This window comes from Mucilaginibacter jinjuensis (assembly GCF_028596025.1).
GTDB lineage: Bacteria > Bacteroidota > Bacteroidia > Sphingobacteriales > Sphingobacteriaceae > Mucilaginibacter > Mucilaginibacter jinjuensis.
This window is the reverse complement of the sequence record NZ_CP117167.1, coordinates 516418-631760: the sequence shown is the minus strand read 5'-3', so window position 1 is coordinate 631760 and position 115343 is coordinate 516418. Positions and strand designations below refer to the sequence as shown.

Below are 115343 nucleotides of genomic sequence, written 5' to 3'. Positions count from 1 at the left end.
GATGTAATTACAGGTATGGAAAACGTACGCGGTTCATTCGTATTCCAAGCTGGTACTTATGCAGATGGTAATGATATTAAAACATCAGGCGGCCGTGTATTGGCTATTACCTCTTTACAAGACACCATGTTTGATGCCCTGCAACAAGCCACCCTTGATGCCAGCCGCATTTATTATGATGGCAAGTATTTCAGGAAAGATATAGGGTTTGATTTGCTGTAAGTTTTAGAACCAAGATACAAGACAACAAAATTTGTCATTGCGAGGAACGAAGCAATCTCGTAGCTATACAAATCGAATAAGCATTGGCTACGAGATTGCCACGTCGTTCCTCCTCGCAATGACAAAATCAGTATAAAAAGAGAAAGGCCTTCGGTAACCGAAGGCCTTTCTCTTTTTATATAACGCTCCCTCTCCGCCGTTAGGCGGAAGGGCTGGGGAGGGGTTTACTCCGCTTTGTTATTGCTTTTGTTTTTCGCTAAAACCTCATTCAGTTTATCAACCAAATCGGCACCGCGAAGGTTTTTGCCGATGATTTTACCGTTAGGGTCTAACAAGAAGTTTTGCGGGATGGCTTGTACACCATAAAGTTTGGCAGCGTCATTATCCCAGAATTTAAGGTCAGATACGTGGGTCCAGGTTAAACCATCTTTGTGGATAGCAGCCAGCCATTTGTCTTTAGCATTCGGGCGATCCAGTGATACGCTCAGGATGGTAAAGTTTTTATCTTTAAACTGGTTGTAGGCTTTAACCACGTTCGGGTTTTCGTGGCGGCAAGGGCCGCACCATGATGCCCAGAAATCAACTAAAACATATTTACCGCGGAATGATGACAGCTTTACTGAAACACCATTGGTATCGGCCATGGCAAACTCAGGGGCAGTAGCACCATAAGCAACACCTTTCAGTTTTTCTAACTGCTCGGCATATTTTTTACCAGAAGTACTGTTTTGGATTTCCGGCGATAAGTGATGGAACATTGGGTCCAGCTCTTTATAATCGGCGCTGTAAGTGTAGCTGCGCAGTGCATTTAAGCTGATTACTGAAGATGGATTTTCTTCAATAAATTTCTTAGTGATTGCTTTCTCTTTATTGTCGGCAGCTTTTTCTAAAGCATCAAATTCTTTTTTCTGATCTGCAGTTGGGTTGTCACCTGCTGCTTTCTCTTTTTCGTTGATGGCTTCATACTCGGCATTAAGCGGTTTCATGGCTGCCTGGTATTTAGCGTTATCTTCGCTGATCTTAGTACCTGTAGCTGTTGCATTTTTAGCGAAATCGGCACTGGTAATAGTGGTTACGCCTTTGTCGATATAAATTTCGGTATAATCATACGGCGGGTGGATACCGTTGCCCTGAGGGTTTACAAATAAATCAGCCTGTGCCGGGTCAGTAACCGTGCCTTTGAATTCAAAAGCTCCATTAACCAAAACAACCGAATCAGTTACGTTTTTGGTACCTGCACGATAGCTCAAATAAGCTTTAGCCGGTGCATTAAATGTGCCGATTTTTCCTTTAACAGTAAAGTTAGGGGTTTCTGTTTGCGCAAAACTAATCGCTGGCAGGGCAATCAGTGCGGTGTATAGTAACTTCTTAATCATGTTCTACTAATTTATAGGTAGTTAAAAACCAAATATATAAAAAGGGCATCAAAAAAAGAATCAAGAATCGAGAGACAAGAATCAAGACTATGTCAAACAAAAGAAATTCGATATTTAATTACTAATTTCCATCATGCTTCAACATTTGCAAGATAAATTTCCGCATCTCGCCTCCAAATTGGCATCGTACGAAAACATGTACCACCGCATAGAAGTACCGGCTAAAACCGTGTTGCTGCACGAGGGCGATGTATCTAAAAAAGCATGGCAAATAGAGAAGGGCTGCATCCGGGCATGGTTTAATAATAAAGGACGGGATTTAACACTTCAGTTCTTTTTCGAAGGGCAGAATGTCTCATCGCTCGAAAGTTTCCGCAGAAATATTCCAAGTGTTTATACGCTCGAAACCATTGAGCCCAGCATCATTTACTGGATCAACAAAAAAGATTGGGAATACATGCTTACCGACATAGAAAGCACCCCGGAAGGCAAGCAATTCATCTCAGACATTACCCTCGACCGCCAGCTTAACTACATGCGGCATTTTATGTCGTTCATCAGGGATACACCTAAAGAGCGCTTTATTAACTTAATGAAAGAGCGGCCTGAAATTATTAAACGTGTGCCTCAGCATTACATAGCCTCATATTTGGGCATTACTTCGGTATCGTTGAGCAGGATACGCAGTGCGGTGAGCAGGATGAAGGAGGAGTAAGTGATGAAGGAATAAAGAGAAAGGACTTTTTTACCTCGCTCGTCATGCCGAATTTATTTCGGCACCCCACAGGACAGGTAGCGAACCTGTTTACCCGCATACTTAGCATGTGGGGTGCTGAAACAAGTTCAGCATGACGTGGTGGAGATGATGGGTAGATAAGCCAAGCAAAGAAGGCTGATCGTACGATCAGCCTTCTTTGCTTGGCTTACTTAGGTCAACTGCTACTGCAACTAACCACTGCTACTATCTTCAAGACCCCGGAAATAGCTCTGCAAGTTTTCTTTCTAAATCTTCTCCCCTCAAATTTTTACCAACAATTTTTCCTTGCGGATCAATCAGGTAGTTTTGAGGGATGGCACGAACGGCGTATAATGCAGCGGCTTCGTTATCCCAGAATTTAAGGTCTGATACCTGGGTCCAAACCAGGCCATCGGCTTTAACGGCTGCCTGCCATGCATCTTTAGCACCGGGGCGATCTAACGATACACCCAGTATAGTGAAGTTTTTGTTTTTGTATTTATTGTAAGCACGTACCACGTTAGGGTTTTCCTGGCGGCAAGGGCCGCACCATGATGCCCAGAAATCAATCAGCACATATTTACCGCGGAATGATGATAGCTTAACAGGTTTACCATCCACATCGGGCTGGGTAAAATCCGGGGCTATGGCACCAATGCCGGTTACCATTAACCCGTCCAATGATTTTTTTAATTGCAAACCAGCTTCCATACTTTGCAGGGATGGATCGAGCGATTTGTATAAGGCCAGCAGTGGTGCAGGATCAGCCGAAGGACCACCCATCGAGCTTAAAGCCAGCAAACTCAGGTAACTTTTAGGGTTGCTTTTGATATAAGCTACCAGTATATTCTGTTGTTGCTGTTGTATCGATTTCAGGCTGCCTTGTACAAAATTCTGGTATTCGGCGCTTTGCTGCTGGGCTAAAGTTGCGCGCTGTGCATCGTACTGGATCTTTTTTGCCTTGGTGATGATGGGGCTTAACTGCGCCATCAGTTTAACATTGTCGTCATTAATTTGCGACCCGGTAATTTTACCCGCACTTATCGAATCCATGGTGGCTACGTTGATAGTACCTGCCTCCAGGTAAAGGTTTAGCATATCGGCACTGGTATTATCCAGTTTTTCGAGGCCTACGCCTTTATGGTCGTATACCAAAGCTGCATTAACAGGGTTCAACACGGTACCACTTATGGTAAATGCCCCCACGCTAATGGCCGAAGAATCTACCACGCGGTTAGCGCCAAGGCTGTAAAATAAATATACCTTACCAGCAGGTGTGCCATTGGCAATTTTACCCTTAATGGTAAATGGCTGCGGTGCCTGCGCAAACGTAATGGCAGGTATAAAAAGTGCTATATAGCAAAATAACTTTCTCATCAATTCTAAATATTCAGGCTTATTAACGTAAAAATCAGGCAAAAAGATATAACCTCGCTTAGCTTAATTTTTGGTAAGTGCGCCACCACAGGTCTGGCATCTCGCCGGATACGGCTAACTGGTAATCTTCATAACGGCAAGGTACTAAGTGGAAACGCTCATTGAGCGAACCGTTTGCCGGGTAAGGCACCTGCATCCACCATCGGTCTGATTTTTTGCTTTTTACAAACACCAGCTCATGGTCATCATGCGTAAGGGTGGTTTTATAGATCAGGTATTGCGATTTTGGGTTGAGCGGAAAATCTGCTTTCCTATTATAAAAGCCTTCTACAAAATACCAGATCATCTGGGCTATCAGCATGGCGGTTTGCCCGTTAACATCGTAAGCCGGGTTAAACTCGTAGAAGCCTATCGAGGTCAGCTTATCATTAAAACCGGCGTAGCGGCAAATCTGACATGCTTCTTCGCCATAAAAACCGTTTGGTGTGGCATTGGCATTGCCCATGGCATCGGCACCACGGATGGCACCGATATCGAAACTGATCATGCCCGCATTGCGGATCACCGGTTCGGCTACGCTAATTTGTCCGCTCAGTTCGCCCAGTCGATGCACATCAAACAGCAGCTTATCCATTACACGCAAACTTTCCTGACTGGTAAAATAAGTCTGGTAACCCAGGTTACTGAAGTTGAACAGGTAGTTAGGTTCGTGCAAAAAGATCTTACTTAAAAATGAAGCTGATGTTGTTTCTGACATATCCCTTTCAAAATCATCATCGAGGTCAAACGCCTGGTCTATCACCACCAGGTCAACCCGTTGCTCCAGGTCTTCATAAGCCATAAACTGTGCGTAGGTTAAATCCTGACCGCCGCCGATGATGATGGGCAAAATATTATCCCGTATCAGTTCGTTAACAACCGTTTTAAGCGCCACATAAGTATCGGTAATGCTTGCGCCACGGCGGATATTACCCAAATCGGCAATCTTAACGGCGAAGCTGCCTTCGTGCAGTTGGTACAATTTTTCGCGCACGTAATTGGGCGCGGTAGAGCATCCTTCGTTGTTAACAGCATGGCGGTCTTCCATCACACCGATAATCGCCATATCAAACTTTTCTTCTTCAAGGTCGGGGAACCGATCGGTAAAAACATTGATCTTATGCCCAAGCTGGCTATGGTTATAGCCTTGTTTGGGTGTAATACTGCTGAGATCAACGGGCGACAGAAAATCTGTTAATGACATAGGGATGCTTTACAAAAGCTCAAATATCAATTTAATTCGATTAATTTGCACTGTTTTCTAAAAAATTACAAGCATGATACTGGTAACCGGCGCAACAGGTTTTTTGGGTACTGAGCTGGTTAGGCAGCTTGCCGAAACGGGCTTACCCGTACGTTGTACCCGGCGCAACCATTCTATCATCCCCCAAGCACTGCTAAAATACAGCAACCTGATTGAATGGGTTGAAGCCGACATCTGCGATATTTTTGCCTTAGAAGCTGCCATGGAACTTGTAACCCAGGTTTACCATTGTGCGGCATGGGTGTCATTTAAACAGGCTGATAAAGAGCCGATGATTAACACCAATGTTACCGGCACCGCCAATGTGGTTAATGCCTGTATCGATGCGGGGGCACGCTTACTGCACGTAAGTTCAATCGCCGCAGTGGGTACCGCCAAAACCGGCGAGCTGATTACCGAGAAACATTATATTGAAGAAACCCCGGTTAAAAACGTGTACGCCATATCGAAACTGGAAAGTGAGATGGAAGTTTGGCGCGGCATTGCCGAAGGCCTGGATGCCGTAGTGGTTAACCCATCCCTCATTATCGGCGCAAGCGCAGGTACCGAAGGCAGCGGCGCGCTCTTCGAAACCGTGCGCAAAGGCCTCGGCTTTTATACCGGCGGCAGCGTTGGACTGGTTGATGTTGCCGACGTAGCCCGCTGCATGATTGCCCTCATGAACAGCGACAATACCGCCGAACGCTACATCATCAACGCCGAAAACTGGTACTACAAAGACCTGTTTAACACCGTAGCCGATAAATTCCACGTAAAACAACCAACCCGCCAGGCTAAACCCTGGATGCTGGAGTTGGCCTGGCGAGGCGCTTCGCTTATTGGCAGTATAACCGGTAAATCCCCATCACTCGATAAAATTTCCGCACAATCTGCCAGTTTGGTGCAGAACTATGATAACGCCAAGATTAAAAAAGCCATCGGTTTTGAATTTAAGCCGGTTGATAGGACTATTGATGAGGTGGTGGCAGCGTTGGCCGTATAAAGGATTTTAGGACGAAAGACGCTCTGCCCTGGTGTCATATTTAGCTCCGTCGAAGTATGGTGCAGAGAGCCGACGCTTATGCTTCGAGTACCTACTATGACAACGCGCTCGTCATTTTCCTTTTGTCATCCAGAGCGGTAGCGAAGGATCTTCTTCACCCTGCAAAGCTGCTAATATATATTACAATATCCTTAACTGGGGCAAACATACTGTACAGGCACAAGTACTCTGTCCCGAAACCCTTCGCTGCATACTTGCGCCAGAAGTGGGAAGTGGCTATTTATGCACTGATCTTATGATTAATTTCGTTTATTAAGTCAATAAATTTTTCGCTTCTATGAGTTCTATAACAATGTTCTAAAAGTGACATTTTAGAATGTTTAATAATCCTGTTTTGTCGACTTAAAATCCTGGTGAGTAAGGCGAATAAAGATTTTCCACGTATTAAAATATCATAATTATTTCTAAGATTTTCCTTAATCTGGTCATTTGCTGAAAAAAAGTTTATACTTTCTAAAAATTCTTGTTTTACTTCATTTTGTATTTCGCATATTAACTGTTGCGGATGATTTCTAAAACAAAATTTTCGACCTTCTAAATAATTTTGAATTTCAAAAGCATAATATTCAATAAAGCTATTAAGCGATTTAGCAAAAATTAATTTTTCATCATTATCAAGCAAAGCCTCAATATTTCTTCCAAAATACAAGTCATTCTCAATTGAGTAGCCATTCGTCCATATTATTTCGGATAAATTTTCTGGTGGATTTATATAAACATACGCATCTTTATCTGCTACAAAAATTGCTTTTATGTTTGGAAATTCTGCCCGTCTTTCAAATACCTGGAGTAATTTATCTCTACCTCCACATGGAAAGAAATTGGCATTGACTATACCAATCTCGCTTTCAATCCAGCGATATATTATAATATCGTCTTTACCTTCAACTAACACTGTTGTTAACGAAGACCTCTTTAAAGTTTCTATAATTTCATCTACGGTTAGGTCCAAATTCATTTTTAAATACCTTTATCGTTAGACAAAATGATTTCTTTATCCGAGTATTTCGAAAAGATAAACGGACTATGAGTTGCCATAAAAAACTGATTATTATTTCCTTGGTTTAGTAAAGTTGGAACGAGCGTTCTTTGCCAGTCTGGGTGAAGACTTAACTCTGGTTCATCAATGAATATACTATGGTTTTTAGTAAAAGCATTATAACAAATAAAACTCAACATTTGCTTTTCTCCTGCTGATAGCTTGTCTGAGGAAATAGCGTTGTTTACTTCTCCAATTGTAAGATTACTTAAGTTAATGCCTTTGTGTTGAAATATGGTAGTTATTAGTTCAGAAAGTGTTGTGTATGGTTTCAATAAAGTTTCCCTTTCTGTTTCCATACTTTCTATATCAGATTGAATCTCGGCAAGTGTTTCTGTTTCGCTTTTTTGCCTTATCTTAATTTTTCTAATGATCTCATCAGATTTTTGTTTCTGCCCCAAATTGATTAGCGCATTAATATTGGAGTACTCCCTATTTAGCAATTGAATTATGTCGTCAGTTGAAATAGAAGTTATAAATCTTTGATTTTTAGATGACATTCTTGCAGAAAACTCTTCTAATGCGTTTCTTATTTGGTCTTGGCGTCCAAACCTTGGGTCGAAACCTTCTTCCATTGTAAACCCACCTTCGATTCTTCTGAAAGTTGGAAAAAATATGGTTGGAATAGATAATTTAGTAATTTCTAAGAACCTATCATTAATTCTTGTTGGTCGCCGTAATTCTAATTCCCTAAGATTTAAATCACTTAATGTAAATGGTTTTTCTTTATCAAGTCCAATTGTTACTGTGTTATTTTCAATATCTCTCTTAATTGAAATGAGCGAATTTGAAGTTGTGAGTTCTGCTGCTACAAAATTTATCTCTTTTATCAAATTTAAAATTCTTCCTGAGTTTAAAAACCAGATTAACTTTAGAACTGTCGTTTTACTTGAACCATTCTTGCCTGTAAGTAAATTTAAGTCGGGATGAAAAATTAGTTCTAATGGCTCCTTTCGGTTATTAAGTCCTTCAACTATTAGTTTTTTTATCATTGTTTTCGGTTTTAGGCATATTCTATATAGATGGCACTGCTATTTAGCATTTCACTTCTCTAAAATAGCTTTTATATTATCTAAAAAATTGTTTTTTAACTAATTATCTAATTATTTCTAATCTTGGCGCAAGTATGCAGCGCAAGGCATGGCAACCCCTTACCCTGGCGCAATTATGCAGCGCAGGCCATTGCAACGGGGTACTTGTGCCTTCAAGCAAAGGGATGACGCTTATGCTTCGAATGCATTAACACTACAACACGTATTTTAAAGTATAAACTTTTTTCAGGATTAAGGGTTCCGAAGTGTTCCGGACTTTTAAGTCATTTTGAAATTTAGCGTCAAAAACGGTCTTGATGATAGCATCAGCCGCGATTTTTCACATTTTGGCAGGGTGTTCCGGGTGTTCAAAAGTGTTCTGCTTCAAAAAAACGGAACACTGGCATAATCATGTCAGTATTTTCATTTTAATCTCCATCCTCATTTTAAATTTTGCATTTTTGCGCAAACCTTAATGTATAGTAAACACTATGAGCCAGTATTATATCATTGATTTCGACAGCACATTTACCCAGGTAGAAGCCCTTGATGAACTGGCCCGTATCTCGCTGAAAGAGCACCCCGACCGCGAGCTGATTTACAAGAAGATAGAAGACCTCACTAATGCGTCGATGGAAGGTCGGCTGTCGTTCACGGATAGTCTGGAGCAGCGTGTTAAGTTACTGGAAGCCACCCGCGAACACCTGAAACTGCTGGTGCGCCACCTGCGCAAAAAGGTATCCACCTCGTTTTCGCGCAACAGTGAGTTCTTTAAAAACCACCAGGATGAGGTATTGATCGTATCCGGCGGGTTTAAGGAGTTTATTACCCCGGTGGTTACCGAGTACCAGATCAAGAAAGAGAACATCTATGCCAACACCTTCATCTTTGATGAGGATGATAAAATTATAGGTTATGATCGTACCAACCCGCTATCGCAGGAAGGCGGCAAGGTTAAACTATTGAAAGAGCTGAACCTGCAGGGCGATATCTTCGGTATCGGCGATGGGTACTCAGATTTCCAACTGAAGGAATCGGGCATGATCAAAAAGTTTTTTGCCTATACCGAGAACATCGAACGTAAATCTGTCACCGAAAAAGCAGATCATATTACCCCAAGCTTCGATGAGTTTTTGTACATCAACAGGTTGCCACGTGCTATCTCGTATCCTAAAAACAGGATCAAATGTTTAATAGTTGGTCAGGTTGATGAAGAAGCGATAAGCCAGATGCAGAAAGAAGGCTACAACGTTCGCCAGCGCGATACGATAGAAGAAAAGTACCTCGAAGAAGCAGGCGTACTGCTTTGCGCCGAAGATGTACAACCAACACCAGAGCAAATTGAAAGCGCACCACGCCTGAAAGTGATCGGTTGTTTTGGCAAGGTAGCCAGCCGCAAACTATCAGACACAGCCTGCGAAAACGGCGTAATCATATTCGACGATCCTAAAAATAATCCCCGAAGTTTTGATTTTATACCTAAACGTGTAATCTCATTTATGAACGAGGGTAAAACCCATACCAGCTGCAACTTCCCCGATCTGCAGCCGCCACGCGTGAGCAATGCGCACAGGCTCATCCACATCCACCAAAACGTACCGGGTATTTTGGCTAAGATCAACGATGTATTTGCCAAGCACAACATCAATATTGTTGGCGAGTTCCTGGTAACCAACCCGCAAATTGGCTACGTAATTACCGATGTAAATAAAGGCTATGATGCCGATGTACTGGATCAGCTTAAAGCCATCCCGCAGACGATTAAGTTTAGACTGCTATATTAATAATGATAGAATGAGTGAAGGAGAAAATGATAGAATGGAAAAAAATATTCTATCATTCAAAACTCTATCATTCTATCATTGACTGAACTCTATCATTCTCTCCTTCACTCATTCTATCATTGCTTATTCATTTTCCACAAGCGGCACCACCAGTACCGGCATTTCGGCATGGCGTACTACGTGTTCGGCTACGCTGCCCATGAATAAACGGTCGAAACCGGTGCGGCTATGGGTGCCGATCACAATCAGATCAGCATTAAATTCTTTACTGCAGCTGATGATACCATCGGCTGTTGAGCCGTATTCTGTAAAGTGGGTAATTTCCAAACCTTCGCCATATTCTTTGATGGTATTGGCTATAATATCGTCTGATATATGGGTTTGGATATCCATCATTTCTAAACTCGCTATGTTAGTTCCGGTTTCCAGCGGCATACCCAAAGTGGTATCGGTAACGGGGCCTGGCACGTAAGCGGCTTCGATAATATGTACCAGCCCAACCGCGGCACCAAATTGTTTAGCGAGGTCGAAACCTGTTTTGGTGGCATGTTTGGCAAATTTGTTATCGTCTATGCCAATGAGTATCTTCTTAAAAGTTGTCATGATGGTTTATGTTTAATATAGATAAAACGCTGTGAGTAGAATATGTTTTCCCAAGATAGGTTTTTACTTTCAAACTGTATTACACACCCTAAGCCTCGCAAGAGCTACCGTGTACCTACAAGTTTGCTCAGCTTAAATCTTTACCCCTTATTAACGTTTTAGCAAGTTTCACTGAAAGTAGTATTCCCCTAATTTAGGGGAATGCAATGACTGTAATACCACTTCTAACATAATAAGGGGTAGAATTGCAGCAGGTTAAAAAGGTGAGTACATGGCAGTCTCAAAAGAGGAATTTAACGGACTATCCTTTATACTTATCAAATAACTTATTCCAATAGCCATCTCCAATCTTAGCATCACCTTTTCGTTGGGCAGTGTAAATGCCGCTGTCACCACTAAAAAAATAAGCTGTAAAGCAGGTAATGGCAAACAGCATGGCATGTTCGCCACCAAATAGTTCGATACCCATTAAGGTGCAGGCCAGTGGCGTATTAGTGGCACCGGCAAATACGGCGATGAAGCCCAATGCGGCAAAAAGGCTTACCGGCGCGTTCAGTATTTCGGCCAGGGTATTACCTAAGGTTGCGCCTACATAAAACAGCGGGGTTACTTCCCCTCCCTTAAAGCCCGTGCCCAAAGTAATGGCGGTGTAAATGAGTTTCCATAACCAACTAAAAAAATCAGCCCCGCCATGTTGGAAGGCAGAGACAATAGTTACCGCTCCGGGATGTTCTGGCTCTACCCCTAAACTTAAATAATCGGGCTTACCAATGAGGAAAGTTAGACCGATAATGATGAGTCCACCGCATACCGGGATGAGCCAATCTATCTTAATCAGCTTGAGCGAAAAAGCCTTAACAGCATGTGTGGTATTGGCAAAAAGATAACTCGCCAGGCCAAATAATGCCGATGCAAATATTACTTTAATAAGTAATAACAAATCGGTAGGTAAATGGTGGTTATAATACTCGGCCGAGGTCTTAACCACATCGATATGGTAGGCTGTGTGATGGATTCCCCAAAGGGCAACAGTAGCATCGCCAACAAAACCGGCAATGAGGCATGGCAGCAAAGCATTGTAATTTATACGACCGATGGTAATTACCTCCAGCGCAAAAATGGCACCAGTTAATGGGGTACCAAACACGGCGCCGAAGCCTGCCGCTATACCGGCGGTTAGCAACATTTGCTTATCGGTATCATTGAGTTTAAACAAGCCGACGAAAAAGTTGGCGATACTGCCTCCAATCTGCACAGCTGTCCCTTCCCTGCCCGCCGAGCCGCCGAATAAATGTGTAATTACTGTAGTAACTAAAATAAGCGGGGCCATGCGCTTGGGTACGCCTGCGCCAGGTTCGTGAATCTCGTCGATGATGAGGTTATTGCCACGCTCGGCCGATTTGCCGTATAGTTTATACAGGAAATGAATAGCAACACCTGCCAATGGCAACAGGTATAATAACCAGGGATGTGCGAAGCGATAATGGATAGCCCAGCTGAGCAGCCATAAAAATAACGCTACTGTGCTGCCAATAGCTATAGCAATGGGCAAAACAATAAGCGTGCAACGAAAACTGTAAACGATTGTGGAAACTTGGGACGACAGAAATTTTTTCATAAACCTACATGCAAATAAATAAAATTATTCGAGTAGGCGTCATCAGCTTTTTAGGGCGGTTCAAATAGGCAGCTCACCATTGCCTTTCAGTACAATACAAATATGGGTTAAAAATGCATCCGGTGCAATAGGCGTTATTCTTTTTATATTTTTGTGTATGCAATTTACACCCGAAATTACCGAGCGGTTAGAGCAGCTGCAGCAGAAATATGAGGCTATGGGGCAGGATATGTCATCATACCTCGATGGTTTGCTGTATGCCGATTTCCTGACCTATTGGGATTACATACACCTTGATACGCTGCTAAGTTTACAAAGCCCCAAAACACCATTCCCTGATGAAGAGATCTTTATCATGTACCATCAAATCACGGAGTTGTATTTTAAACTTACCCTCCACGAGTGTAAACAAATTGCTGCTAAAGCCGATCTTACCGCCGAATTTTTCACCGCCCGTTTAAAACGCATCAATAATTATTTCAACGCATTGGTTAACTCGTTCGAGGTTATGGTTGAGGGGATGGAGAAAGAGCAGTTCCTTAAATTCAGGATGTCGCTATTACCTGCCAGTGGTTTTCAATCAGGGCAATACCGCATGATCGAGATCTTCGCTACAGATTTCATCAACCTTGTAGCTAAAGATAAGCGCGAAGAATTAAGAGGCGGAAGTGTTGAAGAACAGTTCGAGCATATTTACTGGAAGTTTGGCGCTACCGAACTATCTACCGGCAAAAAAACATTAACGCTTAAGCAGTTCGAGAAAAAGTATGCAGATACTTTTATTGCCCTGGGTAAAAGCTGTGCCGATGTTAACTTCAATAAACTATATCATAATTTACTAGCAGCCGGACAAGCTACTCCACAACTTGCCGATCAACTCCGCCAGCTGGATACCCATGTTAACGTAAACTGGCCGCTGGCACACTATAAATCTGCTGTAAAATACCTGCACCGCGAGCCCGAAGAAATTAAGGCTACAGGCGGTACCAACTGGCAGAAATACCTGCCTCCGCGTTTTCAGAAAAGAATCTTTTATCCGGAATTATGGACTGCCGAGCAGATAGATAATTGGGGTAAAGCCTGGGTTGAGGGAGCGTTGAGTTAAGAAATTAATATCGAACACCGAATGTCGAATATTGAATAATGAAATAAAAACTTCGATGTTCGACATTCATTATTCGGTGTTCGATATTTATGCACACTTCGATGTTCGACATTCAACATTCATTATTCGATATTCACTACTTCTTCCGCTTAGCTACCTTTGCTTCAATCAGTTTTTTAATCTGATCAAACTTCTCGAATTCCTGCGCTATCACAAACGCATTTCTGGAGGTCGATTTGCCTTTGAGTTCGATGCCTTTTACATTGGTTTCAACAGCCGTAATATCGGCTATTTTGATTTGCTGTTCGCGTTTGCCCAATTCGGTCAGCGTAACTGCATCATCACTAACGGCAACTGTCATGGTATCAATTCGTTTGTTCGATTTTTTGATACTGAGAAATAGCAGGATAAGCGCTATCAGGGTGATGGCAATGCTTAGGATAATAAAGCGATAATCGTAGCCCGTACGCACCAATTGATATACAATTAAACCAATCGGAAACAGGTATGGCACCAGCAAGCTGATATTGGTTTGGCGTTTGTAGGCGGGCGCTTTTTTAGGGTCTATGCGGTAGGTATGTATTGCTGTGCTCATAATATTCGGTAAAGGTCTATTTTTCCGGCTTATAAATTGAGATTTACTTCATAAATTCCTAAATTGCCAACTTTCAAATCTATTGGGCCATGACAGACACGTTGGACATCAAAATTACAAAAACTACCCATTCCCGTTTGCAGGAAACGGACTTTACTAACCTGGTATTTGGCCGTACCTTTTCTGACCACATGCTGGTGGCTGATTATGCAGATGGCGAATGGAAGAACTTCGAAATTGTACCTTATGGCGAAATTGCCCTTAGCCCGGCTATTTCTGCGCTGCATTACGGACAAGCGTTTTTCGAAGGAATGAAAGCTTATAAATTGGCAGATGGCCAGGTCTCTGTCTTCCGTCCTGAAAAAAATGCGGCACGTTTCAACAAATCTGCAGAGCGCCTTTGCATGGCCGAACTGCCAGAAGATCTGTTTGTACAAAGCATTGCCGCTTTAGTTGATCTTGATCGCGATTGGATCCCTGCACAGGCAGGCCACTCACTATATATCCGTCCGTTTATGTTTGCAACGGATCCTTATCTGGGTGTGACTCCTTCAAGCACTTATAAATTTATGGTATTAACCGGCCCGGTTGGCCCTTATTTCACTAAACCTTTGCGCGTGAAATTCGAGACGCACTACACCCGTGCTGCTGAAGGTGGTTTTGGTTACGCCAAAGCTGCCGGTAACTACGGGGGCTCGATGCTGCCATTTAAAAAGGCTGCGGAAGAAGGTTTCGACCAGTTAATCTGGACTGATGCCAAAGAACATTTATATGTTGAAGAAATGGGCGCAGCCAACGTAATGTTTGTGCTGGATGGTAAATTGATTACCCCATCAACCCGCGATACTATTTTAGATGGCGTAACCCGCGATACCGTAATTACCCTTGCAAAATCATGGGGTGTGCCGGTTGAAGAGCGCCGTGTATCTATTGCCGAAGTTGTTGAAGGTGCTAAAAATGGTAAACTGACTGATGCTTTCGGTGCAGGTACTGCTGCTACCATTGCCCCTGTAGGTTCATTAAACTACAATGGCGAAGAGTATACGCTAAGCGACCCATCAACCCGTGAGTTCTCTCAAAAAGTATTAAAAACTTTAGACGATATCCGCTACGGCAGAACTACCGATACATTCGGCTGGAATTATATTGTGTAACGTTTGATGTTTTATATAAAAAGAAAAGCGCCTTAGATTGTCTAAGGCGCTTTTTTTATGTCTTGAACCAGAATTACGGAATTAAAGAATTTTCAGAATTTCATTTGCACATCTGAATTACCCCTATTTCCGTAGAGACACAACACTTTGTGTCTCCCGCAGGACAATCAAATATTAAATAAAAAGAGACACAACTCTCGTGCATGAATTGATACCAAACAACAGAGACACAATATTTTGTGTCTCTACAGTATCGTAAACATTAAATCAAAAGAGACACAAGGTATTGTGTCTCTACGGTGCAATTTATTCTACAGAAACGGTTAAACCTTCCTGTTGTAATATTTTACGGTAAACTTCCATCTCGGTGAATGAACCCTCGAGTATGGCGCATTTGCCTTCGTTGTGTACCTTCCAGGCAATCTTTTCGGCTTGGCCTTCTGAGTAATCGAGGTACTTCATCATGCAGTAAATTACATGATCAAAACTGTTCACATCATCGTTCCACAATATCAGGCGGTGTACTTCTTTTAGTCCCGCTAATATTTCCTCAAGGGTGAGGGTCTCTTCCTGTACTTCAGTCGGCATAGTTATATTGTAATCACAAATTTACTTAAAAAGCATAATAAACACAGTAAAAATATGTTATAGCTGCAATAATTGATAGTTTTATAAAAACCCCTATTACAATGAGACCTCATTTCTCAGCATTGTCGTTTTGTGCGGCAGCCGGTTTGCTGTTAACCTTGCACAGCCAGGCACAAACAAAAAACCCTAATACCTTATTGCCACCGCCTGCCGATATTAAAATTGATGGCGACCTGAAAGACTGGGGCGACACACTCCGCTACTTTAACGACGAGAAAAAAATATCCTACACGCTGGCCAATGATAAAGACAACCTGTACATGGTTGTACGGGTTAGCGACCGTACCGAACAGATCCGTATTATACGTGCCGGGCTTACTTTAAGTATTAACACCAAAGGCAAAAAGAAAGAAGAAAGCAGTATCACCTTCCCGGTAGGCAACCCAGATCAGCCACAAACTGAGGCACCTGATGATAAAAAAACAAACCCGGATTTGCTTGACCAGCAAGACCGCGAAGAAATGCTGCGCGCTAAAATGACTAAGCTGCGCTACATTAAAGTAACAGGCTTGCCTGATATTGAGAGCGACATCATGACCACCTCTAATACCTACGGGATTAAAGTGGCTTTAAATATTGATGATAAAGATAACCTGGTTTATGAGGCAGCTATCCCATTAAAATTTTTCCATGCTGCAGCGCCTGATAAAACCGAATGGGCTTTTAACATTAAAATAAATGGCGTTACACATGCACCTAAATCCGGAGCCGATCCAAACGGCGGCGCTGGTGGCGGCCGTGGCGGAATGGGCGGCGGCGGTATGGGTGGCGGTGGCGGCCGTGGTGGTATGGGCGGCGGCGGTGGCCGACACGGCGGTGGTGGCGGAATGGGCGGCGGCCGCGGCGGCAACAGCAGCATGACCGAAAGCGACCACTCTGAAATTGCTAAATCGATGGATTTCTGGGAGAAATTTTATTTAGGTAAAAGCGAGTAAAACCCGCTTTTACTCTACTTTATAATGATATACGTGGCGGCCAATGTGGCCGTCACTATCAATACCTTCTACCACAACGCGGTAATTACCTTTACTGCCTGCATTAAAAAAATCTATACTGGCTTTGCCATCTTTGTCCGCAACAACACTGGGGTTCCAGTAAATGGTGCTGCGTAAATCGGCAAGTGCAGCATTGATCTTAGGGTCGTTATATTGTGGCGAGTAAAATGATCTGGCCTGATAATAGCCTTTGGCAGCAGCCGTAACAACACCCGGAAAGTATTTAGAATAGTTACCCATTTCTGCACCGGTTTTCATGTTAACAACTATTACACCCGCAGATCCCCTGGCACCATAAAGGCCGGTATAGCCAATACTCCTCAATACTTCAATACTACCTACATCCCGGCTATTCAGGGTCGCTAAAAAATCTGGTTCTACATATATCCCATCTACAATAATTTGCATAGGGCTATCAAAACTAATTGATGTTGCGCCCCCAAAGTATGCTTTATTATCTCTAAACGTAACCCCGGCTATTCGCCCAGCTAAACAATCTATGATATTAAGGCATGGTGTGTTTTCGAATATATCTCCTTTTATAACCTGATCTGCAATACCTGGCCCGTTTAAGTTTGAAGAAGTTTGTAAAATAGGTTTCTTTGTTTCGCGTATGGTTACCTCTTTAAGCAATATATTATGGTTACCGATACCCGCATTCATCTCTTCTTTCAAAAATGCACTATTACTCAGCAGGTAGGTTAACATGGTGTTGTCAATATTAACATCCATATCGGGCGCATTAACATTTGGTTCTACCTGTTGTCTCGTAATTTTGTCAAGGTTAACATCAACATACTTCTTGTTTTTGGCCGTACGTGCTTGTACAACAAATTTAACGCTGTCTTTAAATTCAAGGTTATCGAAACTAAAACGGCCATTTTCATCGGTAAGGGTATCCACCATAAACATGCCTCGTTGTGTATTAAACAAGGTAACCTTACCGCCAACAACAGGCTTTTTGCCATCCATTACCTGGCCCGAAACCCTGATCCCTCTTTCGGCTGCAAAGAGCGATGGGGCAAAATTATCATTCATTACCTGCTTCCATTCAAACCTGCGGTAACCCTGGGTAAGCATTAACAAATCCAGATCGGCTGCGGCTTGCTCATTATTATCGGCAAAGTAATAGTTTGGTTTCTCGATATAACCTTTAATGTCTGAGCTTAATAAAATGCTCGAAAGGATGGTTGTTTCATCGCTTTCATCAACCGGTACTTTACTTTCGTCAATTACAGCGGCCGATAAACTTGATAAGGCCGGCTTATCGCCCGGCGCATAGGCAGTAATATCAAATTTCATTTTGCCGCGGGTTGCAAAAGTTGCTTGTTGCGGGGCTATGTTCAATGTTAACCTATCTGGATTATTTATAAAAACTATCCGCTCATTTACAGCCTCGCCCGCACTATTAAATAAAGTAAGCTGGGCAATACCCGATGGGAAACTTTGCTTAGAAACCTTAGCTGCAGTAATTATATTTTCAAGCTTAACCTTGGTTGCGTAGCAAACATCGCCGCCCGAATGTATCACCAGGCCAACTTCAGAGCCAATCAGCTCTTTACTTGCCGTTATACGGATAGCTATATTATCAGGATCGAGCGTGTTATTAACGGTTAATACATAGCCCTGCTCAATAGCTTTGGGCAAAGGCAGTACTACCTTCGAACCATCATCAAAAGTAACCTGTGCGGTATAAGTTTGGCCTGCCTGAGGTACCATTATAAAGGCCCCCATGCCCAGGTGACTGGTAGTTAATTTCGCAATTTCCTGCCCGTTGTTATCAACCACTGTGCCGTTTATTGCTTTGCCCAAACCATCGGCACCAACAGCTTTAAAAGCAATTTTAGAAGGTAGCTCATTAACCATATTCCCGCTTTCGGGGAAAAACTGGATGTTTACATCACCTGCAATAGCATTAACCGGGATGGTATTTACAATAGTTTTTTTGTCGTCAATTTTAATATGGCTAACAATAGCACCTTGCTTAAACTGCGCAGCATTATTGATAAAATCAATCTGTAAATTACCCTTTCCATCGGTTACCCCCTTGCCGCGCTCTGCATTTTTTCCGTTAATCTGCGTCTGGTACGATACCTCTTTGTTAGCATAAGGCTCGCCATTTAAGTTAGCATAGTTTATTGAGGCCTTAATAGTACGCTGCCCGTTTTTGGTAGCATAAGCATAATCGGTTTTGGTAAAAACTGTATTATTGGCCGAGTTGCCGATACGGATGGTTTTATCGAAGAAATAATCGGGCCCTGCATTACGCATCCAGTTGGTATAGGCGCGTATACGGTAGTTACCCGCCGCCAGGGTATCAGACAGCGGGAAATCGCCGGAACCCAAGCCGGCAGTGAGCGGTAATTTTATGGATTGTTTGATAGAATCGCGGCTATCAATCAGCTCTACATTTAAGGTGCCGCTTAAGCCTGTTAGCTGGTGACGGGGACCAACGGTTACATAAGCCTTAAACCAGATATTATCACCAACGGTATAGTAGGGTTTATCAAAATGCAGGTATACTTTTTCTTGAGGGTGCCCGGCAACCCATTTATCTAATTGTGTAGTAGCTTTTTTAATTGGATCGTCGCCGGCTTTTGTAAAACCAAACAGGGTTACCGACACTAAGATGGTCAGCAGCAGAAATGATGCTTTTTTTATTCGTAACATAAGGCAGGGAGGTTTGATATAACCAATGGTTAATTAACATAAATTAATTAACCATTGGTGTAAAAATAGCATAATATTTAAAATATCAGCTAAAAAGGCAATTATTCTACTTTATACCGGTAAACATAGTGGCCTATGTGTCCCTCGCTATCAATACCTTCTATCACAACCCGGTAAGTGCCTTTACCGCCTGCATTAAAATACGCTATTTCAGTCTTACCGTCTTTATCAGTCACTACAGTAGGGTTCCAATAAATGGTGCTGCGTAAATCGGCTATTGCCGCGTTGGTTTTAGGATCATCATACTGAGGAGAATAAAAAGTGCGCCCCTGATAATAACCTTTAGGCGAATACCTGATGAGGCCGGGTGTGTAGCGCTGGTATTGGTTATCACTAACTTCGTTGCCACGTTTGGTGTTAACTATTAAAACACCACTGCCTCCCCGTGTACCATATATAGCCGTATTACCCCCACTTCTTAATACTTCAATGCTGCCAATGTCCATAGCATTCATCATGGATAGATAATCTGCATCCACGTATATTCCATCCACAATTACTTGCATAGGGCTGTTAGGGCTTCGGGTTGAGAAAGGTATACCGTTTCTGAATATAACACCAACCAAACGGCCCTGCAAACAAACTGTGATATCAGGGCATCCCAGGTTCTCAAACACATCACTTTTTATAACCTGGTCTGCATTACCGGGGCCATTGAGGTTCGAAGAGTTTTCTAAAGGTTTCTTCTTTTCTGTGATCACCACCTCTTTTAGCATAATATTATGGTTACCCACCCCACCTTTCATTTGCTGCTGATAATAAAGCTTGCTGTTTTGCAGGTATGGCAGCATGGTGTTATTTATATTAACATCAATATCGGGTGCATTAACGTTAGGCGTTATCTGCTGGCGGCCTATATTGTCGAGGTCTATGTCCACAAATTTTTTATCCTTAGCGGTGCGTGCCTGTACTACAAACCTGATACTATCTTTAAAATCGAGGTTTTTAAAGGCAAAGCGGCCATTGGCATCGGTTAGTGTATCTAAAATAAATACGCCACCAGCGGTGGTAAACAGGGTAACCTTGCCACCCACAACGGGTTTATTATTAGATGTATGTACCCTACCCGAAATTTGCAAAGTAGGCTCGGGCTGGTAAACCGGGGCCGGCGGGGTAAAGGTATCGCTCATTATTTGTTTCCATTCAAAGCGGCGGTATCCCTGGGTAAGCATCAACAGGTCCAGATCATCTTGTGCTTGTTTATCAGTATGTGCGAAATAGTAATTGGGTTTTTCGATATAACCCTTAATATCCGAACTCAATAACATGCTCGACAGGATGGTGGTTTCGTCCGATTCATTAACCGGCACCTTGGTTTCATCAATCACCGCGGCTGACATGCTGGTTAATGCAGGTTTATCGTCGGGTCCGTTGGCTGTGATCTGTAGTTTTACTTTTTCGCGCTGGGCATAAGTTTGCTGTGGCGATGTGACACCGATCTTTAAACCATCGGCCCTGTTTACAAAAATGAGCCGTTCGTTAAGTGCCTCGCCCGCTGCATTAAACAAGGTAAACTGTACAATGCCGGTCGGGAAACGGTCTTTGGGTATTTTAGAGGCCAACATGCCATTCTCTACTTTATTTTTAGCAGCGAAACAGATATTGCCCCCACTTTGCGCAACCAAATTTATTTCGCTGCCTGCCAGTGCCGGGCTTGCTATAATTCTCAGCGCAATATGGTCTGGGTCATTTGCTAAATTACTGTTGAGGGTTACCACATAACCCTGGTCTAACGCCTTGGGTAAGGCTACTGTACCTTGCGAACCATCCTCGTAAGTAAGCTGGGCTTTATAAATTTTACCGGCTTCTGGTACCAATACAAATTGGCCCATGCCCAAATGCTGGGTTGTTATTTTGGCTACTTCCTGGTTATCGTTGTCTACTATAGTGCCGCTTATGGCTTTACCCAGGCCATCATCGCCAACTGCTTTAAAGGCCACTTTAGATGGCAGCCCGGTTACCAGGTTACCGCTCTCGGGGAAAAACTGCACACTAACGTTAGCCGACAACGCCCTTACAGGCACCACGGTAGTTAAAGTCACTTTATCCTGAACCTTTATCTTTGTTATAATGCTGCCTTGTTTTAAGGGTAGTTTTTGCGTGTTTACAAAAGAAACCTGCAGATTTCCCTTAGCGTCAGTTAAGCCCTTCCCCTTCGATACATCCTTGCCATTAAGCTGTACCTGGTAGCTTACTTCTTTATTGGCATAAGGTTCTCCGTTTAAATCGGCATAATTAATGGTGGCATTGGTTACCTGCTGCCCGTTTTGCATGCTGTAACTGTAGGCAGTTTTAGTAAAAACAGTATTGTTGATGGCATTGCCAATCTGGATAGTTTTATCGAAGAAATAATCGGGCCCTGCATTACGCATCCAGTTGGTATAGGCGCGTATGCGGTAACTGCCTGCGGCCAGGGTATCAGACAAAGCAAAATCGCCATGCCCTAAACCAGCGGTTAACCTTATTTTAATGGCTTGTTTTACAGAATCGCGGTCGTCTATCAATTCTACATTGAGTGCGCCGCTTAGTGCCGATAGCTGGTGTTTGGGGCCAACGGTAACGTAAGCCTTAAACCACATATCGTCGCCTACAGAGTAGTAAGGCTTATCAAAGTGCAGGTATACTTTTTCCTGGGGAGAATCGCTCAGCCATTTATCCAACTGGATCGCGGCTTTTTTAATAGGGTCATCGTCGGCTTTTATGAAGCCAAAGAGGGTTACCGACACTATACAGGCCAGTAATAACAGGGGTATTTTTTTCAGGAACATAGGTAAATGGTTTACGTGCCCGGTACTATGAATGTTTCTTCGCTACAATACTAAAACTGGTTCTTCCACATCATACTTTCAACAGGGCGGGTTGTTGGGTTGTTATATTTGGCATTACCCTTTGTATTATAAAGGGTTTCAATCTCTCCTTCTACTACAAAATAAATCAGCTGGCCAATGGGCATCCCGGCATAAATGCGTACCGGTTGCGCGCATGATATCTCCAGCGTCCAGGTGTTGCAAAAACCTACATCGCCTTTACCGGCCGTGGCATGTATATCAATCCCCAAACGGCCGGTACTCGATTTTCCTTCCAGAAAAGGCACGTGCTTGTGGGTTTCGGTATACTCAACAGTTACACCCAGGTAAAGCGTATTTGGCTGTAATACAAAGCCTTCTTTTGGTATTTCGAAGTGATCTATCTCGTTATGTGCTTTGGCATCCAGCACACGGCTTTTGTAAGTGGCCAGGTGTTTGCCAAGATGTACGTCATAAGAATTAGTGCCCAGATTTTCCCGGTAAAAGGGTTCAATGATGATATGTCCTTTCTCAATTTCCTCTAAAATGCGCTTGTCCGATAAAATCATATATTAGGCAGTGGTTAGCGTACTAATTTATAATTATTTGACATAAGTTTGTCATCGATTTTGCAATTTTACTTTTATGGCTATAGCGTACCGCCAGCAGGTGGACCCGGATACTGAATTTGCGCTCTGGAAAATTGAGGAGGAAGCCGATGAACTTTATAATCAGCTTCAGCTTAATGATTTGGAGAAGGCTTATTACGAAAAACTAAGCAAGGGAAAAAGAAACCTTCACTGGCTTGGTACGCGGGTACTGCTACGCAAAATGCTACAGACCGACGAGTATATTGACGCCCAGGTTGATGCCCACGGCAAGCCTTACCTGGTAAACATCCCGTATCATATCTCATTAAGCCACTCTTTTGATTATGCTGCCGTAATGGTAAGCAAAAGCAAGCCCGTTGGTATTGATATTGAACAGGTGAAAGAAAAGGTAGAGCGCATAGCACACAAGTTTATGCGCCCAGAAGAAATGGCGTTTTTAGAACCAAACAATAAAATACAGCAGCTATATGTTTGCTGGTGCGCCAAAGAAGCCGTGTATAAATGCTATGGACAAAAAGAGGTTTCGTTTGCTGATAACATTATGCTCGAACCATTCTCATACGATACGCAAGGTGCGGTTTCGGCCAGATTATTAAAAGGTGAAGTGGATATACCCTACCAGGTGCATTATATGCAGTACGAAGATTATATGGTAGGTTACGTAAAAGGATAACAATGAAAAACAAACAGGTAATATACCACGATTGGGGGCTGATTGATTATAAAGAAGCATGGGATAAGCAGGAAGCCATTTTTGCCGATACCGTGAATACCAAAATAGCCATCCGCAATATGCAGGTGGCTGGCGAAGATGCACAGGATGATATTGCCACCAAAAATCACCTGATATTTTGTGAGCACCCGCATGTGTATACGTTGGGAAAAAGCGGCAAGGCTGAAAATTTATTACTGGACGAAAAAGGACTGGAAGAAAAGCATGCCGTTTACTATCCCATTAATCGTGGCGGTGATATTACTTACCATGGCCCCGGCCAGTTGGTTGGCTATCCGATACTGGATCTCGACAATTTTTTTACCGACATACACTTGTACCTGCGTACGCTGGAAGAAGCCGTAATTAATACCCTCGCCGAGTTTGGCATTCTTGCAGGACGCTATCCCGGTTACACCGGTGTTTGGCTCGACCCCGATAACGATAATTCCCGCAAAATTTGCGCGATGGGTGTGCGCTGCAGCCGCTGGGTTACCATGCATGGCTTAGCCTTGAATGTAAATACCGATCTTGACTATTTTAAAAACATAGTTCCATGCGGTATTGATGATAAAGCCGTAGCCTCGATGCAACACGAATTAGGCAAAGAAGTTAATATTGAAGAAGTTAAAAAAATCCTTAAACGCCATATTTCCGTATTGTTTGATATGGAGATAGTGGGATGAAAATATTAGGGAGCTTATTAATTGCATTAACAACCGTTACCGGCTGCAGCAAACAATCAATGGATAGTATTAACACCTCACAACCCGTTACTGTAACCGCGCCTGTTTTAGCGCCCGCTGTTGCAGCTACCGATACCATCACTTATCTGGCGCTGGGCGATTCGTACACCATTGGTGAGGCTGTACCGCAGGATCAATCTTTTCCTTACCAATTAGCCTCGCAACTGCGGTTAAACCACTATAACATCGGCAACCCGATGATCATAGCCACAACCGGCTGGACTACCACGCAATTACAGGATGCCATTAAAGCAGCCGCCTTAAAGAAAACTTTTACGTTTGTTACCTTGCTTATTGGTGTAAACAACCAGTACCAAAATTATAATCCGGATAGTTACAGGGTTGATTTTAAAGATCTGCTCAGCACCGCCATCCAGTTAGCGGGCGGTTATAAGAACAGGGTGTTTGTGCTTTCGATACCTGATTATTCGGTTACGCCTTTTGCAGCCAGCAGCAATAAAGCGCTAATCAGTCAGCAACTGAATGTGTATAATGATATTAATGCCAATGAAAGCAATCTTTCAGGCGTTAATTATCTAAATATTACTTCCATTTCGCGCAATGCGGCTTACGACACTACACTATTGGCCAGCGATGGACTGCATCCATCAGGCCTAATGTATAATATGTGGGTTAAGGAGTTGATTAAACAGGTAATACCGAGTTTAACGGCTAAGTATTAACATTCCGGCAAACTCAACGGGATATTAATAGCCAGGCCACCGTCTGAGGTTTCCTTGTATTTCGAGTTCATATCCTGCGCGGTTTGCCACATGGTTTTTACTACAGCATCGAGGCTTACTTTGGCATTATCCGGGTTGGTTTGTAATGCCAGTTGAGAGGCTGTGATCGCCTTAATTGCACCCATCGTATTGCGTTCGATGCATGGCACTTGCACCAAGCCGCCTATCGGGTCGCAGGTTAAGCCTAAGTGGTGTTCCATGGCAATCTCTGCCGCCATCATAGCCTGTCGCTGTGAGCCGCCCAAACACTCTGTAAGCGCAGCTGCTGCCATTGCTGACGACACACCGATCTCAGCCTGACAACCTCCCATCGCTGCCGATATGGTAGCTCCCTTTTTAAAGATGCTCCCGATCTCAGACGCGGTAAACATAAACTGGATGATCTTAGCATCGGTATAACCTTCACAAAACACAAGATAGTATTGCAGCACTGCAGGGATAACCCCCGCAGCACCATTGGTAGGCGCAGTAACCACACGGCCAAACGAAGCATTTTCTTCATTAACAGCCAGTGCAAAACAGCTTACCCAGTCCAGTATATTTTTAAAGCTATCGCCTGTTTCGCGGATGGCAGCAACCCATTCGTCGAAATTGCTGTAAGCACGGTTGCCTATCAGTTTTTTATTTAATGATGCTGCACGCCTTGCCACATTTAGTCCGCCCGGCAAATACCCGGTGGTATGGCAGCCACGATAGATACATTCTTTTATAGTATTAAAAATATCGAGCGTTTTAGATTTGGTTTCGTCCTCACTTCGCCAGGCAAGCTCGTTCTCCATTACCACTTCCGAGATCTTTAACCCGGTTTTGCGGCACCAATGCAGTAAGTCGCCTGCGGTATCAATAGGGAAAGGCAGGTCTACTTCGTTTGTAGCATCGTGGGTTTCGTTTTCTTTCACCACAAAACCGCCACCGATAGAATAGTAAGTTTCAGACACGGCTTTACCATCGCTTAAAAAAGCTTGAAATGTTACCGCATTCGGATGAAAGGGCAGGCTCTCGTTAAACAGGAACATCATATCATCATCAAAGTAAAAATTGACCTGATGCTGATTGCCTAAGATGAGCTGATGGTCGCGCTTTATTTTGTCAACTTTGGGGTTGATCTGTGTTACATCAAATGTTACGGGGTCATCGCCGCTTAAGCCTAACAGGATAGCGATATCTGTACCGTGGCCTTTGCCGGTTTTAGCCAGCGAACCGTAAAGTAATATCTTAACCTGTACCACCAGGTCAATTACGCCACGCTCTTGCAGTAAGCCAACAAATTGTTGCGCTGCACGCCAGGGGCCAAGGGTATGCGAGCTTGACGGCCCGATACCAATTTTAAACATATTGAAGACAGAGATCTGTTCTTTTTGCATCAATGCAAAGATAGGTAAGTTTTAGAAGGATGCTTATTTTAAACCGCCAACAAAACGGTTACATGCCTGGAAGTTTAACACCGGCTGCCCGTAGGTCTTTGATGATCTGGTTATGCAGACTAATTTTGGCATCAATATAAGTTTTAGGCTCTATCCACGCTTGTACGGTGTAGCGGATACCATCAACTTCTAACGCAATTACACCAACGCGGGCAACAGGCGATTTTAACATGCCCGAAGTTTCTTCTATGGCTTTTTGTATAATCTGCTTAACCTGTTCGCTATCGGCAGAATAGCCTAGTTTAATTTCGAAATCCAAACGCCTTTTGCCTTCGCGGGTTACGTTTACTATTACTTCGTTAAACAGTTTCCCGTTGGGGATAATCACCGTTTTATTATCATTGGTTAACACCACCGTGTAAAAGATCTGGATAGAAGTAACCACGCCTTCCTGGCCTTGTGCGATGATGTAATCATCGAGGTCGAACGGCTTAAGCAATAATATTAAGATCCCACCTGCAAAGTTTTGTAAGGTACCCGAGAGCGCCAAACCGGCAGCAACAGTAGCGGCGCCAATAACGGTGGTGAATATGGTAAGCTCGATCCCCACGATCTCCATTACGAAGATGATAAGCAGGAAATAGAGCGAAGTAATTGAAAGACTTAGAAAGAATGGTTGTAATGAGGAGTGAACCTGTTTTTGGCTCATCCGGTTTTTAAGTGAATTGCGGATTAACCTGATGACCCATAGGCCCACAAAGAAAACAATGATACCGAATAATAACTTCGGGCCGTTGCTGAGCAACCAATTAAAAACTTTATTGTAGATGATGTGTAAATCCATAGTGATATGGATACGAAATTAAGAATTTTATGAAATCAAACTAACCAAAACTTCAGGACCTTTGAATATAACCCATTCAAATATTCTGGTTTGTAAGTAACGGCGGTTATTGATAATACTTTTCATAATACTCAGTAATATGCAAAGCTTGTGCCCCGTTTATCTCATCAACCTAAAAACCCTTAAATAATTACAATGATGACAATTACCGCATATTATTTTAACACGGTGACAGAAAAGTGACGATTTACACCCTATTATTAAACAAGGGCAAGTATGTTTTTTGGGACATTCCTAAAACTTGTACGCTAAAACACACAAGTGTACTATACAGTGAGTCTGCGCTTTACCTTTAAGCCTAAAGGGATCATCCACACTATAGCTATGATATTTACAATGATCTTAAAATACAAATCGGCATTGGCCTGCCCCCAGAAACCTAAAAAGCCAATGAGCATAGAGCCTATCATAATACCATAAATCAGCCCGTACTCATAATTACTGTTCCAGCGTAAATCATCTGTAAAACGAGGGACCAGCAACAATGCAATTAAAATTAATAATACACCAATACCTAAAGCCGCTGCCGGTGGAAAGTCTGGAAAGTCGCCAAAAGCCAACACTACAATGCCATATAAAGCAACCGCCCATAATGCACCTGCAATACCCAGCAGCCAGGGGGTCCATGGTTTTAAGGGAACAGAGGCAGTGTGCTTGCTTTTAAGTAAACTGAGTGAAGTAAATATTAAAACTACCATAACCACAACTGCAATAATTACAGCTACCAATGGCGGGTTATAAGCCGGGATATGGAATACCTTTGGCCTTGCAATCTGCGTCCATGAAAACCAGGCGAGATAAGCGCCTAATACAAAGAAGATGCAAACCACAATTAAACCTGCTTTGCTTAACCATGTTTCGTGCTTACGGTCTGGAAAAATCAATTCGACCAAATAAACCGGCAGGAAAACTACAAATACAGGTTCGTAAATTAAAGCCCATAGAAAGTAAACATAGTTTACACCAAAGCTACGTGCATAAGTAACACCTTTTAATCGGATTACCATTGGAGCCAATGAGGTTTGTTGAATTAAGCATTCCTCCGCAATAGCTAAAGCAATAGCCAACAACAGCATATTTACCCAACCCAACTGCCACTTGCGCACTGCCGTCCTGATGAGTAAGCATCCCCCACCCCAAACACACATCTCGATAGGGAAAACAAATATGGAACTGAAGCGCGTTGCGCCCGGTAAAACTTCAGTTAAAAGCGGGGCCATTGCCATGAGCGTAAGGGCCGGAGCTATTCTTTTGAAGAAACTCATATCGATAGATTTAATATCTTAATTTATAAGTATCTTAATATTTAAGACAATGCAAATGTGATATTAATATCCGAATAATCAATATGTTAAGCATAAAAATTTTTAAGAAATGTTTATAAAACAAGAAAGCCTCGTCTGCATAACAGACAAGGCTTTCTAAATATTTAGTTTGGGGGATGATTACATCATGCCGCCCATGCCACCCATTGGAGGGCCACCTGCGCCAACTTGAGCATCTTCCGGATCGTCAGCCAATACACATTCTGTTGTTAACAACATAGCTGCAATTGAAGCTGCGTTCTCTAAAGCTACACGGGATACTTTAGTTGGGTCGATAACACCGGCACCAATTAAGTTCTCATATTTGTCAGTACGTGCGTTGTAACCAAAATCAGCAGTACCTTCTTTAACTTTTTGAACTACGATAGAACCTTCGATACCTGCGTTTTCGCAAATTTGACGAAGTGGCTCTTCGATAGCACGACGGATGATCTGGATACCAGTGTTCTCGTCTTCGTTATCGCCCTTCAGGTCAATAATAGAAGCAACAGCACGGATGAAAGCAACACCACCACCAGCTACGATACCTTCTTCAACAGCGGCACGTGTAGCGTGTAATGCATCATCAACTCGGTCTTTTTTCTCTTTCATTTCAACTTCGGTAGCAGCACCTACATAAAGTACAGCCACACCACCTGATAATTTAGCTAAACGCTCTTGCAGTTTTTCTTTATCGTAATCAGAAGTTGTAGTCTCAATTTGAGCTTTGATCTGGCCTACGCGTGCTTTAATATCGTCTGTGTTACCAGCGCCATTAATTACAGTAGTGTTGTCTTTGTCGATAACGATTTTCTCAGCAGTACCTAAGTAAGTAAGATCAGCGTTTTCTAATTTGTAACCTCTTTCTTCAGAAATTACAGTACCACCAGTAAGGATGGCGATATCTTCTAACATAGCTTTACGACGGTCGCCGAAACCTGGTGCTTTAACAGCAGCAACTTTCAGTGAACCACGGATTTTGTTAACTACCAAAGTAGCCAATGCTTCACCGTCTAAATCTTCAGCAATGATTAATAATGGACGGCCAGTTTGTACTTGTTTTTCCAAAATTGGCAGTAACTCTTTCATCGAAGAGATCTTTTTATCGTAGATCAGGATGTAAGGGTTTTCCAATTCTGCTTCCATTTTGTCAGCATTGGTTACGAAGTATGGAGAAAGGTAACCACGGTCAAACTGCATACCTTCTACAGTTCTAACCTCAGTTTCAGTACCTTTTGCTTCTTCAACGGTGATAACACCATCTTTACCAACTTTAGCCATTGCATCAGCAATCAGCGTACCGATAATTTCGTCGTTGTTTGCAGAGATAGATGCTACTTGTTTAATTTTATTGTTGTCTTCACCAACAGTTTGAGATTGCTCTTGCAGGTTTTTAACAACCGCAGCAACAGCTTTATCAATACCACGTTTTAAATCCATTGGGTTTGCACCGGCAGCTACGTTTTTAACGCCTGCAGTTACAATAGCTTGTGCTAAAACGGTAGCAGTAGTAGTACCATCACCTGCAATATCAGCAGTTTTTGATGCAACTTCTTTAACCATTTGCGCACCCATGTTTTCTAAAGCATCTTTTAATTCGATTTCTTTAGCAACAGTAACACCATCTTTAGTGATGGCAGGTGAACCAAATTTTTTATCGATAATTACGTTACGTCCTTTTGGACCCAAAGTTACCTTAACTGCATTAGCTAAGATATCAACACCACGTTTAAGGGCGTCACGTGCTTCCACGTTGTATTTAACTTGTTTTGCCATTTTCTTTAGTTTCTTATTTCAATGAGTGAATTTTGAATGAGTGAATGATAGAATATTACTACCTCCTCATTTCTTCTTATTCTATTTTGATATTTGGAGAACGATTACCAGATTTATTCAATCCCTCTATCATTCCCTCCTTCTATCATTAGCTTATAGTACCGCGTAAATATCAGATTCGCGCATGATCAGGTATTCTTTACCTTCGAAAGTAATTTCAGTACCTGCGTATTTGCCATATAAAACAGTATCGCCTGCTTTTACTGTTGGTTTTTTACCATCACCGTCTTCTTCAGATACTGATATTACTGTTCCTTTCTGCGGTTTCTCTTTTGCAGTGTCAGGAATAATGATACCCGATGCAGTTTTTTCTTCAGCGGCAGCAGCTTCTATCACTACTCTGTTTGCTGTGCCAGCAATAGGTTTAATGTTTATCGACATAATTTTATATAATTATAGTTTTTAGTTCTTGATTACCTTATTCAACATCAATTATGCCAAGTAAACCATTTGTTAAAATTTGGCATAAGCGGCTGTACAATTGTCATACTTTTAATATAGTGTTTACACAGCCGTCACCTTACACAAACATGACAATGCCAGCCTGTCAGGTTAGTTCTATATATCCTTGTTAAGCCGGTCAAATCTCTACCCCTTATAAAGCAAGCAACAATTAGCATAGTCTTTATTTTTTCCTTTTAGAGATACGCTGTGTTTATACCCCTTATTAATGTGAAGCTGTAGCACTGTCATTGCATTCCCCTAATTTAGGGGAACACTACTGTAGGTGCAATTTGCAACAGCGTTAATAAGGGGTATAAACTAAGATGCGCCATATTTACTTCAAAATACAGCCAACAAAAAAGGCCCGCGATAATTCGCAGGCCTTTTCTAATTATTTTATTCAGCTTATTTTTTGATTGGCGCAGGCGCTGTAAGCGGAGGTGCGGCAACCGGTGCTGTTGGTTTTGAAGCTCTTTCAATTTGGTTTTGGTACTCGTTGTTACCACCTGCTTTTACCGAGCTGCTTTTTACAGCTACGTTAATGGCTAATGATAGTACCATTAAAGTGATAGCCAGTACCCAGGTACCTTTTTCAAGGATATCACCTGTTTTTTGCACGCCCATTAATTGCGACGATGACGAAAAGTTTGAAGATAAGCCACCTCCCTTAGGGTTTTGGATCAATACGATAAATCCTAAAAGGATACATACGATAATGGCTACAATAATTAAAATAAAATACATTTTATAATTAGTTTGTTTTGTTTTCTAAAATCTCAATCTGACCTGCAAAGTAACTACTTTTTTCCGGATATCTCAACATTAACTTTTTATAAGTTGCTATAGCCTTGTGGTAAAGCATCTGGTCGGTATAAATACGGGCCAGTGTTTCGGTTACCAGTTCGTCGCTGTCTTCGGCGCTGTGGCGTGCTTTGTTCTCGTTATCCAGCTTATCGCCGCTTGGCGGTTTAATCTGGGGTTCGGCTTGTATAAAGCGTTCAATAATGTCCTCTTTCTTGTGTTTAGGTTCGATGGATGGCATATCGATCTTATCTTCACCCTCTGTTAGCTCATCAATATTGGGCAATGCCGATGGCTTGGCATAGGGCTGATACATGTTTGAATGCTCGCGACGGGTTTTATCCAGCCACCACAAGAACGAGTACGGCAAATTATCATCATGATACTTAGCCACGGTTTGCTGCTCGTCTGCCTCCCCGGTTTCAGCCTCTAATAAGTGCATTGTATTTTCTGCCGTGGGCTCTTCTACCAGGGCATCCTTAAACGCAAAGTAATCGGTAGCGTAAATACTTTCGGTTATCTGGTCTTCGAGGTTAAACTCTGGTTTAGCTTCCGTTGGTTCGGCAACAGCAACTTCGTTTCTTGGCTCCTCGGTGTAACTGGTATAATATGAATCGATAGTTTCAACAGGCGTTACAGGATGTTCTGTAACTGTTATCGGCACTATCTCAATATCATCAATACCAACAATCTCGTCGTATACTTCTTCTTCAGGTTCAATTTCCTGATGTGTTACTACCTGCTCATCAGTATTATCGTGGTGAATTACCTCTGGTTCCTGATTAACAACCGGCTCATCAATTACCGGTGCTATTTCAGCAGGTTTCTCCGCATCTACTGCAGGTTCTGCTTTATAATTATTGGTATAATATATAGGCTCTGCAGGCGGATTAATATTTGCCTCGGTAGGTTTCCAGCCGGTTAAAGTTGGATCAGGTTCAGCAATTGTTTCTTCTTCTTGCTGATCAGTTACTGGTTCAACCTCATCAGCTACAGGCTCTGTTACTTGTGGTTCAGGCTCTGTTAGCTCAGATAATGTTTCGTTCTCAACAACCACTTCTTCCAGTTGATCTTCAACCACCGGCCCTGCCTCAGTAATTGCGGATTCTATGATAATAGATGGAGCTTCCTCAATTTCCTCAAACGTTGGTTCTGCTAATGGTGCCCAATCCGTTTCGTTACCCAGTTTACGCCTGTTGGTATCAGCCAGGGTAAGTTCTTCTAATGTTGAATCGTATGAAGGGGTGTGATTTTCTTCAGTCGAAACCGCTTCCGGCGCAGTGTTAAAAACAACTTTATCAAGGTCCACAAGCTGGTAGTCCTTTACCGTTGGTAAAGGTTCCTGATTATTAACTAAACGGTATAAAGATTGCCCGTTAAAATAAACAGCTGCATTATTAATTAATTGCTCGTTGCCCGCCCTTGCAGCTAAAGTGTGCAGCAAGTTGCTTTGTGGATACTTATTTATCAAACTTTTCAGTTCATCAATATACAGCTGGGTATCAGCCGGATTGGCTAATACATTCCACACGGCTTCCGTCATTCGATCATTTACCTGCTGCTCCACGTGATGAAAGTACTAATTGCCTACCAATTGGCAAAGGCTTTGTTAAAAATATCTTCGGTTAGCTTTGGTAAAATCGTGGCTATAATGGCTTGTTCCTGGGTTCCTATATCGCCTGTAAAATTAGCATATTGTGAAAAAGACTGTTCGAAATTAAGCTTCTTATCCACATCATTTACATACTTTACATTCACTGTAATTGTTAAACGGCTGGCGCTTGCAATAGGCGGCGCAGTGGTTGTATTAGTTGCCTGTACAGATACCGGTGCAATGCTATAACCTACAATAGCGCCCGACATGGTTGCGTTAGCCTCGCCCCTTACTATACTTAACCGTGTTTGTGAGCGGATTTTGGTTTTCAATGCCTCGGTAAAGTTCTGGCTTAGGTTGTTAACTACAAATGGGGCATTGTTTTCAAAAAACTCCACATTAATGGTTTTCAAAGCCGGAGGTATAGATGCAGCATCTAACCTATATGAACATGATTGGCTTACGCAACTTAATACTACGATAGCTAAAATAGAAAACAGCGTTCTTCTGAACATGCTTATAAATTTAATTCTTTAATTTTTCGGTACAGGGTACGTTCTGATATACCTAATTCATTGGCTGCCAGCTTGCGTTTACCTTTATGTTTTTTCAGCGCCTTACGGATGAGGTCTGATTCCTTTTCGATCAACGATAACGATTCTTCAACCTCTTCGGCATGGGTGGTTATAAAACCATCATTAACCACGTTGTTGCTGTTATTATTACTTACTGTAACGGGTTGCTGTAAAGTAAATTGTGTATCGGGGCTGTTAGGTATTTCGATATCCCTGTACAGCTGACTAATTGCCTGCGAATGATTGGCAAAGTTTGGTGATACGCCGCCATGCTCTATCATTTCGGCTACCAGTTTCTTTAGCTCTACCATGTCGCGCTTCATATCAAACAGCACTTTGTAGAGAATGTCCCTTTCAGAGAAATCTTCTTTAGGCTGATTTTCTATACGCATAGGCAGGTTAGAGCTGCTGCCCTCGTTAGGAATATAAGTTAAAAGGGTTTGCCCGGTTATAGTATGATCGCTCTCGAGCACAGCCAGCTGCTCTGCAATGTTTTTCAGCTGACGAACGTTACCCGGCCACGAGTAATTGGCCAATACTCGTTGTGCGTCTTCATCCAGCTGCATAGCCGGGGTACGGTATTTATCGGTAAAGTCCGACGCAAACTTGCGGAACAACAGGTAAACATCTTCTTTACGATCGCGCAATGGCGGGATGCGCAAAGGCACAGTATTTAAACGATAGTAAAGATCCTCGCGAAACTTGCCTGCTTTTACCGCATCATATACATCAACATTGGTTGCTGCAATAACACGCACATTGGTTTTCTCTACTTTGGATGAACCTACGCGGATAAACTGACCCGATTCCAGTACCCTCAATAAACGGGCCTGGGTGCCTAAAGGCATTTCGCCAATCTCATCCAGAAATATGGTACCACCATTTACGGTTTCGAAGTAACCTTTACGTTCGCCAACGGCACCTGTGTAAGCTCCCTTTTCGTGACCGAAAAGTTCTGAATCGATAGTACCTTCAGGGATAGCGCCACAGTTAACCGCAATAAACGGCCCGTGTTTACGCGGACTAAGCTGGTGTATAATATGCGAAAACGCTTCCTTACCAGAGCCACTCTCACCGGTAATCAAAACAGATATATCGGTTGGCGCCACCTGGCTGGCTATATTTATTGCCCGGTTTAACAATGGCGAATTACCAATGATACCGAAGCGTTGTTTTATTTCTTGTACATCCATTTTTTGGAATTAGTAAGTGGTTGATTTAGTGAGTAGTGAGTAAGTTACTTGTAGAACTTATCAACTCAAGCAACCTAATCTAACTTAATCAACTATTACTCCTATCAGCGTTGCTGTTGTGCACTTTTCAGCAAGCACATTTACGTATTGGCCCGGTTTGTAGCGTTCGTCTACCGGGAAAATCACCATCGAGTTTTCATCACTTCGTCCGCAGTAGTCGTTGGCTGATTTTTTTGAATAGCCTTCGATCAATACTTTTTGTACTTTGCCAATTTTTTCAAGCAAACGTAAATGCGCATGCTCGCGTTGTTTGGCAATTACTTCGTTCAGGCGGCGTGCTTTAACATCCTCGGGGATATCATCGGCATAACGTTTGGCGGCTAAAGTACCGGGGCGCTCAGAGTACATAAACATATAAGCGAAATCATACTTCACATAATCCATCATGCTTAACGTTTCGGCATGTTCCTCTTCAGTCTCGGTGCAAAAACCGGTTATTACATCGGTTGATACGGCACAGCCTGGTAAAATATTTCTGATAGCATCAATCCTATTCATATACCATTCGCGGGTATAAGTACGGTTCATGATATCCAGTACACGGGTATTGCCCGATTGTACCGGCAGGTGAATATACTTGCAGATGTTATCATATTTTTTCATGGTATATAACACCTCGTCGGTAATATCTTTAGGATGCGAGGTAGAAAACCTAACCCGCAGATCGGGATTAATTTGAGCTACCATTTCGAGAAGGTTGGCGAAGTTCACAGTTTCCGCAACAGTCTCCTCGTTCTCTGCGTTTGGTTTCCATTTGTATGAATCTACATTTTGCCCTAACAAAGTAACCTCGCGGTAGCCTTCGTTAAACAAATCGGTACATTCTTTTACTATGGATATGGCATCGCGGCTCCGCTCGCGGCCGCGGGTAAATGGCACCACGCAGAATGAGCACATGTTATCGCAGCCACGCATAATGGATACGAATGCGTTGATACCATTAGTATTTAAACGTACCGGGTTAATATCAGCATAAGTTTCCTCGCGCGATAGCAGTACGTTAACCGAACGCTGGCCACCATCGGCCTGCTCTATCAGGTTGGGTAAATCGCGGTAAGCATCGGGGCCTACTACCAAATCAACCAGTTTTTCTTCTTCCAGAAATTTCGATTTCAGGCGTTCGGCCATGCAGCCCAGCACACCTACCACCATACCCGGGTTACGTTGCTTGGCAACCTTAAACTCTTTCAGGCGGTTACGAACGCGCACTTCTGCATTCTCGCGGATAGAGCAGGTATTAATAAAAATTGCATCGGCAATTGTAAAATCGTTAGTGGTTTCGAAACCCTTGTCCAGCAAAATAGATGCAACAATCTCGCTGTCAGAGAAATTCATGGCGCAGCCATAACTCTCAATATATAGCTTACGTCCGTTTTTATCAGCCTTAGTTTCCAGCATTAAAGCTTCGCCCTGTCTGCTCTCGTCATGTGCTTTATCCGGAAGTACCAAATCCATCATCAGTATTATTCAATTAAAAATGTTTGCAAAAATACATAAAAAACAAATACGCAATGACAGTTTGGCAGCTTTTAACAAAACCATGATTATAGTGTTATACAACAGTTGACTTTCACAGCTATATGATAGCAGATGTATCTTTTATAGCTTACTGTACGTTAATAAGAAGGTAATGCTGTATTAATAATACCTACGATGGGTATTAAATATTTGCAGATAAATTCATAAGTTTAAAAAGGCGCGGCAACAACCTCGCGAAGCAACCAACAAACAGCAAAAACAACCGCCCAACAAGGCTACTGAAGCATAACCCCTGATAATTGAATGACGTTAAAGTTTTTAAAATGCACCTGGCATAGAGTATTATTTTTCTCACTACTCGTCATTACAATTCTGGTTTTGATAGCCGCCATGCTGGTTAATAATTACTGGTCGCCCATACTGGCTGATAAATTGAAAAGCACCGTTGCCAACAGTACCGATAACCTGTACCAGGCCAATTTTGATGATGCGCAGCTACATGTTCTGGAAGGCCGCATTGTGATCCACAACATTACTCTGAAACCTGATACCAGCATATACAACGCACTCAAAAAAGCACACCTCGCCCCTAATAACCTATACGAACTGCATGTAAAAAAACTGGTGTTAAAACACATCCATCCTTTTAAACTCTATTTTAATCACAAGCTTGATATTGGCGAAATTGTGCTAAGCGCACCCATGCTAAAGGTATCGTACCAATTAAACCATGCTAAAGACACTGTGGTTAAAGACAAGCGTACACTTTACCAGCAAATCTCGAAATCACTCAAAATGATTCACATCGGTAAAGTAATTTTAAACGATGTGAAACTGCGGTACGAAAACCATAAAGGGGCAAAAGTGGCTGTTTCTGAATTACAAGACCTTAATTTAAGTGCGATTGACCTGCTGATAGATTCGGCCACACAATTTGATAAGAGCCGCTTTTTATATTGCCGTGAGATGAATGCCGAGCTCAATAATTACAGCGGGCAATCGGCCAACGGGCTTTATAAGTATAAGGCCAAACAGGTTACTTTTTCTACCCGTACATCGCAATTAAACGCTTACGATTGCTCACTGATTGCAACCCGCCCGCCCGAAGAGTTTTTTGAGCATACCTATAAAGACCGATTTGTATCGCACCTGGATTCATTGCAGCTTAATAACTTCGATTTTGAGGTTTATAATAAATACCACACCATCAGCGGTTCGAATTTGATACTGACTAATGGTTCGATCAACATATTTGGCAACCCGCGTAAAAACCCTAAAGCCGACACGGTTAATAAGATCCGTAACTTCCCCAATGTGGCTATTTTCCGTTTACCCAATTTAAAAATTGATACCATTAGCCTGCGCAGTATCGATGCCAGCTATGAAGAATATAACAGCAAAACCAAACAGGCAGGTATTGTTCGATTCGACAGAACGAGGGGCTATTTTTATAATGTAACCAACGATTCTGCTGCGTTAACCAAAAACCATTTCTGCAAAATAAACCTCAACACCCAGTTTATGAACCGGGGTAATTTAAACGTTGATTTTATTTTTAACCTTACCGATAAACGGCACGCCTACAGTTATAAAGGCCGCCTTGGTGCCATGAGTTTGCCTGCAGTTAACCCCGCATCTAAAGCGTTGGCTTCGGTTGCTATTACATCAGGGCGACTTAATAGTTTAGAATTTGACATGCAGGGCAACAGCGAGGTAGCAACCGGCAATGTTACCTTACTTTACAACAACCTGAAGGTGCAATTATTAAAGGCTGATACCACTAAACTTAAAATGAAGCACATGACCATTGCTTCGTTCTTCGCCAACGCACTCATCATTAAACACAACAACCCCGACAATAGCGACACTCCACCACGTTCTATCCCAGTTACTTTTCAACGGCCTATCGATTATCCTTTCTTTAAAACCGTATGGCATACTTTATTGGCAGGTATTAAGCCAAGTTTCGGGTTAGATGCCGCATCACAGCAAAGTGTTAAAGACCGCCTCGAAGAGCATAAACAAAACGTGATTGAGCGTAAGCAGAAAAAACAGATCCGCATAGAAAAAAGGGAGCAAAGACGCCGGATGAAAGCGTATAAAGCTTCTTTGAAGAATAAGGACTTGGAAGGTAAGTAACAATCTTACAATCCTTTCATTTCCACATAAAAAAATCAACTTTTGTGCAACGTTTAAAAAATTCAACCGTCTTATTTAAAAACATTGAATTATGAAAAAATTTGCCCTTGGTTTATTTGCCGTACTATTAATGGCAAGCACCTTAAAAGTATCGGCACAGGCAGTGTCTGAGCAAACCCGCAATGTATCCGGCTTTACCGGTGTTTCATCAGCAGGCCCGTTCAGGGTACATATCATTATGGGGAACACAGAAAGTGTTAAACTGAATATCGACGCCGAATATATTGACAAGGTTGAAACCGTGGTTGAAAACGGCAACCTGGCTATCCGCTTCAAAAAATCAAACGGAGGCTGGAACCAGGGCTATAACCTGCAAAATGCCGATGTTACTGTTACTGCCAAGTCACTTTCATCATTGGTAAACAGCGGCTCGGGTTCTATCACTGTTGATGGCGCAATTACTGCCAATGATTTTAAGGCTGTTTTAAGCGGCTCAGGCGAAATTAACGCACCTTCTATAAAAGTAAGTAATGAATTTACGGCACGCCTTAGCGGTTCGGGCAGTATCAATATTGGTGGCAGTTCTGCTTCTGTAAATGCGCAGATCAGCGGATCGGGCGAAATTAAAGCCAAAGGTTTTAGCACTGGTGATGCTACCGTTACCATCAGTGGCTCTGGCAATGTTTATTTAAAGGCTGATAAGCAATTAACCGCTAATTTGGTAGGTTCGGGCAATGTTTTCTATGCCGGCAATGCGCAAGCCACTACCCATAAAGTAGGTTCGGGCTCGGTTCAAAAAATGGACTAAACTTAACAATCCAATATATACTGAAGCATCGCTGTTACCGGCGGTGCTTTTTTTATGGCAATAGTTTGCGGTTGATACCGTTTAAGTAGGCAAACCAAACAAGCAGGCAACTGTTGCTTAGAGATAGTTATGTCGCTGCAATTTCAAATCGAAAGAAAAATTGCGCGTCTGATAAAATGTTTAGACATTTTTGTCCGTTTTAAATATGCAATATCAATTTATGAAAAAACTTACCCTTAGTTTATTTGCTGTCGCTTTAGCAATAACCACAACATTAAAAGCCACCGCCCAGGATACCGCTCAACAAACCCGCGATGTATCAGGCTACAGCAGTGTATCAGTATCAGGCCCCTTTAAAGTAAAAGTAATTTTGGGCGATAAAGAAGGCGCTAAACTTAACATCGACAAAGAATATATCGATAAAGTAGAAACCGTTGTTGACGGCGGCACCCTGAATGTGCGTTTTAAAAGGCCATCTTTCAGCCTTAAGCACGAAGAATATCATCCTAAAACTGCCGAGGTTACTGTTTACGTGCGTACCCTTTCAACCGTAACCAATACCGGTTCGGGCAATACGTCTGTTGAAGGCAACGTAACCGCCAGCGATTTTAAAGTGAGCTTAAGCGGTTCTGGCAGTATTAATGTGCCAACAGCCAAAGTAAGTGGCGAATTAACCGCTAAAGTAAGCGGCTCTGGCAGTATCGAAATTGCCGGAACTTCTGCTTCTGTTACTGCTTTTATCAGCGGCTCTGGTCAAATTAAAGCCAAAGAGTTCAGCACGCAGAAAGCCGGTATTACGGTAAGTGGCTCGGGCGATGTGTACATTAAAGCCGATAAAGAACTTACCGCAACTTTAGTAGGTACCGGTAATGTTTATTATACCGGTAATGCTGTAGTTACCAAGCATAAAGTTGGCCCTGGTAACGTGCAAAAAATGTAAGAAATTAAATACTGTTTTATGTAGAAAGCATCGCTATACCAGCGGTGCTTTTTTTATTGAAGTAACAATTTAAGGTTGATACCAAAATTAGTAAATGCCGTATTAAACGATTGTGAAGTATACGGTTTGGTAATGTTACTATCGTAGAAAATACTCATGTTAAACCGCTGGTTAATGGCATAATCGATAGATGGCCTGTAGGTGATGTTTTTCGCTCCCGAAGATATTTCGGCGCTTACAATATCGGCACGGTATATCAGGGTCATGTTATCCCGTACTGCCACATCCAGCTTAAAGTTTAAATCGTTATTAAGCTTAAAGCCGCTAAACCAACCAAACGGAAACCTGAAATTGCGGGTACGGTAACCAAAGCCAAACACCCAGATCTTCTCGTTCTGCTGCGCCAGCTGGCTGTTAAGTAAGCTCAGGCTCAGGGTTCGGCTCTGCCGGTATTCAAAATTGGTGGTTACGTTATTCTTAAACCGCATATCGAGCCCCAGTAAAGGCACAAACTGCTCAAATATGGTAACCTGCGAAAACTGGTAGAACGGCAGGAAATCGTTATTGGCATCGCGGGCAAAAGATGCGCCGTTTTCTTCTTTATACTGCAGCAGCGTATTATAACTGTTGATGGTATAGGTAGAGCGGTAACCATGCCGCAAATCCAGCGACTCAAAAAACTCCTGGAAGAATGGTATCCGGCTTAAGCCGTTATAGGTAATCTGCCAGTTAGGTATCGGGAATGTAGGGAAATCACCCAAACTTACGTTCGACGCCTTTTTGCCACCATAAGCTGCCAGGAAAGCCGGCACCAATACGTTTTGTTGGGTAGCACTGTAACCATCGGCATAACCATCCGTTGAGCCTTTGGAGTTTGGATTGGATTGCCCCAGTCGTTGCGAAATAACAGCCCGGTCGTCCAGCATTTTTTGGAAGGTTTTCGACGTATTATCAACGCCAGAAACCTTGGAGAATGCCGATGCGATTGACATGAAAGAGATACTATAATCTCCCGAAGTAATCGGGCTTTGGTTTTGGAAGCTTGAGCTAACCGGGTCGTATTTAAAATTACTTTGATAGTTACGGTCCTGCGTTCTGAAGGCGCTAAGCTCTATACGAAGGTCTTTAAACGGTTCAATCACACTGCGGAAGTGCATATCCTCGTTCAGCGTGGTTACGTATAACTGATTCTGCAAAGTATCTGTTGAAACCCAGCCATTGGCAATGGCTTTAGGGCGTAAATCGGCCTGGCTGCCCAGCAGGAAGCCGATACCCGGTGCATTATAACTAAAATCCTGCCCGGCAAAGTTTGAATTTGGCAGATAACCCGGTAAAAACGTACCCTGTGTACGTGTATAGTTACCGCTGATGTTTTTGATACTTGTTAATACCCCGATAAAGAAATCGCCCACGGTAACGCTGCCTTTACCCTGCTGCCCGTTGTTTGATTTGCGGACAAAACCAAATTTATTGTACAGCGTAACCAGGTTTAAAGTTGGGTTAAGCTGTATGGTGCGCGAGTTCTGAATACTGTTACCCACATCATACGCAGTGCTGTTTATAGCAAACTCTGGCTGGCTTTGCCAGTTAAAGTGGGTGCTGTAACGTGCCACCATGCTAATAAAATCAAGCCCCGGTATTTTGTTGAATGGTACGTTATAGTTAAAGTTTAACGTGTGGTTATAGTTGGTGGTACGCCCCAGCTTTAACAGGTTATCCCAAAGGGTATCGCGTTTTAGTCCATTTACACGGCCTGCAGGCTCGTCCACTACCGACAAGTTGGTTGCGTCGATGTCCATTTGCAGGTTCTTGGTCAGGTTCCAGCCTATACCATATACCCGGGTGATCAGGAAGTTTTTGTTAAAGGTTGTTGGTATCGGGATATAGTTGTTCGGGTCATTATTCCGCAGCGTATTCTCCGAATAGAACCGATTGAAATCGATACTGAAGTTTAACCGTGATGGCAGGATACTAAAGTTAATATCCCTGAACAACGCCAGCATGTTATTCTTAATGATCTTATCAAAAGGCGAATAATATTTAGGCTGATTGGTATAGTTATAAGCCAGCGCTACCCTGTACGTTTTCTCCAGATCGCTTTGCGTGGTAAAGTCGTGGTGCTCGTATTCGCTGTAGGAGTACGTGGCGTTCCAGTTCTCTATATCCCACACATGGTTTGGCGCCGTAGGGGTAGTTTTTGCCTTGTGGATATTGGTAAAGTTGATACTCTTCCGTATCGTATAATCCTCGGCAGCATTCTTAATCGAATCTTTTTCTTGTTGCGTGGTTGCCGCATTGAGCGATGTTTTGAGCAAGATATCAGGCTGCGCAGGGTCATACTGCGGCATACTGGTTTGCTGCGAAACGTTTACAAACATCGGGATATGGATCCCGCTCTTATCCGGGAAAAACTTACCGAGCTCCACATTGGTGGCCACATCATAAGCCTGGTTGTCGCTCCTGCTCCTGTCGCTCACACCCTGATCTATTGTACCAAAACCAACGGTGCTTTTACTACCCGCAATGGTAACATCAGCAAAGTCGGCCAGCTTGGCGTTCAGGTGTCCGGTTGCTGCCCATCCCCCGTTGTTATCAAAATCGGTTAACCTCAACTCATCAAACCAAACAATGGCGCTTTTATCCATACCATCATCAGCCGTATTATTGCCTTTGTAAGGGTTGCGCACGCCCACCATTACCGTGGTTAAGCGGCTTAAATCGGGCTGGCCTTTTATGGTTATTTTATTGGCTCCGTCAATCAAAGTATATGGTACCGTAAGCGGCCAGGCCTTACCATTTAGTAAAGCATGGTTACGCGCAAGCTTAGCATTGGTTAAGAGCGAAAGCTGCAGGTTAAGGCTATTTACATCCGGCCATATCGCATTGGGGTCGCTGGTATTAGGCAAGGTTACCTTTAACGGGATTTCGTATTCGTAGTAATTATCTATATAATCAATACCCAAACGTATAAAGGCGCTCACATCATTATCCTTTAAGTTGGTACCCTCGGCATGGATAAACATGTTAATGTTTTTGTACGACCGCAAATCGTTATTAAACATTTTAAATGCAGCCCTCGAGTAACCATCCTTCAGATTGGCAACTGTTACCGATAGCGACTGCTCATTTAGCTGTGTATTGGTACGCAGGTTATTGTAATCACGCTGGCGGGTAATACCAGGCGGCACTACATAAGGTATTGGCGTACGCGAACCGTTTTCTTCAATATTTACATCGCTCACATTCAGGGTCGAATTATCAAGCGGCGGGTTTACCAGGGCAGGGTCGGCAATTACATTGGCAGGGTTATTTTCGGCGTTAAAGTTACGCCACTCGCCACGCTCAAACTGCAGGTTGGCAAAACGCAGCACGGCTGTATCGGCAAAGTTGGTCATAAACATCCGCACAAAACGGATGGCTTTAAAATCCTCAATATTACCTGTTTTAGAGGTATAATTGGCAAGCGGGATACGAAACTGGTACCAGGTAACTCCCTGGGTGGTACCATCAGCCAGTTTTACCTGCGAGGTAATTTTATCGGTTATAAAGTTATTTCCTACCAACATATCCTGCGGGCGCATAGATACCTTGTACTGGAAATATTCATCAGCCTGGCTCATGTCGTTATCCCGGTTAATATCCTCGCCATCGGGCAGTGAGGTTGAGGCCGAGGTTTCCAGACCCAATGCAGCCTGTGATTGCTCTGCCGTTTTAGAGTTACCCTCAGTATTGTTATACTTGGCATAACGCTGCAAAATCCCCGCGCCGGTTTGGTCTAACTGCGGGCCACGGTAATACACATAATCATCAGACGATGGATCGGCCGCAACAGCGGCTGCAGCGGTTGGACTTAAAGTCCCTTTAATTTGCTGCACAAAGGGTGCGAATTTCTTCTGCTCGTCGGCATCATTTATCCCATCTATACCCACATCTTGCAAAGCCCTCGAATTAGGGTCATTATCAAACGCATTAATTACCGGTTGTAAACGTGGTACACGTCCCCAAACGGTTTCATCTACGGTGCTTAGGTCGCCATTAACCGGGAGGCCATTTTCTAAGCTCTTTCGTCCATCCAGCAAAATATCTTCAGAGATACTACCAAGGTTAAAATACAGGTCACCACCTGCAGAGTGCGGTTTGTATATAAATGGGTCCATCACCCAAAACGAAATATATGCTACGTTGAGTGATTCAAAATCATTGGTCTCAATTTTACGGAACATGCCACCCCAGCGGCTTTGTGGGTTTTGCAGCGTACCGTTACTGTTTACACCTGTGGTACTGTAGTTATACGGACCGCGGATAGTTGGATAAAAAGCCACATCCAGCGTAGGTAAAATAAGTGGCTGGCCGGTTACCGATTGTTTGTAAGGGAATACCTCGGTCTCCAGCACTTCACGAACATAATGATTGGAGAGTTCGGCCCGTGTGTTACCGGTTAGTACCGTGCTGGTATTGGTATAAAATATAGGGTCGATGTTATAGAAGGCAAGCCGGGCACGGTTGTAACCATAACTGAGATCGTTAAAGTTTTGCGCCTCCTTAAACATTTGCGGTGTTCCCGAAATTTGCCAGGCCGTAGCGCTTTTAATATCGATAACAGAGGTACTGTTTTCAAAATCGTCCAGGTAAGAAGTTCCCTTTTTAGAGCCCGCAAAATTGAGCGCGCTTGGGTTACCCGGCAGCAACTGGGCAAACTCGCCATTAAATGCAATGGAGGACGGGGCTTTAGTGCTTATGCCCGGTATTTTGTTAACCAGCCTGGTGAGTAACCGCGATTGCGAACTATAATTAGCATCGAGCCCCCAGATGGTATTGGAGATGGATTCCTGACCAACAATTTCCTTCTGCGTGATGGGTTGTTCAGTCAGGTGCATCAGGGTACCGCCCAGGCTCAGGTTATTATTCATCTTATAATCCAGCCGGGTACCATAGAGTGATTTCTGCTGAACACCGAACAGTTCATTATTCTCGATAGTTACATTGATAGGCTGGCCCGATGAAAGCAAAGCCTGGTTAATGATCCTGATCCGGCCGCTGTTATAATCAACGCTGAAGTCCGTGCCTTCTGTTAATTTCAAACTACCGGCTGTTACCACAACCGAACCCTGTGGTATATTCAAAGCATTCAGCTGATACTCTGACCCGCCTTGCGACGAATACGTACCCTTAATGATATACCTGTTTAAATTAGGGAAAAGTTGCTGTGCAATAGTTTTTGTAGAATCGTATATCGGCTGATACGTATACCGTTTAATGAGGTCTGTTTCGCCGGGCGCAAACTGCTTGGCCAGGTCGGAACCGAAAGGTTCGACGACGGGAAACATCACCCGTCCGTTTTGCGAGTCGATCGTAATGCCCTCTAAAAAGTCGAAATACCCATCCGGTTGCTTATCGTTCTGCGCATTCAGGTTATCGAGGTCTGTGAGTTGGATCCAGAGTTTACTCTTTGTTTTGGTACCCTCGTCCATAATCGGCTTTTCGATACCAGAGCTTTCATCCAAACGGGTGATCTGCATTTTGAAATTAGACGGACTGATTTGATATGCACCCAGCGAATAGATGTTTTTCATCATCAGTTTCCAGGTTGGCAAATTGGTTTTCAGCAGGGTATTCTTTAATAACTTTACATACAGCGTTTTTGGGTTAACCGGATCTACAGGTACGTCTGTCGAAAACTCACCCACCTGGTATTCTACACCATTATAAGTATAGCGGTATGCTACGGCCAAAACTTCATCATTATTCAACGGATAGTTTAGGGAGATATAACCCAATTGCGGATGCAGCGTGTACTCTTTATCTGTTAACTTACGTGCGTAAGTAAGCTTGGCGTAGTTATCTGTAGAACCGCTTGGCTGGAAGAATTGTGCAATGGCGCTCGAACTGGTATACCGCGGGTTACCGGGTAAAGCGTTGATTCTTTGCAACAGGTTGTTTGATTGTTGCGGGAAGTTATTACTTGTAAAACCTGCAGGTAAGCCCGTGCCGCCTGCACCACTAATTAAAGCAGTGTTATATGGTTTATTCTCACCCAGATCGAGGAAAGCCATGATATCGCGCGAATCAGTCGTGGTACTGGTACGGTTGGTAGTCCAAACCTCAATTTTGGTAATGTTTACGTTCGAACTGATGATGGGGATATTAGCCAGCGCCTTGTTATAGTTGTCCCTGAAAAACTGGGCCAGAAAATAGTGCTTGTTGGCCTCGTAATCGGCTGGTGTTAACCTGAATGTACCCTGCTGCGCACCATTGGTAATAGTAATGGTTTTTGTTTGAGACCGCTGCTGCGAGAAGATACTGGTTACATCCAACTTACCAAATTTGAGTTTAGTTTTTAAACCGAACAATGCCTGTGTACCTGTAATTAACGTGGTATTAAGCGGCATGCTTACCGTACCGAGCTCTATCTTCTGGATAATTTCATCGGGGTGGCCGGTGTAATCGATCTTGATCTGGTTATCAAACTGGAATTGCGCATCGGTATTGTAATTGGTGGTGATTTTCAGCTTATCTCCAATATTACCGGTAACGTTCATCTGGATCTTTTGATCGAAGTTGAAGTTGAAAACGCTGCGCTGCTTGGTATTATACAGCGGGTTATTATTACTGTTAACCTGCCCCGCAAATATCATCTCAGCTGATCCCTGCGGACGAATGTCAATTACCGAACTCCCGAATATCTGCTCGAAGGTTTGGTTATGGATATTCATTTGAGGTATAAAACCGGGCTGCTGTGAAGCATACGCATAATTATCAGACAATTGCTGGAAATACTGCCGCTGGTTTTGCTGCTGCATCAGCGCGAGGTATTGCGTAAAGTTTAGGTATTGCGGGGCCCTGTAATACATGTTACCAACCTTTTCGGTTAAAATATACATGTTAGAGGCAGGGTCGTAAGTAACGGTACGCACCAGGCCCGGAGGGTCGGGCTCTAACACGCCCTGCAACATGCGGCTGTTGCGTGTGCCTAATGGGTATAATGATTGCTGTACGGTAACCGAATCGTTTCTGCGTGTGGGCGCAATGGCGGGTTGGGGTTGTCTTTTAGTAGAATCTTTAGGAATTACAGGCTGAGTTTGCTGGGCAAAAGTGTAGCTGGTGCCGCCAAAAGCAGCAATCAGAACGAAAAGAACTACAACTTTTAGCGTAAGGTTTTTAATCAAGCGATCAGCAAAAAAAATTCTACTATAAATCTATAAATTTTTTAGCGCAGCTTTTATAAGCTGCTCCACATTTAAGCTGCCGGTTTGTTTTCTAATTTCACTTTCAAGTACTTTTTCGGCTATGTTACGTGCAAACCCCAGCATAATCAATGCACTTAATGCCTCATCTTTAACAGTATAATTTACAGGCGCATTTATCAGCGTACCTGGTCCATCTTTCTTCAATTTATCCTGTAACTCCAGTATCAGCCTTTGGGCCGATTTGGGGCCGATACCTTTTATACGCTGTATGGTTGCTACATGGCCGGCCACAATGGCTTCCTGTATCTCCTCGGGCGTAATGGACGAGAGCATCATCCTTGCCGTATTTGGCCCGATACCCGAAACCGAGATCAGGTGCAAAAACAGGCGGCGCTCGCCTTCATCGCCAAAGCCATAAAGCGTATGAGCGTCCTCTTTTACGTGTAACCAGGTATAAAGTTTAAACTGATTTAAATCTTTTAATTTGGCAAAAGTATGAACGGATATATTGATGTGGTAGCCTATGCCGCCCACATCAATAACCGCGTATGCCGGCGATTTAAACACTAATTTACCTTCGATATAATCAAACATTATCTACAGCTAATATAATTTAAAAAGCCTTGTGCTTATCGTTCATTTTGTTCTTTTTGCTGTGCATCCAGCACGGCAATGGTAATCATGTTTACAATTTCACGAACAGAGCTGCCCAATTGTAAAACGTGTACCGGTTTGTTCAAGCCCAGCAAAATTGGGCCTACTGCTTCGGCGCCGCCAAGCTCCTGCAACAGCTTGTAAGCAATGTTACCCGACTCGAGGTTAGGGAATATCAATGTATTGGCAGGCTTACCGTTTAAGGTTGAGAATGGGAAGTTATCTCCCAGCAAATCTGAGTTAATGGCAAAGTTGGCCTGCATCTCACCATCAACAATCATATCGGGGTATTTCTCGTGTAAGATCTTTACCGCTTCCCGTGATTTCTCGGGGATGATACCATCATTAGAGCCAAAGTTAGAGTATGATAGCAACGCCACCCTTGGCTGGATGTTAAACTGTTGTACAGAGCGTTCAACCAGTACAGTAATATCTACCAGCTCATCAACTGTTGGGTTTACGTTAACGGTTGTATCACCGAAAAACACAGGGCCTTTAGGCGTTATCATCATGTACATACCCGCCACACGGCTTACACCCGGCTCGGTACCGATAATTTGTAAAGCTGGTTTTATCGTGCTTACATAACTTTTGGTTAAGCCCGAGATCAAAGCATCTGCCTCACCAAACTGCACCATGCAGGCACCGTAGTAGTTACGGTCCCACATCATTTTGCGGGCTTCGTAAAGGGTTATGCCGCGGCGCTGGCGTTTGTTGTACAGGTACTCGGCGTACTCTTCAACACAAGGTGCGTTTTCTTTACGCGGATCAATCATCCGAACATCACCAAGCTCCAGCTCGGTTTCTTCGATGATCCTTTTAATCTTATCGATGTTACCCAATAATATCGGCGTAGCAATACCCTCGTCTTTTACAATCTGGGCAGCCTTTAAAATCTTGTAATTATCAGCCTCGGCAAATACCACACGTTTTGGATTTTGCTTGGCCTGGATAGAGATATTACGCAATAAGCGATCATCCTTACCAATGCGGCTTCTTAGTTCTTCCGAATAAGCATCCCAGTCGGTAATTACTTTACGTGCCACACCCGAATTTACAGCTGCTTTAGCTACTGCGATAGATACCTCGGTGATCAGGCGCTGATCCATCGGTTTAGGGATAATATAATCCCTGCCGAATTTCAGGTTCTTGGCGTTATAAGCCAGGTTCACCGCTTCCGGTACCGGCTTTTTAGTCAGCTCGGCAATGGCAATGGCTGCTGCCTGTTTCATTTCTTCGTTAATGGCAGTAGCCCTTACATCAAGTGCACCACGGAAGATATATGGGAAACCCAACACGTTATTTACCTGGTTAGGAAAATCGGAACGGCCGGTTGCCATAATTAAATCATCGCGGGTAGCAATGGCACTTTCGTAATCAATCTCTGGCTCGGGGTTGGCCATAGCAAACACAATAGGGTTTGGGGCCATGCTGCGTACCATATCCTGACTCACCACATTACCGGCAGAAAGACCAACAAATACGTCGGCATCTTTCATGGCATCGGCCAAAGTTGTAACATCTGTACGATGGGTAGCGAATTGCTGGCGCATCTCGTCCAGATCGGTACGGGTTTGATCCAGCACACCGTTAATATCAAACATCACCAGATTCTCTGGCTTAACACCCAGCGACAGGTACATTTTTGAGCAGCTCACAGCAGCAGCACCTGCGCCGTTAACTACCATTTTTATCTGGCTTAATATTTTGCCCTGCAATTCGCAGGCATTCATCAGGGCTGCGCCCGAGATGATGGCTGTACCATGCTGATCATCGTGCATTACCGGGATGTTCATCTCGGCTTTTAAACGGCGCTCTATCTCGAAACAGGTAGGGGCCGATATATCCTCGAGGTTTACACCGCCGAAGGTTGGCTCAAGGGCCTTTACAATATTTACAAACTCATCAACCGTAGTAGCGTTGATCTCTAAATCGAAAACGTCGATATCAGCATAGATCTTAAACAGAAGGCCTTTACCTTCCATTACAGGTTTGCTGGCCTCGGGGCCGATGTTGCCTAAACCTAATACTGCGGTACCGTTGCTAATTACAGCTACCAGGTTACCTTTTGCAGTGTATTTATAAACATCATCAACGTTTTTGGCAATTTCCAAACATGGCTGCGCAACGCCCGGTGAGTAAGCCATTGTTAAATCACGTTGCGAATTGGTTGGTTTGGTTGGTACTACTTGTATTTTACCAGGGCGCCCTTTTGAGTGGTAATTAAGAGCGTCGAGGTTGCGGTTAGTTTTGTTCATTCTTCTCAAATTCAGGCTGTAAAATTACAATTCTTTTTCAACTGTATACTACAATAGAAAGGCGCATTACAAGGATAATGCGCCTTCAATATTTTATGAATTATAAATACAATTTGAGCTTACAAACCCGCAGCAATAGCCGGTTTGGTAACTTTTGATGCCATAGCAGCACCCGTGCTTCCATCCTGAAGCTTTAAGGTTTGGCCTGGCGTAGCTTTATTGCCATGCAAATGGTTCCATGCTATCAGGTCGTTTAATTCGATACCGAACTTATCGGCAATATCTGCTAAACTTTCACTTTTTTTAACAGTATGATAAGCCGGCATGGCATCTATACCACCTGCATCAACCTCCTGCGTGTTAACTACAGCCATTGGTGGTACGCTAAGTGCGTTGTTGTTTAAAGCATCATAGAACACCTTGAACTTCTCTGTCTGGATCTTCGGGATAATCAATTTACGTGGTGCAGCGGCAGTACCGTTAACCACCATCATACGGTAAGATGGGTTAAGTGAAACCAACTGATCTGTAGTAATATTTAACACCCTTGATACATTGCTGAACGATACAAACTTATTCACCGTAACGGTATCCGTCTGTAATGGTAGGGCGCATACTTGCGGCGTTATTCTATGCTGCTCGTAATAGTTCATTAAATAAGCTACTGCTATATAAGCTGGTACATAGCCACGTGTTTCAACAGGCAAGTACTGACGAATAACCCAATAATCCATTGAATGGCCTTTTTCGATAGCGCGTTCTACACTGCCTTTACCGCAGTTGTAGGCTGCAATGGCCAAAAGCCAGTCACCAAACTCCTGGTAAGCGTCTTTGATGTATGCTGCAGCTGCGTAACTGGCCTGGATTGGGTCGCGGCGCTCATCAACGTAGTTGTTGATGGCCAAGCCGTAGGTACGACCAGTAGTCGACATAAATTGCCAAGGGCCGGTTGCACCAACGCGCGACACGGCATTAGGGTTTAATGCCGACTCAACTATAGAAAGGAACTTAATTTCTTCGGGGATTCCCGCTTCGCGGAAAGCCTTTTCGTAGATAGGGAAATAGTATTTAGATAAGCCCATTATACGGCCAAGCTCATCGCGGCGGCCTGTATAATTGTCGATGTAGCTTTGTACAAACTCATTGTAATCTAAAGGCACATCTTTTTGAATAGCTGTTAACCGGCTCTTCATAGAGCCACCAGGTGCATTAGCAAACTGAGCGGCGGGCGTAAAACTTTTTGCTGTATCGCGTTTTAAAGGGCTAACAGAAAAAGCTTTAGTAGCAACCGTAGAGTCTGAATGCATACCCGGGCCGGAAGCGGCAAGGGAAATTTTTGACAACAGCACTAAAGCAACAACAGTATAAAATTTCATCCTAAAAATATTTAAATGCCTGTGTGCTAAGGTTAAAATTGGTTTGACTAAAATAATAACTTTAACTCAGATTTAAAAACGTTTTTGAGAAATTTAACAGTTCCTGTTCTGCGAACCTTTTGGCAACCAGCTGCAAGCCAAACGGCAGTGCATCTTTTTCAACTTTTACTGGTAACGATATTGCCGGCATACCGGATAATGAAGCCTGCACCGTAAATATATCGGCCAGGTAAGCAACCACAGGATCCTTCTCTTCTCTACCCAACTTATACGCAGGTTCGGGCGCGGTGGGTGTCAGGATAAAGTCACAGTTATCAAGGATTTCCTCTGTTTTTTCGCGGATCAATCTGCGCATTTTTTGCGCTTTGGTGTAGTAGGCATCATAGTAGCCTGCGCTCAAAATAAACGTACCTAACATAATGCGCCGCTTCACTTCTACCCCAAAACCTTCGGAACGGGAGAGTTTATAGGTCGACATTAAATCGGTTGCCTTTGGGCTGCGGTAGCCATAGTGCACGCCATCATACCGGGCTAAGTTTGATGAAGCCTCGGCCATAGTGAGGATATAATAGGTTGGCACAACGTAATCGAGGTATTCGAAAGATACCGGTTCTACAGTATGCCCGGCTGCTTTTAAATCTTCTATTGATTTCAGTAAAGCATCTTTAATCTGCGGATCAAGTCCCGGGCGCTCCAACGCTTCGCGCAAGTAGGCTATTTTTTTAGGTGCAGTTTCTGCTTTCAATTCAGTGCTGTAAGCCGGTACTTCTGCCTGGATCAGCGTACTATCAAAAGCATCTTTACCAGCCATTATTTCTAACAGCAACGCTGCATCTTCAATAGAATTGGTGATTGTGCCTACCTGATCGAAAGACGATGCGTAAGCTATAATACCATGACGTGATATACGGCCATAAGTTGGTTTAAAACCAATGGCATTACAAAACGATGCAGGTTGCCTCACCGAGCCACCTGTATCTGTACCAATGGCTGCATGGCACATACCGGCCTGCACGCTAACTGCCGAGCCTCCTGATGAACCACCCGGCACACGGCTTTCGTCGGCATGGTTTTTTACAGGGCCGTAATACGAGCTTTCGTTTGATGCGCCCATGGCAAACTCGTCGCAGTTGCAACGGCCAATGATAACGGCATCTTCGGCCAGTAAACGTTCTACTATGGTTGAGGAGTAAATGGCAGTATAATTATCCAGTATTTTGGATGATGCCGTAGCTTTATGCCCCTTGTAAAGAATATTATCTTTTATGCTGATAACCATACCGGCCAATTTACCTGCGGTACCGGCTTTCAGTTTTTCGTCAATTTCAATAGCATGTGCAAGTGCTTCTTCTTCAAAAACTTCGTTAAAAGCGTTTAGATGCACATTTGCTTTGGCTTGCGCCAGGTAATTTTTTACAAGACCTTCTACAGTGATACCGCCTTGCAGCAGTTCGTTTTTTATCTCACTTAAAGAAGTATAAGTTTTAGCCATGGGCTAAAAATAAAAAAACTTATTAGTTGAAAGCATAATTTCAACTAATAAGTTTACCAATCCGGTATAGTAACCAGACAATATGAATAGAAACTAAACGAAATTAAACGTTAGTTTTTTCTTCTCTTTTTGGTTCAGAATCGCCGTTCTGAGCGTCTTTAAATTCTTTTACGCCTTTGCCTAAACCTTTCATTAGTTCAGGAATTTTCTTTCCGCCAAACAGAATTAAAATTGCGATGATAATCAGAATGATTTCTGGTGCGCCTAATCCACCCATGATGATTTTTAATTTATATGATTAATATTATTCTTGTGTCTTAACTTTTTTTCTCCTCAGTATTCGTACCAGGTTCTTCACTTACGTGCGAAAGAGTGATATGGTTTTCTGCCACGTGCGTAACTTCGGTATGTACCGGCGTTGCCAGGTGCGACAGGTCTGCATGGCTTTCGCCTGCAGGTGCTATATCGTTGTGTTGGTTTATGGTTGGTATTGCATTTTCATGATGCTCTTCCAGTGCAGGGGCTTCATGATGTTCTGCTACCGCTGGTGGTGCAAAAGGATCTGACAGGGCTACGGTATTAGCCACAACCGGCAGGTCTTTATCAGGCTCAGGAGCAACAACAGCTTCATTCTTTTCTTCAAAGTTATTAATCTGGTTGTGTATCTCGCGTTTAACGCCTTCTGATGCATCCTTAAAATCGCGTATCCCTTTACCCAGGCCTTTAGCAATTTGAGGAAGCTTTTCTCCGCCAAAAAGCAACAGGGCCACGAACATGATCAAGATCATTTCGGGGGTACCAATATTTAGGAATAAAAAAACGGGGTGTAACATATTGATGAATGAATTTACAAATATAGACAAATTAAATACTCAAAGTTTAATATAATTTATTGAGTAGCAAGCCATAACTTAGGATTCACAGCATTTTGACCTTTGTATAACTCAAAATGTACCTGCGTTTCGCCTGTAGCGCCATCAGTGGCTACCGTACCCAGGTTTTGCTTGATACCAATTTTATCTCCTTTAGATACACTTACTGATTTTAGGTTGGCGTAGGCGGTAAAGTATTCACCGTGCCTTACTACAACGAGGTAAGTACCACTAATATTGTTTACGCTGGTAACCTCGCCCGAAAAGATAGCCCTTACCCCTGCGCCCGAATTGGTACGGATATCAATACCCGGGTTGTCGGTTTTAATACCTTCAATGTACGTTAAACCAAACTCCTGCGTAATTACGCCATTAGCAACCGGCCATGGCAAGCGGCCTTTGTTACCTAAAAAGTCGTTTGATAGTTTGGCAAACTCCGGTGTAGCATTTAGCAGTTCACTATTAGTTGATGCTTTTGCAGCGGCCGGTGCAGGCTCTTTAGGCGCAGGGCTACCCGGATTGGCAGCGGCTAACCTTGCCCTTTCGGCAGCAGCACGTGCGGCAGCGGCCCTTGCTTCTGCTTCCGCTTTTCTGCGCGCTTCTTCTACTTCGCGGCGGATGGCAACCCTGATTTGCGACTCTATTTTAGCCTTTTGTTGTTGCGCATCCTTCAGTTGCTGCTTTAATTCGCCCTGGTGTTTAGAGAGGTCACTTATGACTGCCAGCTGACTATTTTTTTCCTGACCAAGCGTTTGTTTTTCTTTTTCCTGGTCTTTTAACAGCGTGCTTTGCTGATCTTTGGTACGGTCGAGTTCGTTAATCTTTACCTTTAACTCCTTTTGGGTGCCCTGGATCGATTCGGCCTGGCGCTGGCGATAAGTACCAAATTGCTGTAAATAGGTTAAACGCTTATAGGCCTGGTTAAAATCCTGCGATGCAAAAACAAACATCAGCTTGTTGTAGGCGCTCTGGTTATGATAAGCGAAAACAATCATCGCCGCATACTCTTTCTTTAGCTGATCGAGCTGGCTTTGTAGCGAGTGTACGTTGTTGGTATTTTCGTTAATCTGGTTACCCAAAAGGCGAACCTCAGAGTTAAGTGTGTTGATCTTATCTTCGCGTAAGCTAATTTGCGCTTTTAAAATATTAAGCTGTTTAAGCGTGGTTTTCTTATTTTTTGCAGTAGCCTCGTATTCATCGTTCAATTGCTGAAGCTCTTCGTTTAATTTATCACGACGGCGTTTTAGCTCAGCACTGCTTTGCGCAAAGGCATTTACGGCGGTGAGCGCAAGCACGAAAAAGAATACAGTTCTTAAAAATTTCATCAAACCAAAAATACAATTTTAATCTACCAGTGAAAACCTCTTTGGCACACTGAAGGGAAATTCGAGCGGCAAATCGAAATCAGCCTTCGAATAATTTAAGTCGGCCTGGATATTTTTGTCCTTTACTTTAGAGGTAAACGAGATTTGCGAAGGGATAACCCGGTTTGTGGCCTGTATAAAATTGCCATAATTGATTTGTAACGATTGTGTAGCTTCCTGATTATTAAGCGAAGTATTGCTCACTTTTAAATCCGGCCCAACGGTTAACTGGTAGATCAAATCTTCCAGCGCGCCTTTTAATATGATGTTTCCGTTTGATGGCTCCAGCGTGGTATTATCATTCAACGTTTCGGGGATAGCGTTGCCAACCAGTAATGATTCAACCGTTTTATAATTTACCTGCTTGCTGGCATAAGTATAAATATAGCTGAAAGGCTTTTTAATGTACACGCTTTGCAGGCGGTTCATTACCAAAATACTATCAGGCGTAATCATAGCACGGGCAACCTCAATACCTGCAATTGCGGTAATAGAAACCCAAATTTTCTGATCTTTCTGGATGCGGATATTCAGCGTAACATCATTACTGTTACCGTTGATATTGAGCTTGGTTTTTGCCTTGCCAGAGAAGGTATTAAAGTTTACCTGTTTGGCACGTATGGCAGCTATTTTCTTTTTAGCCATGCTGGCCGCATTATCAGTATGTGTAACAGCGGTACTATCGGCGGTACGGGCTACCAGCTTTTTTTTGGTGTGGCAGCTTGCCAGTATTATTAAACTGCTTAACAGCAGTATACTACTCGATATATTTTTTCTCATTTATTTTGCGCTCTAAAACCGAAGATTGCCCTCCGTATGCTTTGGCTTTTTTCCAGTTTTGTACAGCAGCCTCTACATTACCTAAGTAAAACATTATGTCGCCATAATGTTCTATCTGTACTGCATTATGGTCTTTATCATTCACCAAAGCCTTTTCCATCCACACTTTGGCTTCGGCATATTTCTTTTGTTTAAACAAGATCCAGGCGTAAGTATCTTCGAAAGATGCTGTTGCCGGCTGCAGTTCGTTCGAATGTTTCGACATGCGCTCTGCCTTATCCAGCTCCACTCCTCTTACCGAAAGATAGTAAGCATAGTTATTTAACGTATAAGCATTGTCCGGATTGTAGCTTAATGATTTATCATACGACTCATCAGACTGCTTCTCATTCTTCATTTCATGATAGCAATCACCCAATGCCGAAAAACTTTGCGAAAGTAAGTCCTTATCCTGAACTTCTAATGAAGTTGCGTTTTTAATATAGCCTAAAGCCTTGGTATAGTTCTTTTTCTGCATCCACGATACGCCTACCAGATAATTCATCCATGCCTGGTTAGGGAAAAGCGACAAGGCGTTTTCGCCATCTTTAATGGCAGCATCCAAATCGTTATCGCCCAGCTCAATCCGCACCAATTGCTCGTGCACGGCATAAACCTGGTCATTAAGTTGTAACGATTTTTGGTATTGAACCTTGGCCTCTTTATACATTTGGTTTTGCACCAGCATATCGCCATAAAGCGCAAAAGCCTTCGATTCTGTTGGATGCGCTACTGTAACAATTCGGCTTAATTCCAAAGCACTTGCTTTAGCATTAGGATCTGGGAATTTAGGCAGATAACCTAAAATGATCCGCATTTTTTGTTCGGCCCCAAGAGCCGGGATGGCAAATGCCAGTTTCAGTTGGTTAAAACTGGCCTCATAACTTTTTTTAGCACGATAGATATCGGCCAGTTCCAAATGCACATAACCATTTTGCGGGTCTATCTTTTCCGCCTTCTGGAAAATGCTTAAAGCATCGTCGGTTAGGTTGTTAGAATTATATACCTCGCCCAGCATCAAATAATATTTTACCTGGTTGGGGTTGGCGGCAATGGCTTCTTTTAAACTGGCGGTAGCTTTATCAAGCTTGCCCTGCATCAAATAAATTTTCTGGCGTTTGATGAGTAACTCATCTGTAGGCCCGGTTATTTTTTCGAGTTCATCATAGGTTGATAGCGCCTCGTCGTATTTTTTATCAATTGACAGGGCATTGGCCTTATCAATATAATAATCGGGGTTATCGTTATTCAGCCTGATAAGTTGGGTAAACACATTTTCGAGCTTAACAATATTATTGCTCTTCTCGTAGCTTGCGGCCAGGCCTGCCCAATACCATTCGTTATCCGGCTTAAGCATAGTTGCACGCTCCAGAAGCTGCTCGGCGGTGGCGTCGTCTTTATTTAACTTTTTAAGATTGGCCAGCTCGTACATGGCCGCATCATTATTAGGGTCGATCTGTAAAATACGGGTAAACAGATCTGTAGCGAGGGTAAAGTTCTCAATGGTTTTTTCGCGCAGGGCCGTAAAGTACAGCTGCTTCACCATTAAGCTATCGGTTGATGTCATTACCTTGGGCTGCGGCTGTGCCGTAGTTTTCCCTTTATCAGCACCTTGCGCCAGGCATAGCGCCGGCAAAAGGGCAATTCCAATCAACGAAAGCTTTAAATTCATCGCATTAATTTACACCAGTGTGGCCGTATCCTCCGGCACCACGGGTGGTATCATTTAGTATTTCGGCCTCTTCCCAACTCACTTTTTCATGGCGGGCCACAATCATTTGCGCAATGCGGTCGCCGGTATTAATTTCAAATGCTTCTGTAGACAGGTTAACCAATAAAACCTTAATCTCTCCACGGTAATCGGCATCAATAGTACCCGGCGAATTTACAATGCTGATACCATGCTTATAAGCCAAACCACTACGCGGCCTGATCTGCGCCTCATAACTTTCCGGCAACTCAATATACAATCCTGTAGGGATCAGCTTGCGTTCCATCGGCTGCAAAACAACAGGTGCTTCCAGGTCGGCACGCAGGTCCATACCCGCAGAATGAATAGTTTCGTAACCCGGTAATTGATTTTTAGATTTATTGATAACTCTTACGATCATTTTTTTCTAAGTAAAGCTATTAATTCTTTTCTTTCCAAGTATAAAGCTGCGGCACCAAAGCCAATAAACAGCGCATTTCCAATAAATATATTTCGATGGAATACGCTGAATGATATATAAACGAGTATGATGGAAACAACTATATACGATAAATTCTTTTTTAAGTTATATGGTATCGGGTAATACTTCTGCCCCCATACGTACGATAAAATCATCATCACAGCATAAGCGGCAAACGATGTCCACGCAGATGCAATGTAACTATACTTTGGTATAAATGCCACATTTAGTACAATGGTTACGATAGCCCCAATCCCCGAAATATATAACCCGAATTTGGTTTGGTCTGATAGTTTATACCAGATAGAAAGATTCATGTAAATACCCAAACAAACATAACCCAGCACCAGCGGTGGTATAATGGGCAGCCCGGTCCAATACAATGCTGTTTGTGTAGCATCATGGCCTTTAATAAAGTATTTCAGTATTTCGATATTGCCTATCAACGCTACAAATATTACGCAAACGGTAATTACAAAGTAATTCATGATGCGGGCATAGGTATCTGCCGCGTTTTTATTCTTAGCGTAGCTAAAAAAGAATGGCTCGGCCCCCAGCCTGAAGGCATTGATAAAGATGCTGAGGAAAACAGGGATTTTACGGCAGGCGCCATAGATACCCACATCGCGTAAGCTATTTGCCGGTAACAGCTTGCCCAGCAAAAGCGTATCCAGGTTCTCATTAATAAGGTATGATAAATTGGCTATCAGCACAGGCCAGCTGTAGCTGTACATCTGCAACAGCATTTTTTTATCCAGATCGAACCGGATTTTAAACAACTCGGGTAGCAGCAATAGCAGCGTAACAATACTCGATGTTAATTCTGAAACGAACACATATCCCACCCAACCTTTTACATACCATTGGCTGATCCAGGCAGTACCAATAAAATTATGATTAACCCAAAACGGCACTACATATATAAAGGCAAGGTTAAAGCCCACAAATATTAATACGCTGGCCAGTTTAATGGCGCCATAACGGCCGGGCTTGCCATCGGCACGCAGTTTTACAAATGGGATAGCGCACCAGGCATCAACCACCACAGTTGCAAAAAACAGGTAGGTATATTTTACAAAATCAGACTGTGTGGTGCCAATTACAGCTTTATGCCCATGCTTGGCGGCCTGGTCTATATCTATAAAATTGGCAATATTGCCTATAAAAGGGATACTAAACGCCAGGAAAATAAGGGTAACAGCCAGTACCGAAGCAAATGCATTATTGTACACCCGCTGCTTATCATTCTCATACTTATTGAGATACCTGAAAAAGGTAGTCTCCATACCAAAAGTAAGCGCAGCGTTTACCATTGATACATAGCTGTACATGGTGGTAATTACGCCATAAGCAGCCAAAGGGTACGCCCGGGTATAAACCGGCGTCATAAAAAAAGTAAGGATCCTGCTGGCAATTGTACTTAGCCCATAGACAGCAGTTTGGCCGGCAAATTTTTTAGCTGTAGACAATACAAAAAGGTTTAATTGGCAAAATTAAGCAGTTGGCGACTTTTTCACTATTTCAAAATTACGATAGTTTTTCACTTCGCCATCAGTGGTGGTTAAGCCACTTACACGGGCGGCTTCGGGCCCTTTGCCGCACCATTCTAAAAACAGCTCCAAACTCAGGTCGTCAGCTTCGGCAGCAATAAATACGTCACCGTTCTCCTGGTTCATAATATAGCCTTTTACGCCCAGCTGATTAGCAACCGCCTTGGTTGAGTTTCTGTAAAAAACGCCCTGTACTTTGCCCAGTACTGTTATATCTATATGCTTAATCATATCAGTACAAAACTACAGTTATTTAATTAGAATGAAATTTATACAATGCGCTTAACTTTGGTATCGGCCGTAATTTTAAAGTCATCTAAACCGGTAATGAGGTTAAGGCCTGGTGCCTTGCCAACCTCAAGAGTTCCTTTTTCATCGTCAATGCCCAGATATTTGGCGCCATTAATGGTTCCCCATTCCAGTAACCGGTTTAGGGTAAGACTTGGTACCTGGTCTTGCAGTAATTTCATTTCGGCCAGTAAATTCAGGCCGGTATTTGATGCCAGGCTATCGGTACCGAGGGTGATATTAAAGCCTTGCTCCAGGAAAAGTTCTGTCTTCGGCAAATGTCCTTCTATGTACAGGTTAGCACCGGGGCAAAAGCACCAGTTGATAATCCGGTCGAAACGCTTGATAAAGTAAATATCTTTCAAATTAGTGCAGGTATTATGCACCAATAAGATCTTTTGTTTATTACTTAATAAAGGAATAACAGTTTGCAGCGAATTACGCGCTTGTGGCTTAAAATAGCTGATATCGATACCAAAACCTTCGTACAAATCCAGGAACTTTCCGGTTTTGTAGCGGTACAGTTTGTTCTCATCTTCGCACTCCTGGTTATGGATGCTGAGCAGGTTGGTATGGGTATCACTATAATCACGAATCAACCTGAAGAGTTCTTTCGAAACCGAGTAAGGCGCATGCGGCGTAATGGAAACACTTTGTGGCTTAAACTGCCTCAAAAGCTCAAGCCCGTTATCGAAAACCGTTTTTGCGTTTTGTGGCAAAAAACTAAACAGCTCTATAAAAGTATGATAGTAAAGCTTGCTTTTTGATTTTATATCGATGGTAAGGTCGCTGTTTGATATATCGCCTACGGCAACAATACCATTGTCGTACATTTCGGCATCCGCTTTAAGGGCTGCATCTTGGGCCTCGGCCGGATCGATGTTTCGAAATTTTTGGACATTTTTAATAAAATCAACCAGCCCGGTTTGTTTAGGCACCTTGTTTTTAAGATGCGATAATTCGAGGTGGCAATGGGTATTAATGAAGCCGGGGCATAAAATCCCGCTCAGCTGCTCAATGGAGACATCCGGATGTGTGGGTTGGCTACTAACTGCGACTATCTTTCCAGACTCGTCAACAGTTACTATACCATTTTTAATTGGATCGGCATTAATAGAAAAAACGTAATCGGCTCTGTAACTTTTCATTTAAACAATAACTTACTTTATCATCTCATCAACTGAATGCAGCAATCCTAATTAAACAATTACAATTAACCTTTAGTTGTTGTTTTTTAATTTTTACATTTAAAGGAGGAGATTTAAAAATTGATTTTTTAAAATTCTGTACCTTTGTAATGTGAACAGCAATAAAAGTAAAATTGATATCCGAAGCCTTAGCTTAAGTGCTCTGCAAGAACACTTTGTAAACATGGGCGAAAAAAGCTTCAGAGCCAAACAAGTTTATGAGTGGCTTTGGAAAAAATCATGCTTTTCATTCGAGGCGATGAGCAATATTTCAAAAGAACTTCGTCAAAAACTGGATGACAATTTTACAATCAATAACGTAAAAATCAATAACTCACAGTTTAGTGCTGATAAAACTATAAAAAATTCTTTTATTTTACACGATACTCATTTAATTGAGGGTGTATTAATACCTGCTGATGACCGTATGACCGCCTGCGTTTCATCGCAAGTGGGCTGCAGCCTCACCTGTAAATTTTGCGCCACGGGTTACATGGAACGTAAACGTAACCTTAACCCCGACGAAATTTATGACCAGGTTGTACTGATAGACCAGCAGGCAAAAGAAAATTATAACGTACCCCTTACCAACATCGTATACATGGGCATGGGCGAACCCCTGCTTAATTATGCCAATGTACTAAAATCGGTAGAAAGAATTACATCTGAGGACGGGCTGAACATGTCGCCAAAGCGTATTACCGTTTCTACAGCCGGCATTGCCAAGATGATTAAGAAACTGGGCGACGACGGTGTAAAGTTTAACCTGGCCCTGTCACTGCACGCTGCAAACGATGTAAAACGTAATGAAATTATGCCGATTAATGAGCAAAATTCATTAGCAGCCCTGGCTGATGCCTTGAAATATTACTACGCAAAAACCAAAAACGCAGTAACTTACGAATACATTGTTTTTGATAATTTTAATGATACCCTGCAAGATGCTGCCGAATTAGCCAAATTTTGCAAGCACCTGCCGTGTAAGGTTAACATTATTGAGTATAACCCAATCAGCTTTGCCGCGTTCTTAAATGCCGGTGAAGATAAGATTGAAACCTTTGCTGCCTACTTACGTAAACAAGGCATCATAACCAATGTAAGGCGCAGCCGTGGAAAAGATATTGACGCTGCCTGCGGGCAGTTAGCCATAAAGGATAAGGAGAAAGCTGAGGCCGTTTAACCTTTTGTAATATTTTTATTACCATCTATCTATGAAGCTAACCCGCGGTTACCTCGCGGATTTTTTGTCGTTGCTTTTCCCGCAACTATGCGATGCTTGCAACGAGAATTTATCCCGGCAGGAAAAATTAATTTGTACCAACTGCCTGTACAATTTGCCTTACACCAACTTTCACCAGCAAACAGACCATGTTGTAGCCCGCCAGTTTTGGGGTAAAATTAATCTCGAATCTTCGTACGCACTTCTCTACTTTATTAAGGGTAATAAAGTACAGCGTTTAATGCACCATCTGAAGTATAAAAACAAACCTCAGATAGGCAATTTTCTGGGCCAGATAGCCGGCAAGCAGTTAATTACTAACGATAAGTTTAAAACGGTTGATGTAATTATCCCTGTACCCTTACATCATTCACGCATGCGCAAAAGAGGCTATAACCAGAGTGAACGCTTTGCAAATGGTCTCGCCGAAAAACTACCCGCTATTGTTTCTGTTGAAAACCTGGTACGCACAAAGGCGACCGACACGCAAACCCAAAAATCGAGGTTCTCCAGGTTCGAGAATGTGAAATCGGTATTTGCAGTTAATGACCCTGAAGCGCTTAAAGGCAAACATATCCTCCTGGTTGATGATATCATGACCACCGGCTCAACCCTCGAATCGTGTGGGAATATATTGTTAGAGATCGAAGGGGTTAAGTTGAGTATTGCTACGATTGCTTATGCAGAGTAAAAGAAGAGAATCAAGAATCGAGAGCCAGGAATCAAGATAAACTCCACTAATACGACATTACGTCATCCCGAACTTGTTTCGGGATCCCACATGCTAAGTATACGGCGAACAATTCTGCGACCTGTCCTGTGGGGTGCTGAAACAAGTTCAGCATGACGGGTGGGGAGCAAAGCGTACATCTACCAAGAACACACCCCATTATTAATTTAGTGCTTAAACTACTACAGAACAATTCCCGTCTCGAGAGGGGATGCACAGACAGTGCAATTTGTGGTGTCGTAAAAAGGGGTGTGTCATATCGTTGACTACAAAAGCCAACATCACAACACCCTCATTATCAATCGATATAAAAAAATAAAAAAATATTGAAAAATACTGAAACCTTTAGGTATCCATATTACGTATAAATACCCGGAGCGTTTATTAGATAGTTAAAGCAGGGATCATCGAAAGATATCTCTGCTTTTTTTATGTAGTAAGAAATTATTGTTTCTGAAATTTACTCAGCTTATCGAACAGCAGTTTAGGGTCAAACGGCTTTAATACGTAATCATTCATACCCGCTTCCAGTATCTGGCTCATTTGGTTATTAAGCATTGATGCAGTAAGCGCTATAATTGGCAATTGCTGGTAATAGTTATCGGGCATGGCGCGTACAACCTGTGCTGCTTCAAGGCCACCCATTATAGGCATGTGGATGTCCATCAATACCACATCATAATTATGGTTGGCGGCAATCATATCAACTGCCTGCTGCCCGTTTTCGGCAAAATCGGCAGTACCACCCCATTTTTTGAGTACTTTATTAATTAATAAGCGGTTGATTTGGTTATCATCAACTACGAGGGCATGTATATTTAATCCTGATTCCACCTGGCTGTTTTTATTTGTGACACCTACCGCCTTGTTAAAGGTTATTGTAAACCAGAAAGTTGTTCCCTGGCCCGGTACGCTGTCAACGTTTATTCTCGAATCGTGCAGTTCTATTAACCGTTTGGCAATAGGTAAGCCTAAACCTGTGCCACCATATTTGCGGGTGGTATCCAGTTCGGCCTGCTTAAACGATTCAAATATAGTACTTAACTTGTTTTGTGCGATACCAATCCCGGTATCTGTTACAGCAAATCTGATCCGAACGTCTTTTGCCGACTGCTCAATCACCTTTAAATCAACCGTAACACCGCCTGTGTCAGTAAACTTAACAGCATTGCCTACCAAATTTAATAATATCTGTGTAAGCCGGGTTTTATCGCCAACTATACACTCTGGGACGGCTTCGTCAACACTTTCTTTCAGGTAAATGTCTTTACTACCGGTTTTATAATGCATAGACGACATTACGCCGTGCACAATTTCGCGCAGGTTAGTTTCTACCTTTTCCAGTTCAACATTACCGGTTTCTATCTTGGCAAAATCGAGTACATCATTAATCAGCGTCAACAGGTTTTCTGCCGAAAACTTCAGGATATCCAGGTTCTCGATCTGCGACTCCGATGGGTTATCTTCCATCAATAAATGCGAAATACCAATCACTGCGTTTAATGGCGTACGGATTTCGTGGCTCATTACTGATATAAACATATCTTTTGCATTGCTCAATGCAAGAGCCTCTTCTTTAGCCCTTATCAACTCAACCTCTACCTTTTTCTTGGCGGTAATGTCAATAATTACTTCAATGTATTTATCGATATCCCCTTTTTGATCGAGTATAACAGAATTAATAACCGATACCCAAAGCTGCTGCCCATCCTTGCGGTAAACCAACAGATCAACTTCAAAAGATTGCTTATTTTTAGATAACTCGCGCGCCTTCTCAATAATGCTTACATCGGTAAGTTCACCTTTTAATACATCGCCTAAATGATTGCCGCTAACATCGGCAACGGTATAACCTGTAATTTTTGTAAACGCACTATTAACCCACTCTACATGGCCTTCCCGATCGTTAATTACAACACCACTCAGGGTATTACTGGCCACAAGCGATAATAGCTTTACTTCTTCTTCGGCCTTTTTGCGCTCAGTAATATCAAGTGCAACCATAATCTGGCGCTCTACCTCGCCGGCTGCATTAAAATATGGGCTGTTAGAAAGATATACCCAAACCGGTGTGCCATTGCGGTGATACAATTTTACTTCAAGCTCGTAGGGTTTGTGTTCTTCCACTAACTTGGCAGCGGCTTGCAAAGCTTCTAAATCAGTTTCGGGGCCAACCAATTGATGCCCGAACGTTTTACCAATCATTTCCTCCAGCTCATAGCCGGTTATTTTCTCAAAGGCCTCGTTCATCCAAACAATGTTGGTTTCCTTATCCCTGATTAAAACCCCACTTGGCGATTTTTCTGCTGCTGATGACAAGATCTCCAGGTCCTGTTCGGTACGTTTACGGTCGGTTATATCAATAATAACACGAACCTGCTTATCAACCTCGCCCAGCTCATTACGCACAACTGAGTTGATAACCGATACCCAGATCTTCTCGCCATCCTTACGGGTAACCAAAAGATCAATTTCGTACGACTGCCGGTTTCTGATGAGCTCATCTAATTTCCTATAATCAAAATTTTCTGGTAATGTGCCTTTTAAAATATCGCGTAGCTGTTGGCCAAAAACATCGCCTGGTGTGTAACCGGTAATTTGCTCGAAACCCTGATTAGTCCAAACTATTTTATCTTCCGAATTGCTGATCACAATACCATTGATAGCCTTACTGGCCACCAGTGATAACAACTCGAGCTCTTCGGTAATCTTTTTATGCTCAGTAACGTCCCTGCCACTGGTATACCATTTTTCGCCAAAGGCTTTAACGCTCCAGCTAATCCATTTAAAGTCGCCGTTATTGGTAAGTATAGGTGTTTCTATCTCGAACGAAGGATTTTTAACGGCATCATTATGCATGGCCTCTAAAATCTTCTCCCGCTGATCTTCGGGAAAATATTTCCAGATAGGCTGACCAATAGCTTCTTCGGGCTGGTAGCCCAGTATATTAATTACTGCCTGGTTAATGAGCAGGATATTGAGCTCTTTATCTGTAATGATGAGAACCTCCGGCGAACTGTTAAACAGGTTGTAGAACTCTTTATGCCAGAGTAAATTTTCTTCGAGTTCTTTTTTCTGCTTGCGGAGTACAAGATGGGAAATAACCTCGGAAGCTAAAATACGCATCGCATCGCGCTGCTCATCATTTAGCTCCCGGGGCTTGGTATCAAATACACACAGTGTGCCGATTGCGAATCCATCCGGATCAATCAGCGGCGCACTGGCATAGAATCTTATTTTGGGTTCGTTGGTTACAAACGGACTATCTGCAAACAACTTACTTTTTGAAGCGTCTGGTATTTCTACCAGCGTATCGCTCATGATGGTGTGCTGACAAAAACTATCGACCCTGGCAGCAGATTCTATATCTAAACCACGTTTAGATTTTATCCACTGCCTGTCCTCATCAATAAATGAAATATAAGCTACCTCTACTTTACAGATATATGAGGCCAGCCTTACAATAGCATCATATTGCTCTTCGGGCAGGCTGTCCATTATATCATAAGAATGCAGCGCTTCTAATCTCTGTTTTTCATTGGCAGGAAGGGGGTACCGATCAATCGTCATTTCATTTGCTTAAATCCTTAATCTTTATACAATGGAAATTTTTCAGTAAGCAGGTGAACACTTTTACGAACTTTCTTTAAAGAATGTTCATTTTCGCTATTGTTAATTACAGTATCTATTAAAGCGACAATTTCTTCCATTTGTTTTTCTTTAAAACCACGGCTTGTAATTGCAGCAGTACCTACACGGATACCAGAAGTAACAAACGGCGATTTATCGTCATAAGGTACCATGTTTTTATTTACAGTGATATCAGCTTCGCCTAAAGCATGCTCGGCAGCTTTACCTGTAATATTTTTATTACGCAAGTCAATTAATATCAGGTGGTTATCAGTTCCGCCAGATACAATATTGTAGCCAAGCTTGTTCAAAGCATCAGCCATAGCTTCGGCATTCTTTTTAACCTGCAAAATGTATTTCATGTAACCATCGCTCAATGCTTCGCCAAAGGCAACAGCTTTAGCAGCAATAATATGCTCTAAGGGGCCACCTTGCGTACCAGGGAAAACGGCAGAATCCAATAAAGCCGACATCATTCTCACTTCGCCTTTAGGTGTTTTTAAGCCCCATGGGTTTTCAAAGTCTTTACCCAGCATAATCATACCGCCACGTGGGCCGCGTAAAGTTTTGTGGGTGGTAGTAGTAACAATATGGCAATGCGGAAGCGGGTCTGTTAATAAACCACGTGCAATTAAACCTGCAGGGTGTGAAATATCGGCCAGTACCAAAGCGCCAACCTCATCGGCCACCTGGCGGATAAAGGCATAATCCCAGTCGCGTGAGTAGGCTGATGCACCGCAGATGATCATTTTAGGGCGTTGCTCTAAAGCTACTGCTCTTAATTGTTCGTAATCGATGTAACCGGTATCTTGTTTAACACCGTAAAAATGCGGCTCATATAATTTACCAGAAAAGTTAACAGCAGAACCATGGGTTAAGTGGCCGCCATGCGACAGGTCGAACCCTAAAATTTTATCGCCCGGGTTTAAGCAAGCCAGCATTACAGCGGCATTGGCCTGTGCACCAGAATGTGGCTGTACGTTTACCCATGCTGCGTTAAAAAGCTGTTTTGCACGCTCAATAGCAATGGTTTCAATCTCGTCAACAACCTCACAACCGCCATAATAACGTTTGCCCGGTAAGCCTTCGGCATATTTGTTGGTTGCAACAGAGCCTGCGGCTTCCATTACCTGCTTGCTTACAAAGTTTTCTGAAGCAATAAGCTCCAAACCTTTTTCCTGGCGTTCCTGCTCTTCGTCGAGCAGGTTAAAGATTAATTTGTCTCTTTTCATAAAAAATTAAAATAACAGCATTGTATTAGTTGAGCTCAACCTCGTCTGCGGCCGAAACCCAAAAATTGTTATAGCCCGTACCTATCTGTATCTGAACTAATTGCTGTTGCAGCATCTCTAATAAAGCTAAGAAATTATATACAAACTGTACTTTATTTTCTGAGATTTTAGAAATGGTTGCAAATTCCAGCCTTTTGTTAATAGCCAGTAATTCGGACAGGGCTTGTTTTTGTTTCTCTATTGTGTATGGATATTGTACTACGGTATGTTTAACCGGTTCGGTACGGGTAAGGTACCGTTTGCTCATACGCTCATAAACCAGCATTAAGCGGTAGAGCGAAATGGAACTTAATTCTTCGCCCGGTAGTGGCACTTCTTCTACCTGTTGCAAATCGTAGGCTATATTGCCGCGTTTTTCTTGCATCAGGCGCTCTTCTTCCATCGGGCGCATGTCCTCGCAAATCAGTTTAAACTTTTTGTATTCGATCAGTTTTTGGATCAGGTCTTCTTTAGGATCTATCTCGCTGCCGCTTTCGGCATCGTAACGGGGAAGCAGCATTTTGGCCTTAATGCGCATCAGGGTGGCGGCCACAAAAATAAATTCGCTGGCTACCTCCATGTTCAAACTGCTCATTTGCTGCAGATAGGCCAAAAAATCGTCGGTAATGCGGGCAATGGGTATGTCGCGAATTTCCAGTTCATCGCGCTCGATAAAAAAAAGTAACAGGTCGAATGGGCCTTCAAACTGCGGTAATTTTATTTCGAAATGATCTTCGGACATAAAGAGCTCAAAAATAAGCTATTCAGACCTAAAAGGCGAACATAGATTGCATCAAACATTTTTTAACCTGTATTGTCCATTATTTTAGGAAATATTTAGCTTACTTTGTAAGTTACAAAAGCATAAAGGATTTAATGCAAGTACCCGCCGGCGACTTACTACAGAAAATTAACTCACCATCTGATTTAAAGCAATTTAGCGAAGATGAACTTGAGCAGGTGTGCCAGCAGCTGCGTCAATATATTGTTGACGAGGTGTCGGTAAACGGTGGCCACTTTGCCGCCAGTTTAGGGGTGGTAGAACTTACCGTTGCCCTACACTATGTTTTAAACACCCCTTACGACCAGTTGGTATGGGACGTTGGCCACCAGGCTTACGGCCACAAAATACTAACCGGCCGCCGCGATAATTTTCATACCAACCGTATTTACGGCGGCCTCAGCGGTTTCCCCAAACGAAGCGAAAGCGAGTATGATACTTTTGGCGTAGGCCACTCATCAACCTCTATTTCTGCCGCTTTGGGTATGGCTGTGGCTTCACACTATAAAGGTGAGAACGACCGCCAGCACGTTGCCGTTATTGGCGATGGTGCCATGACAGCCGGTATGGCTTTCGAAGCACTGAACCACGCGGGTATAGAAAACACCAACATTTTGGTGATTTTGAACGACAACTGCATGTCGATCGACCCTAACGTTGGTGCGCTGAAAGAATATTTGACAGACATTACCACCTCTAAACCATATAATCGTTTCAGAGATGATATCGCATTTGTACTGGGCAAACTGTCACAAGTTGGCCCCGATGCATTTAAAATTGCCAAGAAATTAGAGAAGAGCATTAAAGGGACTTTGCTTAAACAAAGCAATTTCTTCGAAGCGCTTCAATTCAGATATTTTGGCCCTACCGATGGGCATGATGTAAAACATTTGGTAAAGGTGATTCGCGATTTAACGCAGATCCCTGGCCCTAAAATTTTGCATTGTGTTACCGTTAAAGGTAAAGGCTACGCCCTCGCTGAAAAAGACCAGACCAAGTGGCACGCCCCGGGTTTGTTTGATAAAATTACCGGCGAGATTAAAAAAGCACAGCACGACAAACCACAACCTCCTAAATACCAGGATGTATTTGGCCATACCATTATTGAGCTTGCCGAGCAAAACGACAAGATTATGGGTATAACGCCGGCCATGCCATCGGGCTCGTCATTAAATTTAATGATGAAGGCTATGCCTACCCGTGCATTCGACGTGGGTATTGCCGAGCAACATGCGGTTACATTTAGCGCTGGTTTGGCTACACAAGGGCTTGTACCTTTCTGTAACATCTACTCCAGCTTTGTGCAGCGTGCTTATGATCAGGTGATCCATGATGTGGCTATCCAGAAACTGAACGTAGTTTTCTGTTTAGACCGCGCCGGTTTTGCCGGGGCTGACGGCCCTACACACCATGGTGCTTACGATTTGGCCTTTATGCGCTGCATCCCTAACCTCATTGTATCTGCACCGATGAATGAGGAAGAGTTGCGCAACCTGATGTACACCGCACAGCTGGAAAATAAAGGTCCGTTTGTGATCCGCTACCCACGTGGCAATGGCGTAATGGTGGACTGGAAACGTCCATTTAAAGAAATACCTGTAGGTAAAGGCCGCAAAATTTGCGATGGCGAAGAAATTGCCATCGTAACTATCGGCGCTATTGGTAACGAAGCTACCAAAGCTATCGCTGCCCTTAACTCAGAAAGTATTTACCCTGCTCATTACGATTTGCGCTTTGTTAAACCGCTTGATGAAGCCCTATTGCACGAAGTATTTACCAAATACAGCAAAGTAATTACTGTTGAAGATGGTTGCCTTGAAGGAGGCATGGGAAGCGCCGTATTAGAGTTTATGGCCGATAATAACTATAACTCGCAGGTAGTACGCCTGGGCATCCCAGACAGATACGTAGAGCACGGCGAACAACCCGAGCTTTGGGCTGAGTGCGGTTATGATGCTAAAGCTATTGCACAGAAAGTAAAGGATCTGGGTGCAAGGCAAGTGGCGCATATTATTGCTTCTTAGAAGAGACTCAAGAGTCGGGAATCAGGAATCAAGATTTATAAACACCCATTTGGCTTGGCTAAATGGGTGTTTTTTTTGTCATTCAGAGCGATAGCGAAGAATCTTCTTCGACATAAATGCGAAATATTCTATCGCAGAAGATTCTTCATTACATTCAGAATGACAAACTTTATATTTTAGCGCATCAATAGCCCACTTGTCATTCTGAGCGACAGCGAAGAATCTTCTTCACCATACATGCGAACTATTCTATCGCAGAAGATTCTTCATTACATTCAGAATGACAAATCAAGTTTGTAAATTAGGTTATGCCTAATTACAATTTTTTCACTTACATCCTTACAAGTTACAATAAGAAAGTCTTATATACTGGAGTTACCAATGATCTCGATAGAAGATTATACGAACACTACTTCGGCTTAGATCAATTAAATAGTTTTACCAGTAGATACAAGTGTTATTATTTAGTATGGTTCGAAAGATACCAATACATCGATCATGCAATCGAAAGAGAGAAAGAAATTAAAGGCTGGATTCGAGACAAAAAGAATAAGTTAATTGAGCTTGATAATCCAGATTGGAGGTTCTTAAATAAGGATATAATGGATTGGCCTCCTGCAAAATAACATTTGTCACTCTGAATACAATTAAGAATCTTCTTCACTCTGCAATTCCGACATACAAATCGAAGAAGATTCTTCGCTATCGCCCAGAATGACAAAAAGAAGGCCTATCAAGCTGTCCCCTTCACCACAGTTTGCCCAAACCGCAATGTATTTACATTTAAACCCATGGCTTCGAACCTGTCTTCATCAATATCAATTACCACACCGCGTTCGTTGATGCCTTTACCGCTGAACTCTATTTCGATACCGAGGTTAGAGAAGAGCGTGCGGACTAAATCGCGAAGCGATTCGGGTTCGTCATCATCGTTAACGGATACAATTCTGTCCAGATCTTGCATCACCAGGCAATCGTGCTGGCCTGATGCAATTTGCTGAATGGTTGATATGATCTCGTCGGTTACCATGTTGTTGGGTTTTATAGTGGTGCGTCTGCCATAAAATCTTCCAGTTCGGCATACCATTCTGCGCCGTACTTGCGGATCAGTGGTCCTTTTAAAAACTCGTGTACCTTTACTTTAAGCTCATCGCCGAAAGCACATGCCGGGCTGCAAATATTCCAGCGGTCGTAGTTTAATACATCAAACTCAGGGTATGCCGTAATACGGATGGGATACAGGTGGCAAGAGATGGGTTTCTGCCAACTAATCACACCTTGCTCGTAAGCTTTTTCAATGGCACATTTGGTAATGCCGTTTTCCCAGGTTACGTAAGCGCACTCTTTATTGGTATCCACACAAGGCGTAGTATAATCACCATCGAAATCGGTTACGTGGGTACCCTGCTCTTCTATCGCTTTTATGCCTTTCTCGGTCATAAAAGGTTTTACCTTGGGATATATCTCACTCAGTATGCCTAACTCATCATGGTTAAGCGGAGCGCCCGAATCGCCTTCAATACAGCAGGCGCCCTTGCACTTGTTAAGGTTGCAAACAAAATTCTCTTTTACTACATCTTCGTGTATCAATACACTTCCAACTTCTATCATCTTATTTCGTTACAGCATTTAAAGGAAACTTTAGTCCTTTTGCATCGGTTAATTCCATGGTTACGCTGCCAATTACAACTTCAACATGGGCTTTTACCGGTATGCGGTTATTATCGTCGGTTATCCAAAGGTACAATTTACTATTCTTACGAAAGATATGTCCCGGTATAATGGTGGGGTTAAATTTTAAGCAGTTAAATGTACCCAGTGCACATTTAATTTTTTCGCGGCCTATAAAGGTAATGCTGAGTGTCTGTATGCCGTTATCTAAGAAGTAACGCATGTCAAACGTTTCGCCAATTTTCAGCTTGGATACATCCAGATTACGGGCAAAATAATAAGCCGATGGAAAATCGAACACCTTGCCGCTAAAAGGATAAGTGCCGCTGTTGGCCGTTATCTTATCATCCGCACGGTTAAAAGTAACTTTATCGGTATGGTGCCAGCTGCCTTCGTGCCTGTTCTCGGTATATAAGTAAGGCAACAGGGTAGTTTTATCGATGTAAGACTCGTAGCGATTACGCACCTTGTAAAACACCTCAAAGCTGCCCGCTGTAGCACCATCGGCTATGATATGATAGACAGGCTTACCGTCGAAATTAACTTCGCTGTCTTCTATCTTTAAATGAGCTTCGGCGGCTGTGAATAAACCATACTTTAAACGGTAGTTCAACAATTCACCAGACTTGAAGGCAGTATCTGCAATCCTGTCGGGCATGGTAACCTGCTGTACTTTAAACGCCAACAGCACACAGCCCAACAATATTAAAAATGCATAAAACGCCTTCCTCATCTATTAGCTTTAATCTTTCCTTTTATAAATAGGTACAGTTGAGCATGGTTCGCCAAACATCAGGCTTTTAGCTAATGGGGTTAGTTTAGCTGTTAAAGCTACGTAAGCCGCAGTAGGTACAGGCACATCGCCACAACCTTTTAATACCAAACGCTGATCGCGGTATTGCTCGAAATCCATTTTCTCTATCTGGCGTTCAAACAATTTTGATTCAACGGTATCAGCATCGCCAAAAACTACCTCTTTGGCATAAGGCGCAATACGGTTAGCCAGCAACATAAATGCCCAGGCCGGTACAATGGCATCGGCGCTGCAAGTGATACCTACTATTTTATCCTGGTACTGTGCCCAGTCGTGTCCTTTTACAAACTCCCTGAAATCTTTCTCACGCAATATTAAACCCATGTACAGGTTCTCGGCTATATCATAGATCACACGTTCGCCAGCCGGATAAAAATCGGCGGGATCAAGCGTTACTAATCCGCTTTGGGCAACCTTATTCACAAAATTTTCCTGAATTTCCATAGCTCCTTAAAATAAAAAATCCGGAACAGGTACTATAACGCTGTTCCGGATATAAAATTACGCTTATTTATTCTTATAAGAATTTAGCGCGGTAATCTTTTACATTCGCCTTATCTTTCAGCGCATCGAACACCTGGTTGTCGGCACGTTGCAATAAAGCCTGGTTAATGGTTTGTTTCTCTCTAACCGCGTTGGTTAATGGTGCAGGATTGATAAAGCTATCAACTACATACACATAAACACCGTGATCGCCTTCAATCACTTTGCTTACTTTATTTGGCTGTGAACCGAAGATAGAACCGATCAGTTTATTTTCCTGAGCGATACCTGGCAATACAGGGTTAGCAAACACTATGTTTTGGATAGGCACAACTGTAGTACCTGCTTTTTGAGCAACCTGATCAATTGAAGAAGCGCCATTAGCTGCTGCCTGTAATTTCTCGCTTAATTGTTTTGCTTTTACAATGTTTAATACAGCCGGTGCAATTTGCTTTTTAACAGCCTCTAATGCTAAAGTACCTTCTGGTTTAATTTCGGTTACACGGGGTACAACGTATTGGGTACCTACGGTAAATGCTTTATCAGCAATATCGCCATTCTCTGCTTTAAATGCCCATTTCACAATTTCACGTGCATTATCTAAACCTGGCAGTGCTGATGCTAAACCGTTAACATCGGTAGCAGTTTTTACTTCTAAACCTGCTTTTTTAGCTTCTGCATCAAAGTTACCTGCGTTAGCCTGAGAAAGGAAGCTTTGAGCTTTAGCAAATGCTTCAGATTGTGTTTTGCTGCTGGCCAGTAATGGTCTGTCAACAGTAGCCACTTTAACTACTTTTGATGAACCTTTTTGCTCTTCGATGTTCAGGATGTGAACACCAAACTGGCTTGTAATTACTTTAATTTCGCCCGGTTTGCCTGCAAATGCTGCATCTTCAAACACAGGCACCATAGCACCACGACCGAAAGTACCTAAATCGCCACCTTTTTCGGCAGAGGCTTTATCGATAGAGTACATTTTTGCCAGATCAGCAAATGACTTACCGCCTTCTAATAATTTCTTGATTGAATCTGCTTTTGCAAGTGTTTTAGGTAAACCACCTTCAGTTTGCGGGTTAAGCAAAATGTGACGTGCTTTTACAGAATCCGGGCCAACACGCTCGTCAACCAGTTTCGATACTTTATAGCTTCCGTTAGAAACGTAAGGGCCGTATACAAAACCTTTAGCTGCGCCGAACATTACTGAATCGATTTTCGGATCTAACTGACCTTTGCGCTGGAAAGCTAAAGGAGCTTTGTTAACCGCATCGATAGCGTTGATCTGTACAAATAATGAATCGTTTGTGCTTGCTTTAAAATCAGCAGCCAGTTTATCAGCCTGTACTTTAATAGCAGCAGTATCTTCTTTAGATGGAGCAGCGTTAAATGCTACATATTTAAAGGTTCTTAACTCAGCAGGGTTTTTAAATGATGCTTTGTGTTCATCATAGTAGCTCTGGTAATCGGCATCGGTAACAGTAACCTTACTATCTGGGATTGAAGCGTAGTTAAGGGTTACGTATTTAAAGTTAGCCAGTTTGTTTTTAGCTTCGTAATCGTCTTTTGCCTCAAGCGAGTTTACATATAAACCGTTGTGTATAACTGCCAGGTATTTCTCCATTTTTTTGGCATCGATACGTGAAGCTACAAAATCTGCCCACTGCGCTTTCATCGGGTCTGATGCAGGCGCGTTCTGGATGTTGTTTAAAAACTGGTTCAGCTGTGCGCGGTCTAACTGGCCGGTTTGCTGATTGGTAAAGTTACGTGCAATCTCAGGGTCAGGGTTGGTACCGCTAACCATGCTGCGTGTTTCATCTGTACCTACAACGATGCCAATTTTTTCAACTTCCTTTTTGAAGATGATCTGGCTTAAATATTGGTTCCAGGTGATGTTTTGTACATAACTGGTTAACTGCGGCGTAAGGCTTTGCCCAAACTGCTGCTGATACTGTTTTGTGTTTTGATCTAACCTGGCATTAAATGCCTCATACTTAATTTTTTCACCGCCGATTTCACCAACTGTGGTTTGATCGCCAGAGAAAAAAGATTTGCCATACTGCACAACTTCCCCCGCTATAAACGCAAAAAGTGCTAAACCGATAATAATGACTACAATAGTCCCCATACGGTTGCGCAAAAAACTCATTAAACCCATATACCTATTTTACTTTTTTATAATAATTTCTACTTCCTAAAGTTAAAAGAGCGCGCAAGATACAATTTTTACCAAAATATTACATCACAAAATTTAATCGCTGCAAAACAATGTTTTACTGCGAAATGTTTTGCTTCACATTAAATTTTCCGTTGGTGTTTGGGATTTCCCAGGGATCGAATTTTTCATTCGTAACCAGGGATGATCCGTTGATTATACTACCGTCTGTAGTGATAATTGTTACCGGCTTTTGCGAGGTAACCTTGCGGGTAGTTTGGTCCCAGATTAATTGCTCCGACTTAAATGTATCGCCTTTAACATTTTTAGCCACCACGTTTTTATCCAGCTCTATCAGTTTCTTGCCTTCCTGATAGGTAGCATATTCTGATGTAATTACGCTTGAAATAGTGCCCGCGCTATCCAAAAAAGTAACCTTAACACCCTTGGTCATCTCGTAATAAGGGCTTTGGGTTTTGTAATGGATAAGCAAAGGTGTTTCCATGATAGCTTTTACGTGGGCCGAATCGCTATAGGTTACCTTTACACCGGTTGTACGTTCAATGGGCTTATCGGTCTCTTTGGCCGAGATCTCATGAATTTTCTTCAGATCGTTTTCACAGGCACATAATAAGCTTGTGGCAAGCATAAGCGGCCAAATAAAAAGCTTAACCGTGTACTTAAACCTGTAAAGCATTTAAAGCGCTATGATTAATCGAACTTGTACTTACGGAACCACTTATCATTAAGCGTAAAACCTAAGTGAAAGTTGTAATAGTTCTCTTTGATAAGGCCGTTTGCCAAAGTACCGCGCTGGCCAATTTCGGCAGCAAAGTTGATTTTGTAGAAACTAAGGCCCTGGTTATTTGGCGCCAGCGGGAAACCAAAACCAAAGGTTATTGCCTTTTGGTTAATGCTGGTACCATCAACATTAACATAAGTTTTTTGGTAGTTGAAACCTAAACGGTAATCAACAGCCGCAAAATAATTGTGCAGCTGGTTGGCGTTTGGTGTAAACTGACCACCTACATTTATAGCTTGTGTGTTTTGTAAATCCTGGTTTACACCTGCAATGGTTAGAGATGACCATTTACCGGTGCTATAATCGGCCCCCACTAAAAATTTACCATCTTTTTGGAAGGTAATACCGAAGTGGTTAATTAAAGGTAATTTAATTTTAGCGCCGCTTTGTGTTTGGTTAACAATAGTATCGGCAGCTACGCTTTCGTCGCCGGTGGTAAAATCTTTCTGATACAAACTGGCTACATACCTGTAAGTAGAATGAAGATTGGTTGATGCCGAACCCGAATAACCGAAGGTTAAATGCGTACCCTCTTTAATATCGATAGAATATTGCGCACCGAAATCGTAGTTAAGGCCGCCAACCTGGTTGCTTTCTTCAATACGCGAATTTAAGTTACCCGGCAGGTTAGGTATTTCTACCGAACGATACTGCTGCAGGTTACCAAATATATACGATACGTTACCACCCAAATAAAGGCCTTTGAATAAATTAAACCCGTAACCCAGGTAAGCTTTTGATAAGCCGCCATCGCCGCTATAAATATTATTTACGGCATTGGTATCAGTTGGCGAAGTAGTACCCAGGTTTGATTTGGATTGTACATAATTATAACCCAGCTCTGAATATGGTTGCAAACCAAAGCTTAATGCCGATTTTTTACTAACAGGGATAGCGAAAGCAACGTGGCTTAACCTGAAATTGGCATTACTTTGCGAGCCACTGCCATCTTGCTTTAAGGTGGTAAACGTGCTGTAAACACCAACATCAATAGTAGTAAAGTTGATAAAACCATACGATGCCGGGTTTTGTGAGTTGATGTTGTTGTAACCGTTTATGCGGTTAACACCTGTTGCGATACCACCCATTGCTGTAGTTTGCGGCAATGTAGGATCACTTAATAAACCTAAACCATATTTTGAATAAGGGGAACTTGTAGTAGCAGTTGATTGGGCCATAACCACTGCAGAAGCAGACACAGCCAACAGAAATAGTACTATAAAACGGATATTTTTAATCATTATGCTCTTTAATAACTGCGTTTAAACCCCGTAAAACAAGGTAAGGTTCAATTTTAATATAGGGGGCAAAGATGCTATTTTTCAACAGAGTATCCAAAAAAACACCGTCGCCTCCGGTTAATATAATATTAAGGTTGGGCTGCTGTTTTTGATAGCTGTCTATAAACCCTTCCACTTCGTATTTTATGCCATTTTGTGTCCCCGATACCATGGCCGATGTGGTGTCATCTCCAAAGTTGCGGTTAAACGTTTCGTCTTTGCTTACCAACGGCAAACCGTCGGTATAATTGTGCATGGCTTCGTAGCGCATGTTTAACCCCGGTGATATACTGCCGCCCGCGTAATTTTTACCGGCATCTATGTAATCATAAGTAATGCAGGTGCCCGCATCTATTACCAAACTTGCAGTACCGGGATACATATCAGCCGCACCTGCTACTGCGGCAAGCCTGTCTAAACCCAATGTTTGCGGTGTACGGTAATGGTTGTGCACCGATTTGGCCATCTGGTAATTAAACAGATATAATTTACTTTGCTTGCTGAGCTGTTGCTGCCAGTCCTGGTCTTTTTTTACTGATGATGCAATCACCTTTTCGATCCCGTGCTTTGCTATAATGTTGTTGATAGCTTCAGCATCTGTAATCTCCTGGTGGCCAAACCAAACCATTTCCTGATCATTAAAAACGGCCAGCTTGGTTTGCGTATTACCGATATCAATAACCAGGTTGGGCATTACGCTTTAACCAGCGATAATATAGATTCAAAAATTACCAAACCATCCTGGTTACCTACCAGCGTTTCTGCAGCACGCTCGGGGTGTGGCATTAAGCCAAACACGTTACGGGCAGTATTACAAACACCGGCAATATTTTGGATAGATCCGTTAAAGTTAGCGGCATCCGTTACGTTAGCATTTTCGTCGCAGTATCTAAACAATACCTGGTCATTATCATTAAGGGCTTTCAGCGTATCAGCATCAGCAAAATAATTGCCTTCGCCATGCGCAACCGGGATTTTTAATGCCTGGTTTAAATCGGCCTGTGCGGTAAGCATTGAGTTTGTAGTCTCTGGCTTTAAGTAAATGTTGTTGCAAACAAACTTGCGGTTGTTATTATGCAGCAACACACCCGGTAATAAATGGGCTTCAACCAAAATCTGGAAACCATTGCAGATACCCATTACATAGCCGCCATTAGCAGCAAACTTTACCACCTCCTGCATAATTGGCGAAAAACGCGCAATTGCACCAGAGCGCAGATAATCTCCAAAAGAGAAACCGCCTGGTAAAACAATAAATTCGGCCCCTTGCAAATCATGGTCTTTATGCCATAACCTTACAACTTGCTGACCTAATACATGCTCTAATACGTAAATGATATCCTCATCGCAGTTAGAACCCGGGAAAATGACTACACCAAACTTCATGATACAAAACTAATACAACACCTTGAACCTGAACGAATGTAAAAGTTAAAAAGTGTTAAACTGAAAATAAATTATGCTGCAAACCAGCAGTAAAAACAAAACTTCATAGAACCAGCGCTTTGTTGCATACAAAAAATAGTAGGCAAAAAATACCGCTGTGGGTACAGCACACAATAAAAAGTGATTTAATTTAAACTCGGCCTCTACATAAAATGCACCTGCGCCGATAATAAAAAGCAACAGCAGCAGCTGATACGATTTACGTACCTGCACATAGCTTTTATAAAAAACCTGCTGTATTTTAAAGAAACACAGTACGAAAATAACGATTACAGGCACCAGGATAAGGTAACTATACTGGTTAATATGGATACTATTAGGGAACCGCGTACCCAGCGGCAACCATATAGTATAAAAGGTACTGAGCTTATTATTGAGGTAGTAGTAAACCGCCAGAAAGAAAAAAACGGTAACGTAGCCAAACACGCTGGCCATCCAATCGCGGATATCAAAGGGGCGGAACAGTACCAGCGCTATCCAAACACCTAATATTAAATAAATAAAAGGCAGGTAAATGAGCGAGCCCAGCGCCACAATCATTCCCAGATCGTAAGCTGTTGATTTGGCATTATCTGTTTTATATAGGCCGAACATTTTAAACAGCATCCACAAAATCAGGAAATTGCAGATCAACGGCGGGCTGAGGATCAGAAAAGGCGTAAACAGGCTTGAGGCTACGATAAACATCAGCCCCGGCAAAAAGCTGGGCTTGCCTAACAGATTATAAAAGTTAATAAGATAATTAAGCAGCAAAGCCTGGCCGAACACCAAAATAGCCGCAACCATAATATTGGCCGAAGGCGAAAAGTAGTTTTCGTAAGCTACCGGTACCAGCGAGCGGGTAAATGATTCAACAAAGATAAAATCGAGATGATCCGGCGCTTTAATAATGTAGCCCATGCGCACAACAAGCAATACCAGAGCCAGCCATATAACATTTAAGGGGTTGTATATTCTGAAAAGATTGATCATTTATGAACGCTGGCGCAAAGATACCACAAAAACCGCTTATGCTAAAATCGGTTGTGGTTTAGCGTATTGCTTTACCATATTTTCTACAATCTGTGCAGTCTCATCCTTAAAATCAACAATGATCTTTTTATCGTCGGCAATCCACTTTTGCAGGTGCTGGATAAAATAGTTATCGATATGGTGTACCACCGGCACGCCTAGTTTAGACGCCGCTAAGGCATTACATTGCTGCTCATACTGCCCCATCATGGGTATCATCATTACTTTTTTACCGAGGAACAGCGCTTCAGCCGGGCCTTCGAAACCACCACCAGTGAGCAGACCAGCACAGCTGGCCATACTTTGGTTAAAGCCATCGTTACTTACAGGCATCACGGTTACATTGCCCTCGCGAAGCAATGTTTTTTGCCTCTTAGAAAACACCTGCCATTCCACATCTTTTACCTCACTTAAATGTTTAATCAATATTTTATCGTCATAAGCAGGCAGGTAAACTGTATAATGACCTTTGTTTGAAGTTTCCAGCGCACGGATCTCGCTGCGGATTACCGGGGTATGGATAAAGCTATCATACTGCTCAAAATGAAAACCGATATGATAAGTGGTGGGCGAATAATATTTAAACAACCACTCGGCATAATTCCATTTACCAGGTCGTGGTGTTTTGGGCGATACAAATGAGCACTGATGGCTCAATGATACCGAGGGCACCTTTTGCAGTTTACAAGCCCAGGCGCTCACCGGCTCAAAATCGTTCACAATCAGATCATATTGCTGCAGGGGCAGGCTGTGCATATCCTTCCAGAGCTGCGGCAGGTTCATGAGCTTGTAGGTGGCCCATTTATCAACCCCGCCATGCGTACCAAAAACAAAGCTGAAACCATGATATTGATATTTTAATGGTTGCGATAAAGAAACTTCGGCCTGGGTGCCGCTTACCAGCAAATCAACATCTCCGTGCTGCTGCAACAAGGGCACAACTTCGCGGGCGCGGCTGATGTGGCCATTTCCTGTACCCTGTATAGCAAACAATATTTTCATAGGTGTATTTGAATTAGTGTCCGGCGTTCAGCTATTATCTGCCTTCGAACGGATCGACCCGCTTATTAAACGTAATTACATACTTCCAGTTTGGTGAAAGCCGTTTTGATTTATTAAGACCGCCATCAAATTTGGGAAAAGTTTTATACTCCAGCCAATGCCTTACATTATAACTGCCCGATTTAAGCTCTAAACGCTTATTATTTACTGCTATTCTAAGGGCGCAATTATTACTCTGGTAAACACGGTCTAACTCGATACCGCGTAGATAAGGCTCGCCAATTTTAGCGCACAATTGTTTTATTGATGTGTAATTAGGCATAACCTTTATCTTTTTATTACCGGTTACGCTATCATTTTGTGGGTTTATGGAGAAAAAAGTCTGACTGTCATCTGCTATCAGGCTATCGGCATCCAGTAAGATCATATTTGATAGCGAATCGTATAGCGATAACCTGGCAGGTACACCGTCATCAAAGCGGGTATCTTTAGCCACTTGTGTTAAAGTTCTTCTGTCTACCTTTTTACGGTCGGCAATGTAATAGCAAACAATAAAGATTACAAAGGCTAAAAAAATGCAAAGGATAGCGAATGATGATCTTTTCATTTAACCACAATATCGGCATTTATCAAAAATGAATCAACAGCGATATTGGCACTTAAAATCAAACTGTCATTCTGCCTCTTGTCTAAATCTTTCTAACAGATTTTTCACATCCAACTTATTTTCCAGGTCTTCGGCGTCAGTTTTATCTTCCTCATCAGGCTCAACCACAAAGTCGGCAGGCTGATACTTGAAGATTTCCCATTTGCCATCGTGATACTCTAATGCGGTAAGGCTCTCTACCCAGTCGCCACTGTTTAAGTACAATACAGAGCCTGAGTTATCTGTAGCCGTTATGGTACGGATTTCGGCATGGTGGATATGCCCGCAAATTACATAGTCGTATTTTTTATCAACGGCCAGGTCGGCAGCAGTTTGCTCAAAGTGGTTGATAAACTTAACCGCATCTTTAAACTTGCCTTTAATTTTTTGCGAAAAGCTCATTTTTTGACGGCCAAACAAAGTAAGGCACCAGTTAACCATGCTGTTGATAATAATTAACGTATCATAACCAACCGCGCCCAGTTTGGCCAGCCATTTAGAGTGCTGCATGGTAACATCGAATACATCGCCGTGGAAGATCCAGGCTTTTTTACCATCGAGGTTAAGCACCACTTTGTTGAGGAGTTGAAAGGTACCGAGGTTAAAATCGGCAAACTTACGCAGCATTTCGTCGTGGTTACCGGTGAGGTAATAAACGGGAACGCCTTCGGTAACAAATTTGAGAATCCGGCGCACAACCTTCATGTGGCTTTCTGGCCAGTACGATTTACTGAACTGCCAGATGTCGATAATATCGCCGTTTAAAACAAGTACTTTGGGTTTGATACTTTTGAGGTACTTCAGTAATTCTTTAGGGTGGCATCCATAAGTGCCCAGATGGACATCAGAGATAACCACGATATCAACTTCGCGTTTTGCCATTAATATGAGCGTATAATTCAAGGCCGGATTTTACCAGCGGAACGATCTTACACTTACCCGGAAACTACAGTTCGTCTTCCTCTTCATCAACCATTAACTCATAAGGGCTGACATAAAGGATAGCTAACAACAGCACCAGGCCGGTTATGATTAAATAAGCAATATTGAAACTCATTTTAACCTTTTTATTAATGACAAAGTTAAGTTACGAAAATTATCTCATTGTTAAGACGGTATTAAATATCAGGATGTTACAGTTTGCTAAAACTATTTTTTGATTTCGGATATCGGATGTTCGATTTCGGATTTATTCCTGCATTTTACCTTTTGTTTAAACGATAGACAGGGCTTATTGTTGGATGGTTTAATGGGATTAACAGAATTTAACGTTTGTAGGTAGGCCTGTCATGCTGAGCTCCGTCGAAGCATAGTGCTGATGGCCTCTGCGCGCAACACTTCGACGGGGCTCAGTGTAACACTCAACACCCCAGTGTCGCAAGTTTAGCGTAGCGTAACTTGTGACTTATACTATTGAAAGCTTCCAGCTTTCGTAAGGTGAAACCTTACATTAGTATAGCCGCAAGTTAGAAACTTGCGGTAGCGGAATGGTCTGTCATGCTGAGGCACTCGAAGCATGGTGCGGAAGGCCTCTGCGCGCGACACTTCGACGGAGCTCAGTGTGACAGCCTCCCACTATGACTATTGACTAATGATCTTCCTAATCCGTTCCAACTGCTTTAAATGATGCTCAGTATGGATCCGGGTAAACCTCAACCATTGCTCAGCATTGAGCATACCCATGCGCGGGTGTTTTATTTTATAATTCTTAGGTGCATTGTGTAATAGCTCCATCACACAATCCAAGCGGCTGCGAACGCGGATAAGCAGGTTGCGGGCTTCTTCTTTGGTAATCTTTTTGGTTTTCGAACTCAGCTCGGCAGATGTTTTTACGCGGGGGAAAATACAGGTAAGCAATACAAACTTGCCGAAAAGGTTAGCGCCTTTAGTGGTTGACGTACCGGTTTTACGGGCACATTTTTCGGCAGCAATCAGCGACCCGAAATCTGATTGTAAAATATGCGAGTAAACTTCGGCATAGCTCCAGCCGCCGTTTGGCGGAGTAGCATCAAACTGCTCGTCTGAGATCTCATCCAGCCAGTGGCGATACTTGTCGAGCGCCTCATCTATCCGTTTACGTTCCTGATTTATTTTCAAGGGGCATTGATTTAAACTATGAACAAACCGAATGTCGGCAAGTTTGCGGGGATTAGCAAATGGCAGGCATAACAAATGCCGGGAAGTATTAGGCACGCGTTGCGAATGCGCGCAAGGGAAAAAGCCGTAGAGACACAATACTTTGTGTCTCCCAATAGAACAGAACAATTCACACACACGAGACACAAAGTATTGTGCCTCTACGCAAATGCATTTCGTCCCGATTCTTGATTCTCTCTTAAAGCATCCCCATCAACTCTCCCAAACTCCTGATCTCCACTTTAACCACCTCCGGTTTATCCAAACCAGCCGGGTTAAAGTAAATAGCATCCATACCGAAATTCAAAGCTCCCATAATATCAGCTTCAATGCTATCGCCTATCATTACACTTTCTTGTTTGGTGGCGCTTGCCAGGTTAAGGGCATGCTCAAAAATGGCCTTGTCGGGTTTGTTAACGCCAACTACTTCGGAGATGATCACATTATCGAAATACTGCGCCAGGTTGGTTCTACTCACCTTCATCTCGGTAGATTCACGAAAACCGTTCGAAATTAAATGCAATGTGTACTTCGCTTTCAAGTATTCCAGCGTTTCGTGAGCGCCGGGGAAAAGATTTAGTTTGGTTGGGCCCAAGCGTACATAATCGTCTTCAAATGCTGTTGGTATCACATCAGGGTGTACGCCCAAATCAAGGAATGTTTGTTTAAAACGCATTTCGCGCAGATAATCTTTGCTTATTTTACCTACATGGTATTCGGCCCACAGGCGATGGTTGTGCGCGGTATAAGTTTCGATGAACTGATCGGCAGAATGCAGTCCTAACTCTTTCAGTCCGTAATGATGATAAAGCTCGTGCAGGGTTTCTTCAGCGTTTTTATCAAAATCCCAGATGGTATGGTCGAGGTCGAAAAAGATATGGCGGTAGTTCATGTTTTAATTTGCAGATATGCGGATGTGCAAATATGCAGATGATATTTGATTTCGGATGTCGGATTTTCGATTTCGGAATTTAAAAAGAGCGTTGTCATCCTGAGCTCCGTCGAAGGATAAGCGTCGGCCCCTGCACCATGCTTCGACGGAGCTCAGCATGACAGCCTTTTTATTAGGTGGTGAACTATTGCTACAATTTGACGTTATATTTATCAAAAGTAATATTTGCTAAGTTGATTAGCAGATGCCCTTTTGTTATCGTATTTTTGATATAATGGATTTTAAATTAAGTTCACAATACGTTCCCTCCGGCGACCAGCCCGAAGCTATTAAACAATTGGTTTCAGGCGTTGAGTCAGGAGACAATTATCAAACCCTGTTGGGGGTAACCGGTTCGGGTAAAACGTTTACCATAGCCAATGTTATTGAGCAAACACAGCGGCCTACCCTGGTATTGAGCCATAACAAAACATTGGCCGCACAGCTGTATGGCGAGTTCAAACAGTTTTTTCCGGAGAATGCGGTTAACTATTTCGTTTCTTATTACGACTACTATCAGCCCGAGGCTTTTATACCCACTACCAATACTTATATAGAAAAGGATCTGCAGATTAACGACGAGATTGAGAAACTGCGTTTACGTACTACCTCATCACTTATGTCGGGTCGCAGGGATGTCATTGTGGTATCGTCTATCTCCTGCATCTATGGTATGGGTAACCCGGAAGATTTTTCTAATTCGGTATTCAAGTTTGCTGTGGGTACGCGCATTAGCCGTAATGCGTTTTTGCATCGGTTGGTAGAGATTCTTTACTCGCGCACCACTGCCGATTTTAAGCGTGGTACTTTCCGAGTTAAAGGTGACACGGTTGATATTTACCCAGCCTACCTGGATTACGCCTACCGTATTTCCTTTTTTGGCGATGATATAGAAGAGCTCAGCAGCTTCGACCCGGCCAACGGCAAAACCATTGAGAAAATGCCGAATATGGTACTTTTCCCGGCTAACCTTTATGTAGCACCGCGCGACAGGTTCACCAAATCTATCTGGGCTATACAGGAAGAACTGGAAATGCGCAAAAAGCAGTTCATCGACGAGCAGCGGTTCCTCGAAGCCAAACGATTGGAAGAAAGGGTTAACTACGATCTGGAAATGATCCGCGAGTTGGGCTATTGCTCGGGTATCGAGAATTATTCGCGTTTCTTTGATGGCCGCCAACCAGGCGCACGCCCATTCTGTTTACTGGATTATTTTCCTGACGATTACCTGATGGTGATTGACGAGAGCCACGTAACTGTACCGCAAATCCGTGCGATGTATGGTGGGGATCGGTCGAGGAAAATTTCATTGGTTGAATATGGTTTCCGCCTGCCTGCTGCATTGGATAACCGCCCGCTCAATTTCCAGGAGTTTGAAAAACTGGCACCACAAACTATTTATGTAAGTGCAACCCCCGGCGATTTTGAATTGGAAAAATCGGAAGGTGTGGTGATAGAACAGGTGATCAGGCCTACGGGATTATTGGATCCTGAAATTGAGATTCGCCCGATCATCAACCAGGTGGATGATTTGCTTGATGAGGTAGATAAAACCATTAAAATGGGCGACCGTGTACTGGTAACCACCCTGACCAAACGTATGTCGGAAGAGCTGGCCAAGTACATGGATCGTCTCGGCATTAAGTGCCGCTACATCCACTCAGAAGTTAAAACGCTGGAACGGGTTGAAATATTAAGGGGATTACGCCTTGGTGAATTTGATGTGTTAATTGGTATCAACTTACTGCGTGAAGGTTTAGATTTACCTGAAGTTTCGCTGGTAGCTATTCTGGATGCCGATAAGGAAGGTTTCCTACGCTCAGAACGTTCGTTGATCCAGACAATAGGCCGTGCTGCCCGTAATGATCGCGGACGGGTAATTATGTATGCCGATACCATTACGGATAGTATGCAGATTACGATGGACGAAACCACCCGCCGCCGCGAAAAGCAGATTGCCTATAATACAGAGCATGGCATTACGCCGAAAACCGTTGGTAAATCGCGTGAATCTATTATGGAGCAAACGTCTGTAATGGACTTTAAAGGAGGAGTACAGAAAGCTTATGTAGAAGAAGAAAACATCATGAGCATGGCCGCCGACCCAATTGTACAATACATGAGCAAAGGCGATTTGAAGAAAGCCATCGACAACACCAAGAAAGAAATGCTTGCCGCCGCCAAAGACATGGACTTTTTACAGGCAGCCAAACTGCGCGACGAAATGTTTGCACTGGAGAAAAAGCTTTCTGAAAAATAATTAGCTAATTTGTTGATTCGGTAATTTGTCAATGAAAAGCACAATTAGTTAATTTGTCAATTCGACAATTTGTTAATGACTTACCAAGCATTGACAAATTGCCGAATTAGCTAATTGACAAATTAAAAACTCTTTGTCAAAACCGTGTCAAGCTCATTAACAAATCAACAAATTGGCTAACTAGCACATTGACTATTTGTAACAACCGGCCACCTTTTGCGTTAAATATTATATACTTATATTTGTAAAGCTAAATTATTAAGACATGCTTTTGATCCGATTTCTGATCATTTCTATCTGTATCCTATATATCCTGCGCAGCTTGGTACGTATATTTTTGCCAATGCTGTTCCAGGGTTTGGTAAATAAAGCGCAGCAACAACAAAATGCGCAACAAAGTCAACACAGTCAAAAACGCCCTACCGGTGCTATTAAGGTAGATTATATGCCACCTGCACAAAAAGGCGCCATCCCAGATTCTGAAGGTGAATTTGTTGATTACGAAGAAGTAAAATAATCTTCAGCCATGATACCCGAAGAAGTTTTTAAACGCCGGCATTTTGGCACACCGCCACTATTTTCGCTTATTATTACCAATAGCATCCTGGTGTGTTTTATAACGCCCTTCTTCGCAACTTGTGGTACTATACATTGGCTGTTTTGGGTATTTCTGGCATCACTCGCTATTTATAATTTTTTTACGATACGCCGTAATTGGGAAGAGTTTACCAAAATCATCACTATTGCCTATGCTATTAGCATGGTTGTAGAGATCGCAGGCATTATCCTGCTGCTGCATAAAAGCTGTTCTGCCTCATTGTAAAAAACTTATAATTCCTAATCTCATTCAAATTTCTATTTTTGGAGATTAAATTATTTTTTTAAACACGAATGGGCAATTGGTTTAAGCGAAATGGGACACACTTCGCCATTATTGGAATTTTTATAGCAATCTGTTTCTTTTATTTTACGCCGGCTTTCCAGGGTAAAACACTTGGACAGAACGACGTAACACGCGCACAATCCACTCAGAAAGAGATTATGGATTACCGCGACAAAGACACTACCATTTTATGGACCAACCAGATTTTAGGTGGTATGCCTGCTTTTCAAATCTGGGCCCCATATCCAAATAACATCACTACACATATTATTGGTGGCTTAAAAGCCGTATTTCCAAGCCCTATCGATACGGTTTTGCTGTTTCTTTTAGGCGCGTATCTACTGTTCTGCGTACTCAAACTAAATCCGTGGCTTGCTGCAGCAGGTGCTATTGCAGTTACATTTTCGTCGTATAACATTATACTATTGGTTGCAGGGCATGCTAACCAGGCTTATGCTATTGCATTCTTTGCCCCTATACTGGCCGGTATTATATTAACCCTGCGAGGTAAGTATTTTACAGGCGCTACACTTACTGCTTTATTCTTAGCAATAGAGATCCGGTCTAATCACATCCAAATGACTTATTACCTGCTATTGGCGATCTTGATACTGGTAATATTTGAAGTGGTTAATGCTATAAGAACCAAAACTGTACCTGCTTTTTTAAAGGCACTGGCTTATCTTGGTGTTGCCACTTTATTGGCATTAGCCGTAAATGCATCAACATTATGGAGTACTGCCGAATATAGCAATGATACTATCCGTGGTAAATCAAACCTTACCAAATCATCAGTTAAAGAACCAGGCAATGGTTTAGATAAAGATTATGCTTACGAATGGAGCGAGGGTGTTGGCGAAACATTTACTGTTTTGGTACCCAACCTTTATGGTGGTGGCTCTGGCCTTGCTGCCCTTGATAATAACTCTGCCGTAGTTAAAGCTTTTGTTAACAAAGGCATTCCTGAAGACCAGGCCGTTGGTTATGTACAACAGTTGGCGGGTATTGGTATTTCTACTTACTGGGGCGATAAACAATTTACTGAAGGCCCTTTCTATTTCGGTGCTATTGTATGCTTCCTGTTTGTGCTCGGGTTGTTCATTGTTAAAGATCGTATTAAATGGTGGCTATTGGCCGCTGCTATATTAAGTGTATTACTATCTTATGGCCGCAACTTTATTTTCTTCTCAGATCTGTTCTTTAATTACTTCCCATTATACAACAAATTCAGAGCAGTAGAATCGATAATGGTTATTGCGGCACTATGTTTCCCGGTTATGGCTTTCCTTGCTATTAACGAGATTATAGTTACTAAAGATCGTACCGAGATTTTCAAAAAGCTTAAAATAGTTTTATATGTTATTGGTGGTTTTACATTGCTTTTAGCGGTAATGCCAGATCTGTTCTTTTCATTCAAAAGCCCGCAACACTTACAAATTATTCAATATTTAACCCAGGCACTTAAAGGCGATGCCGATTTTGCTAATTCAATCGGTAATGCAATAGTACAAGACCGTATCGGTTTAGCACGTGCAGATGCTATCCGTTCACTCGTGCTTATCCTTATTACATTCGGTGTTCTTTGGGCATTTATCAAGCAGAAATTTAATGCTACTGTATTATCGTTAATTTTATTAGCAGTTACTCTGGTTGATATGTGGCAGATCGACAAACGTTACCTGCGCGACGACAGTTTTGTTGCCAAAGCCGATATACAGAAACCACAACCCCGTGAGGTGGATACCTTTATTCTGCGCGATAAAGATCCCGATTTCCGTGTGATCGACTTAACCCAGCCGCTTAAACAAGATGCTATTACACCTTACTTCTATAAGTCAATTGGTGGTTATTCGGCAGCACGTTTAAAACGTTATGATGAGTTGATTGATAATCAAATGACCAAAAGCTTAAACCAGGATGTATTGGATATGCTGAACACCAAATATGTTATCACAGCTAATCCTAAAACACAAGCCTTAAGTATGCAAACTAATGCTACAGCCTGTGGCCATGCATGGTTTGTAAAAAGCGTACGTTATGTTAATAATGCAGATCAGGAAATGCAGATCATCAGCAGCTTTACACCAAAAGATGAGGCTATTGTAGATAAGAAATTCCGCAGTCTGATTGATGAGAAACAAACTATTGTTGACCCTGCTGCTACCATAACACTAACCAGTTATTCTCCAGATCACATGGTTTACCAAAGTGGTTCTACAGCTACTATGGTGGCTGTATTCTCTGAGATATACTACGATAAGGGCTGGAAAATGCTGATTGACGGTGTAGAGAAACCATACTTCCGTGCCGATTATGTATTACGTGCCGCACAAATCCCGGTAGGTAACCACAAAATTGAGTTCATCTTCCACCCGGCATCATACTACACCGGTGAAGGCATCTCATTAGCCGGATCAATATTATTAGTATTAGCTCTTGGTGGTGTAGTTTATACCGAGACTAAGAAAAAGCCTGTTAAAAAATAAAGCTGTTTGGCTTGAATAGAAAGGGTCGATAGTGAAAGCTATCGGCCCTTTTTTGTTTGTGATATATATTACTTAAATTTACTTAATGGAAAACCATATCGACAGGATTACTATTGATACAGACATCTGCCATGGCAAGCCAGCTATACGACACATGCGCTGGCCGGTTGAGGCAATTATTGATCTAATCGCATCAGGTATGTCATTTGATGAGATCATAACCGATCATCCCGAATTAGAGAAAGAAGACATATTAGCGTCACTCGCTTATGCCAAAGTCGTTCTGTCTGGAAAATCTTTATTGGAAGTTTAAAAAATGATCAGCTTTTTAGTTGATGTTCATTTACCAATCAGTTTGTCTAAGTTTTTAGATAAGCATCCTGATTGCAATTCTACACACGTTAATCAAATCCTTCAAAAGTGGCACACTACAGATAGTGAAATTTGCAAATATGCAGATGCTGGTTCTATGATTGTAATAACAAAAGATAGTGATTTTAAAGACACACACTTTATCAAACAAACGCCCAGGAAAGTAATAAAAGTAACTCTGGGAAATATCTCAAATAATGAATTGCTTAATATTTTTGAGAAATATTTGTCTTTTATCCTATCTCTCACTTTAAAGGATATTTTTTACATAGAGATAGGCAAAGATCAAATCACAATGATTGATTAGCCCAATCAATCATTCGTTCTCCTATTCCTCAACCAGTACCAACCCAAATTAAAAGCAATTACACCATGATTAAACACAGTTGGTAGTAAACCATAATGCTCTTTCATAATATTAAAGCGCTCAATTAAGCTTTGGCGGTGCCGTTTTTTCGACATCCCACCTACCAGATATTTAGCCACGTACTGATGTACGTTTACAATCTTTTTAGCTTTTTTGGCAGCTTTTAATATCCAATCGATATCTGCGCTCAAATCATATTTGCTATCATAAGGTTCAACAAGTGAACGTTTAATGCAGATAGCCTGGTGACTGATACTCATGCCATACTTAAACTTTCGCCAGGTAAATTGTTCAGGAGCCTGGTGGCGGCGGCGGCCGAGACTTTCACCCGCATCATTAATCATTTCTGTTTCGCCGTAGTAGATATCTGCATCGGGAGATGATGCAAAAACATTGGCTACAGTTTCGGGCGAATAGATCTCATCGCCCGAATTCATAAACAATACATAATCGCCGGTTGCCAGGGCGAGGCCTTTGTTCATGGCGTCGTAAATACCTTTGTCGGGCTCGGTGATCAGTTTGTTGATATGTTGTTTGTATTGATGGAGGATTTCCAGCGTCCCATCGGTCGAAGCGCCATCAATAACGATATACTCGATATTAGTATAAGTTTGCGAAATGATAGATTTCAACGTACGCTCAATATCGCGAACGTTATTATAAACAATGGTAATGATGCTGAGTTTGGGCTGAAACATTAAGCTTTGGTTTTGGCTTTAGCAGTAGTTTTAATAACCTGCTCGTATAACTTAATATGTTTTTTGGCAACGGTATCTTCACTGAAATACTGCATCACGGTTTGTCGTGCCTGTTTCTGCAATAATTGTTGATCAGGATAATCAACCACCCATTCCATACCCGCTGTAAAGCTCTCTGCCGATTTATATTCGGCCAGGTAACCATTGTACTCATGATTCACCATATCCGGGATACCGCCCGTTGTAAAGCTTATTACGGGTGTGCCGCAAGCCAGGCTTTCCATTACAGTATAAGGCAGGTTATCCTCCAGCGATGGGATCAGGAATGCATCTGCCGCGGCATAACATTCGGCCAGTTTGCTTTCGCTGCCAATAGTCCCTAAGAAAGTGGTTTTGAATGGGAATACCGGTAATTGATCTGTATTACGGTTGCCGAATATTACCAGTTCAATATCATCAGCATGTACCCCGCGATTAGTCTTTAACATTTCGAGACTATCCATCAGGTATTGTGTACCCTTATGCAAATCTTTCCGCGATGGCATAAAACCACTCAGGAAGATAAATTTATCAGTTGGTAAACCTAAAGCAGCACGTACCTGCTTTTTGTCCTGCGGTTTAAAAATGCCGGTATCTAAGGTGTTAGGGATTTGTTTAATGGCCTTATCCTTCATCAAACTGCTCATTAAAACAGAGCTTAACATCCAAGAACTTGGGGCAACAATGGTAAAGTTGAGTTTCTTGTAAGTTTCGTTTTTCTGATGCCAGATCTTGTTTGATATATCATCGGCTTCACTCTTTTTAAGCAACGGGCAGTAGCCACACTCGCGCTGGTAATGGTCGCAGGTGTAGCGTACATGGCAGCCGCCGGTAAAGGCGTTGCTGTCGTGGAAGGTCCAGAGCACGGGTTTATTCAGTTTAGCAATTTCTGCCAGGTGCGATGGATTCAAAAAGCTATGGTTAACCCAATGCAGGTGGATCACATCGGCAGCCTTAACATCCGGGTGATCTATCACAGAACGCCCGAACCAGGCAAAAGAAAAAGGGGTGCGCATATTAGGCTTCAGGTAACCCTTACCCAGTACACGTTCTAAAATAATAGTGGCAGCTGCGTAACCTTTTTGCAACACCGTATTATTAAAAGTCCCTATATCCTTATTTTTACCAAACTTGTAGTGTACTATCACTTTAGAATCAATATTTTCGTCTAACAGTGCCCGGTTTAACCTTAAACAGGCTTTGCCCGCGCCACCATTACCATCATAAGTGTTTAAATGCACTACTTTTAACATGCCCAAAAATACATTTTATTAGTATCAGAAATAAAGCTCAATGTTTATGAAAAAACTTTACCTGCTTTTGTTTGCAGCTTTTTTAATCAACGCATCGGCATCTGCCCAGCGTCAGGAAGTTTACTTTACATCTTACCCGGCTTTAACGCCTGATGGCAAGACAATAATCTTCAGCTATGAGGGCGATTTATGGAAGGCAGATGTAAATAACCCGGTAGCAGTAAGGCTCACCGCCATGCAGGGCCAGGAAACCAGTCCACGGGTATCGCCGGATGGGCAATGGCTGGCATTTTCATCCAATCAGTTTGGTAATAACGATGTATATGTAATGCCGTTGGCCGGTGGCGATATTAAACAGCTCACCTACCACGAAGCCAGCGATGAGGTTGATTCCTGGAGCTGGGATTCTAAAACTATCTACTTTACATCGGGCAGATACAATAGCTTTAGTGCCTATAAAGTGAGCAAAGACGGCGGCACGCCTGTACGCTTGTTCGATAACTACTTTAACACAATACACGGTGTGTTTGAACATCCGCAAACCGGCGAATTGTTTTTCAGCAATACCTGGGAGAGTTACCGCTTCCCGCAACGTAAACATTATAAAGGTGCTTACAACCCTGATATTCAATCGTACAACCCTAAAACCAAAGCCTACAAACAGTACACCAACTGGATTGGTAAAGATTTCTGGGCTACGCTGGATCAAAAAGGTAATATCTATTTTGTATCAGACGAGGCTAATGGCGAGTACAACCTTTACACCTTCAACAACGGCGTTAAAACTCAGCTTACCGATTTTAAAACTTCAATCAAACGCCCTTATGTTAGTGCCAATGGGGCTAAAATAGCCTTTGAGAAAGACTATCAATTGTATGTGTATGATGTGGCATCTAAACAAACACAGACGCTAAACTTCGCCATATACAGAAACGACGTTTTACCTAAGCAGCAGGAATTTGAAATTACCGGCCATATCGAAGCGATGGATGCATCAGCAGATGGTAAAAAACTGGCTTTTGTATCGCGCGGCGAATTATTTGTAAGCGATGTGGAAGGCAAATTTATTCAGCACGTTGAACACGGTAACTCAGAGCGGGTAACCGAGGTAAAATGGCTTGCCGATAACCGTACACTGCTGTTTAACCAAACATTAGACGGTTATGTAAACTGGTATACTATCAGCGCAGATGGTAAAGGCACCGAGAAACAAATAACAAGCGATAAACGCAGCAACCGTTTATTGACACTTAACAAAAACCGCACACAAGGCGTTTACTTAAGTGGCCGCGACGAGGTTAGGGTGATGGACCTGAAAACCTTAACCAGCAAAACTGTTGCACACGATGAGATCTGGGGCTTCCAAAATTCGGCACCGGGATTTTCCCCTAATGACGAGTATGTATTTTATACTGCTTATCGCAATTTCGAACTGGATATTTTTGCGTATAACGTTAACAGCCGCAAAACCATTAACCTCACCAATACAGGCGTTACAGAATCAGATCCATTCTGGTCGCCGGATGGGAAGTATGTATATTTTGCTACTTCGCGTACACAGCCTGCTTACCCTTATGGCCCGCACGATGCACATATTTACCGTATACCGCTGCAAAAGTTTGATGAAGATTTTAAGCTAGATAAGTTTAACGACCTGTTTAAAGAAGAGAAAAAAGAAGAAACCAAACCGGTTGATACTAAAGACAAAAAAACAGGCGATAAGAAACCGGTATCACAGCAACCTGCCCCCAAACCACCGGCAGATATTACGATTGATACCGACAACCTGATGAAACGCATCGAGCTCATCAGCCCTAACTTCGGCACACAGGGTAACCCTTATGTGATACAGAAAGGCACCAAAACATTTGTTTATTATATATCAGATCAGATGGAAGGCAAACGTGGTATTTTCCGTACCACCATCGAACCATTTGAAAACAATAAAACCGAAAAAGTAACCGGTGCAGATGCTGGCAACTACGACATTGTAAGCAGCGGCGATAAGTATTATGCGCTGGCGAGTGGCAACATCTACAAGCTCAACCTGGACCAGAATAAGGTTGATAAAATCGACCTTAATTACAAATTCGACCGTAACCTTGATGGTGAGTTTAAGCAGATGTTTGATGAAGCCTGGGCCGGGTTAGAGGAGAATTATTACGATGGTAATTTTCATGGGGTAGATTGGCCGGCCATTCACAAACAATACGCAACCTATGTACCCTATCTGAATAATCGTGCCGATTTGCGCCTGATGCTGAACGATATGCTGGGCGAACTTAACTCATCGCACATGGGCTTTAACAGCGCAGGACCAGAAGAGCGTACTACCCTGCGTTATCGCACGATGGAAACGGGTATCAGCTTTGATAATAACGAGCCATATAAAGTATTAGCCATAATTAAAAACAGCAATGCCGACCATAAAGGTGTGGATGTGCAGCCGGGCGATAAACTAACCGCTGTAAACGGTGTATCTGTTGATGAGAAACAAGACCGCAGTTATTACTTCACCAAGCCATCGTTAGATAATGAGTTGCAGCTCACGTTTGATCGCCAGGGCAAGAGCATCGATGTAAAAATACACCCGGAATCATCGGGCGATTTGCGAGGTAACCTGTACGATGAATGGATAGAAAATAACCGTAAAGAAGTTACCGGCAAAAGTAACGGCCGTATTGCCTATGCTTACATGAAAGCGATGGGCACCGACGATCTGGAGAAATTTCTGGAAGATATGGTTGAGGACGCGTATAAGAAAGACGCGCTGATACTCGACCTACGGTACAATACCGGTGGCAATGTGCACGATGCTGTGCTTAACTTTTTATCACAGCGCCCATACCTTCAATGGCAGTACCGCGATGGTAAGCGCACACAGCAGCCTAACTTTACACCAGCAGCCAAACCGATAATTTTGCTGGTTAACGAGCAAACCCTCAGCGATGGCGAAATGACGGCAACTGGTTTTAAGGCGCTTGGCCTCGGCAAAATTGTTGGTAGCGAAACCTATCGTTGGATCATTTTCACCAGTGCCAAAGGCCTGGTTGATGGTTCGAGCTACCGTATACCTGCCTGGGGCTGTTTTACGCTCGATGGTAAGGACATAGAGAAAGAAGGTGTAAAACCCGATATTAATATCAACACCACGTTTACAGACCGGCTAAACAATAACGATCCGCAATTGGATAAGGCCATTAGCGAGATTATGAAAGAGCTAAAATAAGAACAAGGGGGACAAATAGTTCCCCTTTATTTTTTATGGTACTTTTTGCTTATATTTAGTGGAACTGACTGACCGCTAAGTACCTAACCTATGCATAAAGTATTATTATTTACTTTCATGCTTATACTTTTTAATGCTGCCTATGGGCAACAACGATTGGTGTACAATAACAAATTTTTCATTTTAGATCCTATCCCTACGGTCAGTATTATAAATAATAACGCCGTTACGCATAAAAAAACGCAGGGCATTGCTTCTCCTGTTATTAATGTTGGCCCGCTTAGCGGCACTATAAAAACATGTGCCCACGTAGCATCAACTACATTTCAGCAATTTACAATCTCGGGGGATAATCTGACATCCGATTTACAAGTATCAGCTCCGTATGTGAATGCGTATGACGATACGTATACGCCACCAACTTTTATTGGTTATATATCAGGGTTTGAAATCAGTACTACGCCAAATGATCCCGCGAGTTTCAGTCACTTATTAACGTTACCCCAAGTTAATGGCAAGGTTGCCACAATAACAATTTATGTGCGCATGTCTGCGGATAATGTTCATCCCAACTACCCAGCAATTATAGAAGCTAATACCGATGGTATACCGTCAAAAAACATATATTATGGTGATATAAAGGGCAGTCAAACTCCCCTGCCCGATGTAGATGTGAGCAACCAAACCATTTGTAATAATACGCTAACTGCAAAAATTACATTTAAGGGCAGAAGTGAAGAAACAACCGGCAAAAGCTACACATGGGTAAATGACAATACAGCTATTGGCCTTGCTGCTAATGGCACCGGTGATATCCCGTCTTTTATTGGTAAAAATTCTGGTACCGAACCCCTTCGGGCAAACGTAACGGTAACACCTGTTGGCGACTGTATGGGAATGCCCCAAACTTTTCATATTGTGGTTAATCCAACATTGCACCCAGTGTTAACTGTGAGTACTTTAACTCCAATTGTGTGCACAGGTGCCACCATAACGTTTACAGCCACCCCAAAAAACGTTGGCGACCTCCCTATTTATAAATGGCTTATAAATGGCAAGTTTGATGGCGGTAATACCATTACAGGCGATAACACGCTTGTTTATACAAGCGACAAACTTAAAAACGGTGATAAAGTAACCTGTACTGTAACGGGTGCCACTTATTGTTATACACCGGTTACAAGTGATCCTTTCACCGTTAACATGATACCGCTGCCCCAAGTGCACTTTGATAATAGCAGTTATACAATTTACCCGGGGCAAAGTGTACAACTTAATGCCATTGCCAATAGTTCTGTTAATGGTTACTCATGGAGCCCAACAACCGGTTTAAGCAACCCAGGCATCGCTAATCCAATTGCAAGGCCCAGCGAAACTACCTTGTATAAATTAACAACCAGTACTGCAGGTGGCTGCACGGCCGATGCCAGCGTTACAGTTAATGTAGTACCCAGGCCAGATGTTTATGTTAACGTGTTTACCCCCAATGGCGATGGCGTTAACGATACCTGGACTGTACCCAAGTTGGTTAACTTCCCCAATTGTAGTGTGAAGATCTATAACCGGTACGGCGGTTTGGTTTATCAATCAATTGGTTATTCAAAACCCTGGGATGGCACCTTTAAATCCAAACCGTTACCAGTAGGTTCTTACTACTACCTCATTGATCTTAACACAGGCGATCCGCCAATTTCTGGTTATGTATGTATTTTGCGATAAGATCGTTGTAATAATTAAGCGGGTTAAATATCAGCCTTCAATTTTTTTCATTTTCTTTGTGCCCGATGAGCAATGAACTAACCGATCGTAACTTTTGGGCAAACTACTGGGAATCAAAAAAAGGGCTTGCCTTTAAAGTACCGGCAACATATACTTTTCATAAGCTGTTAAAAAACATTTTAACCAGCAATAAAATAACTACCGCTATTGAGCTGGGCGGCTTCCCTGGCTATTATGCTATTTTCCTGAAAAAGTATTTTGGTATTGATGCCACGCTATTCGATTTCTATGTACACAAGCCTGTTTTGGATGAAGTTTTAGCAGCCAATGACCTGGCCGACAAAGACGTTAAAGTAATCGAGGGCGATCTGTTTAAATATGCTTCTGAACAGAAATATGATTTGGTATTATCAGCCGGACTCATCGAACATTTTAATGATACCAAAGACATTATTGCCCGCCACGTAAACTTTCTGAAACCGGGAGGTACACTGTTTATCACCTTGCCCAACTTTACCGGCGTAAATGGCTGGGTGCAGCGTAAATACGATGCCGATAATTACAGTAAGCACAACATCAGCAGTATGAACCCCACATTGCTGGCCGATTGCTGCAAGGCTTTAGGATTGAAAGATGTGCAAAGCTATTACTACGGTAAATACTCGATCTGGCTGGAGAATAAGGATCAGCAATCAGCAGGTGTAAAAGCTTTCTTTAAAGTGCTTTGGTTAGCTGGTAAAGTTGTTACGAAGATTATACCTATGGAGAGTAAGCTAATGTCGCCTTATATTGTGTTGACGGCTACTAAGTAATCAGAATCAAAATTTTCAGAATTAAAGAATAGACAGAATCTTGTTTATCTTAAATTAAAACGGATTCTGGTAATTCTAAAATTCAGTAAATCCTGATTAAAGTTTCTGCTTAACAAAGCGCACAAGACGCTGAATAATATTCCCTTTACGGTTCTTCAAAAAGTGCTTGATAGCTGCATAACCGACTTTGCTTTCTTTAATCTCTAACGGGAATCCCACAACAGGCTTGCGCGAAATATTTACCTGGTACATGTCCTCATTGTTAGAGTGTACACCGGTGCCATCGTGCCCAATATTTTGGATTAAAGAATGTGATGGGTTAAGCGTTAAGCCACCTTTTAGAAAGATAGAAGCATACCAGCGGATAGCCCATGAGTTATTTTTACCGGCTTTAAACTGCTGCATTTGTTTCCAGAAGTTCATGGTGCCATCTATCGAGAAGTCATAGATCTTTTTGGAATCGAATTGCTTCATCAGTTTATCAATATCAGGTTCGAAATTATTCCAGGCGCGTGCCCAGGTTGCCCAGCCCCAGCTGGTAGCTGCACGGTAAAAGAAGGTTGGAGGCAGTTTATCGCCCTTCAGCTCATACATATAAGCGCCGATGTGCATTACCTGCTCTTCGTGCTCGTAACGCTGCAGCGACTCGTTAAAATACTGGAGGGTATAAGGCGAAGAGAGCAGGTCATCTTCAAACACGATCACTTTGCCGTAAGCCTCTACCAGTTGCGAAACACCGTTGATGATAGAAGCTGCTAAGCCCATATTCTCTTTGCGCTTGGTAACTTTTACGTATTTAAAGCCAGATATAGTGGTTAAATACTCGCGTACCTCCTCCACCTTAGCTTCGTCGGCAGGGGTTTTGGCAGCATCAGAAAAAACATAGAGGCGCGACTCGTCAGCCAGCAGGTTTTTCTGCAAATAGGTAATTGTTCGCCGGGTATGGTCGGGGCGGTTATAAACAAACAGCGCAATGGGTGCGAGATTTTGCACGGTACCTTATCCTCTAATCAAAAAACCTTATATCCCCAGGCAGTTATCAGCCTTGTAAAAAACAGAAGTTGATTTTAAGTAAAACAAGCCCGGCGAAATACCACTGAAAGGCAAATGCTTAAAACCCTTGCTTAATAAAAACTCCACACCTGGCTTATAAAAATCACGTTCGCTATCGTCCAAAACAATAACACCGCCTGGCGTTAAAGCATCAACAGCCTGTTTACAGCAGTTTACACGATCGCGGCCATCAACAATAATAATGTCGAATTTCTCCTGCAACTTAATAGGTACACGGCTGTAATCGCCATCCTTTTCCAGTTCGCAGAAGATGATCTCCGAATTAGCAGGGCGGTTTTTCGACATCGTATCGTACCAACCTTTATCGTGCTCGACAGAAACTACAATGCCTGCATATTTAGCGTAAAACATGGTAGAGTTGCCGGAACCATATTCGAAAATAGCCAGCTGCTTATTGATACGGCCTTTGATAAAATCTATAAAACTATAAGTAACCCAGGGAATCGGGTTGCCATCGCCATCAACAGGCTTTTTAGAATCGAAAGATTTAAACCAGCCTATCTCACTAAGATAGCCTTTATCATTAAACGATAATATAGATTTTAACCTGTCTGGCTGCGAAACCAGGTTCAGAATTCTGGATATAGTACTCAACGTTTTACTATTTTTTGAAAAAGTGAAATTAAGAATAATGATTTTAACATCCGCAACCCTTGCTCACGCGTTTGCGGAATAAACACGATAAAAAATGTGGCAATAAAATAGGCGGCCAATGTAGCATAAGCTGCACCTAAAATACCATACCGTGGTAATAACATAATGTTAAGTACAATGTTTACCACTGCACCAACACCTGTACGCAGCATAGATAATTTGGTGTAGCCTTCGGCTATAAGATACTGGCCGCTTGCACTACCCAGAAACACAAATATACCTGCCCATACATGCACTGCTAACACAGGCGCGCCCGACCAAAACTGCGGCTTATAAACCAGATGATATATAATAGAAGAGCCAAAACTCATGATGATAGCAATGCTTAAACTAATTACCACCATTAAATCATACATGTTTTGTAAACGTTTATGGTAACGCTCCATATCTGTTTTTCGTGCGTTCATAATGGCCGGAAATACCGAATTAACAATAGCTACCGGTATAAAATACCAGCTTTCGCTTAAACGGGCTACGGTAGAGTAAATGCCTAATTGTACGCTATCGAGGTAACTGGCAATCATCAGCTGGTCTATTTTCATATATATAGATACCAGCACCGCCGAAAATATTAATGGCCACGAAAGCTTTAACAAATGTTTAGCTATAGCGCTGCTATATTGCCAGCTACCTAACTTATTGTGATTTTTTAAATAGGTAATGAGATATCCAATTGCTATAATAATGGCATCAAACAGCAAAGAATAAATAAACCAAACCAGCGGCAGTTTTAGTACAATAAAACCGAGCTTAATGGCAGCCGATAATAAATTACCGATTACCTGTACATACATAATAGCCCTGCCCTGCACCCTCGACTGAAAAAAGCTATCGATAATATTTACCGATTGCACTACAGATGTAAAGCCAACAATCAGCACATATACAAAGGGAGTATCTATAGTTCTATAATGGTTGATGATAGCGTAAACTGCATAAACCAGGGGTAGGGTAGCAAAACCCGCTATCAACCGCATCCAAAAAGAGGTACCCAGAATTACATCCTTTTTATCAGGATCATTTAACAGTTCACGGGTAACCAAACCATCCAAGCCCAAGGCTGCTATCGCCATAAAAAAGGTTACAATAGCCATTGGGTAATTTAATATCCCAAAAGCTTTTGCACCGAGGTAATTAGAGAGCGCGAAATTATTAATGATTACGCCTATGGCCAAACTGCCAACCCTAGCCAGCATAAGCCAACCTGTATTTTTAAAATACTTTTCGAAAGCTTGCTGATCAAATCCTGGGATACTTGGTATGCGCATATATAAGGGGCAAAGGTATAAAAATGTACAGATTACGCTATTATAGTATACCTTATTGATAGGTTACCTGATACCAGGCCTAAAATATGTTTAATAAATTGCGTTATTTTGCCTTTAGCACTACTTAGTATAATTTCATGTCACAACAAGATACATTAAACAACACTGACTTTACACCTTACCATTCATACTCACAGGATGGTGAAGATATGTTACTTCGTGCTTTATTAGCAGAAGATACAGATAATCATAAAGGTTTCTTTATTGATATTGGTGCCCACCACCCTTTCCGTTTTTCTAACACAGCTTACTTTTATGAAACCGGGTGGAACGGCATTAACATTGAGCCTACCCCATCGGCCATTAAATTATTTCAGCAGCACCGCGAGCGCGATATTAACTTACCCGTAGGTATTGGTGCACAGCGCGATAAACGCACCCTGTATTGCTTTGCAGATTCGGCCCTCAATAGCTTTGATGCTGATGTAGCCGAAAGCTACGGAGCACCGATTATTGAAACAGCCGAAGTGGATATTTTCCCCTTAGCACAAATTTTGGATGAGCACCTTTCATCAGGCCCCGCTATTGATTTTATGAATATTGATGTGGCCGGCTTGGATCTGCAATTATTGGAATCGAACAACTGGGATAAATACCGCCCTAAATTTGTGTTGGTTGAGGATGTAGATAGCGTTGCCGGTAAGGTGGATGCATCTGAAGTACATAGTTTCCTTAACAATAAAGGCTATGAGCTAGTATACAAAACGCCACGTACTTTAATTTATAAAGCAAGATAATTATTTGAAGTATTGGGACTTCGACTAGCAATAGAGCCAAATAAAAAAGGCCTTCTGTAAACAGAAGGCCTTTTTTATTATGTTAGTTCCTAATTATTGGTTAGTGAACTTTTTAGCGTTGATCTTTCTTTCACCTTCGTTCAGATAGATTTTACGCATACGGATACTTTGTGGTGTAACCTCGATGTACTCATCAGCCTGGATATACTCCATTGATTCCTCTAACGAGAATTTAATAGCTGGTGCTATACGTACGTTGGTATCGCTACCAGATGCACGCATGTTGGTTAACTGTTTACCTTTAGTTAAGTTAATAACCAAATCGTTATCACGGATGTGCTCGCCTAAGATCTGACCTTCGTAGATATCAACTCCCGGATCGATGTGGAAACGACCACGATCTTGTAATTTATCGATAGCGAAAGCAGTAGTTTTACCAGTATCCATTGATACCAATACACCGTTAGAGCGGCCTGGGATCTGGCCTTTCCAAGGCTCGTAAGCTTTGAAACGGTGAGCCATAATAGCCTCGCCACCGGTAGCAGTTAATACGTTGTTACGTAAACCGATGATACCACGTGCAGGGATCTCAAACTCTAAGTGTTGCAAGTCGCCTTTTGGTTCCATTACTAACAGGTCGCCTTTACGTTGGGTTACCAATTCAATTACCTTACCGGCAACATCACCTGGTACATCAACTGTTAAAACCTCAACCGGCTCACATTTAACACCGTCAATTTCTTTAACGATAACTTGTGGCTGGCCTACCTGTAACTCATAACCTTCGCGACGCATGGTCTCGATCAATACAGATAAGTGAAGGATACCACGGCCGTATACTAAGTAAGAATCTGGAGATTCGGTCTCAACGATTTTCAACGCTAAGTTTTTCTCCATCTCTTTGTACAAACGATCGCGTAAGTGACGTGAAGTTACAAACTTGCCTTCTTTACCAAAAAACGGTGAAGTGTTAATGGTGAACAGCATGTTCATGGTTGGCTCGTCGATGTGGATAACCTCCAATTGCTCTGGTTTCTCGAAATCAGCGATTGTATCACCGATATCGAAACCATCGATACCAACTACAGCACAAATATCTCCCGATTTAACTTCGGTAGCTTTTACTTTACCTAAACCTTCGAAAGTATAAAGTTCTTTAATTCTTGATTTTTGGATAGTGCCATCGCGTTTTACCAAAGATACCGGCTGGCCTTCTTTGATAGTACCACGGGCAACACGACCGATTGCGATACGACCTACGAAAGACGAATAATCTAACGAAGTGATCTGCATTTGCAATGTACCTTCGCTGATAGGAGCCGGTGGAATGTTTGCTAAAATAGCATCCATTAACGGGAAGATATCAGTAGTAGGCACTTTATAATCTGTGCTCATCCAGCCTTGTTTAGAAGAACCGTAGATAACCGGGAAATCGAGTTGGTCTTCAGTAGCCTCAAGGTTAAAGAACAATTCAAAGATTTGCTCATAAACCTCTTCTGGGCGGCAGTTTTCTTTATCTACCTTGTTTACAACCACAATTGGTTTTAAGCCTAAAGCTAAAGCCTTTTGGGTTACGAAACGGGTTTGAGGCATAGCGCCTTCAAAAGCGTCGCAAAGCAATAATACACCATCAGCCATTTTCAATACACGCTCAACCTCACCACCAAAATCGGCGTGACCAGGGGTATCAATAATGTTGATTTTTACGTCTTTATATTTAACCGAAACGTTTTTAGAAACGATGGTGATACCACGCTCACGCTCCAGGTCATTATTATCCAGGATTAACTCTCCGGTTTCCTGACCATCGCGAAAAATCTCGCAGCTGTGCAGGATCTTGTCAACCAATGTAGTTTTACCGTGGTCAACGTGTGCTATAATAGCTATGTTACGAATTTGATTTTGCATGCAAATATGCCTCTTATATTTTGCGCAAAGGTACGCTTAATTTATTGCATTTTAAAGCATTAACAAGTAATTACAGTGTCAGAAGTGTTATTAGGTAATTTATTAGCCCTTAAGTGTTAAGGATGTGTTAGTTCTAAATTATCATTTACTACACAGCGAGTGTTTTGATTGGAAAATACACACCCCTTATTAAAGTCGATGGTTTATGTACTGCACAATAATTCCCCTCTCGAGAGGGGACGCACAGCTACTGCAACTTGCAGCACCATTCAATGGGGTGTGTTATGATAATATCGCCCTATCCAAAAAATTCGACATAATCGTATTAAACGTAAGCCATAACTTATCAGCATCATTTAATTCTTCCAACATTTGCTGATACCCCTCCTCGCCAAATTCATCAATCACCTGCTGCTTATTATCATCCATTAGCAAACGTTTACCCATTATTTCCGGGCTCATCTCCGGGTGAAACTGTGTAGCTACAAAATAATCATTCAGCCTGATGGCCATTAGCGCACGTGGTAAATGATCGGACCGCTCCCTTTCTATAGCCAATATTTTAGCGCCGATTTTCTCAAACACTTTCATATCCGGATTTACCACCTGCCAACTGCGTGAATCAACAGCATAGAAAGGATTGGATAGATTTTTCAATAAATCGTCATCTTCCAATAGCTCAACGGGCACTATGCCAAACGAAGGAATATTCCGCAACAAGACTTCGCCTAATTTATACCTCCGGCAAAGCAATTGAAATGAATGGCAGATAAATAGCACATGCTTTTTAGGTTTCTGGTTCGAGTTATTATAAGCTTCAATCCCATCAATCAGCTTAAAATAATTTTTATCCCACTCTTCGGCCCCACTAAATGGATTACCAGGGCCACCGCTTGATAGGTAAGCATCAAAATTTAAGTCCGGTAATTCGTTGGCTTCACGCACCTTAAAGATCTGCCAGTTTAGGTTCAGCTTATGCTTCGTTCTATATTTTTCTAATATTTGTTCAAAGCTATTGATAGCCTGGTTGGCAATGCCGTTGTACAAATCCAGTATGGCTATTTTAATTTGGCGTGTAGCGGGCATTTATTGTAAATTCATTTTTGGGTATAATAATATCTTAACACTATTTACGTAACTAATATAATCGTATTTTTGTACCATGGTTCAATCAATCATTATAGCATTACTTTTTGCATCGGCGCTTTTTTACGTGGGCAGGCTTATTTACAGAAGTTTTACCGCAAAAAAAGGCTGTGGCTCAAATTGTAAATGCGGCGTGGATTTTTCCAACATCAAACCTGAATAAGTGTATATTACACTACTTTTTTGTCCATAAAACCTTCATGGCAAAACTTTTAATTTTGTTTAAAGTTTATCCAATTAATGGCTCATAAGCAAATATTTCAATCCGATACCCCAAAACGCTGGAACCGATTTAAATGGTTAAGCCGTGTTATCATTATAGTTCTTGCAAGCGCTGTAGTTGCTGCTGCCATTACTATTACATCAAAACAGTACCCAAGCCTTCCCAATTTAAACCCTGCACCCAAAAAGTTCAGTAAGGAGGAGATGGACAATCTCAAAAAATCTAAAAAGTTTAAAGACTTTAAGATTGAGAAGGCCCAGATAGAAGAGCTTGCCCGTGCCCGCAGGCAACACCAAATTAAACACCCTAACAATAAAGACCGCCTTAACGCAGGTTTTTATCGTCCGTGGGAACCCCAGGCTTATAACTCGCTGCAAGACCATATCGGTAAACTGGATATGGTGGTAACCGAAGGTTTCTCAGTTACACCCAATGCTGATACCATTACAGCCAAAATGGATACTGGCTTGCTTAATATCAATAAGAAGTACCATAAGCCAATTATCGTATCCATAAGCAATTACATTAACTTTAATAATGTAAGCGGCTCTTTCGACAGGGAGGATGTGGTTCGCATTTCTAAGAACAAGCAATTGCGTACTGTTTTTATTAACAGTATTATCAAGAACCTCACCAAATACAATCTTAAAGGTATTAACCTGGCTTTCGACGATATACAAAACCGGAATACACCCGAGTACAATGCCTTTGAACAGGAAATATATAGCTCATTACACGCCAAGGGCTTTTTGGTTACCCAAAACGTTATCCCTGACGATGAGCAATATGACCTGAGAAAGATCCAGAAATTTAACGATTACATCTTCGTTATGGCTTTCGACCAGCATAACGAACAGAGTAATGCAGGCGATATATCAAACCAGCACTGGGTTGAAGAAATACTGGATAAGGTTTGCGCCATTGTACCGAGCGAAAAAATTATCCTTACCGTTGCCGGTGGTGGTTACGATTGGCCAGAGAACAGTATTGGTAAATCTATAGGCTACCAACAGGCTGTTAGTACGGCACAGGAGAACAAGCAGAAAATTGTTTATGATCCTGCTTCGGCCAACTTACATTATAACTATTTTGATAAGGACAGCCTGGAGCACAGTATTTATTTTACCGATGCGGCTACCAACTTTAACGTAATCCGCATGGCGGATGACTGGGCTACCGGTGGTGTTGCCCTTTGGCGCCTGGGTGCCGAGGATCCACGTTTGTGGACCTTCTTCCAAAAGAACTTATCTATCGATTCCCTGCGCAAAACAGGTATTGATGTTAAACGCCTAACCACTGTCGGCTTAAATGATAAGATTGATTATGACGGCGATGGTGAAGTACTCGATCTAATCACTACACCAAAAACAGGCTTGATTGATGTAAAGATGGATACCACCAACTTTGTCATCACCAATCAAAACTACATCCATCTACCTACCAAATATGTGATCCGCCGTTACGGCTATTCACCTAAAAAGGTAGTATTAACCTTTGATGATGGCCCCGACCCTGATTATACGCCGCGTATCCTCGATATTTTAAAGAAAGAAAATGTACCTGCCGCCTTCTTTGTGGTAGGTGTAATGGCCGAAAAAAATATCCAGATCTTAAAACGTGAGTTTGATGAAGGTTATGAAATTGGTAACCATACCTTCTTCCACCCCGATATTTCTACGGTCAGTATTTCACGCGTTAACCTCGAACTTAATGCTACGCGTCGTTTAATAGAATCTGTTACCGGCCGAAGCACCATCTTATTCCGTCCGCCGTTTAATGCCGATGCCGAGCCAACTACTTTGGCTGAGGTTATCCCGGTTGCAGAAAGCCGCAGGCAAAACTATATCAACATTGGCGAATCTATCGACCCATGGGATTGGCAGCCCGGCGTAACTGCCGATAGCATTATTGCCCGTACCATTCGTTATCACGATAAGGGCTCGATGATATTACTGCATGATGCCGGTGGCGATACCCGCGAAGAGACAGTAAAGGCCTTGCCGGAGATTATCCACTACTTTAAATCGCACGGCTATCAGTTTACTACCATTGCCGATATATTGCACAAAAGCAAGGACGATTTGATGCCGCCAATTAAGGATGAAGCTAACAGCGGTATTACAGGCAGTTTGTACAACATATTTATTGTAGGTTACTTTCTGGGTAACTGGTTTATCATGTACCTGTTCTTCTCGGCTATATTCCTGGCTATTGGCCGTATCGTACTAATTGGCGTATTGGCATTAAGGCAATATAGCGAGGATAAGAAAACAACCCCGGCACGTTTAGCCAATCCTGTTTTACATCCGGTAAGTATTATTGTGCCGGCTTATAACGAGGAGGTAACGGCTATAAAAACGATCGAAAGTTTACTAAAACTGGAGTATCCTTTACTGGAGATCATATTTGTTGATGACGGATCGAAAGATGCAACCTTCGCTGTGGTTGATGCTGCTTATGGGAACCATCCGCTGGTTAAAGTATTAACCAAACCTAACGGCGGTAAAGCATCTGCGCTGAACTTTGGTATCGAGCGCTCGAGTCACGATTTTTTGGTTTGTATTGATGCCGATACCCAACTTAAGAATGATGCGATCTTTCACCTCATGACCTATTTTACCGATGATGAAATAGGAGCTGTGGCAGGTACCGTTAAAGTGGGTAACGAAACCAATATGATTACCATCTGGCAATCTATCGAGTACACTACAGCCCAAAATATGGATCGCCGCGCATTTGATTTGCTGAATAGTATTACTGTAGTACCCGGCGCTATCGGGGCATTCCGCAAAGAGGCCATATTTAAAGCGGGTGGCTTTACTTATGATACCTTGGCAGAGGATTGCGACTTAACTATGCGCATTCTGAAACAGGGTTATATTGTTAGAAACTGTGCTGAAGCCATTGCTTATACCGAAGCCCCTGAGAAACTGGATGCACTATTGAAACAACGTTTCCGCTGGAGCTTTGGCGTAATTCAGAGTTTCTGGAAAAACCGGGATGCCTTGTTCAATAAAAAATATAAATTCTTCGGTATGGTGGGTATGCCTAATATCCTCATCTTCCAGATCGTGTTACCGCTGTTTTCTCCTTTGGCCGATCTTTTAATGATCATCGGTTTATTCAGCGACAAGCCTGGCAAGATACTTTTCTATTACGTGGCCTTCATTGTGATAGATTGTATTGTGGCCGCCATTGCCTTCTGGATGGAAAAAGAAGACTACAAGAAATTGATTTACATTATACCACAGCGTTTCATCTGGCGCCAGCTGATGTATTACGTACTATTTAAATCTATGCGTAAAGCTGTAAAAGGCGAACTGAGCGGATGGGGTGTACTTAAACGTACCGGTAATGTGAGCGTAAAACAAGAAAGTACCACTAAGGAGTAATCCCGTGGTACTTTCTTTCTATATTCTTTAAATCAAAATTTACTTTTCTATCAGGCAAACGGCATAAGCCACTACGCCTTCTTCGCGGCCAATAAAGCCAAGTTTTTCATTAGTGGTAGCTTTGATGGAGATATCATCCTCATCAATGCCTGCAGCCTTGGCTATGTTAATTTTCATAGCCGGCACGTGCGGGTTAATCTTGGGTGCTTCGAGGCATATCATGGCATCGATGTTGCCAATACTAAAGCCTTTTTCTTTCAACAAAACAACAACGTGCTCCAGCAAAACCAAACTGCTTATACCTCTCCAGCGTTCGTCGGTATTAGAGAAATGGAAACCAATATCGCGTAGGTTTGCTGCACCTAATAACGCATCACATATCGCATGCAACAATACATCAGCATCCGAATGGCCATACGCTCCCGAATGATGTTCTAATTGAACGCCACCTACCACAAAAGGGTGGTTTTCTTTGAGCTGATGTACATCAAACCCAAAACCTACACGAATTTTACTCATTTATTTTTTGGTTTACCCGATTCAAAATTGATCAATACCGAAAAACGTAAGGTATTAGCCAACGGACTTTTTTGCTGGCTGGCAGCCAAATATGCAAAGTCGATATCGAAAATATCATATTTAAGGCCCGCACCAAGTGTTAGATACTGGCGGTCGCCCTTGCTGGGGTTTTCGTAAAAGTAACCCGCACGTAGCGCAAATTGCTTGTTGTACCAGTATTCAACACCTGGTGAGTAACTGATTTCTTTCAGTTCCTCGCTGAAACCTCCAGGTGCATCGCCAAAAGAACCGAAAATAGCAGCCGGCACAGATTTATCTCCCGAAGTTATATTGCCGCTGGCATCATAAGTAGTGGTTGGCACTAGCAGTTTATTAATATCAAGCGTAAATGTAAACTGGCTATATTCATCAATATTGAGGGTATTGGCAGCACCTATTTTTAGGTTGGTAGGTAAATAAAGATTCTGGCCGCCCGAAGTGTAGCTGATCTTAGGCCCTATATTAGAAATATTAACACCAAATGCAAAAAGTGATGGTTTACCAAACTCTTCACCAGGATGCTGATAAAATGCCGAAACATCGGCAGCTATATCATTCACCGGCTCAATTTGCTGGCCCTCTGACGAGGTACCATTATATAAACTTGAGTGAATATATCGCATAGTTACACCAAGCGAAAATTCTTTGCCAAACTTGCGGGCAAAAGACCCGTCGATAGAAAACTCATTCGGCGTATATGTACCAAGCGACTGCTGATTTCTGTCCGTTAGTTCAATAGAGCCGAAATTTAAATATCTAAGTGAGGTACCTATGGTATTTCTATCGTCTAATTTATGCGCATAAGAAAGGTAAGATAAACTTACATCCGGAACCAACTTACGTAACCAGGGGCTATATGAAAGCGATAAGCTATTATTATTCTCTAAAAAAGCCAGTTTAGATGGGTTCCAGAAATTGGCATTTACATCCGGCGAAAGCGCTACCCCGGCATCACCCATAGCTCCTGAGCGCGAATCTGGTGTAATATTTAAAAATGGGACCCCAGTTACGATAGCCCCGCTATTACTACCATTAGTGTTTGTGCCGCCTGGGCCAATAACTTGAGCTAAAGTAAGAGAGGGTAATAATACACTTACAATTAATGTAATACCCTTTATATTGTACAATAAAAGCTTCTTCAAAGTTTAATTTTATATGGAGCCATTCAAGACAATATTATTGTTATTCTGCCAGTTTAACAATAACTATAAAAAGTTATTACAACACTTTTACATAAATAATTGTAACTCAAGAGCTACTTTACCGTAAAAAGCTCAATAATGGGACTTTTTTTTTGAACGTATGTCAATAAATTTGCTTAATAGATATTTAAAAAATAATTATATTTACATTCTGAATAACTACATGTACAATATGAACAGAAATTTTACCCGGTGTGCGTTTATGATTGTGGGATTGGGAGCAATGCTAACGAGCTGTAGCAAGCATCCGCAATCCGCGAAGACCGGCATGAAATACAACGATAAATACAATGGAGGTTTCCAGGTATTTAAGAAAACCCACCCAGCCCCAGGCCCGGGTTTAGTACCGATTGAAGGTGGAACTTTTGTTTTGGGAGGCAGTGCCGACCAGGATGTTAGCTTTGATTACAACAACATTCGCCGTCGTGTAACTGTTCCTTCATTTTATATGGATGATACCGAAGTTGCTAACGTTGACTGGCTGGAGTACCTGCACTGGTTAAACATCAACTATCCGGGCGATAGAGAATTATATTACAATGCATTGCCGGACACCCTGGTTTGGCGTAAACCATTATCATACAACGAACCTTACGTTGATAACTATTTAAGGCACCCTGCGTTTCAGGATTACCCTGTTGTAGGTGTTACCTGGGACCAGGCACAAGAGTATTGCACCTGGCGTACAGATCGTATGAATGAAAACATTCTGCGCGAATCTGGCCAGTTAGCTACCTGGAAAGATGCTGCTACCGGTGGTAAAGGCGGCAAAGGCAAAGCTGCGGGTGCTACAACAGCTGCTGCCGGCGGAAGCAAAGAGCCATTTAACACTGATATTTACTTAAACGGCCAGATTAAAGGCCCGGGTATTGATGGTAAACACATGATGCCGGATCTTAACCCTAATGCCAAACCAACTGACGGCAAAAAAGGCAAACCAACCCGTACTGTAGGTATGGAAGATGGTATCCTGAAACAAGCTTACCGCTTACCATCAGAAGCTGAGTGGGAATATGCAGCTTTAGGCCTTGTTGGTAATACCGAAAACGAAAATATCACCGACGGTAAAATGTACCCTTGGAATGGCATGGGCTTGCGCTCGCCTAAAAAGAGAACCCGTGGTTTAATGATGGCCAACTTTAAACGTGGCGATGGTGATAACATGGGTGTTGGTGGTTATTTAAATGACAAGGCAGATATTACTGCACCTGTTAGATCTTTCGTACCTAACGATTTCGGTTTGTTTAACATGGCTGGTAACGTTAACGAGTGGACTGCCGATACTTATCGCCAGTTATCATTTGAGGATGTTGACGACTTTAATCCATTCCGCGGTAACGAATACAAAGACAAACGTATGGCTGACCCTGAAAAAGGTTTATTAGCCAAAGATAAATACGGCCGCCCTATTAAAGACCCTGCTAAAGCAGCCAAGAAACAAAAATGGAGCGAACTAACTGTTGCGCAACAACAAGCTGCAACGGTTAACAATGCCAACGCAACACCTGCAAATGGTGCGGCTTTACCAGCTGGTATTGCAACTAACCCTGCTACCCCAACAACTGCTACTGTAGCAACAACCCCGGGTGCTCCTGGTACTCCTGCTGATGTTATTAAAGCAGGTGGTAAGCCTTACACTGCAGATCAGCGCGGTTTCGAAGATTCAACCAGCACTGTATTATATGGCGTAACTACTTTAGTTAACGACCACTCTAAGGTGTACAAAGGTGGTTCATGGAACGATAGGGCAATGTGGTTAAACCCAGCTACCCGTCGCTTTATGGATCAGGATGATGCCAGTGCAGAAGTTGGTTTCCGTTGCGCAATGACCATGGTTGGTGCAACTGAGATTCACCCTGACAGCCGCCCTCACTTTGTTGAGCGTAAGCCAAAACCTTACAAAGCAAAAGCTAAGTAAAGCTAACAGTATATAATAGGAAAGGCCTTTCAAATGAAAGGCCTTTTTTGTTTACTCTTCAATCGTCATTGCGAGGTACGAAGCAATCGCGAACCAAAAGAGCGGTTCTGTAGGTCGGGGATTGCTTCGTACCTCGCAATGACGCGCAAAAAAGCATTACTTATATAAGTAATGCTTTTTTGTTAAAAAGTAATCAATACCTGCCCCTTTTCAACCTTATCACCGGGTTTAATCTTGATAGATTTTACAGTAACATCTGCAGGTGCTTTGATTATGTTTTCCATTTTCATGGCTTCCAGTACAAAAAGGTTTTCGCCTTTTTTGATAGACTCTCCTTCTTTCACCAACACCTTAAGTACCATGCCGGGCATAGGTGCTTTAAGATCACTTATGGCGCCGGCGTTTAGATGATTAAAGCCCAATTGTTCGAGCAGTATATCAAATTGATCTTTTGAGGTAATGTTATAAGTATTTCCGTTTACCTTAATTTCGGCAGTTTTATCGGTCGAATTAAAATTAACCACCTCCACATTGTATGACTGGCGGTTATGTAATACATGGAATATCGATGATCCTACAGCAGCAATATCTGCTTCAACCAATTCATTATTAATAACCAGTTTGCCTTCTTTGCGGGTTACAGAAAAATCTTGTTTCTCATTTACCTTTATTTCATACATAACTTATTGTATTAATGCGTATTGTACTAAGTTAGCTCCCATTTTAAGCGCCTTTAAGCGGGTCTCCTGCGAGTCGCCGGCATAAGTTCCATAATCCTCCCAGCCATTACCCAAATCGCATTGGTAGTCGTAAAAACAAACCAGGCGACCTTTATAAATCAACCCGAAACCCTGCGCCCGTTTATTGTCATGCTCATGAACCTTTGGTAAGCCATTAGGGAACTCGTATTTCTGATGATAGACGGGATGGTTTAGTGGCAATTCCACAAACTCCAACTCCGGAAAAACCTTTTTCATTTGCGGGCGGATAAACTGATCGAGCCCATAATTATCGCAGATATGCAGAAAGCCCCCTCCTGTTAAATACTTGCGCAGATTGCGCACTTCCAGGTCAGAGAATACCACGTTGCCGTGGCCTGTCATAAATATATAAGGGTAATTAAACAGTTCAGCGCTTCCGGCATCTACCGTTTCTTCCTCTGCATCAAAGTTGGTGTGCAGGTTTGTGTTGCAGAATTTAATGAGGTTGGTGAGCGCAGTACGATCGCCATACCAATCGCCGCCGCCGTTGTACTTTAAACGCGCCAGTTTATAGGCAGGCTTGGTAAAGCCACATATCAGCAGGCAAAGTGTTAAAGCTATAAGCGTTATTCTGAATCTCATTTAGCGGTTTAAAAAGTTAATTTCAAAGCAGGCTTCCAGTGCAGCGGTTTCGGTACGCAACCTGCTATCACCTAAAGTTATGGGTTTAAAATCACTTTTTA

General features: G+C 42.5%; 96 protein-coding genes and 1 riboswitch (2 of these 97 only partly in view). Of the genes, 30 read left to right on the top strand and 66 right to left on the bottom strand.

Features of this window, described 5'->3' with window-relative positions:
• Positions 1-222, top strand: the 3' portion of a protein-coding gene (gene purD / locus PQO05_RS02890) for a phosphoribosylamine--glycine ligase (protein WP_273631150.1). 1053 nt of this gene lie to the left of the window's left edge; 222 of the gene's 1275 nt are visible here — the last part of the coding sequence; its start codon lies beyond the left edge, outside the window; its stop codon occupies positions 220-222.
• Between the two features lie 224 nt (positions 223-446).
• On the opposite strand, the gene PQO05_RS02885 is transcribed toward purD, so the two are convergent.
• Entirely contained in the window at positions 447-1598 is a 1152-nt protein-coding gene (locus PQO05_RS02885) for a TlpA disulfide reductase family protein (protein ID WP_273631149.1), read from the bottom strand.
• A gap of 133 nt (positions 1599-1731) precedes the next feature.
• Between PQO05_RS02885 and PQO05_RS02880 the strand changes: the two genes are divergently transcribed.
• On the top strand, positions 1732-2313 hold the full coding sequence (locus tag PQO05_RS02880; protein ID WP_273631148.1) for a Crp/Fnr family transcriptional regulator: 582 nt from the start codon (positions 1732-1734) through the stop codon (positions 2311-2313).
• 252 nt (positions 2314-2565) lie between these two features.
• Here PQO05_RS02880 and PQO05_RS02875 read toward each other — a convergent pair whose 3' ends face one another.
• A complete protein-coding gene (locus PQO05_RS02875) occupies positions 2566-3711 on the bottom strand; it encodes a TlpA disulfide reductase family protein (protein ID WP_273631147.1) in 1146 nt (381 codons plus the stop codon).
• Between the two features lie 58 nt (positions 3712-3769).
• Positions 3770-4954 (bottom strand): formimidoylglutamase, encoded by a 1185-nt coding sequence (locus tag PQO05_RS02870; RefSeq protein ID WP_273631146.1) that lies wholly within the window; start codon positions 4952-4954, stop codon positions 3770-3772.
• A 73-nt stretch (positions 4955-5027) separates the two neighbouring features.
• Here PQO05_RS02870 and PQO05_RS02865 point away from each other — a divergent pair, with 73 nt between their 5' ends.
• Entirely contained in the window at positions 5028-5996 is a 969-nt protein-coding gene (locus tag PQO05_RS02865; RefSeq protein ID WP_273631145.1) for an NAD-dependent epimerase/dehydratase family protein, read from the top strand.
• A 280-nt stretch (positions 5997-6276) separates the two neighbouring features.
• Here PQO05_RS02865 and PQO05_RS02860 read toward each other — a convergent pair whose 3' ends face one another.
• Positions 6277-7014, bottom strand: coding sequence for a DUF4435 domain-containing protein (locus PQO05_RS02860; protein ID WP_273631144.1), 738 nt, complete (start codon positions 7012-7014; stop codon positions 6277-6279).
• 2 nt (positions 7015-7016) lie between these two features.
• Positions 7017-8087 (bottom strand): AAA family ATPase, encoded by a 1071-nt coding sequence (locus PQO05_RS02855; RefSeq protein WP_273631143.1) that lies wholly within the window; start codon positions 8085-8087, stop codon positions 7017-7019.
• 530 nt (positions 8088-8617) lie between these two features.
• On the opposite strand from PQO05_RS02855, the gene PQO05_RS02850 reads away from it, so the two are divergent.
• Entirely contained in the window at positions 8618-9910 is a 1293-nt protein-coding gene (locus PQO05_RS02850; protein WP_273631142.1) for an HAD-IB family phosphatase, read from the top strand.
• A gap of 123 nt (positions 9911-10033) precedes the next feature.
• Here PQO05_RS02850 and PQO05_RS02845 read toward each other — a convergent pair whose 3' ends face one another.
• Together PQO05_RS02845 and PQO05_RS02840 are read right to left on the bottom strand one after the other, a co-directional pair.
• Positions 10034-10513 (bottom strand): universal stress protein, encoded by a 480-nt coding sequence (locus PQO05_RS02845; protein ID WP_273631141.1) that lies wholly within the window; start codon positions 10511-10513, stop codon positions 10034-10036.
• A 301-nt stretch (positions 10514-10814) separates the two neighbouring features.
• Positions 10815-12131: a voltage-gated chloride channel family protein gene (locus tag PQO05_RS02840; protein WP_273631140.1), complete on the bottom strand. Its 1317-nt coding sequence runs from the start codon at positions 12129-12131 to the stop codon at positions 10815-10817.
• A gap of 26 nt (positions 12132-12157) precedes the next feature.
• A riboswitch (Fluoride riboswitch) is annotated at positions 12158-12224 on the bottom strand.
• 64 nt (positions 12225-12288) lie between these two features.
• Here PQO05_RS02840 and PQO05_RS02835 point away from each other — a divergent pair.
• Complete coding sequence (locus PQO05_RS02835) at positions 12289-13236, top strand: tryptophan 2,3-dioxygenase family protein (RefSeq protein WP_273631139.1); 948 nt, start codon at positions 12289-12291, stop codon at positions 13234-13236.
• A gap of 136 nt (positions 13237-13372) precedes the next feature.
• On the opposite strand, the gene PQO05_RS02830 is transcribed toward PQO05_RS02835, so the two are convergent.
• Positions 13373-13831 (bottom strand): hypothetical protein, encoded by a 459-nt coding sequence (locus PQO05_RS02830; protein ID WP_273631138.1) that lies wholly within the window; start codon positions 13829-13831, stop codon positions 13373-13375.
• Positions 13832-13920: 89 nt separating this feature from the next.
• Here PQO05_RS02830 and PQO05_RS02825 point away from each other — a divergent pair, with 89 nt between their 5' ends.
• Entirely contained in the window at positions 13921-14985 is a 1065-nt protein-coding gene (locus PQO05_RS02825) for a branched-chain amino acid aminotransferase (RefSeq protein WP_273631137.1), read from the top strand.
• A gap of 306 nt (positions 14986-15291) precedes the next feature.
• Here the strand turns inward: PQO05_RS02825 and PQO05_RS02820 are convergent, their stop codons facing one another.
• Complete coding sequence (locus tag PQO05_RS02820) at positions 15292-15573, bottom strand: ATP-dependent Clp protease adaptor ClpS (RefSeq protein WP_174311459.1); 282 nt, start codon at positions 15571-15573, stop codon at positions 15292-15294.
• Positions 15574-15674: 101 nt separating this feature from the next.
• Between PQO05_RS02820 and PQO05_RS02815 the strand changes: the two genes are divergently transcribed.
• Positions 15675-16568: a hypothetical protein gene (locus tag PQO05_RS02815; protein WP_273631136.1), complete on the top strand. Its 894-nt coding sequence runs from the start codon at positions 15675-15677 to the stop codon at positions 16566-16568.
• A 9-nt stretch (positions 16569-16577) separates the two neighbouring features.
• Here the strand turns inward: PQO05_RS02815 and PQO05_RS02810 are convergent, their stop codons facing one another.
• From PQO05_RS02810 to dcd, 3 genes are all read right to left on the bottom strand, one after another.
• Positions 16578-19298: a TonB-dependent receptor gene (locus PQO05_RS02810; protein ID WP_273631135.1), complete on the bottom strand. Its 2721-nt coding sequence runs from the start codon at positions 19296-19298 to the stop codon at positions 16578-16580.
• Positions 19299-19399: 101 nt separating this feature from the next.
• Entirely contained in the window at positions 19400-22126 is a 2727-nt protein-coding gene (locus PQO05_RS02805; RefSeq protein ID WP_273631134.1) for a carboxypeptidase regulatory-like domain-containing protein, read from the bottom strand.
• Between the two features lie 50 nt (positions 22127-22176).
• Positions 22177-22713: a dCTP deaminase gene (dcd, locus tag PQO05_RS02800; protein ID WP_273631133.1), complete on the bottom strand. Its 537-nt coding sequence runs from the start codon at positions 22711-22713 to the stop codon at positions 22177-22179.
• 76 nt (positions 22714-22789) lie between these two features.
• Here dcd and PQO05_RS02795 point away from each other — a divergent pair, with 76 nt between their 5' ends.
• The 3 genes from PQO05_RS02795 to PQO05_RS02785 are packed head-to-tail and all read left to right on the top strand — an operon-like array spanning position 22790 to position 24896.
• Positions 22790-23428, top strand: coding sequence for a 4'-phosphopantetheinyl transferase family protein (locus PQO05_RS02795; protein ID WP_273631132.1), 639 nt, complete (start codon positions 22790-22792; stop codon positions 23426-23428).
• 2 nt (positions 23429-23430) lie between these two features.
• On the top strand, positions 23431-24153 hold the full coding sequence (gene lipB / locus PQO05_RS02790) for a lipoyl(octanoyl) transferase LipB (protein WP_273631131.1): 723 nt from the start codon (positions 23431-23433) through the stop codon (positions 24151-24153).
• The gene (locus tag PQO05_RS02785; protein ID WP_273631130.1) at positions 24150-24896 is read left to right on the top strand and encodes an SGNH/GDSL hydrolase family protein; all 747 of its coding nucleotides are present in this window, start codon (positions 24150-24152) and stop codon (positions 24894-24896) included. Before lipB ends, PQO05_RS02785 begins: the two co-directional genes overlap by 4 nt.
• On the opposite strand, the gene PQO05_RS02780 is transcribed toward PQO05_RS02785, so the two are convergent.
• From PQO05_RS02780 to miaB, 10 genes are all read right to left on the bottom strand, one after another.
• A complete protein-coding gene (locus tag PQO05_RS02780) occupies positions 24893-26320 on the bottom strand; it encodes an L-serine ammonia-lyase (RefSeq protein ID WP_273631129.1) in 1428 nt (475 codons plus the stop codon). The genes PQO05_RS02785 and PQO05_RS02780 overlap by 4 nt on opposite strands.
• A 58-nt stretch (positions 26321-26378) precedes the next feature.
• Complete coding sequence (locus tag PQO05_RS02775; RefSeq protein WP_273631128.1) at positions 26379-27164, bottom strand: mechanosensitive ion channel family protein; 786 nt, start codon at positions 27162-27164, stop codon at positions 26379-26381.
• Between the two features lie 326 nt (positions 27165-27490).
• Positions 27491-28489, bottom strand: a complete 999-nt coding sequence (locus PQO05_RS02770; protein WP_273631127.1) for a hypothetical protein — start codon at positions 28487-28489, stop codon at positions 27491-27493.
• 180 nt (positions 28490-28669) lie between these two features.
• On the bottom strand, positions 28670-30304 hold the full coding sequence (gene groL / locus PQO05_RS02765) for a chaperonin GroEL (RefSeq protein ID WP_273631126.1): 1635 nt from the start codon (positions 30302-30304) through the stop codon (positions 28670-28672).
• A gap of 153 nt (positions 30305-30457) precedes the next feature.
• Positions 30458-30745 carry a co-chaperone GroES gene (locus PQO05_RS02760; protein WP_337942424.1) on the bottom strand — a complete coding sequence of 96 codons (288 nt, stop codon included), beginning with the start codon at positions 30743-30745 and terminating at the stop codon, positions 30458-30460.
• Positions 30746-31213: 468 nt separating this feature from the next.
• The gene (gene secG, locus PQO05_RS02755) at positions 31214-31552 is read right to left on the bottom strand and encodes a preprotein translocase subunit SecG (RefSeq protein ID WP_273631125.1); all 339 of its coding nucleotides are present in this window, start codon (positions 31550-31552) and stop codon (positions 31214-31216) included.
• 7 nt (positions 31553-31559) lie between these two features.
• The gene (locus PQO05_RS02750; RefSeq protein WP_273631124.1) at positions 31560-33176 is read right to left on the bottom strand and encodes a hypothetical protein; all 1617 of its coding nucleotides are present in this window, start codon (positions 33174-33176) and stop codon (positions 31560-31562) included.
• A 20-nt stretch (positions 33177-33196) separates the two neighbouring features.
• On the bottom strand, positions 33197-33718 hold the full coding sequence (gene lptE, locus PQO05_RS02745) for an LptE family protein (protein WP_273631123.1): 522 nt from the start codon (positions 33716-33718) through the stop codon (positions 33197-33199).
• 2 nt (positions 33719-33720) lie between these two features.
• On the bottom strand, positions 33721-34971 hold the full coding sequence (locus PQO05_RS02740) for a sigma-54 interaction domain-containing protein (protein WP_273631122.1): 1251 nt from the start codon (positions 34969-34971) through the stop codon (positions 33721-33723).
• Positions 34972-35055: 84 nt separating this feature from the next.
• On the bottom strand, positions 35056-36489 hold the full coding sequence (gene miaB / locus PQO05_RS02735; RefSeq protein WP_273631121.1) for a tRNA (N6-isopentenyl adenosine(37)-C2)-methylthiotransferase MiaB: 1434 nt from the start codon (positions 36487-36489) through the stop codon (positions 35056-35058).
• A gap of 411 nt (positions 36490-36900) precedes the next feature.
• On the opposite strand from miaB, the gene PQO05_RS02730 reads away from it, so the two are divergent.
• The 3 genes from PQO05_RS02730 (at position 36901) to PQO05_RS02720 (ending at position 40397) form a co-directional block, all read left to right on the top strand.
• The gene (locus PQO05_RS02730; RefSeq protein WP_273631120.1) at positions 36901-38649 is read left to right on the top strand and encodes a hypothetical protein; all 1749 of its coding nucleotides are present in this window, start codon (positions 36901-36903) and stop codon (positions 38647-38649) included.
• Positions 38650-38740: 91 nt separating this feature from the next.
• Positions 38741-39457: a head GIN domain-containing protein gene (locus PQO05_RS02725; protein ID WP_273631119.1), complete on the top strand. Its 717-nt coding sequence runs from the start codon at positions 38741-38743 to the stop codon at positions 39455-39457.
• A 220-nt stretch (positions 39458-39677) separates the two neighbouring features.
• Positions 39678-40397 carry a head GIN domain-containing protein gene (locus PQO05_RS02720; RefSeq protein WP_273631118.1) on the top strand — a complete coding sequence of 240 codons (720 nt, stop codon included), beginning with the start codon at positions 39678-39680 and terminating at the stop codon, positions 40395-40397.
• Between the two features lie 53 nt (positions 40398-40450).
• On the opposite strand, the gene sov is transcribed toward PQO05_RS02720, so the two are convergent.
• The 14 genes from sov to PQO05_RS02650 form a co-directional block, all read right to left on the bottom strand.
• Entirely contained in the window at positions 40451-47563 is a 7113-nt protein-coding gene (gene sov, locus PQO05_RS02715) for a T9SS outer membrane translocon Sov/SprA (protein WP_273631117.1), read from the bottom strand.
• A gap of 30 nt (positions 47564-47593) precedes the next feature.
• Positions 47594-48178, bottom strand: a complete 585-nt coding sequence (ruvA, locus tag PQO05_RS02710; protein WP_273631116.1) for a Holliday junction branch migration protein RuvA — start codon at positions 48176-48178, stop codon at positions 47594-47596.
• 35 nt (positions 48179-48213) lie between these two features.
• A complete protein-coding gene (locus tag PQO05_RS02705) occupies positions 48214-50496 on the bottom strand; it encodes an NADP-dependent malic enzyme (RefSeq protein ID WP_273631115.1) in 2283 nt (760 codons plus the stop codon).
• Between the two features lie 119 nt (positions 50497-50615).
• Positions 50616-51872, bottom strand: coding sequence for a lytic transglycosylase domain-containing protein (locus tag PQO05_RS02700; RefSeq protein ID WP_273631114.1), 1257 nt, complete (start codon positions 51870-51872; stop codon positions 50616-50618).
• Positions 51873-51933: 61 nt separating this feature from the next.
• On the bottom strand, positions 51934-53364 hold the full coding sequence (gene gatA, locus PQO05_RS02695; RefSeq protein ID WP_273631113.1) for an Asp-tRNA(Asn)/Glu-tRNA(Gln) amidotransferase subunit GatA: 1431 nt from the start codon (positions 53362-53364) through the stop codon (positions 51934-51936).
• A gap of 103 nt (positions 53365-53467) precedes the next feature.
• Complete coding sequence (locus PQO05_RS02690) at positions 53468-53641, bottom strand: Sec-independent protein translocase subunit TatA/TatB (RefSeq protein WP_273631112.1); 174 nt, start codon at positions 53639-53641, stop codon at positions 53468-53470.
• Between the two features lie 40 nt (positions 53642-53681).
• Positions 53682-54197, bottom strand: coding sequence for a Sec-independent protein translocase subunit TatA/TatB (locus PQO05_RS02685; RefSeq protein ID WP_273631111.1), 516 nt, complete (start codon positions 54195-54197; stop codon positions 53682-53684).
• Between the two features lie 56 nt (positions 54198-54253).
• Positions 54254-55561, bottom strand: a complete 1308-nt coding sequence (locus tag PQO05_RS02680; protein WP_273631110.1) for a murein hydrolase activator EnvC family protein — start codon at positions 55559-55561, stop codon at positions 54254-54256.
• An 18-nt stretch (positions 55562-55579) separates the two neighbouring features.
• A complete protein-coding gene (gene lolB1, locus PQO05_RS02675; RefSeq protein WP_273631109.1) occupies positions 55580-56380 on the bottom strand; it encodes a lipoprotein insertase outer membrane protein LolB1 in 801 nt (266 codons plus the stop codon).
• On the bottom strand, positions 56358-58091 hold the full coding sequence (locus PQO05_RS02670) for a tetratricopeptide repeat protein (protein WP_273631108.1): 1734 nt from the start codon (positions 58089-58091) through the stop codon (positions 56358-56360). The genes lolB1 and PQO05_RS02670 overlap by 23 nt, the downstream gene beginning before the upstream one ends.
• Before the next feature lie 4 nt (positions 58092-58095).
• On the bottom strand, positions 58096-58530 hold the full coding sequence (gene dut / locus PQO05_RS02665; RefSeq protein WP_273631107.1) for a dUTP diphosphatase: 435 nt from the start codon (positions 58528-58530) through the stop codon (positions 58096-58098).
• The gene (locus PQO05_RS02660; RefSeq protein ID WP_273631106.1) at positions 58527-60059 is read right to left on the bottom strand and encodes an oligosaccharide flippase family protein; all 1533 of its coding nucleotides are present in this window, start codon (positions 60057-60059) and stop codon (positions 58527-58529) included. Before PQO05_RS02660 ends, dut begins: the two co-directional genes overlap by 4 nt.
• Before the next feature lie 24 nt (positions 60060-60083).
• Positions 60084-60371, bottom strand: a complete 288-nt coding sequence (locus PQO05_RS02655) for an acylphosphatase (RefSeq protein WP_337942414.1) — start codon at positions 60369-60371, stop codon at positions 60084-60086.
• A 38-nt stretch (positions 60372-60409) separates the two neighbouring features.
• Positions 60410-61576: an amidohydrolase family protein gene (locus PQO05_RS02650; RefSeq protein ID WP_273631105.1), complete on the bottom strand. Its 1167-nt coding sequence runs from the start codon at positions 61574-61576 to the stop codon at positions 60410-60412.
• Positions 61577-61799: 223 nt separating this feature from the next.
• Between PQO05_RS02650 and rlmN the strand changes: the two genes are divergently transcribed.
• Together rlmN and PQO05_RS02640 are read left to right on the top strand one after the other, a co-directional pair.
• A complete protein-coding gene (rlmN, locus tag PQO05_RS02645) occupies positions 61800-62795 on the top strand; it encodes a dual-specificity RNA methyltransferase RlmN (RefSeq protein WP_273631104.1) in 996 nt (331 codons plus the stop codon).
• A gap of 31 nt (positions 62796-62826) precedes the next feature.
• Positions 62827-63525 (top strand): ComF family protein, encoded by a 699-nt coding sequence (locus PQO05_RS02640; protein WP_273631103.1) that lies wholly within the window; start codon positions 62827-62829, stop codon positions 63523-63525.
• A gap of 483 nt (positions 63526-64008) precedes the next feature.
• Here PQO05_RS02640 and PQO05_RS02635 read toward each other — a convergent pair whose 3' ends face one another.
• The 3 genes from PQO05_RS02635 to PQO05_RS02625 are packed head-to-tail and all read right to left on the bottom strand — an operon-like array spanning position 64009 to position 69207.
• On the bottom strand, positions 64009-67134 hold the full coding sequence (locus PQO05_RS02635) for a PAS domain S-box protein (protein WP_273631102.1): 3126 nt from the start codon (positions 67132-67134) through the stop codon (positions 64009-64011).
• 17 nt (positions 67135-67151) lie between these two features.
• Complete coding sequence (locus PQO05_RS02630; protein ID WP_273631101.1) at positions 67152-68426, bottom strand: serine hydroxymethyltransferase; 1275 nt, start codon at positions 68424-68426, stop codon at positions 67152-67154.
• A 25-nt stretch (positions 68427-68451) separates the two neighbouring features.
• On the bottom strand, positions 68452-69207 hold the full coding sequence (locus tag PQO05_RS02625) for a segregation and condensation protein A (protein ID WP_273631100.1): 756 nt from the start codon (positions 69205-69207) through the stop codon (positions 68452-68454).
• Positions 69208-69341: 134 nt separating this feature from the next.
• Here PQO05_RS02625 and dxs point away from each other — a divergent pair, with 134 nt between their 5' ends.
• Together dxs and PQO05_RS02615 are read left to right on the top strand one after the other, a co-directional pair.
• Positions 69342-71270: a 1-deoxy-D-xylulose-5-phosphate synthase gene (gene dxs / locus PQO05_RS02620; RefSeq protein ID WP_273631099.1), complete on the top strand. Its 1929-nt coding sequence runs from the start codon at positions 69342-69344 to the stop codon at positions 71268-71270.
• A gap of 308 nt (positions 71271-71578) precedes the next feature.
• The gene (locus PQO05_RS02615; protein ID WP_273631098.1) at positions 71579-71896 is read left to right on the top strand and encodes a GIY-YIG nuclease family protein; all 318 of its coding nucleotides are present in this window, start codon (positions 71579-71581) and stop codon (positions 71894-71896) included.
• A gap of 107 nt (positions 71897-72003) precedes the next feature.
• Here the strand turns inward: PQO05_RS02615 and PQO05_RS02610 are convergent, their stop codons facing one another.
• The 15 genes from PQO05_RS02610 to PQO05_RS02540 form a co-directional block, all read right to left on the bottom strand.
• Positions 72004-72300: a hypothetical protein gene (locus PQO05_RS02610; protein WP_273631097.1), complete on the bottom strand. Its 297-nt coding sequence runs from the start codon at positions 72298-72300 to the stop codon at positions 72004-72006.
• 11 nt (positions 72301-72311) lie between these two features.
• Positions 72312-72881 (bottom strand): DUF3109 family protein, encoded by a 570-nt coding sequence (locus PQO05_RS02605; protein WP_273631096.1) that lies wholly within the window; start codon positions 72879-72881, stop codon positions 72312-72314.
• 1 nt (position 72882) lies between these two features.
• Entirely contained in the window at positions 72883-73674 is a 792-nt protein-coding gene (locus PQO05_RS02600; protein WP_273631095.1) for a DUF3108 domain-containing protein, read from the bottom strand.
• A 9-nt stretch (positions 73675-73683) separates the two neighbouring features.
• The gene (locus PQO05_RS02595) at positions 73684-74199 is read right to left on the bottom strand and encodes a DUF2480 family protein (RefSeq protein WP_273631094.1); all 516 of its coding nucleotides are present in this window, start codon (positions 74197-74199) and stop codon (positions 73684-73686) included.
• A gap of 73 nt (positions 74200-74272) precedes the next feature.
• Complete coding sequence (locus PQO05_RS02590) at positions 74273-76381, bottom strand: peptidylprolyl isomerase (RefSeq protein WP_273631093.1); 2109 nt, start codon at positions 76379-76381, stop codon at positions 74273-74275.
• A 124-nt stretch (positions 76382-76505) separates the two neighbouring features.
• The gene (gene lptC, locus PQO05_RS02585) at positions 76506-77036 is read right to left on the bottom strand and encodes an LPS export ABC transporter periplasmic protein LptC (protein WP_273631092.1); all 531 of its coding nucleotides are present in this window, start codon (positions 77034-77036) and stop codon (positions 76506-76508) included.
• Between the two features lie 62 nt (positions 77037-77098).
• Positions 77099-78430 (bottom strand): BamG family beta-barrel-assembly machinery protein, encoded by a 1332-nt coding sequence (bamG, locus tag PQO05_RS02580; protein WP_273631091.1) that lies wholly within the window; start codon positions 78428-78430, stop codon positions 77099-77101.
• The gene (locus tag PQO05_RS02575) at positions 78423-79163 is read right to left on the bottom strand and encodes a type III pantothenate kinase (protein WP_273631090.1); all 741 of its coding nucleotides are present in this window, start codon (positions 79161-79163) and stop codon (positions 78423-78425) included. Before PQO05_RS02575 ends, bamG begins: the two co-directional genes overlap by 8 nt.
• Positions 79163-79855, bottom strand: coding sequence for a phosphoribosylformylglycinamidine synthase subunit PurQ (gene purQ, locus PQO05_RS02570; RefSeq protein ID WP_273631089.1), 693 nt, complete (start codon positions 79853-79855; stop codon positions 79163-79165). The genes PQO05_RS02575 and purQ overlap by 1 nt, the downstream gene beginning before the upstream one ends.
• Positions 79856-79900: 45 nt before the next feature.
• On the bottom strand, positions 79901-80887 hold the full coding sequence (locus PQO05_RS02565) for a DUF6427 family protein (RefSeq protein ID WP_273631088.1): 987 nt from the start codon (positions 80885-80887) through the stop codon (positions 79901-79903).
• 36 nt (positions 80888-80923) lie between these two features.
• The gene (locus PQO05_RS02560; RefSeq protein ID WP_273631087.1) at positions 80924-81928 is read right to left on the bottom strand and encodes a glycosyltransferase family protein; all 1005 of its coding nucleotides are present in this window, start codon (positions 81926-81928) and stop codon (positions 80924-80926) included.
• A 34-nt stretch (positions 81929-81962) separates the two neighbouring features.
• Positions 81963-82535: a hypothetical protein gene (locus PQO05_RS02555; protein WP_273631086.1), complete on the bottom strand. Its 573-nt coding sequence runs from the start codon at positions 82533-82535 to the stop codon at positions 81963-81965.
• 66 nt (positions 82536-82601) lie between these two features.
• The gene (locus PQO05_RS02550) at positions 82602-83456 is read right to left on the bottom strand and encodes a UDP-2,3-diacylglucosamine diphosphatase (protein ID WP_273631085.1); all 855 of its coding nucleotides are present in this window, start codon (positions 83454-83456) and stop codon (positions 82602-82604) included.
• Between the two features lie 699 nt (positions 83457-84155).
• Entirely contained in the window at positions 84156-84671 is a 516-nt protein-coding gene (locus PQO05_RS02545; RefSeq protein ID WP_273631084.1) for a DinB family protein, read from the bottom strand.
• 238 nt (positions 84672-84909) lie between these two features.
• Complete coding sequence (locus PQO05_RS02540; protein WP_273631083.1) at positions 84910-85602, bottom strand: YjjG family noncanonical pyrimidine nucleotidase; 693 nt, start codon at positions 85600-85602, stop codon at positions 84910-84912.
• A 274-nt stretch (positions 85603-85876) separates the two neighbouring features.
• Here PQO05_RS02540 and uvrB point away from each other — a divergent pair, with 274 nt between their 5' ends.
• The 6 genes from uvrB to PQO05_RS02510 all read left to right on the top strand — a co-directional run bounded on the left by uvrB (position 85877) and on the right by PQO05_RS02510 (position 91949).
• Positions 85877-87901, top strand: coding sequence for an excinuclease ABC subunit UvrB (uvrB, locus tag PQO05_RS02535; RefSeq protein WP_273631082.1), 2025 nt, complete (start codon positions 85877-85879; stop codon positions 87899-87901).
• 265 nt (positions 87902-88166) lie between these two features.
• Entirely contained in the window at positions 88167-88418 is a 252-nt protein-coding gene (locus tag PQO05_RS02530) for a DUF4834 family protein (RefSeq protein ID WP_273631081.1), read from the top strand.
• A 9-nt stretch (positions 88419-88427) separates the two neighbouring features.
• Positions 88428-88724, top strand: a complete 297-nt coding sequence (locus tag PQO05_RS02525) for a hypothetical protein (RefSeq protein ID WP_273631080.1) — start codon at positions 88428-88430, stop codon at positions 88722-88724.
• Between the two features lie 68 nt (positions 88725-88792).
• Positions 88793-91270 (top strand): hypothetical protein, encoded by a 2478-nt coding sequence (locus PQO05_RS02520; RefSeq protein WP_273631079.1) that lies wholly within the window; start codon positions 88793-88795, stop codon positions 91268-91270.
• Between the two features lie 85 nt (positions 91271-91355).
• Positions 91356-91583, top strand: coding sequence for a DUF433 domain-containing protein (locus tag PQO05_RS02515; protein ID WP_273631078.1), 228 nt, complete (start codon positions 91356-91358; stop codon positions 91581-91583).
• A 3-nt stretch (positions 91584-91586) separates the two neighbouring features.
• On the top strand, positions 91587-91949 hold the full coding sequence (locus PQO05_RS02510) for a DUF5615 family PIN-like protein (protein ID WP_273631077.1): 363 nt from the start codon (positions 91587-91589) through the stop codon (positions 91947-91949).
• A 5-nt stretch (positions 91950-91954) separates the two neighbouring features.
• On the opposite strand, the gene PQO05_RS02505 is transcribed toward PQO05_RS02510, so the two are convergent.
• Both PQO05_RS02505 and PQO05_RS02500 read right to left on the bottom strand, forming a co-directional pair.
• Positions 91955-92707 carry a glycosyltransferase family 2 protein gene (locus PQO05_RS02505; RefSeq protein ID WP_273631076.1) on the bottom strand — a complete coding sequence of 251 codons (753 nt, stop codon included), beginning with the start codon at positions 92705-92707 and terminating at the stop codon, positions 91955-91957.
• Entirely contained in the window at positions 92707-93999 is a 1293-nt protein-coding gene (locus PQO05_RS02500) for a glycosyltransferase (protein WP_273631075.1), read from the bottom strand. The genes PQO05_RS02505 and PQO05_RS02500 overlap by 1 nt, the downstream gene beginning before the upstream one ends.
• Positions 94000-94045: 46 nt before the next feature.
• On the opposite strand from PQO05_RS02500, the gene PQO05_RS02495 reads away from it, so the two are divergent.
• The 3 genes from PQO05_RS02495 to PQO05_RS02485 all read left to right on the top strand — a co-directional run bounded on the left by PQO05_RS02495 (position 94046) and on the right by PQO05_RS02485 (position 99759).
• Positions 94046-97228, top strand: coding sequence for a S41 family peptidase (locus PQO05_RS02495; protein WP_273631073.1), 3183 nt, complete (start codon positions 94046-94048; stop codon positions 97226-97228).
• Positions 97229-97318: 90 nt separating this feature from the next.
• Entirely contained in the window at positions 97319-98947 is a 1629-nt protein-coding gene (locus tag PQO05_RS02490; protein ID WP_273631072.1) for a T9SS type B sorting domain-containing protein, read from the top strand.
• 65 nt (positions 98948-99012) lie between these two features.
• Complete coding sequence (locus tag PQO05_RS02485) at positions 99013-99759, top strand: class I SAM-dependent methyltransferase (protein WP_273631071.1); 747 nt, start codon at positions 99013-99015, stop codon at positions 99757-99759.
• 96 nt (positions 99760-99855) lie between these two features.
• On the opposite strand, the gene PQO05_RS02480 is transcribed toward PQO05_RS02485, so the two are convergent.
• Genes PQO05_RS02480 through PQO05_RS02470 form a run of 3 tightly spaced genes read right to left on the bottom strand, consistent with a single transcriptional unit; the run spans position 99856 to position 102755 of the window.
• Positions 99856-100752, bottom strand: coding sequence for a glycosyltransferase family protein (locus PQO05_RS02480; protein WP_273631070.1), 897 nt, complete (start codon positions 100750-100752; stop codon positions 99856-99858).
• A gap of 27 nt (positions 100753-100779) precedes the next feature.
• Positions 100780-101427: a class I SAM-dependent methyltransferase gene (locus tag PQO05_RS02475; RefSeq protein ID WP_273631069.1), complete on the bottom strand. Its 648-nt coding sequence runs from the start codon at positions 101425-101427 to the stop codon at positions 100780-100782.
• Positions 101424-102755: a flippase gene (locus PQO05_RS02470; protein ID WP_273631068.1), complete on the bottom strand. Its 1332-nt coding sequence runs from the start codon at positions 102753-102755 to the stop codon at positions 101424-101426. The genes PQO05_RS02475 and PQO05_RS02470 overlap by 4 nt, the downstream gene beginning before the upstream one ends.
• Positions 102756-102892: 137 nt before the next feature.
• Here PQO05_RS02470 and PQO05_RS02465 point away from each other — a divergent pair, with 137 nt between their 5' ends.
• Positions 102893-103552, top strand: a complete 660-nt coding sequence (locus PQO05_RS02465) for an FkbM family methyltransferase (RefSeq protein ID WP_273631066.1) — start codon at positions 102893-102895, stop codon at positions 103550-103552.
• Between the two features lie 93 nt (positions 103553-103645).
• Here the strand turns inward: PQO05_RS02465 and typA are convergent, their stop codons facing one another.
• On the bottom strand, positions 103646-105460 hold the full coding sequence (gene typA / locus PQO05_RS02460; protein WP_273631064.1) for a translational GTPase TypA: 1815 nt from the start codon (positions 105458-105460) through the stop codon (positions 103646-103648).
• A 282-nt stretch (positions 105461-105742) separates the two neighbouring features.
• Positions 105743-106546, bottom strand: a complete 804-nt coding sequence (locus PQO05_RS02455) for a type 1 glutamine amidotransferase (protein WP_273631062.1) — start codon at positions 106544-106546, stop codon at positions 105743-105745.
• A 76-nt stretch (positions 106547-106622) separates the two neighbouring features.
• Between PQO05_RS02455 and PQO05_RS02450 the strand changes: the two genes are divergently transcribed.
• Together PQO05_RS02450 and PQO05_RS02445 are read left to right on the top strand one after the other, a co-directional pair.
• On the top strand, positions 106623-106769 hold the full coding sequence (locus PQO05_RS02450) for a FeoB-associated Cys-rich membrane protein (protein ID WP_273631059.1): 147 nt from the start codon (positions 106623-106625) through the stop codon (positions 106767-106769).
• A gap of 77 nt (positions 106770-106846) precedes the next feature.
• A complete protein-coding gene (locus PQO05_RS02445) occupies positions 106847-110221 on the top strand; it encodes a trifunctional glycoside hydrolase family 18/polysaccharide deacetylase/glycosyltransferase family 2 protein (RefSeq protein WP_273631057.1) in 3375 nt (1124 codons plus the stop codon).
• Between the two features lie 39 nt (positions 110222-110260).
• Here PQO05_RS02445 and ispF read toward each other — a convergent pair whose 3' ends face one another.
• Both ispF and porV read right to left on the bottom strand, forming a co-directional pair.
• Positions 110261-110740 (bottom strand): 2-C-methyl-D-erythritol 2,4-cyclodiphosphate synthase, encoded by a 480-nt coding sequence (gene ispF / locus PQO05_RS02440; protein ID WP_174311981.1) that lies wholly within the window; start codon positions 110738-110740, stop codon positions 110261-110263.
• Positions 110737-111921 carry a type IX secretion system outer membrane channel protein PorV gene (gene porV / locus PQO05_RS02435; protein WP_273631053.1) on the bottom strand — a complete coding sequence of 395 codons (1185 nt, stop codon included), beginning with the start codon at positions 111919-111921 and terminating at the stop codon, positions 110737-110739. The genes ispF and porV overlap by 4 nt, the downstream gene beginning before the upstream one ends.
• A gap of 232 nt (positions 111922-112153) precedes the next feature.
• Between porV and PQO05_RS02430 the strand changes: the two genes are divergently transcribed.
• On the top strand, positions 112154-113899 hold the full coding sequence (locus PQO05_RS02430) for an SUMF1/EgtB/PvdO family nonheme iron enzyme (RefSeq protein WP_273631052.1): 1746 nt from the start codon (positions 112154-112156) through the stop codon (positions 113897-113899).
• Positions 113900-114081: 182 nt separating this feature from the next.
• Here PQO05_RS02430 and PQO05_RS02425 read toward each other — a convergent pair whose 3' ends face one another.
• The 3 genes in view from PQO05_RS02425 to PQO05_RS02415 are tightly spaced (at most 3 nt apart) and all read right to left on the bottom strand, a layout consistent with a single transcriptional unit that may run on beyond the window.
• The gene (locus PQO05_RS02425; protein ID WP_273631050.1) at positions 114082-114579 is read right to left on the bottom strand and encodes an acyl-CoA carboxylase biotin carboxyl carrier protein subunit; all 498 of its coding nucleotides are present in this window, start codon (positions 114577-114579) and stop codon (positions 114082-114084) included.
• Between the two features lie 3 nt (positions 114580-114582).
• Entirely contained in the window at positions 114583-115242 is a 660-nt protein-coding gene (locus PQO05_RS02420; protein ID WP_273631049.1) for a DUF4159 domain-containing protein, read from the bottom strand.
• Positions 115243-115343, bottom strand: partial view of a 16S rRNA (uracil(1498)-N(3))-methyltransferase gene (locus PQO05_RS02415; protein ID WP_273631048.1) — the end only. The gene runs 607 nt beyond the window's last position; only the last 101 of its 708 coding nucleotides appear in the window; the start codon falls outside the window, past its right edge — the gene reads right to left on this strand; it ends in the stop codon at positions 115243-115245.

Excerpts from the sequence above, each read along its gene's own strand:
- PQO05_RS02885 (WP_273631149.1), bottom strand. The coding sequence starts at position 1,598 with ATGATTAAGAAGTTACTATACACCGCACTGATTGCCCTGCCAGCGATT.
- PQO05_RS02880 (WP_273631148.1), top strand. The coding sequence starts at position 1,732 with ATGCTTCAACATTTGCAAGATAAATTTCCGCATCTCGCCTCCAAATTG.
- PQO05_RS02875 (WP_273631147.1), bottom strand. The coding sequence starts at position 3,711 with ATGAGAAAGTTATTTTGCTATATAGCACTTTTTATACCTGCCATTACG.
- PQO05_RS02870 (WP_273631146.1), bottom strand. The coding sequence starts at position 4,954 with ATGTCATTAACAGATTTTCTGTCGCCCGTTGATCTCAGCAGTATTACA.
- PQO05_RS02865 (WP_273631145.1), top strand. The coding sequence starts at position 5,028 with ATGATACTGGTAACCGGCGCAACAGGTTTTTTGGGTACTGAGCTGGTT.
- PQO05_RS02860 (WP_273631144.1), bottom strand. The coding sequence starts at position 7,014 with ATGAATTTGGACCTAACCGTAGATGAAATTATAGAAACTTTAAAGAGG.
- PQO05_RS02855 (WP_273631143.1), bottom strand. The coding sequence starts at position 8,087 with ATGATAAAAAAACTAATAGTTGAAGGACTTAATAACCGAAAGGAGCCA.
- PQO05_RS02850 (WP_273631142.1), top strand. The coding sequence starts at position 8,618 with ATGAGCCAGTATTATATCATTGATTTCGACAGCACATTTACCCAGGTA.
- PQO05_RS02845 (WP_273631141.1), bottom strand. The coding sequence starts at position 10,513 with ATGACAACTTTTAAGAAGATACTCATTGGCATAGACGATAACAAATTT.
- PQO05_RS02840 (WP_273631140.1), bottom strand. The coding sequence starts at position 12,131 with ATGAAAAAATTTCTGTCGTCCCAAGTTTCCACAATCGTTTACAGTTTT.
- PQO05_RS02835 (WP_273631139.1), top strand. The coding sequence starts at position 12,289 with ATGCAATTTACACCCGAAATTACCGAGCGGTTAGAGCAGCTGCAGCAG.
- PQO05_RS02830 (WP_273631138.1), bottom strand. The coding sequence starts at position 13,831 with ATGAGCACAGCAATACATACCTACCGCATAGACCCTAAAAAAGCGCCC.
- PQO05_RS02825 (WP_273631137.1), top strand. The coding sequence starts at position 13,921 with ATGACAGACACGTTGGACATCAAAATTACAAAAACTACCCATTCCCGT.
- PQO05_RS02820 (WP_174311459.1), bottom strand. The coding sequence starts at position 15,573 with ATGCCGACTGAAGTACAGGAAGAGACCCTCACCCTTGAGGAAATATTA.
- PQO05_RS02815 (WP_273631136.1), top strand. The coding sequence starts at position 15,675 with ATGAGACCTCATTTCTCAGCATTGTCGTTTTGTGCGGCAGCCGGTTTG.
- PQO05_RS02810 (WP_273631135.1), bottom strand. The coding sequence starts at position 19,298 with ATGTTACGAATAAAAAAAGCATCATTTCTGCTGCTGACCATCTTAGTG.
- PQO05_RS02805 (WP_273631134.1), bottom strand. The coding sequence starts at position 22,126 with ATGTTCCTGAAAAAAATACCCCTGTTATTACTGGCCTGTATAGTGTCG.
- dcd (WP_273631133.1), bottom strand. The coding sequence starts at position 22,713 with ATGATTTTATCGGACAAGCGCATTTTAGAGGAAATTGAGAAAGGACAT.
- PQO05_RS02795 (WP_273631132.1), top strand. The coding sequence starts at position 22,790 with ATGGCTATAGCGTACCGCCAGCAGGTGGACCCGGATACTGAATTTGCG.
- lipB (WP_273631131.1), top strand. The coding sequence starts at position 23,431 with ATGAAAAACAAACAGGTAATATACCACGATTGGGGGCTGATTGATTAT.
- PQO05_RS02785 (WP_273631130.1), top strand. The coding sequence starts at position 24,150 with ATGAAAATATTAGGGAGCTTATTAATTGCATTAACAACCGTTACCGGC.
- PQO05_RS02780 (WP_273631129.1), bottom strand. The coding sequence starts at position 26,320 with ATGCAAAAAGAACAGATCTCTGTCTTCAATATGTTTAAAATTGGTATC.
- PQO05_RS02775 (WP_273631128.1), bottom strand. The coding sequence starts at position 27,164 with ATGGATTTACACATCATCTACAATAAAGTTTTTAATTGGTTGCTCAGC.
- PQO05_RS02770 (WP_273631127.1), bottom strand. The coding sequence starts at position 28,489 with ATGAGTTTCTTCAAAAGAATAGCTCCGGCCCTTACGCTCATGGCAATG.
- groL (WP_273631126.1), bottom strand. The coding sequence starts at position 30,304 with ATGGCAAAACAAGTTAAATACAACGTGGAAGCACGTGACGCCCTTAAA.
- PQO05_RS02760 (WP_337942424.1), bottom strand. The coding sequence starts at position 30,745 with ATGTCGATAAACATTAAACCTATTGCTGGCACAGCAAACAGAGTAGTG.
- secG (WP_273631125.1), bottom strand. The coding sequence starts at position 31,552 with ATGTATTTTATTTTAATTATTGTAGCCATTATCGTATGTATCCTTTTA.
- lptE (WP_273631123.1), bottom strand. The coding sequence starts at position 33,718 with ATGTTCAGAAGAACGCTGTTTTCTATTTTAGCTATCGTAGTATTAAGT.
- PQO05_RS02740 (WP_273631122.1), bottom strand. The coding sequence starts at position 34,971 with ATGGATGTACAAGAAATAAAACAACGCTTCGGTATCATTGGTAATTCG.
- miaB (WP_273631121.1), bottom strand. The coding sequence starts at position 36,489 with ATGATGGATTTGGTACTTCCGGATAAAGCACATGACGAGAGCAGACAG.
- PQO05_RS02730 (WP_273631120.1), top strand. The coding sequence starts at position 36,901 with ATGCTGGTTAATAATTACTGGTCGCCCATACTGGCTGATAAATTGAAA.
- PQO05_RS02725 (WP_273631119.1), top strand. The coding sequence starts at position 38,741 with ATGAAAAAATTTGCCCTTGGTTTATTTGCCGTACTATTAATGGCAAGC.
- PQO05_RS02720 (WP_273631118.1), top strand. The coding sequence starts at position 39,678 with ATGAAAAAACTTACCCTTAGTTTATTTGCTGTCGCTTTAGCAATAACC.
- ruvA (WP_273631116.1), bottom strand. The coding sequence starts at position 48,178 with ATGTTTGATTATATCGAAGGTAAATTAGTGTTTAAATCGCCGGCATAC.
- PQO05_RS02705 (WP_273631115.1), bottom strand. The coding sequence starts at position 50,496 with ATGAACAAAACTAACCGCAACCTCGACGCTCTTAATTACCACTCAAAA.
- PQO05_RS02700 (WP_273631114.1), bottom strand. The coding sequence starts at position 51,872 with ATGAAATTTTATACTGTTGTTGCTTTAGTGCTGTTGTCAAAAATTTCC.
- gatA (WP_273631113.1), bottom strand. The coding sequence starts at position 53,364 with ATGGCTAAAACTTATACTTCTTTAAGTGAGATAAAAAACGAACTGCTG.
- PQO05_RS02690 (WP_273631112.1), bottom strand. The coding sequence starts at position 53,641 with ATGGGTGGATTAGGCGCACCAGAAATCATTCTGATTATCATCGCAATT.
- PQO05_RS02685 (WP_273631111.1), bottom strand. The coding sequence starts at position 54,197 with ATGTTACACCCCGTTTTTTTATTCCTAAATATTGGTACCCCCGAAATG.
- PQO05_RS02680 (WP_273631110.1), bottom strand. The coding sequence starts at position 55,561 with ATGAAATTTTTAAGAACTGTATTCTTTTTCGTGCTTGCGCTCACCGCC.
- lolB1 (WP_273631109.1), bottom strand. The coding sequence starts at position 56,380 with ATGAGAAAAAATATATCGAGTAGTATACTGCTGTTAAGCAGTTTAATA.
- PQO05_RS02670 (WP_273631108.1), bottom strand. The coding sequence starts at position 58,091 with ATGAATTTAAAGCTTTCGTTGATTGGAATTGCCCTTTTGCCGGCGCTA.
- dut (WP_273631107.1), bottom strand. The coding sequence starts at position 58,530 with ATGATCGTAAGAGTTATCAATAAATCTAAAAATCAATTACCGGGTTAC.
- PQO05_RS02655 (WP_337942414.1), bottom strand. The coding sequence starts at position 60,371 with ATGATTAAGCATATAGATATAACAGTACTGGGCAAAGTACAGGGCGTT.
- PQO05_RS02650 (WP_273631105.1), bottom strand. The coding sequence starts at position 61,576 with ATGAAAAGTTACAGAGCCGATTACGTTTTTTCTATTAATGCCGATCCA.
- rlmN (WP_273631104.1), top strand. The coding sequence starts at position 61,800 with ATGGGCGAAAAAAGCTTCAGAGCCAAACAAGTTTATGAGTGGCTTTGG.
- PQO05_RS02640 (WP_273631103.1), top strand. The coding sequence starts at position 62,827 with ATGAAGCTAACCCGCGGTTACCTCGCGGATTTTTTGTCGTTGCTTTTC.
- PQO05_RS02635 (WP_273631102.1), bottom strand. The coding sequence starts at position 67,134 with ATGACGATTGATCGGTACCCCCTTCCTGCCAATGAAAAACAGAGATTA.
- PQO05_RS02630 (WP_273631101.1), bottom strand. The coding sequence starts at position 68,426 with ATGAAAAGAGACAAATTAATCTTTAACCTGCTCGACGAAGAGCAGGAA.
- PQO05_RS02625 (WP_273631100.1), bottom strand. The coding sequence starts at position 69,207 with ATGTCCGAAGATCATTTCGAAATAAAATTACCGCAGTTTGAAGGCCCA.
- dxs (WP_273631099.1), top strand. The coding sequence starts at position 69,342 with ATGCAAGTACCCGCCGGCGACTTACTACAGAAAATTAACTCACCATCT.
- PQO05_RS02615 (WP_273631098.1), top strand. The coding sequence starts at position 71,579 with ATGCCTAATTACAATTTTTTCACTTACATCCTTACAAGTTACAATAAG.
- PQO05_RS02610 (WP_273631097.1), bottom strand. The coding sequence starts at position 72,300 with ATGGTAACCGACGAGATCATATCAACCATTCAGCAAATTGCATCAGGC.
- PQO05_RS02605 (WP_273631096.1), bottom strand. The coding sequence starts at position 72,881 with ATGATAGAAGTTGGAAGTGTATTGATACACGAAGATGTAGTAAAAGAG.
- PQO05_RS02600 (WP_273631095.1), bottom strand. The coding sequence starts at position 73,674 with ATGAGGAAGGCGTTTTATGCATTTTTAATATTGTTGGGCTGTGTGCTG.
- PQO05_RS02595 (WP_273631094.1), bottom strand. The coding sequence starts at position 74,199 with ATGGAAATTCAGGAAAATTTTGTGAATAAGGTTGCCCAAAGCGGATTA.
- PQO05_RS02590 (WP_273631093.1), bottom strand. The coding sequence starts at position 76,381 with ATGAGTTTTTTGCGCAACCGTATGGGGACTATTGTAGTCATTATTATC.
- lptC (WP_273631092.1), bottom strand. The coding sequence starts at position 77,036 with ATGCTTGCCACAAGCTTATTATGTGCCTGTGAAAACGATCTGAAGAAA.
- bamG (WP_273631091.1), bottom strand. The coding sequence starts at position 78,430 with ATGATTAAAAATATCCGTTTTATAGTACTATTTCTGTTGGCTGTGTCT.
- PQO05_RS02575 (WP_273631090.1), bottom strand. The coding sequence starts at position 79,163 with ATGCCCAACCTGGTTATTGATATCGGTAATACGCAAACCAAGCTGGCC.
- purQ (WP_273631089.1), bottom strand. The coding sequence starts at position 79,855 with ATGAAGTTTGGTGTAGTCATTTTCCCGGGTTCTAACTGCGATGAGGAT.
- PQO05_RS02565 (WP_273631088.1), bottom strand. The coding sequence starts at position 80,887 with ATGATCAATCTTTTCAGAATATACAACCCCTTAAATGTTATATGGCTG.
- PQO05_RS02560 (WP_273631087.1), bottom strand. The coding sequence starts at position 81,928 with ATGAAAATATTGTTTGCTATACAGGGTACAGGAAATGGCCACATCAGC.
- PQO05_RS02555 (WP_273631086.1), bottom strand. The coding sequence starts at position 82,535 with ATGAAAAGATCATCATTCGCTATCCTTTGCATTTTTTTAGCCTTTGTA.
- PQO05_RS02550 (WP_273631085.1), bottom strand. The coding sequence starts at position 83,456 with ATGGCAAAACGCGAAGTTGATATCGTGGTTATCTCTGATGTCCATCTG.
- PQO05_RS02540 (WP_273631083.1), bottom strand. The coding sequence starts at position 85,602 with ATGAACTACCGCCATATCTTTTTCGACCTCGACCATACCATCTGGGAT.
- uvrB (WP_273631082.1), top strand. The coding sequence starts at position 85,877 with ATGGATTTTAAATTAAGTTCACAATACGTTCCCTCCGGCGACCAGCCC.
- PQO05_RS02530 (WP_273631081.1), top strand. The coding sequence starts at position 88,167 with ATGCTTTTGATCCGATTTCTGATCATTTCTATCTGTATCCTATATATC.
- PQO05_RS02525 (WP_273631080.1), top strand. The coding sequence starts at position 88,428 with ATGATACCCGAAGAAGTTTTTAAACGCCGGCATTTTGGCACACCGCCA.
- PQO05_RS02520 (WP_273631079.1), top strand. The coding sequence starts at position 88,793 with ATGGGCAATTGGTTTAAGCGAAATGGGACACACTTCGCCATTATTGGA.
- PQO05_RS02515 (WP_273631078.1), top strand. The coding sequence starts at position 91,356 with ATGGAAAACCATATCGACAGGATTACTATTGATACAGACATCTGCCAT.
- PQO05_RS02510 (WP_273631077.1), top strand. The coding sequence starts at position 91,587 with ATGATCAGCTTTTTAGTTGATGTTCATTTACCAATCAGTTTGTCTAAG.
- PQO05_RS02505 (WP_273631076.1), bottom strand. The coding sequence starts at position 92,707 with ATGTTTCAGCCCAAACTCAGCATCATTACCATTGTTTATAATAACGTT.
- PQO05_RS02500 (WP_273631075.1), bottom strand. The coding sequence starts at position 93,999 with ATGTTAAAAGTAGTGCATTTAAACACTTATGATGGTAATGGTGGCGCG.
- PQO05_RS02495 (WP_273631073.1), top strand. The coding sequence starts at position 94,046 with ATGAAAAAACTTTACCTGCTTTTGTTTGCAGCTTTTTTAATCAACGCA.
- PQO05_RS02490 (WP_273631072.1), top strand. The coding sequence starts at position 97,319 with ATGCATAAAGTATTATTATTTACTTTCATGCTTATACTTTTTAATGCT.
- PQO05_RS02485 (WP_273631071.1), top strand. The coding sequence starts at position 99,013 with ATGAGCAATGAACTAACCGATCGTAACTTTTGGGCAAACTACTGGGAA.
- PQO05_RS02470 (WP_273631068.1), bottom strand. The coding sequence starts at position 102,755 with ATGCGCATACCAAGTATCCCAGGATTTGATCAGCAAGCTTTCGAAAAG.
- PQO05_RS02465 (WP_273631066.1), top strand. The coding sequence starts at position 102,893 with ATGTCACAACAAGATACATTAAACAACACTGACTTTACACCTTACCAT.
- typA (WP_273631064.1), bottom strand. The coding sequence starts at position 105,460 with ATGCAAAATCAAATTCGTAACATAGCTATTATAGCACACGTTGACCAC.
- PQO05_RS02455 (WP_273631062.1), bottom strand. The coding sequence starts at position 106,546 with ATGCCCGCTACACGCCAAATTAAAATAGCCATACTGGATTTGTACAAC.
- PQO05_RS02450 (WP_273631059.1), top strand. The coding sequence starts at position 106,623 with ATGGTTCAATCAATCATTATAGCATTACTTTTTGCATCGGCGCTTTTT.
- PQO05_RS02445 (WP_273631057.1), top strand. The coding sequence starts at position 106,847 with ATGGCTCATAAGCAAATATTTCAATCCGATACCCCAAAACGCTGGAAC.
- ispF (WP_174311981.1), bottom strand. The coding sequence starts at position 110,740 with ATGAGTAAAATTCGTGTAGGTTTTGGGTTTGATGTACATCAGCTCAAA.
- PQO05_RS02430 (WP_273631052.1), top strand. The coding sequence starts at position 112,154 with ATGAACAGAAATTTTACCCGGTGTGCGTTTATGATTGTGGGATTGGGA.
- PQO05_RS02425 (WP_273631050.1), bottom strand. The coding sequence starts at position 114,579 with ATGTATGAAATAAAGGTAAATGAGAAACAAGATTTTTCTGTAACCCGC.
- PQO05_RS02420 (WP_273631049.1), bottom strand. The coding sequence starts at position 115,242 with ATGAGATTCAGAATAACGCTTATAGCTTTAACACTTTGCCTGCTGATA.